The sequence below is a fragment of the Enterococcus olivae genome (genome assembly GCF_053760925.1).
The window spans coordinates 1-115,343 of the sequence record NZ_JBSMVT010000006.1; the positions used below are offsets into that span (position 1 = coordinate 1).

The 115,343-nt window shown below is 41.8% G+C and carries 116 protein-coding genes and 1 pseudogene (1 of these 117 running past the window's edge); 23 read left to right on the forward strand and 94 right to left on the reverse strand.

Translation table 11 applies throughout. From position 1 onward, the window contains the following. Positions 1-551: 551 nt before the first annotated feature. The 10 genes from ACWODM_RS05680 to ACWODM_RS05725 all read right to left on the reverse strand — a co-directional run bounded on the left by ACWODM_RS05680 (position 552) and on the right by ACWODM_RS05725 (position 10,919). Positions 552-1,109, reverse strand: coding sequence for a Maf family protein (locus ACWODM_RS05680; protein WP_455320410.1), 558 nt, complete (start codon positions 1,107-1,109; stop codon positions 552-554). Further along, positions 1,106-3,151: a DNA mismatch repair endonuclease MutL gene (gene mutL / locus ACWODM_RS05685; protein ID WP_455320411.1), complete on the reverse strand. Its 2,046-nt coding sequence runs from the start codon at positions 3,149-3,151 to the stop codon at positions 1,106-1,108. Before mutL ends, ACWODM_RS05680 begins: the two co-directional genes overlap by 4 nt. Before the next feature lie 15 nt (positions 3,152-3,166). Beyond that, positions 3,167-5,740 (reverse strand): DNA mismatch repair protein MutS, encoded by a 2,574-nt coding sequence (gene mutS / locus ACWODM_RS05690; RefSeq protein ID WP_455320412.1) that lies wholly within the window; start codon positions 5,738-5,740, stop codon positions 3,167-3,169. Continuing rightward, positions 5,694-6,110: a YlbF family regulator gene (locus ACWODM_RS05695; RefSeq protein ID WP_455320413.1), complete on the reverse strand. Its 417-nt coding sequence runs from the start codon at positions 6,108-6,110 to the stop codon at positions 5,694-5,696. The genes mutS and ACWODM_RS05695 overlap by 47 nt, the downstream gene beginning before the upstream one ends. A gap of 21 nt (positions 6,111-6,131) precedes the next feature. Then, a complete protein-coding gene (locus ACWODM_RS05700) occupies positions 6,132-6,929 on the reverse strand; it encodes a TIGR00282 family metallophosphoesterase (protein WP_455320414.1) in 798 nt (265 codons plus the stop codon). Between the two features lie 93 nt (positions 6,930-7,022). Next, complete coding sequence (lepB, locus tag ACWODM_RS05705; RefSeq protein ID WP_455320415.1) at positions 7,023-7,592, reverse strand: signal peptidase I; 570 nt, start codon at positions 7,590-7,592, stop codon at positions 7,023-7,025. Between the two features lie 14 nt (positions 7,593-7,606). After that, positions 7,607-8,029 carry a methylglyoxal synthase gene (locus ACWODM_RS05710; protein WP_455320416.1) on the reverse strand — a complete coding sequence of 141 codons (423 nt, stop codon included), beginning with the start codon at positions 8,027-8,029 and terminating at the stop codon, positions 7,607-7,609. Positions 8,030-8,051: 22 nt separating this feature from the next. Further along, entirely contained in the window at positions 8,052-8,837 is a 786-nt protein-coding gene (locus ACWODM_RS05715) for an HAD family hydrolase (RefSeq protein ID WP_455320417.1), read from the reverse strand. A 67-nt stretch (positions 8,838-8,904) separates the two neighbouring features. Further along, positions 8,905-9,666: a glycerophosphodiester phosphodiesterase family protein gene (locus tag ACWODM_RS05720; protein ID WP_455320418.1), complete on the reverse strand. Its 762-nt coding sequence runs from the start codon at positions 9,664-9,666 to the stop codon at positions 8,905-8,907. Next, on the reverse strand, positions 9,663-10,919 hold the full coding sequence (locus ACWODM_RS05725; RefSeq protein ID WP_455320419.1) for an MFS transporter: 1,257 nt from the start codon (positions 10,917-10,919) through the stop codon (positions 9,663-9,665). The genes ACWODM_RS05720 and ACWODM_RS05725 overlap by 4 nt, the downstream gene beginning before the upstream one ends. A 798-nt stretch (positions 10,920-11,717) precedes the next feature. Here ACWODM_RS05725 and ACWODM_RS05730 point away from each other — a divergent pair. After that, positions 11,718-12,209 (forward strand): hypothetical protein, encoded by a 492-nt coding sequence (locus ACWODM_RS05730; RefSeq protein ID WP_455320420.1) that lies wholly within the window; start codon positions 11,718-11,720, stop codon positions 12,207-12,209. A gap of 127 nt (positions 12,210-12,336) precedes the next feature. On the opposite strand, the gene ACWODM_RS05735 is transcribed toward ACWODM_RS05730, so the two are convergent. Further along, a complete protein-coding gene (locus tag ACWODM_RS05735; RefSeq protein ID WP_455320421.1) occupies positions 12,337-13,134 on the reverse strand; it encodes a formate/nitrite transporter family protein in 798 nt (265 codons plus the stop codon). A gap of 494 nt (positions 13,135-13,628) precedes the next feature. Here ACWODM_RS05735 and rpsD point away from each other — a divergent pair, with 494 nt between their 5' ends. After that, entirely contained in the window at positions 13,629-14,240 is a 612-nt protein-coding gene (gene rpsD, locus ACWODM_RS05740) for a 30S ribosomal protein S4 (RefSeq protein WP_455320422.1), read from the forward strand. Between the two features lie 181 nt (positions 14,241-14,421). On the opposite strand, the gene ACWODM_RS05745 is transcribed toward rpsD, so the two are convergent. Continuing rightward, positions 14,422-15,786 (reverse strand): citrate/2-methylcitrate synthase, encoded by a 1,365-nt coding sequence (locus ACWODM_RS05745; protein ID WP_455320423.1) that lies wholly within the window; start codon positions 15,784-15,786, stop codon positions 14,422-14,424. Between the two features lie 179 nt (positions 15,787-15,965). Between ACWODM_RS05745 and acnA the strand changes: the two genes are divergently transcribed. The 3 genes from acnA to ACWODM_RS05760 all read left to right on the forward strand — a co-directional run bounded on the left by acnA (position 15,966) and on the right by ACWODM_RS05760 (position 20,638). Continuing rightward, positions 15,966-18,641 carry an aconitate hydratase AcnA gene (acnA, locus tag ACWODM_RS05750; protein WP_455320424.1) on the forward strand — a complete coding sequence of 892 codons (2,676 nt, stop codon included), beginning with the start codon at positions 15,966-15,968 and terminating at the stop codon, positions 18,639-18,641. A 51-nt stretch (positions 18,642-18,692) separates the two neighbouring features. Beyond that, positions 18,693-19,958: an NADP-dependent isocitrate dehydrogenase gene (gene icd, locus ACWODM_RS05755; RefSeq protein WP_455320425.1), complete on the forward strand. Its 1,266-nt coding sequence runs from the start codon at positions 18,693-18,695 to the stop codon at positions 19,956-19,958. A 134-nt stretch (positions 19,959-20,092) separates the two neighbouring features. After that, the gene (locus ACWODM_RS05760) at positions 20,093-20,638 is read left to right on the forward strand and encodes a biotin transporter BioY (protein ID WP_455320426.1); all 546 of its coding nucleotides are present in this window, start codon (positions 20,093-20,095) and stop codon (positions 20,636-20,638) included. A gap of 47 nt (positions 20,639-20,685) precedes the next feature. On the opposite strand, the gene ACWODM_RS05765 is transcribed toward ACWODM_RS05760, so the two are convergent. The 3 genes from ACWODM_RS05765 to mazE form a co-directional block, all read right to left on the reverse strand. Continuing rightward, on the reverse strand, positions 20,686-21,390 hold the full coding sequence (locus ACWODM_RS05765) for a class I SAM-dependent methyltransferase (protein ID WP_455320427.1): 705 nt from the start codon (positions 21,388-21,390) through the stop codon (positions 20,686-20,688). 18 nt (positions 21,391-21,408) lie between these two features. Continuing rightward, the gene (locus ACWODM_RS05770; protein ID WP_455320428.1) at positions 21,409-22,014 is read right to left on the reverse strand and encodes a DUF1054 domain-containing protein; all 606 of its coding nucleotides are present in this window, start codon (positions 22,012-22,014) and stop codon (positions 21,409-21,411) included. A gap of 447 nt (positions 22,015-22,461) precedes the next feature. Further along, on the reverse strand, positions 22,462-22,683 hold the full coding sequence (gene mazE, locus ACWODM_RS05775; RefSeq protein WP_455320429.1) for a type II toxin-antitoxin system PemI/MazE family antitoxin: 222 nt from the start codon (positions 22,681-22,683) through the stop codon (positions 22,462-22,464). A 240-nt stretch (positions 22,684-22,923) separates the two neighbouring features. Between mazE and ACWODM_RS05780 the strand changes: the two genes are divergently transcribed. Continuing rightward, entirely contained in the window at positions 22,924-23,700 is a 777-nt protein-coding gene (locus ACWODM_RS05780) for a helix-turn-helix domain-containing protein (RefSeq protein ID WP_455320430.1), read from the forward strand. A 41-nt stretch (positions 23,701-23,741) separates the two neighbouring features. On the opposite strand, the gene alsE is transcribed toward ACWODM_RS05780, so the two are convergent. The 5 genes from alsE to ACWODM_RS05805 form a co-directional block, all read right to left on the reverse strand. Then, positions 23,742-24,413, reverse strand: a complete 672-nt coding sequence (gene alsE / locus ACWODM_RS05785) for a D-allulose 6-phosphate 3-epimerase (RefSeq protein ID WP_455320535.1) — start codon at positions 24,411-24,413, stop codon at positions 23,742-23,744. 105 nt (positions 24,414-24,518) lie between these two features. After that, positions 24,519-25,412 carry a metallophosphoesterase gene (locus ACWODM_RS05790; protein ID WP_455320431.1) on the reverse strand — a complete coding sequence of 298 codons (894 nt, stop codon included), beginning with the start codon at positions 25,410-25,412 and terminating at the stop codon, positions 24,519-24,521. Beyond that, the gene (locus ACWODM_RS05795) at positions 25,375-25,791 is read right to left on the reverse strand and encodes an iron-sulfur cluster biosynthesis family protein (RefSeq protein ID WP_455320432.1); all 417 of its coding nucleotides are present in this window, start codon (positions 25,789-25,791) and stop codon (positions 25,375-25,377) included. Before ACWODM_RS05795 ends, ACWODM_RS05790 begins: the two co-directional genes overlap by 38 nt. 38 nt (positions 25,792-25,829) lie before the next feature. Continuing rightward, positions 25,830-26,411: a GNAT family N-acetyltransferase gene (locus tag ACWODM_RS05800; RefSeq protein WP_455320433.1), complete on the reverse strand. Its 582-nt coding sequence runs from the start codon at positions 26,409-26,411 to the stop codon at positions 25,830-25,832. 30 nt (positions 26,412-26,441) lie between these two features. After that, on the reverse strand, positions 26,442-27,620 hold the full coding sequence (locus ACWODM_RS05805) for an NAD(P)-dependent oxidoreductase (protein WP_455320434.1): 1,179 nt from the start codon (positions 27,618-27,620) through the stop codon (positions 26,442-26,444). A gap of 133 nt (positions 27,621-27,753) precedes the next feature. Between ACWODM_RS05805 and ACWODM_RS05810 the strand changes: the two genes are divergently transcribed. From ACWODM_RS05810 to tuf (ACWODM_RS05825), 4 genes are all read left to right on the forward strand, one after another. Next, entirely contained in the window at positions 27,754-28,377 is a 624-nt protein-coding gene (locus tag ACWODM_RS05810; RefSeq protein WP_455320435.1) for a chloramphenicol acetyltransferase, read from the forward strand. Between the two features lie 119 nt (positions 28,378-28,496). Then, positions 28,497-28,943 carry a YueI family protein gene (locus ACWODM_RS05815; protein WP_455320436.1) on the forward strand — a complete coding sequence of 149 codons (447 nt, stop codon included), beginning with the start codon at positions 28,497-28,499 and terminating at the stop codon, positions 28,941-28,943. 15 nt (positions 28,944-28,958) lie between these two features. After that, positions 28,959-29,372, forward strand: coding sequence for a hypothetical protein (locus ACWODM_RS05820; protein WP_455320437.1), 414 nt, complete (start codon positions 28,959-28,961; stop codon positions 29,370-29,372). 640 nt (positions 29,373-30,012) lie between these two features. After that, on the forward strand, positions 30,013-31,200 hold the full coding sequence (gene tuf, locus ACWODM_RS05825) for an elongation factor Tu (protein WP_455320438.1): 1,188 nt from the start codon (positions 30,013-30,015) through the stop codon (positions 31,198-31,200). 221 nt (positions 31,201-31,421) lie between these two features. Here tuf (ACWODM_RS05825) and ACWODM_RS05830 read toward each other — a convergent pair whose 3' ends face one another. Together ACWODM_RS05830 and gshAB are read right to left on the reverse strand one after the other, a co-directional pair. Continuing rightward, positions 31,422-32,033 carry an HAD family hydrolase gene (locus tag ACWODM_RS05830; RefSeq protein ID WP_455320439.1) on the reverse strand — a complete coding sequence of 204 codons (612 nt, stop codon included), beginning with the start codon at positions 32,031-32,033 and terminating at the stop codon, positions 31,422-31,424. A gap of 68 nt (positions 32,034-32,101) precedes the next feature. Continuing rightward, positions 32,102-34,366, reverse strand: a complete 2,265-nt coding sequence (gene gshAB / locus ACWODM_RS05835) for a bifunctional glutamate--cysteine ligase GshA/glutathione synthetase GshB (protein WP_455320440.1) — start codon at positions 34,364-34,366, stop codon at positions 32,102-32,104. Between the two features lie 382 nt (positions 34,367-34,748). Between gshAB and ACWODM_RS05840 the strand changes: the two genes are divergently transcribed. Genes ACWODM_RS05840 through ACWODM_RS05850 form a run of 3 tightly spaced genes read left to right on the forward strand, consistent with a single transcriptional unit; the run spans position 34,749 to position 37,503 of the window. Continuing rightward, positions 34,749-35,219 (forward strand): ferrous iron transport protein A, encoded by a 471-nt coding sequence (locus ACWODM_RS05840; protein WP_455320441.1) that lies wholly within the window; start codon positions 34,749-34,751, stop codon positions 35,217-35,219. Next, on the forward strand, positions 35,216-37,369 hold the full coding sequence (feoB, locus tag ACWODM_RS05845) for a ferrous iron transport protein B (protein WP_455320442.1): 2,154 nt from the start codon (positions 35,216-35,218) through the stop codon (positions 37,367-37,369). The genes ACWODM_RS05840 and feoB overlap by 4 nt, the downstream gene beginning before the upstream one ends. Before the next feature lie 2 nt (positions 37,370-37,371). Continuing rightward, positions 37,372-37,503, forward strand: a complete 132-nt coding sequence (locus tag ACWODM_RS05850) for a FeoB-associated Cys-rich membrane protein (RefSeq protein ID WP_455320443.1) — start codon at positions 37,372-37,374, stop codon at positions 37,501-37,503. Positions 37,504-37,589: 86 nt separating this feature from the next. On the opposite strand, the gene ACWODM_RS05855 is transcribed toward ACWODM_RS05850, so the two are convergent. The 16 genes from ACWODM_RS05855 to ACWODM_RS05930 all read right to left on the reverse strand — a co-directional run bounded on the left by ACWODM_RS05855 (position 37,590) and on the right by ACWODM_RS05930 (position 58,192). Continuing rightward, positions 37,590-38,780 (reverse strand): coenzyme F420-0:L-glutamate ligase, encoded by a 1,191-nt coding sequence (locus ACWODM_RS05855; protein WP_455320444.1) that lies wholly within the window; start codon positions 38,778-38,780, stop codon positions 37,590-37,592. Between the two features lie 86 nt (positions 38,781-38,866). Continuing rightward, a complete protein-coding gene (locus ACWODM_RS05860; protein ID WP_455320445.1) occupies positions 38,867-39,403 on the reverse strand; it encodes an isochorismatase family protein in 537 nt (178 codons plus the stop codon). Positions 39,404-39,523: 120 nt separating this feature from the next. Beyond that, a complete protein-coding gene (gene ftsY, locus ACWODM_RS05865) occupies positions 39,524-40,705 on the reverse strand; it encodes a signal recognition particle-docking protein FtsY (RefSeq protein ID WP_455320446.1) in 1,182 nt (393 codons plus the stop codon). Between the two features lie 37 nt (positions 40,706-40,742). Further along, positions 40,743-41,552, reverse strand: a complete 810-nt coding sequence (locus ACWODM_RS05870) for a Cof-type HAD-IIB family hydrolase (protein WP_455320447.1) — start codon at positions 41,550-41,552, stop codon at positions 40,743-40,745. 12 nt (positions 41,553-41,564) lie between these two features. Then, positions 41,565-45,140: a chromosome segregation protein SMC gene (gene smc / locus ACWODM_RS05875; RefSeq protein WP_455320448.1), complete on the reverse strand. Its 3,576-nt coding sequence runs from the start codon at positions 45,138-45,140 to the stop codon at positions 41,565-41,567. A 9-nt stretch (positions 45,141-45,149) separates the two neighbouring features. Further along, complete coding sequence (gene rnc / locus ACWODM_RS05880) at positions 45,150-45,842, reverse strand: ribonuclease III (protein ID WP_455320449.1); 693 nt, start codon at positions 45,840-45,842, stop codon at positions 45,150-45,152. Between the two features lie 665 nt (positions 45,843-46,507). Beyond that, entirely contained in the window at positions 46,508-48,280 is a 1,773-nt protein-coding gene (locus ACWODM_RS05885) for an ABC transporter substrate-binding protein (RefSeq protein WP_455320450.1), read from the reverse strand. An 18-nt stretch (positions 48,281-48,298) separates the two neighbouring features. Then, entirely contained in the window at positions 48,299-49,216 is a 918-nt protein-coding gene (locus tag ACWODM_RS05890; protein ID WP_455320451.1) for an ABC transporter permease, read from the reverse strand. Positions 49,217-49,230: 14 nt separating this feature from the next. Continuing rightward, positions 49,231-50,187 carry an oligopeptide ABC transporter permease gene (gene opp4B, locus ACWODM_RS05895; RefSeq protein ID WP_455320452.1) on the reverse strand — a complete coding sequence of 319 codons (957 nt, stop codon included), beginning with the start codon at positions 50,185-50,187 and terminating at the stop codon, positions 49,231-49,233. Continuing rightward, positions 50,187-51,131, reverse strand: a complete 945-nt coding sequence (locus tag ACWODM_RS05900) for an ABC transporter ATP-binding protein (protein ID WP_455320453.1) — start codon at positions 51,129-51,131, stop codon at positions 50,187-50,189. Before ACWODM_RS05900 ends, opp4B begins: the two co-directional genes overlap by 1 nt. Beyond that, positions 51,132-52,139: an ABC transporter ATP-binding protein gene (locus tag ACWODM_RS05905; protein ID WP_455320454.1), complete on the reverse strand. Its 1,008-nt coding sequence runs from the start codon at positions 52,137-52,139 to the stop codon at positions 51,132-51,134. A 413-nt stretch (positions 52,140-52,552) separates the two neighbouring features. Beyond that, positions 52,553-52,795 (reverse strand): acyl carrier protein, encoded by a 243-nt coding sequence (gene acpP, locus ACWODM_RS05910; protein WP_455320455.1) that lies wholly within the window; start codon positions 52,793-52,795, stop codon positions 52,553-52,555. Positions 52,796-52,926: 131 nt separating this feature from the next. After that, positions 52,927-53,928 carry a phosphate acyltransferase PlsX gene (plsX, locus tag ACWODM_RS05915; protein WP_455320456.1) on the reverse strand — a complete coding sequence of 334 codons (1,002 nt, stop codon included), beginning with the start codon at positions 53,926-53,928 and terminating at the stop codon, positions 52,927-52,929. A gap of 49 nt (positions 53,929-53,977) precedes the next feature. Beyond that, a complete protein-coding gene (recG, locus tag ACWODM_RS05920) occupies positions 53,978-56,002 on the reverse strand; it encodes an ATP-dependent DNA helicase RecG (protein ID WP_455320457.1) in 2,025 nt (674 codons plus the stop codon). A 102-nt stretch (positions 56,003-56,104) separates the two neighbouring features. Beyond that, complete coding sequence (locus ACWODM_RS05925) at positions 56,105-57,775, reverse strand: DAK2 domain-containing protein (RefSeq protein WP_455320458.1); 1,671 nt, start codon at positions 57,773-57,775, stop codon at positions 56,105-56,107. Positions 57,776-57,829: 54 nt separating this feature from the next. Further along, positions 57,830-58,192, reverse strand: coding sequence for an Asp23/Gls24 family envelope stress response protein (locus ACWODM_RS05930; protein WP_455320459.1), 363 nt, complete (start codon positions 58,190-58,192; stop codon positions 57,830-57,832). A 360-nt stretch (positions 58,193-58,552) separates the two neighbouring features. Between ACWODM_RS05930 and rpmB the strand changes: the two genes are divergently transcribed. Continuing rightward, a complete protein-coding gene (gene rpmB, locus ACWODM_RS05935; RefSeq protein WP_016173549.1) occupies positions 58,553-58,741 on the forward strand; it encodes a 50S ribosomal protein L28 in 189 nt (62 codons plus the stop codon). A gap of 483 nt (positions 58,742-59,224) precedes the next feature. On the opposite strand, the gene ACWODM_RS05940 is transcribed toward rpmB, so the two are convergent. Continuing rightward, positions 59,225-59,563 carry an Rgg family transcriptional regulator gene (locus ACWODM_RS05940; RefSeq protein WP_455320460.1) on the reverse strand — a complete coding sequence of 113 codons (339 nt, stop codon included), beginning with the start codon at positions 59,561-59,563 and terminating at the stop codon, positions 59,225-59,227. Positions 59,564-59,637: 74 nt separating this feature from the next. Next, positions 59,638-59,826: pseudogene (locus ACWODM_RS05945) on the reverse strand (helix-turn-helix domain-containing protein); the annotation flags it as partial. 187 nt (positions 59,827-60,013) lie between these two features. Between ACWODM_RS05945 and ACWODM_RS05950 the strand changes: the two are divergent. Beyond that, entirely contained in the window at positions 60,014-60,289 is a 276-nt protein-coding gene (locus ACWODM_RS05950; RefSeq protein ID WP_455320461.1) for a hypothetical protein, read from the forward strand. Positions 60,290-60,358: 69 nt separating this feature from the next. On the opposite strand, the gene ACWODM_RS05955 is transcribed toward ACWODM_RS05950, so the two are convergent. Both ACWODM_RS05955 and ACWODM_RS05960 read right to left on the reverse strand, forming a co-directional pair. Continuing rightward, positions 60,359-61,579 (reverse strand): hypothetical protein, encoded by a 1,221-nt coding sequence (locus ACWODM_RS05955; protein ID WP_455320462.1) that lies wholly within the window; start codon positions 61,577-61,579, stop codon positions 60,359-60,361. Continuing rightward, a complete protein-coding gene (locus ACWODM_RS05960) occupies positions 61,566-62,117 on the reverse strand; it encodes an RNA polymerase sigma factor (RefSeq protein WP_455320463.1) in 552 nt (183 codons plus the stop codon). Before ACWODM_RS05960 ends, ACWODM_RS05955 begins: the two co-directional genes overlap by 14 nt. Before the next feature lie 128 nt (positions 62,118-62,245). Between ACWODM_RS05960 and ACWODM_RS05965 the strand changes: the two genes are divergently transcribed. Further along, positions 62,246-64,846, forward strand: a complete 2,601-nt coding sequence (locus ACWODM_RS05965) for a YfhO family protein (RefSeq protein ID WP_455320464.1) — start codon at positions 62,246-62,248, stop codon at positions 64,844-64,846. A 14-nt stretch (positions 64,847-64,860) separates the two neighbouring features. Here the strand turns inward: ACWODM_RS05965 and ACWODM_RS05970 are convergent, their stop codons facing one another. Beyond that, positions 64,861-65,862 carry an Rgg family transcriptional regulator gene (locus tag ACWODM_RS05970; protein ID WP_455320465.1) on the reverse strand — a complete coding sequence of 334 codons (1,002 nt, stop codon included), beginning with the start codon at positions 65,860-65,862 and terminating at the stop codon, positions 64,861-64,863. A gap of 361 nt (positions 65,863-66,223) precedes the next feature. Between ACWODM_RS05970 and ACWODM_RS05975 the strand changes: the two genes are divergently transcribed. Continuing rightward, positions 66,224-67,456, forward strand: a complete 1,233-nt coding sequence (locus tag ACWODM_RS05975) for an MFS transporter (RefSeq protein ID WP_455320466.1) — start codon at positions 66,224-66,226, stop codon at positions 67,454-67,456. Positions 67,457-67,562: 106 nt separating this feature from the next. Here ACWODM_RS05975 and ACWODM_RS05980 read toward each other — a convergent pair whose 3' ends face one another. Beyond that, the gene (locus tag ACWODM_RS05980) at positions 67,563-69,005 is read right to left on the reverse strand and encodes a glutamate synthase subunit beta (protein ID WP_455320467.1); all 1,443 of its coding nucleotides are present in this window, start codon (positions 69,003-69,005) and stop codon (positions 67,563-67,565) included. 105 nt (positions 69,006-69,110) lie between these two features. Beyond that, complete coding sequence (gltB, locus tag ACWODM_RS05985; protein WP_455320468.1) at positions 69,111-73,607, reverse strand: glutamate synthase large subunit; 4,497 nt, start codon at positions 73,605-73,607, stop codon at positions 69,111-69,113. A 314-nt stretch (positions 73,608-73,921) separates the two neighbouring features. Here gltB and glnA point away from each other — a divergent pair, with 314 nt between their 5' ends. Then, positions 73,922-75,262, forward strand: a complete 1,341-nt coding sequence (gene glnA / locus ACWODM_RS05990) for a type I glutamate--ammonia ligase (RefSeq protein WP_455320469.1) — start codon at positions 73,922-73,924, stop codon at positions 75,260-75,262. Between the two features lie 36 nt (positions 75,263-75,298). Here the strand turns inward: glnA and truA are convergent, their stop codons facing one another. The 35 genes from truA to thiD form a co-directional block, all read right to left on the reverse strand. Beyond that, entirely contained in the window at positions 75,299-76,039 is a 741-nt protein-coding gene (gene truA / locus ACWODM_RS05995) for a tRNA pseudouridine(38-40) synthase TruA (protein ID WP_455320470.1), read from the reverse strand. Between the two features lie 181 nt (positions 76,040-76,220). Next, positions 76,221-77,018 (reverse strand): energy-coupling factor transporter transmembrane component T family protein, encoded by a 798-nt coding sequence (locus ACWODM_RS06000; protein ID WP_455320471.1) that lies wholly within the window; start codon positions 77,016-77,018, stop codon positions 76,221-76,223. After that, positions 77,008-77,874, reverse strand: a complete 867-nt coding sequence (locus ACWODM_RS06005) for an energy-coupling factor ABC transporter ATP-binding protein (RefSeq protein WP_455320472.1) — start codon at positions 77,872-77,874, stop codon at positions 77,008-77,010. The genes ACWODM_RS06000 and ACWODM_RS06005 overlap by 11 nt, the downstream gene beginning before the upstream one ends. Further along, entirely contained in the window at positions 77,850-78,689 is an 840-nt protein-coding gene (locus ACWODM_RS06010; protein WP_455320473.1) for an energy-coupling factor ABC transporter ATP-binding protein, read from the reverse strand. Before ACWODM_RS06010 ends, ACWODM_RS06005 begins: the two co-directional genes overlap by 25 nt. Positions 78,690-79,032: 343 nt before the next feature. Beyond that, positions 79,033-79,413 carry a 50S ribosomal protein L17 gene (gene rplQ, locus ACWODM_RS06015; RefSeq protein ID WP_455320474.1) on the reverse strand — a complete coding sequence of 127 codons (381 nt, stop codon included), beginning with the start codon at positions 79,411-79,413 and terminating at the stop codon, positions 79,033-79,035. Positions 79,414-79,436: 23 nt separating this feature from the next. Next, positions 79,437-80,375 (reverse strand): DNA-directed RNA polymerase subunit alpha, encoded by a 939-nt coding sequence (locus tag ACWODM_RS06020; protein ID WP_455320475.1) that lies wholly within the window; start codon positions 80,373-80,375, stop codon positions 79,437-79,439. 80 nt (positions 80,376-80,455) lie between these two features. Then, positions 80,456-80,845 carry a 30S ribosomal protein S11 gene (gene rpsK / locus ACWODM_RS06025; RefSeq protein WP_455320476.1) on the reverse strand — a complete coding sequence of 130 codons (390 nt, stop codon included), beginning with the start codon at positions 80,843-80,845 and terminating at the stop codon, positions 80,456-80,458. 27 nt (positions 80,846-80,872) lie between these two features. Beyond that, positions 80,873-81,238, reverse strand: a complete 366-nt coding sequence (gene rpsM, locus ACWODM_RS06030; RefSeq protein ID WP_455320477.1) for a 30S ribosomal protein S13 — start codon at positions 81,236-81,238, stop codon at positions 80,873-80,875. 18 nt (positions 81,239-81,256) lie between these two features. Beyond that, the gene (gene rpmJ, locus ACWODM_RS06035; RefSeq protein WP_010742772.1) at positions 81,257-81,373 is read right to left on the reverse strand and encodes a 50S ribosomal protein L36; all 117 of its coding nucleotides are present in this window, start codon (positions 81,371-81,373) and stop codon (positions 81,257-81,259) included. A gap of 32 nt (positions 81,374-81,405) precedes the next feature. Then, on the reverse strand, positions 81,406-81,624 hold the full coding sequence (gene infA / locus ACWODM_RS06040; RefSeq protein ID WP_010767960.1) for a translation initiation factor IF-1: 219 nt from the start codon (positions 81,622-81,624) through the stop codon (positions 81,406-81,408). A 188-nt stretch (positions 81,625-81,812) separates the two neighbouring features. Continuing rightward, on the reverse strand, positions 81,813-82,457 hold the full coding sequence (locus tag ACWODM_RS06045; RefSeq protein ID WP_455320478.1) for an adenylate kinase: 645 nt from the start codon (positions 82,455-82,457) through the stop codon (positions 81,813-81,815). A gap of 59 nt (positions 82,458-82,516) precedes the next feature. Then, positions 82,517-83,809: a preprotein translocase subunit SecY gene (gene secY, locus ACWODM_RS06050; RefSeq protein WP_455320479.1), complete on the reverse strand. Its 1,293-nt coding sequence runs from the start codon at positions 83,807-83,809 to the stop codon at positions 82,517-82,519. Then, positions 83,809-84,249 (reverse strand): 50S ribosomal protein L15, encoded by a 441-nt coding sequence (rplO, locus tag ACWODM_RS06055; RefSeq protein ID WP_455320480.1) that lies wholly within the window; start codon positions 84,247-84,249, stop codon positions 83,809-83,811. Before rplO ends, secY begins: the two co-directional genes overlap by 1 nt. Positions 84,250-84,291: 42 nt before the next feature. Then, positions 84,292-84,471: a 50S ribosomal protein L30 gene (rpmD, locus tag ACWODM_RS06060; protein ID WP_455320481.1), complete on the reverse strand. Its 180-nt coding sequence runs from the start codon at positions 84,469-84,471 to the stop codon at positions 84,292-84,294. 14 nt (positions 84,472-84,485) lie between these two features. Further along, positions 84,486-84,986: a 30S ribosomal protein S5 gene (gene rpsE, locus ACWODM_RS06065; RefSeq protein ID WP_455320482.1), complete on the reverse strand. Its 501-nt coding sequence runs from the start codon at positions 84,984-84,986 to the stop codon at positions 84,486-84,488. A 20-nt stretch (positions 84,987-85,006) separates the two neighbouring features. Beyond that, positions 85,007-85,363: a 50S ribosomal protein L18 gene (rplR, locus tag ACWODM_RS06070; protein WP_455320483.1), complete on the reverse strand. Its 357-nt coding sequence runs from the start codon at positions 85,361-85,363 to the stop codon at positions 85,007-85,009. 58 nt (positions 85,364-85,421) lie between these two features. Further along, positions 85,422-85,958, reverse strand: coding sequence for a 50S ribosomal protein L6 (gene rplF / locus ACWODM_RS06075; RefSeq protein ID WP_455320484.1), 537 nt, complete (start codon positions 85,956-85,958; stop codon positions 85,422-85,424). A 31-nt stretch (positions 85,959-85,989) separates the two neighbouring features. Then, the gene (rpsH, locus tag ACWODM_RS06080) at positions 85,990-86,388 is read right to left on the reverse strand and encodes a 30S ribosomal protein S8 (RefSeq protein WP_016176281.1); all 399 of its coding nucleotides are present in this window, start codon (positions 86,386-86,388) and stop codon (positions 85,990-85,992) included. Positions 86,389-86,423: 35 nt separating this feature from the next. Further along, the gene (locus ACWODM_RS06085; RefSeq protein ID WP_010754753.1) at positions 86,424-86,609 is read right to left on the reverse strand and encodes a type Z 30S ribosomal protein S14; all 186 of its coding nucleotides are present in this window, start codon (positions 86,607-86,609) and stop codon (positions 86,424-86,426) included. 18 nt (positions 86,610-86,627) lie between these two features. Next, positions 86,628-87,167 (reverse strand): 50S ribosomal protein L5, encoded by a 540-nt coding sequence (gene rplE, locus ACWODM_RS06090; protein ID WP_455320485.1) that lies wholly within the window; start codon positions 87,165-87,167, stop codon positions 86,628-86,630. Positions 87,168-87,195: 28 nt separating this feature from the next. Next, entirely contained in the window at positions 87,196-87,507 is a 312-nt protein-coding gene (gene rplX, locus ACWODM_RS06095; protein WP_455320486.1) for a 50S ribosomal protein L24, read from the reverse strand. A gap of 35 nt (positions 87,508-87,542) precedes the next feature. Beyond that, positions 87,543-87,911: a 50S ribosomal protein L14 gene (rplN, locus tag ACWODM_RS06100; protein WP_016176284.1), complete on the reverse strand. Its 369-nt coding sequence runs from the start codon at positions 87,909-87,911 to the stop codon at positions 87,543-87,545. A gap of 58 nt (positions 87,912-87,969) precedes the next feature. Beyond that, on the reverse strand, positions 87,970-88,236 hold the full coding sequence (rpsQ, locus tag ACWODM_RS06105; protein WP_016176285.1) for a 30S ribosomal protein S17: 267 nt from the start codon (positions 88,234-88,236) through the stop codon (positions 87,970-87,972). A 24-nt stretch (positions 88,237-88,260) separates the two neighbouring features. After that, positions 88,261-88,449: a 50S ribosomal protein L29 gene (gene rpmC / locus ACWODM_RS06110; RefSeq protein ID WP_016176286.1), complete on the reverse strand. Its 189-nt coding sequence runs from the start codon at positions 88,447-88,449 to the stop codon at positions 88,261-88,263. Continuing rightward, entirely contained in the window at positions 88,439-88,873 is a 435-nt protein-coding gene (gene rplP / locus ACWODM_RS06115) for a 50S ribosomal protein L16 (RefSeq protein ID WP_455320487.1), read from the reverse strand. The genes rpmC and rplP overlap by 11 nt, the downstream gene beginning before the upstream one ends. Positions 88,874-88,875: 2 nt before the next feature. Next, positions 88,876-89,532, reverse strand: coding sequence for a 30S ribosomal protein S3 (gene rpsC, locus ACWODM_RS06120; RefSeq protein WP_455320488.1), 657 nt, complete (start codon positions 89,530-89,532; stop codon positions 88,876-88,878). A gap of 13 nt (positions 89,533-89,545) precedes the next feature. Continuing rightward, entirely contained in the window at positions 89,546-89,893 is a 348-nt protein-coding gene (rplV, locus tag ACWODM_RS06125; RefSeq protein ID WP_455320489.1) for a 50S ribosomal protein L22, read from the reverse strand. A 20-nt stretch (positions 89,894-89,913) separates the two neighbouring features. Next, a complete protein-coding gene (rpsS, locus tag ACWODM_RS06130; protein ID WP_455320490.1) occupies positions 89,914-90,192 on the reverse strand; it encodes a 30S ribosomal protein S19 in 279 nt (92 codons plus the stop codon). Positions 90,193-90,234: 42 nt separating this feature from the next. Further along, positions 90,235-91,068: a 50S ribosomal protein L2 gene (rplB, locus tag ACWODM_RS06135; RefSeq protein ID WP_455320491.1), complete on the reverse strand. Its 834-nt coding sequence runs from the start codon at positions 91,066-91,068 to the stop codon at positions 90,235-90,237. Positions 91,069-91,103: 35 nt separating this feature from the next. After that, entirely contained in the window at positions 91,104-91,391 is a 288-nt protein-coding gene (gene rplW, locus ACWODM_RS06140; RefSeq protein ID WP_455320492.1) for a 50S ribosomal protein L23, read from the reverse strand. After that, a complete protein-coding gene (gene rplD, locus ACWODM_RS06145) occupies positions 91,391-92,014 on the reverse strand; it encodes a 50S ribosomal protein L4 (protein ID WP_455320493.1) in 624 nt (207 codons plus the stop codon). The genes rplW and rplD overlap by 1 nt, the downstream gene beginning before the upstream one ends. Before the next feature lie 29 nt (positions 92,015-92,043). Then, a complete protein-coding gene (gene rplC / locus ACWODM_RS06150; protein ID WP_455320494.1) occupies positions 92,044-92,673 on the reverse strand; it encodes a 50S ribosomal protein L3 in 630 nt (209 codons plus the stop codon). A 21-nt stretch (positions 92,674-92,694) separates the two neighbouring features. Further along, a complete protein-coding gene (gene rpsJ, locus ACWODM_RS06155) occupies positions 92,695-93,003 on the reverse strand; it encodes a 30S ribosomal protein S10 (RefSeq protein ID WP_161901719.1) in 309 nt (102 codons plus the stop codon). Between the two features lie 326 nt (positions 93,004-93,329). Further along, complete coding sequence (locus ACWODM_RS06160; RefSeq protein ID WP_455320495.1) at positions 93,330-93,872, reverse strand: ECF transporter S component; 543 nt, start codon at positions 93,870-93,872, stop codon at positions 93,330-93,332. Further along, complete coding sequence (gene thiD / locus ACWODM_RS06165) at positions 93,869-94,693, reverse strand: bifunctional hydroxymethylpyrimidine kinase/phosphomethylpyrimidine kinase (RefSeq protein ID WP_455320496.1); 825 nt, start codon at positions 94,691-94,693, stop codon at positions 93,869-93,871. The genes ACWODM_RS06160 and thiD overlap by 4 nt, the downstream gene beginning before the upstream one ends. Positions 94,694-94,798: 105 nt before the next feature. Between thiD and ACWODM_RS06170 the strand changes: the two genes are divergently transcribed. Together ACWODM_RS06170 and ACWODM_RS06175 are read left to right on the forward strand one after the other, a co-directional pair. Beyond that, complete coding sequence (locus tag ACWODM_RS06170) at positions 94,799-96,271, forward strand: aminotransferase-like domain-containing protein (RefSeq protein ID WP_455320497.1); 1,473 nt, start codon at positions 94,799-94,801, stop codon at positions 96,269-96,271. Beyond that, positions 96,225-96,950, forward strand: a complete 726-nt coding sequence (locus tag ACWODM_RS06175) for an NADPH-dependent oxidoreductase (RefSeq protein WP_455320498.1) — start codon at positions 96,225-96,227, stop codon at positions 96,948-96,950. The genes ACWODM_RS06170 and ACWODM_RS06175 overlap by 47 nt, the downstream gene beginning before the upstream one ends. 61 nt (positions 96,951-97,011) lie before the next feature. On the opposite strand, the gene tuf (ACWODM_RS06180) is transcribed toward ACWODM_RS06175, so the two are convergent. From tuf (ACWODM_RS06180) to rpsL, 4 genes are all read right to left on the reverse strand, one after another. Then, on the reverse strand, positions 97,012-98,199 hold the full coding sequence (gene tuf, locus ACWODM_RS06180; protein WP_455320499.1) for an elongation factor Tu: 1,188 nt from the start codon (positions 98,197-98,199) through the stop codon (positions 97,012-97,014). 150 nt (positions 98,200-98,349) lie between these two features. Then, positions 98,350-100,434 carry an elongation factor G gene (gene fusA, locus ACWODM_RS06185; protein WP_455320500.1) on the reverse strand — a complete coding sequence of 695 codons (2,085 nt, stop codon included), beginning with the start codon at positions 100,432-100,434 and terminating at the stop codon, positions 98,350-98,352. A gap of 81 nt (positions 100,435-100,515) precedes the next feature. After that, entirely contained in the window at positions 100,516-100,986 is a 471-nt protein-coding gene (gene rpsG, locus ACWODM_RS06190; protein ID WP_455320501.1) for a 30S ribosomal protein S7, read from the reverse strand. Between the two features lie 64 nt (positions 100,987-101,050). Further along, on the reverse strand, positions 101,051-101,464 hold the full coding sequence (gene rpsL / locus ACWODM_RS06195) for a 30S ribosomal protein S12 (RefSeq protein WP_455320502.1): 414 nt from the start codon (positions 101,462-101,464) through the stop codon (positions 101,051-101,053). 285 nt (positions 101,465-101,749) lie between these two features. Between rpsL and rpiA the strand changes: the two genes are divergently transcribed. Both rpiA and ACWODM_RS06205 read left to right on the forward strand, forming a co-directional pair. Next, a complete protein-coding gene (gene rpiA / locus ACWODM_RS06200; protein ID WP_455320503.1) occupies positions 101,750-102,430 on the forward strand; it encodes a ribose-5-phosphate isomerase RpiA in 681 nt (226 codons plus the stop codon). 101 nt (positions 102,431-102,531) lie between these two features. Further along, positions 102,532-103,107 (forward strand): recombinase family protein, encoded by a 576-nt coding sequence (locus ACWODM_RS06205; protein WP_455320504.1) that lies wholly within the window; start codon positions 102,532-102,534, stop codon positions 103,105-103,107. A 49-nt stretch (positions 103,108-103,156) separates the two neighbouring features. Here ACWODM_RS06205 and gpmI read toward each other — a convergent pair whose 3' ends face one another. Further along, a complete protein-coding gene (gene gpmI, locus ACWODM_RS06210) occupies positions 103,157-104,680 on the reverse strand; it encodes a 2,3-bisphosphoglycerate-independent phosphoglycerate mutase (RefSeq protein ID WP_455320505.1) in 1,524 nt (507 codons plus the stop codon). 433 nt (positions 104,681-105,113) lie between these two features. Between gpmI and gpmA the strand changes: the two genes are divergently transcribed. Further along, positions 105,114-105,782, forward strand: coding sequence for a 2,3-diphosphoglycerate-dependent phosphoglycerate mutase (gene gpmA / locus ACWODM_RS06215; protein WP_455320506.1), 669 nt, complete (start codon positions 105,114-105,116; stop codon positions 105,780-105,782). 39 nt (positions 105,783-105,821) lie between these two features. Here the strand turns inward: gpmA and ACWODM_RS06220 are convergent, their stop codons facing one another. From ACWODM_RS06220 to ACWODM_RS06260, 9 genes are all read right to left on the reverse strand, one after another. Beyond that, a complete protein-coding gene (locus ACWODM_RS06220) occupies positions 105,822-107,012 on the reverse strand; it encodes an iron-containing alcohol dehydrogenase (protein WP_455320507.1) in 1,191 nt (396 codons plus the stop codon). A gap of 98 nt (positions 107,013-107,110) precedes the next feature. Continuing rightward, on the reverse strand, positions 107,111-107,815 hold the full coding sequence (gene deoD, locus ACWODM_RS06225) for a purine-nucleoside phosphorylase (protein WP_455320508.1): 705 nt from the start codon (positions 107,813-107,815) through the stop codon (positions 107,111-107,113). Between the two features lie 15 nt (positions 107,816-107,830). Then, entirely contained in the window at positions 107,831-108,646 is an 816-nt protein-coding gene (locus ACWODM_RS06230) for a purine-nucleoside phosphorylase (protein ID WP_455320509.1), read from the reverse strand. Between the two features lie 13 nt (positions 108,647-108,659). Further along, entirely contained in the window at positions 108,660-109,826 is a 1,167-nt protein-coding gene (gene deoB / locus ACWODM_RS06235; protein ID WP_455320510.1) for a phosphopentomutase, read from the reverse strand. Positions 109,827-109,929: 103 nt separating this feature from the next. Further along, positions 109,930-110,883 (reverse strand): ABC transporter permease, encoded by a 954-nt coding sequence (locus tag ACWODM_RS06240; RefSeq protein WP_455320511.1) that lies wholly within the window; start codon positions 110,881-110,883, stop codon positions 109,930-109,932. Then, entirely contained in the window at positions 110,883-112,034 is a 1,152-nt protein-coding gene (locus ACWODM_RS06245) for an ABC transporter permease (RefSeq protein ID WP_455320512.1), read from the reverse strand. The genes ACWODM_RS06240 and ACWODM_RS06245 overlap by 1 nt, the downstream gene beginning before the upstream one ends. Then, the gene (locus ACWODM_RS06250) at positions 112,027-113,568 is read right to left on the reverse strand and encodes an ABC transporter ATP-binding protein (RefSeq protein WP_455320536.1); all 1,542 of its coding nucleotides are present in this window, start codon (positions 113,566-113,568) and stop codon (positions 112,027-112,029) included. Before ACWODM_RS06250 ends, ACWODM_RS06245 begins: the two co-directional genes overlap by 8 nt. A gap of 207 nt (positions 113,569-113,775) precedes the next feature. Beyond that, positions 113,776-114,891, reverse strand: coding sequence for a BMP family lipoprotein (locus tag ACWODM_RS06255; RefSeq protein WP_455320513.1), 1,116 nt, complete (start codon positions 114,889-114,891; stop codon positions 113,776-113,778). Between the two features lie 76 nt (positions 114,892-114,967). After that, positions 114,968-115,343 carry the 3' portion of a cytidine deaminase gene (locus ACWODM_RS06260; RefSeq protein WP_455320514.1) on the reverse strand. The gene runs 23 nt beyond the window's last position, so the window shows 376 of its 399 coding nt (coding positions 24-399); the start codon falls outside the window, past its right edge; the stop codon is at positions 114,968-114,970.

Below are 115,343 nucleotides of genomic sequence, written 5' to 3' on the forward strand. Positions count from 1 at the left end.
CTCATAAAAATAACGTTTGCTAGCATTACTGCTTGCTTTGTTGTGTTTGCTTCTATCTAATAGAAGCATCCTACACATTGGTTCGTTTGCTTGCTTTGTTCAGTTTTCAAAGGTCTACGTCGTGCTGTGTTAGCAACTTTTATATCATATCAGGTTAAGCAATAGATGTCAACCACTTTATAAAAGTTTTTTTCAGAAACATTTCAACTTTCTGATGTGCTGTTTTCAGCGACTTGATTATCTTAACAAATGACTTGTTATCTGTCAACTACTTTTTTGAATTATTTTTGCTGTTAGATCAGCGAAAAGATCCAATCGGTAATTTAACGACTTTGTTATAATATCATTTGTTTCGAATGTCGTCAACTACTTTTTTTAAAGAAATTTTCGACGTGTTGGTTCAGAACCAACGTTGAATAATATAGCATGCTTCTCTGTAATAAGTCAACACAAAAAGTTGAATTTTCACATTTTTTCTGAAATTTCCTTAAAATCAGTAAATAAAGCAGAAAATCCAGCCTTCTCAATAAAACAGAAGGCTGGATTTTTGATTAATAATCAAATTCTTTTAATAGTTGATTGACCTTTCCCACTGGAAAACCAACAATACTATAGTAGTCTCCTTTGACTTCTTTGACAAAAATAGCTGCTGCGCCTTGAATACCATAAGCTCCGGCTTTATCTGAGTACTCGTTCTGCTCTAAATAGTGCGCAATCTCTTCTTCCGTTAATGGAAAGAAGGTCACCTCTGCATAAGTCAGTATTTCTTTTTGTTTTTCGGATGACTGCAAGGCGACCGCTGTATAAGCCACATGCGTGTTTCCACTCATCGCTTGCAGCATGGCCTCTGCTTCCTTATATGAAGCTGGTTTCCCCAAGATTTTTCCTTCATTCACAACGATCGTGTCACTTGCGATTACTAGATCTTGCGGATAACGTTCAGCAATCGTTTGAGCTTTTTCCTTTGCCATCCTTAACACATAGGCTTCAGGTTGCTCCTGCTCTCTGACCTGTTCGTCGATATCTGCAGGGATCACTTCAAAATTTTCTACTATTAAATGCAACAATTCTTTTCTTCTCGGTGACTGTGAAGCTAAAATGATTTTCATTCTTCGCCTCCTCTTGACTGATGAGGATCCTGGATACGTTTAAACATGCGTTCCATGTCACTATTCGTAAAATGGATCAGCACCGGACGACCATGTGGACAGTTGAAAGGATTCTCACATTGCGCTAAATCCTCCAAGAGCACCCTCGCCTGTTGTGGATTCAAGTAATGATTCGCCTTGATCGAACGTTTACAGCTCATCATGATCGCTGTCGCTTCTCTAAATTGATGGACACTGACTTTTCCAGTGGTCAACAGCATGTCGATCATTTCGCGGATGATCTCTTCCTCTTGACCAGAAGGATACCAGGTCGGATGGGCTCGCACGATAAAGCTGTTGGCTCCAAATTCTTCCAGAGCAATCCCGACTTTTTTCAATGCTTCAGTCTGTTCTTTTAGCTTTAATGCATCACTGTTTGGATAATCCAAGACGATTGGAACCAATAACTCTTGCAAGTCATCGCCCACTTCACCAATTTGCTTGCGGAAATATTCATATTTGATGCGTTCCTGAGCTGCATGCTGATCAACAATATACAAACCATCCTGACTTTGAGCAAACAGATAGGTTCCATGCATTTGTCCAAAGTATTCCAATTCAGGGAATCTTTGTTTCGGTGCCTCTTCCTCCATCACACGCTCAATCATCTGCTGACCTTTATCTTGCAGATCAAATTCTGGATGGAGAGTCGTATTTCCCTCGGTTTCTTCATCTGTCCAAGGAGTTTCGTCAAAGTTTTCCACATTTTCTTTTTTTCCATTATCTGTTTCAAGAAAATTTACTTGACGGTTTTCTATTGGTGTATCAACCTTCGAACGGTCTTCATTTGCATTTTTCGAAAATTCTCCAGGCTTATCCCCATGGTTATCCACAAAATTATCCACAGGCTGTTCAAAACTTTCTTCTATATAAAAGTCTCCGGTCTGTTTATCGAAACTTAAATCTGTTTTCGAAGCTCGTGGCTGTTCCAATTCGATCGAAAGCTGTTCGGCTTTTTTCTGATCACTTACTTTCTTTTTGAACCGTAGATTATCGGCAGCATTCGGAATCAAATTTTCTTCTCGAAGCACTTCATTGATCGTTTGGCTGATTAGTGTTGTTAATTCTTCTTCTTTGGACAATCGAACCTCTTGTTTGGTTGGATGGACGTTGACATCAACCAGTAGCGGGTCCATTCGAATCTCAAGGACTGCAAGTGGAAAACGCCCCACCATCAGTTTGGATCCATAACCGTTGACGATGGCTTTATTCAAAGCAAAGTTTTTGATGTATCGTCCATTGATGATCGTCGACATATAATTGCGACTCGCTCGTGTGACTTCTGGTAGAGAAATGTAGCCTGTGATCTCAAAATCCAAATCTTTGGCTTGAAGCTCACGCATTTTTTTTGCAGTTTGCAAACCATAAATACCTGCGATCGCTTGTTTTAAATCACCATTTCCCGAAGTGGACAGCATTTTATTGCCATCGTGAACCAAGCGAAAAGCAATGTCCGAATGGCTCAATGCCAGACGATTGACGATATCCCCAATATTGGCTAATTCTGTCTGCAGCGTTTTGACATATTTCAATCGTGCAGGTGTATTAAAAAATAGATGTTCCACGGTTATTTTCGTCCCCTGTCTTAGGGCAGATGGTCGTCGTTCCTCGATCGTACCACCTTTCATCCGCAGAAAGGTTCCTTGCTGCTCTTCCTGGGAGGCCGTGTCGATCGTCACCTCTGAGACAGACGCAATACTTGGCAAAGCCTCGCCTCTAAATCCCAATGTTCGAATACGGAACAGATCATCCCGAGTATGGATCTTGCTGGTCGCATGACGCTTGAAGGCATTTTCGACATCTTCTTCTACGATCCCTTCCCCATTATCTGTGACTTGGATCTTTCTAAGTCCAGCTTCCTCCAGCAAAATATCTATTTGTGTACTCCCAGCATCAATGGCATTTTCGACTAGTTCCTTCACTACAGAAGCCGGTCGTTCAACAACCTCTCCTGCAGCGATCTGATTGGCAAGACGTTCGGATAATTCTTGAATTTTTCCCATTGTCTTCCCTTCTTTCTATTTTTGAATTTGTTTTTGCAGGGCATAAAGTGTATTCAAAGCTTCCATTGGCGTCAATTCTAAAACGTTCAAGTTTTTCAATTCTTCTACCACTTGTTGATCACTGTCTGACCAGTCATTGAATAAAGACAACTGCTGACTTTCCTTGACCACAGCATCCTGAGTTGGGATCGTTTGATTTTGCAAGGTATTCCCAGCTTCCAGTGCCTGTAAAATGAGATCGGCTCGCTGTAACAGCTCTGTCGGTAGACCGGCGATTTTCGCTACATGGATCCCATAGCTTTTATCTGCGGGTCCTTCCATCATTTTATGCAGAAAGACGACTTCGCCTTCTTTTTCAACGGCACCTACATGAATATTTTTTAAATGAGACAACTCTTCTTCTAAAATAGTCAGCTCATGATAATGAGTAGAAAACAGGGTTTTTGCCCTTACTTCTTGATGGATATATTCAATGATTGCTTGGGCCAAGGCCATACCATCGTAGGTTGCTGTTCCGCGCCCCAACTCATCGAATAAGACCAGACTATTAGGTGTTGCGTAACGCAGCGCTTGATTAGCTTCCATCATCTCTACCATAAAAGTACTTTGACCGGCAATCAAGTCATCACTTGCACCGATTCGGGTGAAGATCCGGTCAAAAATTGGCATTTCAGCAGATTGCGCTGGGACAAAGCAACCCATTTGCGCCATCACTACAGTTAGTGCCAATTGTCTCATGTACGTGCTTTTCCCAGACATATTCGGTCCCGTGATCAATAATATCAAGGTTTCCTTGTCCATATGGATCGTATTTGGAATATATTCCTGATGTCCTAGAACTTTTTCCACGACTGGATGACGACCGTCAACGATATTCAACTCCTGTGCATTACTCAGCACTGGGCGTACATACTGATAACGTTCACTGATTGTCGCAAAACTTTGCAGAACATCGACACTGCTGATAGACTTCGCCAAACGCTGTAAGCGGTCGATCGACTGTTTGACTTCCTCGCGAACTTGTAAAAACAAACGATATTCTAAATCAACGGACTGTTCCTCTGCTTCCAGAATCAGTTTCTCTAACTCTTTTAATTCCGGTGTGACAAAACGCTCGGCATTCGCCAAGGTCTGCTTGCGTTCGTATCTTCCTTCTTCAAGATTAGCTAGGTTAGATTTGGTGATCTCAATAAAATAACCAAATACACGGTTAAAACCAACCTTCAGATTTTTGATTCCGGTCGCCTGACGTTCTTTAGCTTCCAATTCTGCCAACCATTTTTTCCCGTTGCGCATCGCCTCACGGTACTGATCTAGCTGGTCATCGAATCCGTCCTTGATCACATTTCCTTCCGTGATTTGCAAAGGAGCCTCTTCATTGATCGATCGGTCGATCAGATCAACCAAATCATCTAGCGGCTTCAAACCTGTCAGTAATGTTGCCCATTCCCCTTGATCAATACCTGCCAATATCTGATGGATATAGGGTACTTGCTGCAAAGAAGTTCGCAACTGGATCAAATCACGGCCGTTGACATTGCCAAAAGCCACTCGGCCAGCCAAACGTTCAAGATCGTACACTTTAGTCAACGCTTCCTGCAGGTCTGCTCGTTCAAAAAAGGCATGGATCAACGAGGCGACTTGCTCCTGACGTGCCTGAATCTGTGAGCGCTGAATCAGCGGGCGATCTACCCATTGCTTCAGCAAGCGACCACCCATGGCTGTTTTGGTTTCATCCAATAACCATAATAAAGTCCCTTGTTTTTTTCCCGTTCGGATCGACTGACTTAATTCCAAATTGAACTTAGAATAATAGTCCATTTTTAAGTAATGATCCGGCTGATAGCCCACCGCTTTCTGGATATGATCCAAACTACGTTTTTGCGTGATTGCTAAATACCTCAATAACTTACCTGTCACTTCTTTTTCAAGCTTTTCCGGTAGCTCACTTGTTAAAAATTGAAATTCTGCGTTTTCCTCATAGGTCACCTGTTTGGAAAAAATTACTCCCAATCGTGCGGTCAACAATTCCTCTACTGATTCAGGAATATCTGACGTAAAAACGACCTCCTTGGTTTGTAAAGCTGAAGCTTCATTCAACACGGCTTCCTCGTCTGACAAAATAGCCGTCCGTAATTCGCCTGTAGACAGGTCCACATAGGCAAAACCATACTGTTGTCCATCAAATGCCAAGGCCGTCAGAAAATTATTGTCCTTTGCTGACAAGCCTTTGCCATCCATCACCGTACCTGGTGTAACCAGCTGAACGACTTCCCGTTTGACCATACCTTTGGTCGTTTTTGGATCTTCCACCTGTTCACAAATCGCTACTTTATAACCTTGCTCTACCAAGGTATCAATGTAATTCGCGGCGGCATGATGCGGGACACCACACATTGGGATCGGTTCCTCTGCATTTTTATTGCGACTGGTCAAGGTCAACTCCAATAACTGAGAAACCTGAATCGCATCTTCATAAAAAAGTTCATAAAAATCGCCTAGACGGTAGAACAAAAAAGCATCGGGGTATTGTTCCTTGATGCTAAAGTACTGTTCCATCATTGGGGTATGCTTCGTTTTTTGAGGCATTTGATTCTTCCTCCTCAATCGCTTGATTCACCTGTCTTTGCAAACGTTTGGTCACATGCTGTAGCAAATCGTCTGCTTCGATCAGTTTTTCACGGTAGGCCACGACAAGTGGGTGTTCCGCGTATTCCTTGTTCAATTCATTGATCCGGATAATCGCCTGTTTCTCTGCTTCCGGTTTATTGTAATGGGCAAACTGCACCGCGTCTTTTTGCGCGGCTTTGATTGCTTCTTCCAGTTCCTTTAAATGCTGATTTTGTTGTGCTTTTGCTTGAATTCGCTTGAACTCTTTGATCGTTTCATGCTCTGACAATAAATCAAGTAGTTCATCTAGCGCCTGTTGCACTTCTGGTTCTTGTTCTAAAGGACCCAAAGTCCACACCTCTATTCTGCTTTACTCCATCAACGGTCGATCATCACTGATCTGGATTGGTTGGATGGATTTTGCTTTACCTGTTTGTTCATCGATCTCTAAAATACATGCTGAAAGAATACTTCTCCCTGTTTCGACCACTTCGAAACGCTGTGGTAAAGCAGTCAAAAATTTCTCAATGATCGCTTCCTTCTTCATTCCTAAGATCCCATCATATGGACCGGTCATACCAACATCTGACAAATACGCTGTTCCTTGAGGCAAGATTCTAGCATCGTTGGTCTGCACATGCGTATGCGTACCTACGACTGCCGAGACCTTCCCATCCAAATACCAGCCCATCGCCTGTTTTTCACTGGTGGTCTCACCATGGAAATCCACGAAGATAAAAGGAGTCCGCTTGCGTGCTTCCGCAAGCAGCTCTTCTACTTTTTTAAAAGGGTCATCGATATCGACCATAAAGGAACGTGCCTGTAAATTAATGACAGCTAGTTCGATTGCATTCACCTTAACAAAGACCATTCCTTTGCCAGGCGCTGCCTCTGGAAAATTGGCAGGACGAATCATTTTTTTTGCATCATCGATAAATTCAAAAATATCTCGATTGTCCCACGTGTGATTTCCTAAAGTCACCACATCGACTCCGTCCTGTAAAAACTTTTTGTATATTTTTTCTGTGATTCCTCGGCCAGCAGCCGCATTCTCACCATTTAAAATCGTAACCTGGGGACGATAAATTTTCTTCAGCTTCGGCAAATAGTTTGTTACAGTCTGTCTCCCCAACGACCCAACGACATCACCAATAAATAATACCCGCACACTTTTTCCTCTTCTCTATTAACATCTTCTCCTATTATAAAGGTTTTAGAATAGAAAAAAAAGAGTTTGCGATTTCAAACTCTTTTTCGATCATTAAAGTAGTGAAAGCTTGTTCAAAGGCCAAACTCGCAAGACCAGCTTTCCTTGCATGTAATCTTTAGGTACCATCCCAAAAATCCGACTGTCCTTGGAGATCAAACGATTGTCTCCTAATACAAAATAAGCATCTTCAGGGACGGTCACCTCAAAATCATTTGTAAATGTTTCCGCCTGCTGCGCAAGGTCCTGATAGTCTTCGTTGTAGGCGTAGTTCCCCTGCAATCGATCCGTTTCAAAGGCTTTTTGGTAGGCTGACAAATAATTTTCCGGTATTTCCTGCCCGTTGACTGTGAATCGGTCATCTTTCATCGAGACCTTGTCACCTGGCAAACCGATCACCCGCTTGACAGCTTCCTTTTCCGGCTGATCCGGTTCCGTCAGAATAACCATGTCTTGATGCTCATAACTAGCATGCTTGACCGCTATAGTCCACTGTCCTTCCGCAAGGGTCTCATCCATCGAATGTCCCAGGACGATCACCGTGCGAAAGACAAAAACTCTGAGCAAAATAACCAGGATTACAGTCATCAAAAAGAAACGGTTCTCTTTTAAAATACTTTTCATTCGTTCTCCTTCAATCAAAGCGACAAGGGTTTATTGTCCGTTTCATGTACGACTTCCCGGAAATCAGCAAAACCGGCTTCTAATCCACGAATCAGGATCTCGGCCGTGCCAATATTTGTTGCCAGTGGAATTTCATAAACATCAGACAAACGGATCAGTGCGGTCACATCCGGTTCATGGGGTTGTGCCGCCAAAGGGTCTCTGAGAAAAATCACCATATCCAATTCATCTTCAGAAATCATCGCCCCAATTTGTTGGTCGCCTCCCAGCGGCCCTGATTTGAAGCGGTGAACAGGCAATCCTGTCTCCTCTTGGATTCTTCCACCGGTTGTTCCAGTAGCAAATAGTTGATGTTTTTCTAGTACATGTTGATAAGCGCTGACCAGCTTGATCATCAAATCTTTTTTGCGGTCATGGGCGATCATTGCGATTTTCATAAGCCTTCTCCTTTCGGTTGGGTCAGTTTGTCAAAAAACCTAAAGCGACCAAGGCATTCCAAATGCCGTCACTGTCATTGTCATCGGTGATCCTATCTGCATATTGACGGACTTCATCGGAAGCATTGCCCATCGCTACTCCTGTACCGGCTTCCTTCAACATTTCTCGGTCGTTCATCCCATCACCAAAAGCGATCACGTCTTGCTGAGACAAGCCTAGACCCTCTGCAACATGCAGAATCGTTGCTGCTTTGGAACCGCCTGTCGGAATGACGTCAACACATTTTGGATGCCAACGGACAAAGTCCAATTCCGAGTATTTGTCATCAAAATAATGTTCATAGGTTGCATCATAGAAAGCCAATGTCTGATAAACATCGTTCTTCTCGAGAAATTCCATATCTAGTTCCGGCGTTGTCGAGCCAAAGGATTGCATCGCCTCATCCATAAAAGCTGGATTGTAGCTTGTTGAACGCTTGGAATGATCCAAGCCAACAAAAGAGGTGTCTATCTGCATCGCATGCGCTTCTTTCAAAAACTCGTGTAGCTGTTCTTTATGGAGCAAACGTTTGTAGACTTGCTGATGATCGACGAAGGCCGCCGACCCGTTGCATAAAATATAATTGTCAAAGGCTAACTCACGAATCACTTCTGACGCTAAGTAACGGCTACGACCTGTAGCAATCGTCACATAGTGTCCAGCATTTTTCAATTTAGTCAATGCAGCTACTGTACTTGGCAAAGGACGTTTATTGGAATCCAATAGCGTCCCATCAATATCAAAGGCAAATAATTTACGTTGTGTCATGGTTAACTCTCTTTCTTTGTTTCTGTATCTCTCCTACTACTTACTTAATCATAGATACCAAGCTTTTTCAAGCATCAAGATCTTCAAAAATATAAGCATCAATGCTTTTTTCTAAAGGTTGACGAGAGGACGGAACTGTCCACAAGACAAATTTAGCCTTTAGTATTCGATTGACCCACAAAGCAGGATTCCAACGAGAATTTTCAATCTCAAAGGCAATAAAATGTGGTCTTGCAAGAAACTGATATAACAAACTGTTTAAAACAAGTCCTTGCCAAAAATGGGGATACTCTTTGGCAGGCTGTACTAGTTGACCTCTCGTTACATTGGGCGCATGTTTTTTAAACCATGCAACGACAAAAGGATTGAAGCTTTCAATACAATACGTGCCTTCATAAGCTTCTAAAACCTCATAAACTTTTTGGCAAAAAGGTTTGATCTGCGCGAAAGGCACATGCTTTAATTCTACGATCAACTCTACTTTGCCAGCTGCCAGCTCCAACACCTCTGTCAATAACGGCAACTGATACTCTCGCAGTTCTTCTAGCGTACACCCTGAGACTAGGCGATTGTCGTTTTCCAATCTCAGCAAACTATCATCATGATAAACAACGACCTGACCGTCTTTTGTCAGCTGTACATCCAATTCCGCACCGTATCCTTTTTCTACAGCTAGTCGAAAAGCCTCGATGCTGTTTTCCTTGATTTTCTGATTTTCAGAATGCAAACCTCGATGTGCATATCTTTCTTGCTTCAACTCACGCGTCTCAAGACTAGGCGCAACTAGAAAAATATAAAGAACCACCATCAACAATAATCCTAACATCATTTGGACACTCCTCTCCCGTCGACTGGTAATGAATCGCCATGCTTCACCTTCAACATCGTGACAAACGAGGCAAAAACAAAGAAGGTCGCATATGGAAATAGAATCTTATAACCAACTGAATCAAACAAAACACCCGATAAAATCGGTGTGACGATTTGAGCCGCCATTGAAAAGGTATAGTACAGTCCGGTATACTTTCCAACATCTCCGGCATCCGCCATTTCGAGTACCATTGGCAAAGAATTGACATTGATCGCCGCCCAGGCAAGACCCGCAAGTAGAAAATTAATATACAATAACGGATGAAATTGTTGATAGAAGGTTGCTGTTAAAAACACCAATGTCAGCAAGATCACACCCATTTGAATAGTCAGTTTACGACCAAATTTGGAAGCAAAGACACCAATCGGCAGAAAAGAGACGATCGCACCAACATTAGCTACCAGTAAAATCGCAGATGCCTGCGCACCTGTCAGCCCAATCTGAATCGTCGCGTACCTTGAAAAAGCCGAGATCACCGCATTGTACCCCATAAACCAAAGAGCGATTGAAAACAACAGAAAGCGCAAAGAACGTTTGACGTCCATTGGAAGTGCGTGTGTCTGGGGATCTTCTTCTATCTCTACGACATGATAGCTTCGTGTATCTTCTGTCATCTGCTGTGCCCATTGATTTTCCTTGACAGTTGCCAACATGACAAAAAGTCCTAGAAGCATAAAACCTGAAATCATCACAAAGATGGGGAAATAACCAATCGCAACCGGATCAAGCAGCGTTAAACCTACTAATGTGACCACACCACCGATTGCTCCCAATAAATTAATGATTGCATTGCCTTTTGAGCGCATTGGTTTGATCGTGATATCAGGCATCAAAGCGACCGCTGGCGAACGATACACTGCCATGAAAATCAACACGATCCCTAACGCAAGAATGAACAGCACTAGACTGTGGGTACTTACAGCATAAGGAAGAAGCAGCATACCTAGTGAAACTGCGACCGTTCCAACAAAAACAAACGGCATTCGCTTGCCAATTTTTGTCATTGTTTTATCAGAGATAGCTCCGAAAAAAGGCAACATAAATAGCGCCAAAATATTGTCCAGCGACATCACGACTCCCGATAAGGTATCAGGTACACCAAACTCCTGATTCAACATGAGGGGGACGGCAAAATCATACAACTGCCAGAAAGCCGAGATTGTCATGAAGGCGATTCCTGCCAGCACTGTTTTTCTGATGTTTAATTTCATTGAGTTTTCTCCTTGCTCTCATTCTTCAAATACTTCTATTAGGTACATTCATTTTAGCATATCGCCCAACAAAGCCTTTCTTAAAAGCTTCGAGTAGCAAATTCTCAGCATATTCCACTGAGAACTTTTCTGTTGGTCTATATAAATAGCTCATTTTTAATCGATTTGATCTAATCGTTGTGCGATATCCATTTTAAACTATGTGTAGAAACTCCTATAATATCATGCAACAGTCCATTGACTCCTGTCTGATTTTTCAGATTTTCTGAATATTTTCCTATGATAATTTCACTATAATCGCCCAACAACAATTTTCGATAAAATTCTGATAGTTTTCATGTGAATTATGTAAAATTTACGTAAATTAGATAAGCACGAGCCTCGTGCCTCACCCCACTCCTTCATTGAAAATCTGTTAGTTTTTCTGTTGGTCGAAATGCTTTTTCTTACATCTATTCGGTCATTTGACTAGTATCTAAACAGGTCTTCTTTCTTCTAAACTAATAACTCACCTTTTAGTTAGAATATGAATGACAGAAATGGAAAGAAACTAAAATTTGGATTTTAACCAAAATCATGCCATACTGAATGTGCGAAACGATAAAATTTGTTGTTACACCCCCCACAAAGAGCCTACTCACAGCGTGTGAACAGGTAGCGGTTAGATGAAAAAAACTTGCTAATGAAAGAGGGGATAGTTGTTCGAATACCACATGAAAAATAACAAAAGGTTCCTAAGGTTCTCCTCTAAAAAGTCGGAAGACTAAAGCCTTAAATATAATATGCAAGGGTGGAATTATGTCTGTTGGAATGTATCTAGCAAGTGATCGTAAATTAAATGTAGAAAAAAAGAATAATACAGATACTTTTTATTCTTTAGATGAACTGAAAAAATTTGATAATAGTCGTTCGATTATTTCAGATATTAAATCGAATCTAGAACTTAATATTTATGAATTAGATCCAAAAGAAAAGATATTTACATTTTTGAATGACAATGATAAGCATTTTCAAGTAGAAGAGAATATAGATATAGGAGCTATCAACAGTTATTCACAAAAACCGTATATATATTATATAGATGTTTTTGACTGGAATTTGTTTTACCCTTATCTTTCTGAATATCTAAAAAATTTAAATAGTTCATTTGAATTATGGAAAATATGGGAAGATGAGATAGATTTAGAAAGTGTTGAAATAAGGCAAATATCTAAATTAGATACTAAAACTCTAAGTAAAATATTTGGGCGTAATGATTTTTTAAATCCTATAGTTGGTATTTATGCGTAAGAGATTCTATGGATATGCAACTTTTTTATGTGTATTGCCCTCTTGGCATAGTCAGTGGTTTTCAATACACATAAAAAAGCTATCAAACTCAACCAGTGAGTCTGATAGCTTACTAAGCATTTTGTTTTTAATCTACATAATCGGATTTTGAATTGTTCAACCATGCATACATCAAACCGATGACTAAGGCACCGCCAATGTAGTTGCCGATCAAAGCAAACACAAGATTATGAAGAATATTCGCTGTTGTTAGTGTAGCTAACGCTCCGTTTGAAGCAAAATACGCTAAAGTAAATGCCGGAAAGTTAGCGATTACGTGTTCATATCCTAAAAAAGCGAAGATAAAAATAATGAAAACGATCGCGAGCACTTTTCCTGCATCGTCTTTCATCCGCATACTCACAAGTACTGCGGTATTTACTACTATATTTGCAAAGATCCCTTCAACTAGAATCTCCACAGTCGATTTGGTCAATTTTCCTGAGATCGCTTCAAGCATGTAATTATCTGCTGCCAGGTTTTGGAAGGGGCCTGTCAAAGAGACTAAATAACCAAACAAGATACCGCCAATTAAATTGAATAAAATACAAGTCAATAATATCTTAGAGGCCTTCGTCAAGGAAAGTCGTTTTCGATAAACACCCACAGTCATATACAACATATTAGATGTTCCAAGTTCAGCATTCATATACAAGATCATAACTAATGACCAACTGAACATAAAGGCATACAATAATTTCCCTAATCCATGGGCAATCTCTTCACCCTTCATTGCAACTGCAAATGCCACTGCTGTCCCCAATGTCAAAAATAGACAAGCCAACATCGCACGTACCGCATATCGAGCAAAACTCGTATCAATCAAACTTACCTTTTTGCTGATTGAAGAATCGATTTTCTCGAATAACGGAGAGATTGGATTCATCACTTTTTTCACCTTCACTTCTTAATTTTTCACAATCCTTTCTTATTCTAAAGAGAAATCCTTGATTTGTAAAGAAAATTGTGAAAAGAATTCTTTTTTCTGAAAATAAAATATCGACTTTTCATTTCGTTCTGGCAAAAGAGAATTGCACTAGCCTTTACTCCATAGTATCAAAACCACGCACGCTGTATCATCTCGGATGACAATCTCATATCAATACTAGAGACAAGCTCTTCTTATAGTAAGAAGAGATGAACCACTAAATGATGTTTCTTTTACCTTGACAAATACTACGATAGCGTAGTATGATACTCTTTGTGTAAAATAATGCAGCAGAAAGATAATCATACGTCACCAGTTCATCGCCCAGCAGGGTTCAATTGTGTAACCGCGGCTGCAAAGGTGAAGATTGAAGAATGAACTACACGTGTCATGAATTTTTCATTCGGATTATTTTACTCCAAAAAAATATATTTTATTGGAGGAATTTTTAAATGTCTCGTTATACAGGACCATCATGGAAACTTTCTCGTCGCCTAGGTATTTCTTTATCTGGCACTGGAAAAGAATTAGCACGTCGCCCATACGCACCAGGACAACACGGACCAAACAGCCGTGGCTCTCGTTCTGAATATGGATTGCAATTAAATGAAAAACAAAAACTACGTCATATGTATGGCATGAACGAACGTCAATTCCGTACTATGTTCGTACAAGCAAGCAAAATCAAAGAAGGTAAACATGGTGTTAACTTCATGATTTTACTAGAACGTCGTTTAGACAACGTTGTTTACCGTTTAGGTTTAGCAACTACTCGTCGTCAAGCACGTCAATTAGTTAACCACGGCCACATCACTGTTGATGGCAAACGTGTGGATATCCCTTCATACCGCGTAGAAGTTGGTCAAGTGATCGCTGTTCGCGAAAAATCAAAAGGTATCCCTACTATTAAAGAAGCTGTTGAAGCAACTATCGGACGCTCAGCATTCGTAAGTTTCGACGCTGAAAAACTAGAAGGATCATTGACTCGTTTACCAGAACGTGACGAATTGACTCTAGATGTTGACGAATCTCTAATCGTTGAATACTACAACCAAAAACTATAAGATATTTATCTTTACATCCAAGGTCTTGTTTACAAGTCTTTGGATGTTTTTTTATAGAAAAACTGATAAGTAGTCATTCTGGGGACTCTCCACAGGGATCTGATCCAGCAATTGATGAAATTCTATAGATCAAAAAAAGAAGGAAACGGCATCGTTTCCTTCTTTCTTTGATTCTAAGATTCTATCGTTTATCCAATGTCTCATAGTAGCGGTCAACTGAGACTTCTTGATAAGCTGGACGCATGATCCGTTGAGAATTGATCAACTCTTCCAACCGATGAGCAGACCAACCAACAATACGGGCGATCGCAAAGATCGGTGTATACAATTCCTTTGGTAAACCAAGCATGTTGTATACGAAACCACTAAAGAAATCAATATTCGCACTGACTCCTTTGTAGATTTTCCGTTTTTCCATAATGACTTCCGGTGCGACTCTTTCGACTAGTGTATACAAGTCAAATTCTGCTTTGGCTTCTTCGCCTTTTTCTTGCGCCAGTTTTGAGACATAGCGCTTGAAAATTGCCGCTCGGGGATCATTATCCCCATAGATCGCATGACCCATCCCATAAATCAATCCTTTTTCATCAAAGGCTTTTTTCTCTAAAATATTCTTCAAATATTCACGGACGGCGGCTTCATCAGAATAGTCTCCGACTGTCGCTTTCAAATCTTCCATCATTTGAGTGACTTTGATATTGGCTCCACCATGCTTTGGTCCTTTCAAGGAACCCAATGCTGCGGCAATCGTAGAATACGTATCTGATCCGCTGGAGGTGACGACACGTGTGGTGAAAGTCGAATTGTTCCCACCGCCATGCTCCATGTGCAAAACTAATGCCATATCCAGTGTCTGTGCTTCTTGCGCAGTATATTCCTGATTTGGACGCAACATCATCAAAATCGTTTCTGCTGTACTCAAACCTTCTTTTGGTTTATGAATATACATACTGCCGCCATTGCCATAATGATTATAGGCGTGGTAGGCATATACTGCCAGTAATGGAAAAACAGCAATCAAATCTAAGCTTTGATCTAGCACATTCTCTATACTGACATCATCTGCCTTCTCATCATAGCTTGCCAGCGTTAAAATACTTCGAGACAAACTGTTCATTATACTTGCAGGTGGGGCTTTCATAATAACGTCTCTGACAAAATTTGTCGGCAATCTACGTCTGTTAGCAAGAATCTCATGAAAGTCAGCTAATTCTTCCCTTGTTGGCAAATTACCAAAAAGTAATAAATATGCAACTTCCTCAAAGCCAAATCTTCCTTCTGAAACAAAACCGCTCACCAACTCTTCAATATCGATCCCTCGGTAGCGTAACTCGCCACAACCCGGTATTTTCTTACCATCGACGATCTTTTCAGGATAAATAGTTGAGATGTTCGTTAGGCCAACAACGACCCCTTTTCCGTTTTGATCTCGCAGTCCACGTTTGACATCATTTTCTGTATAAAGTTGCATTTCTATCTTATCATTTTGATAACATCTTTGCGCCAGTTCTTCTAAACTCGGAAAGGAATTTTTCTTTTCTTCCACTCGTCTTCCTCCTATTCTACTTGTTTTTTGGATTTTATTTCATACATTTAAAATAAATCATGAAAATAATTATAACACGATAAACCAAAAATGAAAGATTTTTAATTTCGATATTTGCAATTTTTAAATAAAAACGTATAATTATGCCAAGAGCATAATTTAGAATTGGAGGCATTTTAATGCATTGGAAGAAATATCTAACCCTTGATACAAAAGAATATACCTACTTCGATATCCAAGAAGTAGTCAAGGCATTCGACGGAAACTTAACAGATCTACCTTACTCGATTCGTGTATTACTAGAAAGTGTTGCCCGCCATTTGGGTGAAGATGTAACAGAAGAAAACATTGATACGTTAGTCAACTGGAATCCCGCTTCGCCTCAGGGTGTTGTTCCTTTCAAACCAGCACGAGTTGTCTTACAGGACTTTACTGGAGTTCCCGCCGTGGTTGATCTAGCAGCTATGCGTGATGCGATCGTCTCTTTAGGTGGAGACGCCACTGACATCAATCCAGAGATCCCGGTCACACTGGTCGTGGATCATTCTGTACAAGTAGACGCTTCTGGTCGTCCTGAAGCGATCGCAATCAATACTGAAAGAGAATTTGAACGCAACGAAGAACGCTATCAGTTTTTAAAATGGGCACAGCAATCCTTTGACGATTTTGAAGTGGTCCCTCCAGAAACAGGAATCATTCATCAGGTCAATATTGAATCCTTGTCTGATGTCGTGATCAGTAAACAGATCGGTGAAGAAACTTTACTGTTTCCAGACACCCTTCAGGGAACCGATTCACATACAACGATGATCAACGGTTTAGGTGTTCTAGGCTGGGGTGTCGGCGGGATCGAAGCTGAAGCGGCCATTCTAGGCGAAGCTTCCTTTTTCCCAACACCAGAAGTGATCGGTGTCGAGTTCATCGGTTCTTTTCCAGCCGGCACAACAGCAACCGATTTAGCATTAGCTGTCACTGAACGTTTGCGACAAGAAAATGTTGTCGGCAAATTCGTGGAATATTTCGGTGCTAGCTATTCTGAATTAAGTTTAGCTGACCGCGCAACATTGGCAAACATGGCTCCAGAATACGGAGCAACCTGTGGATTTTGTCCGATCGATGAAGAGACTCTGAACTATATGGCCACAACTGGACGTTCTCCTGAATTGATCGAGCTTGTCAAAGCTTATGCCGAAGCCAACCACTTATTCTATGACAAGGAGAAAGTTCCTACCTATACAAAAGTTATCACCATGGATCTAGGAGAGATTGAACCTTCTCTTGCTGGACCAAAACGTCCACAAGATAGAATCGCTCTTTCCCAAGTAGCAGAAGATTTCGATGCTTCCGTTCAAGGACCAATGGGACCCAAAGGATTTGATCTGCCTGCAGAAGAATTAGATAAAACAGCGACGATCCAATGGGACAAGGAAGACGACACCTTGCATACCGGTGATGTATTGTTGGCAGCGATCACCAGCTGTACCAATACCAGCAATCCTTTCGTGATGCTGTCAGCTGGACTATTGGCAAAAAATGCTGTTGAAAAAGGCTTGAAAGTCCCAGCTTATGTTAAAACATCCTTGGCACCGGGTTCTAAGATCGTTACCTCTTATTTAGAAAAAAGTGGGCTGATGCCTTATCTTGAAGCATTAGGCTTCCATTTAGTCGGATACGGATGTACAACGTGTATCGGTAACTCTGGACCTTTAGACGATGCTATCTCAGAAGCGATCCAAGACGAACAGATGCTAGTTTCTTCTGTTCTTTCCGGTAACCGAAACTTTGAAGGCCGCATCCATCCGCTGATCAAAGCCAACTATCTAGCATCACCACCACTAGTCGTTGCCTATGCTTTAGCAGGAACGGTCCGCAAAGATCTGACAACCGAACCATTGGGCGTAGATAAGGATGGACAAGCTGTAATGCTGAATGAGATTTGGCCAAGTGCAGAAGAAGTCAACGAAGCCATCCAAAAATATGTTTCGCCAGATGCTTTTAAAGAAGCATATTCTCACCTGTTCGATGCCAACGAGCGCTGGAATGCAATCGAAACGACCACCAGCGATTGTTACGAATGGGACGACGACTCGACCTATATCGCCAACCCACCGTTCTTTGACGGCCTGACAAAAGAACTACCTACACAAGGAACTTTGGAAGATTTGCATGTGCTAGTAAAAGTAGCTGATTCTGTCACTACCGACCATATTTCTCCTGCCGGAAGCATCGGCTTGGATTCATCCGCTGGACAATACTTGAAAGAAAAAGGCGTGACCTACCGTGACTTCAACTCCTTTGGCTCTCGCCGTGGAAACCATGAGATCATGATGCGGGGAACCTTCGGAAATATTCGTCTGCAAAATCAATTAGTTCCGGGAAGTACCGGGGGCGTGACGAAATACTTGCCAACGGGTGAAGTGATGTCGATCTACGATGCTGCCATGAATTATCAAGAGCAGGCAATCGGCGGCATTGTACTGGCTGGTAAAGACTACGGCATGGGTTCTTCTCGTGACTGGGCGGCCAAAGGTACCCAACTCTTAGGAGTCAAAGCTGTTTTAGCTGAAAGCTTTGAACGAATCCATCGCAGTAATTTAGTGATGATGGGCGTCGTTCCTCTTGAATATTTAGATGGCGATACGGCGGAAACCTTGGGCCTAACAGGTGATGAGACCTTTGATATCTTCTTACCTGAAGAACCGGAAGTCAAACAGCTGATCGACGTCGTGGCAAAAAGAGCCGATGCCGAGGAGATCAAATTCAAAGCCCGCTTACGCTTTGATGCTCCGGCAGATATTCGTTACTGGAAAAATCAAGGGATCTTACCAATGGTCATCCGTAAAAAAATGGCCTAATGTTTTTCAAAAACGAATCCCTGACAACAATTATGAATGAGGAGAAAATCTATGAGTTATATTACAGTTACTGATGGCAAATCGGTCATTCCTGACAATCCAACCATCCCTTTTATTGCCGGCGACGGTGTTGGTCCCGAGATTTGGGCGGCTTCTCAACCAGTCTTTGATGCAGCGATCGCCAAAGCCTATGGCGATCAGAAAAAAATCTTTTGGCAAGAAATCCTAGCAGGTGAAAAAGCCTTCGAGGAAACTGGTAGCTGGTTACCGGATCACACACTTGATGCCATCGAACAAGCAAAGGTTGCATTAAAAGGTCCTTTAACCACTCCTGTCGGTGGAGGCATCCGCTCTCTGAACGTAACCCTGCGACAAACACTGGATCTTTTTGCCTGTGTCCGCCCTGTTCGTTATTTCGAAGGTGTTCCTTCACCCTTGAAAGAACCAGAAAAAACAGACATGGTTATTTTCAGAGAAAATACCGAGGATGTTTATGCCGGTATTGAATTTGCCAAGGGACAAAGTGAAACCAAACAGCTGATCCAAATTTTGCAAGAACAATTCGCAGTTAAAAATATCCGCTTTCCAGAGTCGGCGGCCATTGGGGTCAAGCCAGTTTCTGAAGAAGGCAGCAAACGTCTGATCGGGGCTGCGATCGACTTTGCGATTGAACAAAAACGACCAACCGTTACTCTAGTCCACAAAGGAAACATCATGAAGTTCACAGAGGGTGGTTTCAAAGGCTGGGGCTATGAGCTGGCTGAAACAACCTACAAAGAAAAATGCTTTACGATGAACCAGTACCAAGCGATCAAGCAAGCCGAAGGAACAGAAGCTGCAGACGCCTCCTTACAAAAAGCAAAAGATGCCGGTAAGATCATTGTCAACGATGTGATCGCAGACAATTTCCTACAACAAATCTTGCTATACCCAGAGAAATACGATGTCATTGCAACCTGTAATTTGAATGGTGACTATATTTCTGATGCCTTAGCTGCTCAGGTTGGTGGGATCGGAATCGCACCAGGTGGAAATATCAACTATGATACCGGCTACGCAATCTTCGAAGCTACTCACGGAACTGCTCCAGATATCGCTGGAAAAGGTAAAGCCAACCCATGCTCGTTACTGCTATCTGGTGGTATGTTGTTGGAATTTCTCGGCTGGCAGGAAGCCGCCGACTTGATCACGCAAGCCATTGAGCAAGCCATTCGTACTAAGCAAGTAACTGCTGATTTTGCTCAGTCCATGGACGAAGCGACAGAGCTGACAACTCAAGAATTTGGTTCTTTACTCGTTTCTTTGATCAAAGAATAATTCTCTAACGACCGACGTTTAGATGTCGGTCGTTTTTTCGTTAACTATTTATTTACACAAGGTTAACGTTATGCTATACTCTTTTTATCGTTAACGAAACGAAATCAATAAGTTTACAGAAAGTGAGTGTTTAGATGAAATTATCTTTACGAGAGCAGGTAACCGCAGCGATTTTCGCGGGTATCATTGCTGTTTTTTCTCAAATCATTATTCCCCTTGGTATCGTACCCTTGAGTTTGCAAACCTTTATTGTCGGTTTGACCGTGACTTTACTAGGAAGGAAAACCGGCACTTGGGCCATCGTTATTTATTTGTTGTTAGGTTTGATCGGGTTACCTGTCTATGCCGGAGCCGGTAGTGGATTAGGCGCTCTTTTAGGACCCACAGGTGGTTACTTAATTGGTTTTTTATTTACCGGTCTAGTCTTGGGTACAATCCTAAAAAAAGTCCCTGCGACTTATTTCTGGGTGATTTTAGCAAATTTGATTGGCTTCATCGTCACTCTTTTGTTTGGAAGTATCTGGTTAAAATACGCCGCAGATTTGACCTGGCCAGCTGCTATTTCGGGAGGCTTTATTAGCTTCTTACTTCCTGAAATCATCAAAGCCGTGGCTTCTGGAACACTAGGTGTGCTTCTATTGCACCGTTTACCAGAAAAATTTTTACAAGTCGAAAAATGATAAAAAACGCAAAAATCGCTAAGGATTTTTGCGTTTTTTCTATTTTATTAACTTTTTTGCAACACTGTTTTATAGACTTTGCTTTGCATCAAAATCTGATGATTGTCCCGATCGATTGGATACGCCTGGTCTTCGATCGATTCATCGATAACCAAATAGGATCGAAAAACTTCAGAAAGAACCTGCTTGATTTCTTTCACTGTCAAAAGTAATTCAAACATCGGGTCAACAGGTTTCATAGAAGAATCCACGGTCACTATTTCTGTACTGATAATCAATATGAACCTGCCTCCACTTGTCAGCGCCTCTCTGATCTCTGTTAGTTTAGAAACAAAAGCCGACCAGCTGCTGACATGCTCTAGCACAGATACAGCTAGAATCAAATCATAGCTCTCAGGAATAAGTAAAAAGTCCTCCACACTGGAAAGATGTCCGGTGATCGAAGAAGACACTCCATAATCTTTCGCATAACCTTCCAGCTTCGTTAGCGCGACCGGTAAAAGGTCAACTGCATCGATCCTACTACAGTAGTTTTGGGCAATAGCAATTGCATTTCGACCTACTCCACATCCTAAATCAAGCACCTGTAATGAGTCCGTTCTCTCAGGAATGTGTTTCATGACATAGGCGACTGGGCGACTGAGCCAAGAACCTTTTTCATACAAAAGATATTCAGCATACTGTTTTTTATGTGATTCTGCTTCATTTTTACGAATCTTAGTTAACCGCTCGCTCTCTTCCCTTAGTTCCATCTACATCCCTCTTAGTATTCAAAATTCCTGCAAGCCACGATACATCGGCAACAATGCCTCATAAGTCTCTAGCATATACGCTCTCGCTTTTTCTGGATCTTCCCATAGCAAGCTGTCGCGAGGAATGACTCTTCCGATTTGGAGCTCACTTTTTTTGATCTTTTTCAAACGTTGCAGGGCTGCTTCCATTCCCTCTTGTTCCAATGGAAAATAGTCGCTGACAATATGATCTTTGTTAAAAACAAAATCATTCGGCAATTTGTTCCACCATTCAGGATGGGCGATCAGTGCCTCCGCCATCTGATCTTTGCCTTTTGGCTGATCAATGATTGATAACCACATGAAGACATATTCAGGAAAAATCCCCAATTGAAAATGCGCCTCCATTTTATAGCCACGTTTTTGACGACTAAGAGCTGACCAGGTATTTTCAGGTGGATGTACACTGCGACGAAGATGTTGGGCAATGTGGATAAACAATTCCTCCGTCAACTCAGTTTCCAGCTTTGATTTAAAAAACACATTCAACTCTTGAAAAATTGGCTGGATCTCCCCACGAATCGCCACCATTCGTTCTTCCAGTCCGTCTACTTTGAAAACCTCAAAACTTTTTTCGTTAAACATTAAAATCGTTCTCTCCTCCTTCTATTCTTCCATTAAAATATATTTTGTTTTTTTGAGCAACTGATTTTGTGGATTTTACGTTAACTTCCTAATAAATTTTCAAAGTTGAAGATCATACTAACAACTTGGGCAACTTCTCTAATTTCTTCTAGTGTAGCTCTTTCTACGAAGCGAACATCACGCCTAGCGTCAGTAAAATCCGAGGTCTTTAGTTGGAGTGCATTGATATAACCGTGCGTCTAATGAGTTTCATCTAGAGGAATCAAATGATTTTTTTTAGTGCTAGTGATCGGACAAACAGCAACCATGCCTGTTACTGCATGATAACTATTAGCACTTATCACAATAGTTGGTCATTTTTTTGTATTTCTCTACATATACTCGGGTTGAAATTAATAGCGATATTATCACCTTGTTTTGGGGTATAACCTTTTAGATGATAGACCATCAGATCATTTCCTTTCCGACGGTACTATCATCGGAAAATTCTGAGCCAGCGTCTATTTTTCCTCCTCTTTCAAAAGCTTCCTCAAAAATGTTGTCTTTCTTTTTAATAAAAACAATTGCTTCGTTTCTACCTTTGACTGCAACATACTCTACATTTTCTTCGATACCAAACTTAGATGGCACCGTCAAAACAAGCGCATTTCCTTGTCTCCTTGTTTTCATTTTATTCACCTCTTTTTTGTACAAGGTAATTATAACGTGGAAGTAAAGTAACCACAATGTATTCACTTTTTATAAACTCTTAATTGATTTCGTTTAAAAAACTCTCCTCACTTTACCAAATACTGCTATTTTTGTATCGCTTCTTTTCGTAACCAACCCCTGATAGATCAACATTCTACAAATCATAGGTTGCCATTTTTCTGCTTTTTCGCTACGCTTAAATTGTAGGAGGGATGCACTATGACAATCGGACAGACCATTGCTAGCTATCGTAAAAAACAAGCGCTCACTCAAAAAGAGCTTGGCGCGGAATTGAAGGTTTCGGACAAAACGATCTCGAGCTGGGAAAATGAACGTACCTACCCAGATATCTCGATGATCATTCAATTAAGTGATACCTTGGAGCTTTCATTGGATGAATTGCTAAGGGAGGATACTTCGATGATTCAAGAAATAGATACCACGATCAAAGATGGTCATTTTTATCAGCGCTGGAAAAAAGCGATCCTCACATTACTGATACTCGCTCTGGCATTTACTGCTTGGAATGTCAGCTGGTTCATTTGGAAGGAGCATCGGCAAAGTAAGATTGAAAACTATCCTGGGCTGGTCGCACTCATTTCTGATGAGATGCTGCCAGATGATTATTATTATCTGACGATTTCCAATCCACCCGAATCAGAAAAAAGAACGATGGACTTTCATGTCGCCATCGAAAATTATATGGCTGTTCCTTATCTTTGGTTCGACACACTGATCAAAGATTTCAAAGTGCTTTCTTCTTTGGCCAGTGACAGCGAGATACGTTTTCTATCTAGCAACGAATTCAGCTATATCTCGCTCGGCAGAGGGATCACTATCCGTTTTGATGCAGAGCTGAATCCCATATCCGGACAAAATTTTGGCGAGGACATGACGGAAGAAGAAATGGCTGCGTTCATTGAGAAAAATCGTTTCCAACTAGAAGCGATGTTGGAGGCGGTACTGCCAGTCTATAAAGATCTCTACAGAAAATAAACGGTAGGACCATTTTGTCGGTCCTACCGCTTATTTTTACTTTAAGAGCAGCTTTCTTCAATATAGGCTTTGGCGATTCTGACTGCTTCTTTGGTGTCTTCACTTTTACCGAACAGACCGCTGCCTCCCAAGATGAACACTTCGGTGCCGGCATCATAAAGCTGCTTGTAATACCTTTCATTGCAGCAGCCGTCTACCGCAATTTCATAAGTGTAACCTCGGGTTTCTTTCCATTCTTTCGCCAGCTTGATTGTATCCAGTGTCTCTGGAATAAATGGCTGGCCAGCAAATCCTGGATCAACCGTCATGATCAGCAAGCGATCGATATGTGCTGCATAGGGTTCGATGATCGATAATGGTGTCGCCGGATTAATGAAGATCCCGACTTTTTTCCCTTTTTCGTGGATATGCTTGAATAATCGAAAAGCCATTTTTTCGATGACTTCCGGCGGCATCGTGATGATTTCCGCTCCACTGTCGATACACAGATCTACTAGATCAAAATCTAAATTTTCTACATAAAGATGCGCATCTTGAGGGACATTCGATATTTTGCTGATTGCTTCCATAAAGCACGGTGCTAAGGACATATTCTTCACATAATGCCAATCAAAAATATCAACATGATAATAATCTGATTCTGGATCCAGGATGTTGATCTCCTTTTCAATATTCAGTAGATCCATACACATTAGGGAAGGTGAAAATTTCACTTTCAAAAAAATTGCCTCCTTTGTTTTTCTATCAAAAAATAGAGAGTGACCCGTTCGTCTCTCTCCATTCTAATCTGTTTTTATAGACAAATACATACCCAATTTTCAATACTCGATCACTGTCATCCCTCGTTGGAATTCTTCCAGCAGATGCACCGCACGGTAATTGTCAAAAGCGGTTTGATGTTTGCGTAGCAATCCTCGCATTTTAGTAGGGTTGAAGATGTCTACCAACTGATTCTCAAAGACAAATTCTCGTGTCAGCTGCCATTCAAAATAATAACCAAACGGTCGACAGTGATACAACACATCGTCGATCCACTGTTCACCAAAGCGGCGATGTGTATGACCAAAGACGACTTGCTCAATATTGGAAAATCCAGAAAGGGTTTCGCCAAATTCCTTTGATCCTAAAAAAGCATTCAAATGATTCCAACGGGTATATTTCCCTGTATGATGGATGATGAATTCTTCTTTAGGAACAAAATGGGTCGCCAAGATGATCTTTTTTTCTGTTGGTATCCTGGAAAGGACTTCTGCTAGACGTGAACAAATCCGTTGGCTGATCTGGGGATCGGTGCCTTCTCTTTGAATCATGCGGTCGTACCAGAACAAATTTTTCAGGCGAAGAATCTCTTTTTGATCCTTCATATCAGAAAAACGATAGTCGTACCAGCCGTTGACTCCCAGAAGAACCTTAGACGAGGACAGCTCAACGGTATCGAAATTCAAAAAGCGCGGTTCCCTATAGTCTTCAAAATCCTCTTCATTCGTCAAGCTAGCCATTTCATGATTGCCCCAATGAAAGGTCGTCGGCAGTCGTTGCTCAAAAAAGGCAGCCGTCTGAATCGCTCGGTCTGCCTGATTGGCAATATCTCCTGCTAGATGTAGGTGTGTAATTTCTTGTTCTTCCAAATAATCCCGTAGCAGCAGCAATTCAGGCTCATTCAAATGATTGATATCAACATGAAGATCCGTTATTACGGCTAATTTTCCCATGATACCGCCCTTCCTCATCTAACTCGATTCTTTTCATCGGCACATTCGCTACTAGCACGCCACTAGCAGAGCTCAGCTGCAAACGCTGATAATTTTTTTCTAATGAGAAACGAACCTCTTGATCCAAGTAACGTTCAGACGTTCGTTTAATATAAACCTTACCCATTTCGGTCTCTAATTGATCATCATACACAGCCAGTTCTGCTCGTGGGAACTCTCCGGGTACAAACAATAAACGAAAATTGGGATACAGCTGACACGAAGCCCCTGAATCAACAAACGGTCCTACCGCATCTTCAAAATCTAGAATCAAATAATCTTCCGGTTGGTAGACCGTTTTGATCTGTTCTTGTGCTTCTTTTGTAATGCTCAACTTCATAGCTACTCACTTCCTTTTCGCAACTCTCTAGCACCCGTTTATTCAAGCGTTGCAGACTTTCTTTGCTGCCATTCGTTTCTTGAGATACTGTAGGTGGCGATATCGACTACTTCTCCACGCAATTTTCGTGACTGACAAACAACACTTTCTTGCTGCATACCGATCTTTTCCATCACACGTCCTGACTTAGGATTGCGCAAGTCATGAATCGCATGGATCCGAACCAGCTTTAATTTGTCAAATCCTAGTTCCAATAGCACTTCTGCAGCTTCAGGCATGATACCTTTTCCCCAGTATGCTTTATTTAAAGTATAGCCCAATTCCCCAGTTCCTGCATCCGTGTTTACTCGCAGATCGATCGTACCAATCATTTGGTGATTCTCTTTGTATTCCACCGCATATTTTCCTAGAGGATCTGACATAAAAAATCTAGCGATCGTCAGTCTCGTTTCCTCCAAGCTTTGATGTTTGGGAAAGACATAGCGGGTCGTTTCATCATCCTTGGCATAGGCATACATATCTGGTGCATCCTGCAGAGTAATTGGGCGTAGGATCAAACGTGGCGTTTCCAACACAAGGTGTTCAGCAAAAATCAACTGCTCATTTATCTGTACTTCCATTTATATAGACTCCTTCTACTCCTTATCTATTCATGGTTTTTTCAGCAATCGTACTCGAATGATGTGATCTAGTTCAGCTAGTTCTTCCGTCAGCTGTTCCAGTACCTCTTCTTTCTCAGCCTCCACATCAATCAAAGCATAGACCACCCCTGCTTTTCGTTCACTGGTCAGATTGTCGATCTCAACAGCAGCTTCAGATATTTTACTGATGATCTTTGCAAAGCTACCCGCTCCATCCTTATAAAAAACAGTCAAACGATAAGGTGTACCAAAAGTCTGCTCTGCGTGAGGGAAATTGACGGCTTCCTCGATCGTCCCATCCCGTAAATATTTTTCCATACGTGTAAAGGCGATGCGATCCCCTTCGATCAATGCGGTGGTCGTACTGCCACCAATATGCGGGAATAAACGGATCTTTTCATGCCCCAATAGCTTAACTGTCGGAAAATCAGAAATGTATTGTTTGATCTCACCTTGATCCAGTGCTTCAATGACTGCATCATCGTTGACGATCTCCGCCCGACCAAAATTGAGCAAGACTGCGGTACTTTTCATTTTTTGAAAAGCAGCTCGATCAATCAGGTTCTCTGTCTCGTCACTTAAAGGCAATAAGATAACCACAAAATCGGATTCAGATAATAATTCATCCAGTGATTGGACCTGATCATAATATTGTTGTGGCCCTCGAAATTTTCTGGCGTAGCCTAGTACATCCATACCTAACTGATGACAGGCCTGTGCGACGCGTTCACCAATTTCACCCAGACCAAGGATTCCGACTGTTTTTCCAGCAAGCTCCTCGCCAATAAAAGGCCGTCTACGTTTTTCTGCTTCCTTTTGCACATCCTCTATGTTTTCTTCATCGATTTCTTGTTTTAGCTCTTGAACCATGTTGCGGGCAGCAATCAAAGGACGCACAGATAAGAAAAGGTTTGATAAAACCAGTTCCTTTACAGCATTCGCATTGACCCCGGGAGTATTGAAAATAACAGTTCCGTTTTCGGTACATTTTTCTATATTGATGGTGTTCACACCGGTCCCTGAACGAGCAATGACCAATAGCTCTGGTGTAATCAATTCATCGGGTATTTCTGAGCTTCTGACAAAGATCGCCTCTGGACGCTCCTCATCAGATAAAGTAAAATCTTTCTTTTTTATTTTATTTTTTATTTTTTCTGATACATCATCCATTGATTTTAAAACGGTCACAAAAATCCCTCCCTATAAGTAAGTACTTCTAGTTAAATATTACAAAAAAATACGGTAAAATGATACCAATAAGCAAAGTTTTACAAGCAATCTTATACTTGAAAATCAACCGTAACAAAAAGGAGGAACTCTCATGCATTTATCTATCACAGAATTTCCAACTCCTAAGCCAGTCGTTGGAGCTCGTAGCAAATTACAGGACACCATTTTACAGGATTACGTAGAGATCGGAGAAGAAAATCATATCGACAACAGCTTCATTGATGCTTATACCTATACTGGACAATATTGCTTTATCCAAAACAGTCACTTAGGTCGTTTTATTAGTATCGCTGCTATGGTTCGTATCGGCCCAACCAACCATCCCTATGAAAGAGCTAGCCAGCACCTGTTTGTTTATAACGGAGAAGGCTATGGTTTTTCTCCCAAGGATGCGACCTTTTTGCACAATCGAAAAAAGAAAACCACAACAATCGGTAATGACGTCTGGATTGGACATGGAGCAATTATCCAGTCTGGGTTAAAAGTTGGCAATGGCGCAGTCATTGCTTCGAACGCAGTTGTCACCAAAGATGTACCGCCCTATGCGATCATGGGTGGGGTGCCAGCAAAGGTTATCAGCTACCGTTTTGATCCTGAAACGATCCAATCCTTGCAGAAAATCGCTTGGTGGGACTGGAAACGAGAAAAATTAGAAAAATATTATTTAGATTTCCGTCTGCCGATCGCAGATTTCATTAAAAAACATCAAAGCTAGTCCAACTACCCTTTTTAGATCAGAGGTAGTCAACAGCAGATCGCACTTGTGAAAAAGAGACGAAAGTTTCTCTTCTGTGTTATAATAAACAAAAGAAAGCGCTTAGGAGGTTACAAAAAATGACCGACGAATTGCAGAAACATTTGGATAAAGGTCTATACGGCGCGCCATTATTGAATCCCGATGAGCAAAAAAAATACTTAGGGACCTTTCGGGAAAGATGTCTGGTGAGCATGACCCTTGCCCAAATGAAAAATCAAAAAAATAAGCAGCTACTCAAGCAACATCTTTCTAACTATCAGGATAACGTTATTTTAATCAATGGTGCTCTTCCGGAGAGTCTTCAAAACAGCTATATTCAGCTTATCACATCAGCTAATGTTTCTTTTACGATCGTGAATCAAACAGAGAGCTGTACACCTGACAGTATCGGTTTACTGGTTGTCGCTGAACAAGCGGTCAACGAACAGACCATTGATATAGAACAAAAATTTGCTGCTGCCCCTACTAGCCAACCGTCCGACACTACCGAAAAAAAGAGCTTTTGGAAAAAATTTTTTCGTTAAAAGGAGGAACAGCCTATGACCGCACCAACGTATCTGGAATTAAAAAAAGAATTGATCACAGCTTTAGATATACACATTGATCTGCTGAAAGATACATCACTGATCGCCCCTGAACATCTTGACGGTATCATGTTTATGATGCGCAGCTTCGGCTTCATGCTGGATCGTGCGCCCAAAGTCCTGCTAGATGAAGATTCAGAAGAAATGAATTTTTTGATGTTTCAATATTACAGCCTATTGAGTGAGCTGAAGTACAATCTCAGGTTGAACTATCCTCATGCGAAATTACAAAGTCGTCCGTTGACAGATATTGTTCAGTCTTTCCCAACAACCTATGAAAATGACATGAAAATCTGGTGGGAAGGCTTGACCGGCCTTCACGTAGACGACAGCAAACAAACGATTGAAATCAATGATCTGAATGATTAGAAAAGGGCACTCCATAAAAAAAAGGAGTACTAAGATCAGTTTTTTATGGAAAAAGGTAAACTAAAATGAATATTAAAAATTTCGTTTCTTCGTATTTGTTTATGTTAGCTATCTTTGGAATGACTACACTTATAAACGGAGAAAGCCTATTTAGTAGGAATAATTTACTGGTACTGCTCCTATTAACGTTATTTTCTATCTTTGTATCTCTTCCTCCAGTGGATAAAAGAGTAAGAAAAATATTTGCTAAAAAAGAGTATAAATAATGAAAAACGGAATCCCACTCAATCTAAGTGAATTTGCGACGAGAACTCCTTGAGTCACAGAGTAATCTTTTATTGTTCGAATGATTGACGTTTATCGGCTCTTCAGACTGTAGACAACATTAGATGTTGTCTACAGTCTGTTCTTTTATAATTAGATGATCCATGAATTCGCAGCAACGAATCTTTAGGATGCTAGAAAGTTCTATGGCTATTAAAAAATTTGAAATGAGACGTGATTCATATCAATTGACTTTGACCAATTTTGACGTATAATACAAAGTAGTCGGATACTTATTTTAAGTAAGTGTTTAATGACTTCTTGATAAAAGGAGTCGGAAGTACGCTTCCACTACTATGAATAGGAGGTTTGTAAAATGGCAAAACAACATTATGAAAGAAGTAAACCACATGTTAACATTGGAACGATCGGACACGTAGATCATGGGAAAACAACCTTAACAGCTGCAATCACAACGGTATTAGGGAAAAAAGGCCTAGCAAACCCACAAGATTACGCGAATATCGATGCAGCTCCTGAAGAACGTGAACGTGGAATCACTATCAATACTGCCCATGTGGAATACGAAACAGAAAAACGACATTATGCCCACATTGATGCTCCCGGGCATGCGGATTATGTGAAAAATATGATCACAGGAGCGGCCCAAATGGATGGCGCAATCTTGGTTGTTTCAGCAACTGATGGTCCAATGCCTCAAACACGAGAACATATTTTGTTATCTCGCCAAGTAGGTGTCAAACATTTGATTGTTTTCTTAAATAAAATTGATTTAGTTGATGATGAAGAATTGATCGACTTGGTTGAAATGGAAGTTAGAGAGTTATTGAGTGACTATGATTTTCCGGGAGATGATATTCCGATGATCAAAGGCTCGGCATTAAAAGCGCTAAATGGTGATGCGGAAGCTGAAAAAGCCATTGAATTACTGATGGATACTGTGGATGAAGCAATTCCAACACCTGAAAGAGACACCGAAAAACCATTCTTGTTACCAGTAGAAGATGTCTTTTCTATTACGGGTCGTGGAACAGTTGCATCTGGTAGAATCGATCGAGGCGCGATTCATGTTGGCGACGAAGTAGAAATCATCGGTATGAAGGATGAGACAAAAAAAGCGATCATTACGGGAATCGAAATGTTCCGTAAAACGTTGGAATCTGGTGAAGCTGGGGACAATGTAGGCTTGTTATTACGAGGAATCACTCGAGACGAGATTGAACGAGGTCAAGTTTTGGCAAAACCAGGTTCCATTACTCCTCATACCAAGTTCAAAGCTGAAATTTATGTCTTGACCAAAGAAGAAGGCGGTCGTCACACACCGTTCTTCAACAATTACCGTCCACAATTTTATTTCCGGACTACTGACGTGACTGGAGAAATTCAGCTATCAGAAGGAACTGAAATGGTGATGCCAGGTGATAATGTAACGATTGATGTAACTTTGATCCACCCAATTGCAGTGGAACAAGGAACAACCTTTTCGATCCGTGAAGGCGGCCGAACAGTGGGTTCTGGGATTATAACCTCTATCGAAAAATAACCAATACTTTCCAACTTAGCACTTAAAACGAGTGTCTAAATTGGAAAGTTTTTTATTCAAAAAATTAAGGTCTAGCTATCCTTGTATCTTTTGCTACGATAAAAACCCGTTCTCTTGCATTCGTCTATCATTTAATTATAAAAGAAAAGACTGTAGCGTTCATCCAATTTTTTGGACGTTGTCTACAGTCTGAATCAACAACAATTTTTTCGTTGTCTTTTCTATACGATCTCGAGTAATTCGTGCAAATGAGTGATTATTCGATCGGCTTGTGTCTGGTCCACTGAAAAATCCTGTGCCAAGGCTACGGTGAACAAACCTGCTGCTTTGGCAGACTGGATACCTACAGGTGAATCTTCGACTGCCAGTGCCCGCCCACCCAATGCTTCCATGCTTTTTTGGTAGATTTCAGGATGGGGCTTGCTTTGCTTCAAATCAAGTCCGCTGATCACAAAATCAAAAGAAGACGTTAGCTGACAAACCTCCAGCATCTCATTGATCTGTGCCAGTCCTGAAGAAGAAGCGATCGCCAATTTTTTTCCTTTGGCTTTTAATGCTTGGAGCAGTTCTGGTACTTCTGGACGCAGCGCTTTAGAAAAATCGATCGGATGATCCTCGCGATAACGCTCATAGATTTTTCGAATTTCATTGTCCTTATCTTCTGGAGCAATCAGCTTCCAGGTATCTTTACCAGCCAAACCAACGTAATCTAAAAAATCAGTCGATTTTGGCTGAAGGTGATGTTCTTTACAGAAGGCCATTCGTCGATCGAAGTACACTTGCTCACTGTCGATCAACACACCGTCCATATCAAAAATGATACTGTCAAACATGTTTTTCTCCTTTTTTTCTTTCTATTGTAACATGAAAACTTTCTTTACTTAAACCATGCTCCTTCTAGCTAATCCATCATTTCTGGAAATAACAGTGCCAGAACATCCATCGTCAAACGACGGCTTTGTCCCTGATACGGATAAATGTGCATGTGCATGGCAGGGTTGAAATTGGCTTCAATGATCCCGTAAGCTCCAGGATCTTCTGCTGGACGACTCGTGTCGGGAATGATCAGATCGATCCCGCAGATTTTTGCACCAATCGCTGCTACTGCATCGGCAGCGATTTTTTTATAGTCTTCAGGAATCTCATCTGTCACATCGATCGAGTCTCCACCCGTACTGACATTGGAATTTTCACGCAAATAGATGATTGTGTCCTTTTCCGGGATTGAATCGATCGTGTACCCTTGCTCCTTCAACATCAGTTTTTCAATGCTGCCAAGCTGAATCAGTTCCAGCGGTGAACGGTGATGTGTTCCTCTTAGTGGATCTTGATTTTTTTCAGCCACCAGTTCAGCGACCATTTTCTTGCCATCACCTTTGACATTTGCTGGTACACGTAGCATGATCGCTTTTGTTTCACCATCAAAGATAACAAAACGATACTCTGTCCCTGGCAAGAACTCTTCCACTAAAATAGACGTATCCTCTGAAAAAGCGATCGCAACAGCTTCCTGATAATTCTCAAATGTTGCGCCGTCTTTGAAGATCGAGATGCCTAAACCATAATTCGTCGATTTTGGTTTGACAACGAAGCCTTTATCCGCAAATTCGCTGTACCCCGTCAAAGCAGTGGCTTCATCATCGTACTCTTTTCCAGCGGGTACTCTGAAACCAGCCTGATCCAACACCTTTTTCGTTACGGTCTTGTTGGCCATGATCAAGGGAACTACGTAGCTGTCCTTGCTGGTCATATTGGCATTTTTGACATACTCAATCTTCTTGCCTGCTTTTAACTTCAAGAACTGATCACTTTCATCTAGTAGCGTGACTTGAATGCCTCTCTGGATCGCATCAAACATCAAAATTTGAGTGGATAGCTCCATGCCACGAAAACCAGCTAACTGATAGGGTTTTTCCCAAGCTGTTTCATAATATTTTTTCCCTTGTTCGACTGCCAAAGTAGCCTGACTGCTTTTCTGACTAGCAAGATATAGCTTACCAGCAAGCGTTTGTTTGGGATCTTCCAAGGCTGCAACGATATCTGAAAATAGATTTTCAGAAACCGATATAGACAGTTCTTCGACAAATGCAGACATTTCTGCTAATAGAGTACGTCCTTCTTCCACTAGAACCGTCTCACTCAACGGATGTTCTAAAGCAACCAAATTGTCTTTTTGATCACCTTCTGCGACCCATTCGTCTGGCTGTGCACCTTCTTCTTTCCAAAGTAGGAAGAGTAAGAAGAGATGCAGAAACTCCACTTGTGTTTCACTGATTCCAAATTGTTCAAAAGGATTCAGATCGATGTTACGCAATTCGATATAACGGATCCCAGCCGTTGCCAAATCCGCCATTTTTTTGCCACCTCTTAAACGAACCGGTGAATAAAACTCTTTCTCTTCAGAAAGTTTGCCTTCTTCCACCATTTTATCAATGTCCGCCACATATTCCGGCATAGAAGCATACGTGACACGCACATCTTCGTGATTTTTATAACCGTACTCACTGTTACGGATACTACGTACTGGCTCAGCGGGTTGCTTTTCTTCCATAAAGTAACGTGTTTCACTAATTGGTGTCGCTCCGTAAAGGTAGGTGATCAGCCAACGATAACGTAGATAATTACGGGTCACTTTCAAATAAATTTCTGTCTTAAACTGCAAATAATCTGTTTCCTCTGTTTGTTGCTGGAACAATTGGCGAATCAAGGAATCTCCAAATTCAAAATTAAAATGGATACCACTGACCATTTGCTTGCGACGACCATAGGTGATTGCCAGATAACGACGATAGAGAACATCTTCAAAATTGTCCAACTTGGCAATCACGATCTCTTCATCTTTTTCAGGCAAAGCTGGTGGCATACTCAATGGCCATAGCATTTCCTCTTCAGACATAGAGCGATACGCAACATCGTGGATCGCTGCTAACCAACGAAACAGTTCCTGAATACTTTCAGTGACAGGAGTAATCAACTCCATTTGTGTTTCAGCGAAGTCAGTTTGAATATATGGGTGATGGGTACGATTCCCTAAGGTTTTTGGATAATCGCTCGTAACTAAGTCTCCTGTCAGTGTTACACGCTGGCTTTCTTTCTCCATGCCGTAACGGACATTCAACAAATAAGGGTGTATTTCCTTCTTCTTTAAAATCTCTTGTATGTTCATAGATAAGTTCCCTTCTTTAAACGATAATTACAGGTATTATAACAAACAATCTCCGTATTTTGCTTACTTTTTGTCTCCTTGAACAAAATTCACGAAAATTCTTTAGTCTAGCAAAAAGAAAAATTTACGTTGTAACTCTTCTCAGAATTCAATGTAGATGGCGATCGCATCTGCTCTGTGACTGAATTGAAGCAAAACCATCTCTTCATGAGGTGCAACTATTACAAATCTACCATAATATAAGAACAAATCATTTGTGATTTATTTCTCTTTTTTCTGAATTTAAATTGACAGATAATTTGAAGAGGAGTATTCTATTGATAATGATTCTCATTATCGTTATGTAAATAGTTGAAATTCTTTCACATTTAAAGGAGTTCTCATGAAAAAAATAGTTGATTGTCCCCTAAACATCGTTTATCAAGTTCATTCTATCACAGGATGCGATGAAACCTCTCGTTACCTACAACGCATGGGGATCGTTCCCACCAACAAAGTCACGTTGCTGAAGATCGATGACCACATGGGCATTCTATCGCTGCAAAACAGCCGTTTTGCCTTGGCTAGAGAATTACTCGACAGTATTTGTGTCGAAGAGATCCAAATGATGAAGCAGTGGCTTTCACTGGATCAACTGGCCGTAGGAGAGCAAGGGAAGGTCGTCAGCATTTATGGTGAAGGTCCTATCAGAAGACGTTTGATGGATATGGGGATCACACAAAAAATCAACATTCGTGTACACAAGCTGGCTCCGCTTGGAGATCCAATCGAAGTCACTTTAAGAGGCTATGAATTAAGTTTGAGAAAAGACGAAGCCGCTTTGATTTTAGTAGAGAAGGAGGAAACCTTATGATCCCGTATCAGTTTGCTTTAGCTGGGAATCCCAACAGCGGAAAAACCAGTGTCTTCAATTATTTGACCGGTTCTATGCAGCGCGTTGGCAATTGGCCCGGTGTAACGATCGAACGTAAGTCTGGGGTTTTTCGCAAAAACAAACAGATTACGTTACAGGATCTTCCCGGTACTTACTCGCTATCACCTTATACCCCAGAGGAGATCATCACTAGAGATTATTTATTGCAGCAACAACCGGATGCGATTTTGAACATTGTTGATGGCAGTAATTTAGAACGTAACCTTTACTTGACCACACAATTATTGGAGATTGGTCGTCCGGTCGTGATCGGAATCAACATGATGGATATCGTAGAAAAAAGCGGGCGTCGCATCAATCTAGAAAAACTTGCGTATGGACTAGGTGCACCGATCGTCGGCATGAGTGCTTTGAAAAAGACTGGTGTCCAGGAGATGGTAACAAAAGGTCTGGAATTTGCTCAACGTGGGGAGATACCTACCTGTCCGGAATATGACAGTCGCTTGGAGGCCGCTCTAAAGGAGATTTCTGAGGTTTTAGGTAATACTGTTCCGGAAAATCAAGCCCGCTGGTATGCGATCAAACTCTTTGAAAAAGATCCTTTGACACAAAAAAATATTTCCTTGAGCAGTCTTCAAGAAAAAGAAATTGCTGAAATCATTCAAATCACTGAAAAAATTTTTGGGGATACTAGCGATGCGATTTTGATCAATGAACGTTACGAATTTATCACACGCTTGATCGCCTTATGTATGGTACAGGAACAGCAGTTTCAGCTTCAAGTCAGCGATAAAATCGATCGGATCGTCACGAATCGTTGGTTGGCTTTGCCAATTTTTGCGATCGTCTTATGGGGAATCTATTATCTGTCCATCCAAACTGTTGGAACAATCGGGACTGACTGGGTCAACGAGGAACTTTTTGGTAGTATACTTCCTGACGCCACAGCAAATCTCTTGCAGTCCTGGCACGTCTCTGAATGGATGCAAAATCTGATCATTGACGGAATCTTGGCTGGGGTCGGAGCTGTTCTAGGCTTTTTACCACAAATATTGGTTTTGTTTTTCTGCCTCTCACTTTTAGAGGACTGTGGCTACATGGCGCGAATCGCTTTTGTCATGGATCGTATTTTTCGCAAGTTCGGTTTGTCCGGTAAGTCCTTTATTCCGATGTTGATTGCTACAGGCTGCGGAGTTCCCGGGGTAATGGCCAGTCGCACGATCGAAAACGAAAAAGATCGTCGATTGACCGTCATGGTCACGACTTTTATGCCCTGCTCGGCTAAACTACCGATCATCGCACTGATTGCAGGAGCATTTTTCCCAACAAGTAGCTGGGTCGCTCCCTCCGCCTACTTTGTGGGCGTTTCCGCGATTGTTTTGTCAGGGATCGCTTTGAAAAAGACTGCCTTATTTGCCGGTGATCCAGCACCCTTTATCATGGAATTGCCAGCCTATCACCTGCCACAGATAAAAAATGTTTTGCATCAGACCTTTATGAGAGGTAGCTCTTTCGTCAAAAAAGCTGGAACGATCATTTTTGCGGCTAGTGTACTTGTTTGGTTTACATCTAATTACAATTTTCTTTTACAGAACGTTTCAGAAAATGAAAGTATTCTGGCTTCCTTTGGGCGTTTGATTGCTCCTGTCTTTGCTCCACTTGGCTGGGGAACCTGGAAAGGTGCAGTTGCCACCCTGACTGGTCTGATCGCAAAAGAAAATGTGATAGGCACGTTTGGTATTCTTTACGGAAACTTGAACACAGTATCAGAAAACGGTCACGAAGTATGGCAGCTCTTGCACCATGATTTTACACCTCTTGCAGCTTATTCCTTCTTGTTATTCAACCTTTTATGTGCTCCTTGTTTTGCGGCGATCGGTGCGATCCACCGGGAGATGGCTGCTAAGAAATGGACTTGGATCGCGATCGGTTATCAGTGTGGTCTTGCCTATGTAGTCAGCTTTGCGGTCTATCAGTTAGGTCGTCTATTCTTTGAGCAAGCGTCGGTGACCTTTGCCACCTTGCTGGCATTCGTCCTTGTTGCCGAAATGGTTTATCTGCTGATTCGTAAACCAAAAGAACAAACGACGATTCATACACTGCCACTAGCAATGAAAGAAGGAGACTAATGATGACAATTGTCTTATCAATACTTATTTTTGGAAGTGTTGCCTGGATCATTTATCGACAGGTCAAAGGCGATAGCCATTGCAACGACTGTCCAACCAGCTGTACAGCAAAACAAGAACATCAAAATAAATAACAACAAACGACAGAACAGTTTTTGCTCTGTCGTTTGTTGTTATTTATATGATTCCTCATTGCTAAAAAAATGACCTATAAGCAACTTTACTTTGTAAAATTATCAAAATAACCTTGGATGTAAACGATCGGTGTCCCTTTATCGCCACTTCCTGATGTCAAATCTGCCAATGAACCGATCAAGTCTGTTAATTGACGTGGGGTTGTACCTTGCGCCTCCATTGCACCAGTTAGGTCATCGTCTTTTTCATTGATGTGGTGCTTGATCGCCTCTTCTAGCTCGGCTCCCCGTAGGCCAGAGAAATTGTTGTCTGCCAAATATTTCAGCTTGACCTCATTTGGTGTCCCATTTAAACCAGCAGTATAGGCTGGCGAGACAACAGGATCTGCAAGCTCCCAGATTTTTCCGATAGGATCTTTGAAGGCTCCGTCACCGTAAATCATAACCTCCACACATTTTCCTGTTTCTTCTTGCAGGAGTTCCTGAATGCGATCCACCACGGGCTGACAATCTCTAGGAAACAGTTTGACAGCATCTTCCGTCGATTTATTGGAACCCAACAAACCATATTGCTCATTGTAACCACTGCCCTCTACTGACTCAGATAAAACATCATCTAAAGTATACACACGTTCGGCACCATTTTGTTCCAACATACGTTTGGTACGATAACGTGTATGAATGTCACACGCCAAGATATTTTTCGTATGCTTCAAGATCGTTTTTGGTTTTTGAGAAAAGATCACTTCACATTCGGCACCTTCGTTCGTGATCAGTTCTTTATAATAATCGATGTAATCGACACCTGTAAAGCGATGTTTGCTGTAACCAAACAGCTCTCTGAAGGTTTCCTCTGACAGCTCATCTGTCCAAGGATTGACCCCCTTTTCATCCAATGCGTCTAAAGAAATCAAGTGATTTCCGACTTCATCCGCAGGGTAACTCAGCATCAACACGATTTTCTTTGCTCCCCGTGCGATCCCTCTTAAACAATTCGAGAAACGATTGCGACTCAGTATTGGAAAGATCACACCAATCGTCTCTTTATTAAATTTGTTTTCAATGTCCTTTGCGATTTGATCGACACTTGCATAATTACCTTGCGCACGAGCTACGATCGATTCTGTAACTGCTACGATGTCACGATCTTCCAATGTAAATCCTTCTGCTTTTGAGGCTTTCAAGACACTGTCAACGACGATCGTTTCGATGCTATCGCCCTCATTGATAATCGGACAACGCAAACCTCTTGTAACTGTACCAACTGTTCGTTCCACTATTTTCCGCTCCTTTAATGCTGATCATAAAATTTTTGTCTTTTTTCTCTGATCCACTCTTTTTGAATCTCGAAGATATCTTTGGATCATTTCACTATTTTCAGGATTTTTTTGAATTCTTCTGTCCCTGCAACCTTCATGATTTCGTAGATAATCGTTTCCTTGTTGGTCACAGAAGCCCCTAACTTACGCATTAGCTCAAAGCCGTTTTGTGCATTTTCCGCTATTCTTGAACCAACTGTCTCCTTGACTACATGCACCTTGTAGCCATCCTGCAGCAATTCTTTGCAGGTCTGATAGACACAAACATGTGTCTCCATACCAATCAATACAACATCTTTGACTGCTTTTTCTTGCAACAATGTTTGGATCTCTGGCAGATACGCTGAAAAGGACAGCTTTTCAAAAACAGGGACCCTTTCGTTGAGACAATTTTTGATCTCAGCAACAGTCTGCCCCAGTCCTTTAGGGTACTGTTCAGTAACTACCATTGGGATACCAAAAATTTCAAATGCTTGAATCACCTGCTGCGCTTGAGTCAGAATTTTTTGATTTTCATGGATCGTAGGAACCAATCGCTCTTGATAGTCTACGATCATTAGCAATGTATTTTCTCTTTCCAAATGTGAACGCCTCCATTTTTATTGTCTACTCAAATAATAACGAAGTTTTCCTCGTTAGGGAAGGGTAATCTCACTTCTCTCTAAAAAAACCGGTTGGATCAAAATCCAACCGGAGCACTTTTAATTTTCTTCTTGGATCAGTTCTTTGAACAAACCTACGACAAAGTCATTCGGATTGAAGGCTTCCAGATCATTGATTCCTTCCCCTAAGCCCACCAACTTGACCGGCAAATGCAATTCATTACGGATCGCCAAAACGATCCCACCTTTAGCTGTTCCATCCAATTTCGTCAGAACTAGACCAGTCACATTTGTCGTTTCTTTGAATTGTTTGGCTTGCGTCATCGCATTTTGTCCAGTCGTAGCATCGACCACCAGCAAGACCTCATGGGGAGCTACTGGATCGACTCTTTGGATGATCCGCTTGATCTTGTCTAGCTCATTCATCAGGTTGACCTTATTCTGCAAACGTCCCGCCGTATCTACTAACAAGACGTCCGCCTGCTCTTCTTTTGCTCTTTGCATGGCATCGAAGACGACGGCTGCTGGATCACCGCCAGCTTTTCCTCGTACAACTTCAACACCGGCACGTTCACCCCAGACAACTAGCTGATCGATTGCTCCCGCACGGAAAGTATCTGCTGCTGCCAACAGAACTTTTTTCCCTTCTTCACGATACTGATTGGCTAATTTACCAATGCTGGTTGTCTTGCCCACACCATTGACTCCGACAAAGAGGAAGACTGACAAGCCATCGGTCTGAAGGTTCAGCTCATTGACTTCGTCGATTCCTTCTTCTTCATACAAATCGACCAGTTTTTCAATGATCGTATTTTGTACAGCAGCTGGTTTTTTGGCATTTTGTAGCTTGACTTCCTGGCGTAATTCATCTGCGATCCGCATCGATGTCTCAAAACCGACATCGGCACTGATCAGTGTCTCTTCGACTTCTTCAAAGAAGTCCTCGTCCACCGAACGAAAATTAGCAAACAATTCATTCATTCGCTGTTTGAAGGTTTTTCGAGTTTTCTCCAAGCCTTTATCATATTTTTCTTGCACTTGGAGGGGGGCTTCGATTTCAGGAGCAGACTCTTCTACGATCTCTTCTATCTCAAGCTCTGATTCCTCTACTGGAGTGAACACAGCGGCATCGGTCTCTTCGATCTCAGTGACGACTTCTTCGTTAACTGCTTCCGGAACATCCAACTGCTCTTCTTCAATCTGACTCTCATCAAGAAGCTCTTCTGCTTCCTGTTCTTTGTCTTTGATAAACGCACTTTTGATTTTATCAAAAAGTCCCATCTTTCCTCACTCCTCGTTTTTTTATTTTTTCGGTCTCTTAATTTAAGACATATTTCTCTACTACTTTAGCCACACCGTCTTCTTCGTTGGAATCCGTAATCACATCGGCTGCTGCTTTGACCGGTTCGATGGCATTTTTCATCGCTACACCGATTCCTGCATATTCGATCATTGGCAGGTCGTTCTCTTCGTCACCAATACACATCACTTCAGAGGCTTCGATACCTAAATCCTTGGCCAATAGAGAAATTCCATAGGCTTTGGTGATTCCTTTCGGCATGAATTCTAGTAAATTGTTGCGTGTTTTGATGACTTCGTAACGATCTCTAACTTCTGCTGGGATTTTTTTGATCTGTTCATCCAGATATTCCTGATCGTAGGCAACAACGACCTTGTTGTACAAACGGTTTTCGACCAGCTCCTCAACTGTTGAATTTTCAACCTTCAACACAGGATTGATCTCAGGATAAATTGATAAGTTCTTTTCTGAAGTATTCAAAAGAATGCTGGTATCATCAGAAACGATATCCATTGGTAGATCCAATTCTCTCGCCAATTCTGACAATGACTGGATGTCTGACAGGTGCATGGCTGCCTGTTCCATCACTTCACCGGTATCATTTTTTTGAACAAGACCACCATTAAAGGTAATGCTGTAGTCTCCCGGCTCCTGCAAATTCAACTCTACTAAAAACTGCTCGATCGCCCGTAATGGACGACCTGTACACAAAACAATTTTCACTCCTTGTTCTTTGGCACGTTTTAGGATCTCTCTATTACGCAGTGAAATTTTCTTTTCTCCATCCAACAATGTTCCATCTAAATCGATTGCAACTAATTTGATCATAACTATCTCCTTTTATTGTTTTATGAATTGTCCTTCTTCTGAAACATCCTCCAAATGAACAGAAACGATTTTGGAAACTCCCGACTCTTCCATCGTTACACCATATAAAACATTGGCTGCTTCCATCGTTCCCTTCCGATGCGTGACAACAATGAATTGTGTCTCGTCTTGGAAGGTTCTTAAATAATGCCCAAATCGTAGGACATTGGCCTCATCCAACGCTGCTTCCACTTCATCCAGCACACAAAATGGTACTGGACGAACCTGGATGATCGAGAAAAGCAAAGCGATTGCCGTCAGTGCTCGTTCTCCTCCGGAAAGCAGACTTAGACTTTGCAACTTTTTACCTGGCGGTTGTGCTTCGATCTCGATCCCTGTGTTCAATAGATCAGTTGGATCGGTCAAGACCAGTTCGGCACGTCCACCACCAAACATATTGGGAAAAACGACTTTGAATTTTTGGCGAATGCCTTCAAAGACTTCTTTGAAACGGGTTTTTACTTCTTCATCCATTTCTGACATCGTGTCAAAGAGTTGGCCCTTAGCAGCCAGCAGATCGTCTCTTTGACTAGTTAGGAACTGGTGACGCTCACTGATCTGTTGATGCAACTCAATCGCATTCAAATTAATAGGTCCCAAGCCTTCGATCCGTCGACGCAAATGCTGGATCTCTTTTTTGACTTCTTCTGTTTTCTCTACGACTGGATACATCGTTTCAGCGGCTTCAAAAGTCAAATGGTATTCTTCTTGTAAATAATGCAGGCGGTTGTCCAAGATGATTTCGACACGATTTTTCTCAACCTCTACCTTGGTCTTCTGATTCAGTGTTTCTTTTTGCTGATTGTTCCACTGACTCAACTGCTCATCTTTTTGAGCGATTTCCTGCTGCAGACGATAACGTTCTTCTCTAGTTTCTTGCAGTTCCTGTTGTAGCTGGTCTTTGCCTTCACGTAAATCAGTCACTTGCTTTTGCAAAGCTTCCTCTGACAGTTCGTGATCTGAAAAATTGGAGGACAATGCCGCTAACTGTCTTTCCAGAGATTCCTTGCGAGTCGTTTGTTCTGCTTCGTTCTGCGAGACACTGGCAATGGTTTGCTGCAAGTGTGCGACCTGCTCTTTGTTGACAGCAAATTGCGCCTTCAACTCGGTCAATTCCTGGCTAAGAACGGCTCGTTTTTCTTCGATCAAATCTTCTTGCGCACCTATTTCCTGAATCTCTTGGTTGATTTTTTCTAAGTCTTTTTCGACTATTTTTTGTTTATAAAGCAATTCTTCCTTTTGTTCATTGTATTCTTCCAGGAAGGTTTGAACCTCTCGATTTTCAAAAGCAAAAATTTGTTGTTCTTTTTTCAAACGATCCAGCTCTGTTTGCAGATGCTGCTGCTTGCTGGAAAGTTCTTGCTCCTTCATACGGGCATTCTCACCAGAGTGGCGCAATTGCTCCAAAGCCGTCTGGGCTTCTTTGGCCGCTGAATCAAATTGCTGGACTTGTTTTTCCGTTGCCTTCAATCGTTGATCCAGCTGTTCGGCTTGTGTTTTCAACTGTTGCAGTTCAGTGGTCTGCCCAAAGAGATTCCCTTGATTGCCTCGTTTCGTGGCTCCACCAGTCATTGATCCTCCCGCATTCATGACATCTCCTTCTAAGGAAACGACCCGATAACGAAACTGTAGGGTTCGGGCCAATTGGTTGGCACTATTCAAATCCTTGGCGATCAGTATCGGTCCTAACAGATTTTCCATGATGCTACGGACTTCTTCAGCATAATCGACCAGCTCACTAGCTACTCCTAAGAAACCGTCAACCGTCTCTGCTTGGCGCCGTACAGCTTCGGAAACTTTTCTTGGCTTAATCGTCGTCAAAGGCAAGAAGGTTGCTCTACCGCCCCGCTGTTGCTTCAAGAAAGTGATTCCTGCACGAGCATCGCTTTCTTGTTCGACCACGATATGCTGTGCTGCACCTCCCAAAGCGGTCTCGATTGCTACGGTATATTCCTGTGGGACTTCAATCAGCTCGGCAACTGCTCCACGAATTCCTTGTAGCGACTGCTTATGCTGTAGGACTAAGCGTACCCCTTGATAAAAACCGGTATAATTTTCCTGAATGTCCTGCAAGCTTTTCTGCCTCGCGCGGACTTGTTGTAATTCATTCATCAGCTGATACATTTTTTTCTGAGCATCAATGAATTGCTGTTGATGTCGCTTGGCTTGTTCTTGTGTTTGAACATAAAAGCTACGTTGCTCAGACAAGGTTTGTTTCTCTGTCTTCAATGCCTCATCGACTGTCTGAAGCTGGCTTTCCTTTTCAGTGATCTCGGCGGTCACTGTCGCCTGTTTTTCCAACGCGTGTTGATTTTTTGCCATTTCTTGCTGATGCTGACGTTCCAGATATTTTAACTCATTGCCGATATTGGCTTGCTCCTGAAGATGATCGACGTATTGCCCTCGCAGCTCTTCGATCAGCTCCTTGGTTGTTTTTTGATAACGCAGTAAGTCATTTTCAGTTTGCACGATCTGTTTTTCGAGCTGCTGGACTTCACCATTTTTTTTGGACAGTTCCACGATCAATTGAGATTTTTCGTCTTCCAGCTCCTGCAGTTTTTGCGTCACTTCTTCCAGGTTTTCTTGATACTCTTGACTACTTTTTTGAGTATGTTTTGAGCGTTCCAAGAGTACTTCCTGTTGCCCTTCAGCCTGTTTCAAGGCCTCTACCAAACGTAGATGCTTCTGATTGCCTTCTTCCAGCTGTTGATCCAGATCGCTACGATGCAAGCGCATCGTCTGTAAGGCGGTTTCTTCTTGATGGATGGCTTGGGCAATCGCTGTTAACTGCTCTTCTAGTTGTTCGAGATTTTTTTTTGTCTCTTCCCAGATTCCTTTTGCTTCATTCATCTCAGCGACAGCATAAGCCACATCGATCTGAGTAAAGCTTTCTTTCAACTCCAAATACAGCTGAGCCGTCTTGCTTTGTTCAGCCAATGGTTCCAGCTGATCTTCCAGTTCATAGATAATGTCTTGCACTCGGCTCAGATTGTCTTCGGTCTCAAATAGTTTTTGTTCAGCCTGTTTTTTTCGCTGCTTGTATTTCAAAACACCGGCAGCTTCTTCAAAAATTCCCCGACGATCCTCCGGTTTGCTGCTAAAGATCGCTTCAACTTTCCCCTGAGAAATAATGGAAAAGGACTCTTTCCCTAAACCAGAGTCCATAAACAATTCTTGAATGTCTCGTAAACGGCAGGCCTGCTTGTTCAGGAAAAAATCACTCTCTCCTGTCCGACGTAAACGACGAGTTACACTGATCTCGCTGTAATCCACTGGTAAATAGCTGTCCGTGTTATCCAAAACGACGGTCACTTCAGCGATATTTAGTGGCTTGCGGGATTCCGAACCAGCAAAAATCACATCTGGCATCTTACCTCCCCGCAGATTTTTGGCAGACTGCTCGCCCAGAACCCAGCGAATCGCTTCGGTTATATTACTTTTTCCACTTCCGTTTGGCCCAACGATAGCGGTCACGCTGTTCTCAAAATCGATCACTGTTCGATCAGCAAAGGATTTGAAGCCCGCTAATTCAATTCGTTTTAAATACACTTGGGTTCCTCACTTTTCAAGATGGATCAGCGCATTAGCTGCTGCATCCTGTTCTGCTAATTTTTTTGATTTTCCATGTCCTTTACCGATCAACTGCCCATCACAAAAGACATCTGTCCAAAAAAGACGTTCATGAGCGGGTCCTTCTTCTTTGACCAGTCGGTAATCAATCACGACATCTCCTGCACGCTGCAGGACTTCCTGCAAACGAGTTTTGTGATCCATCTCATGTGAAAAAGCACCTGCTTTTACTTGAGGAAAAACAACTTTTCTCAAAAATTCATGAACGATTTTCAATCCTTGGTCTAGGTACAAGGCTCCTAAAAAAGATTCGAACAAATCACACAGTAGAGACGCTCGCTTGCGCCCACCTGAGTTCTCTTCACCTTTTCCAAGCCGAATATACTGATCAAAGTGACACTCTTTCGCAAATTTAGCCAAGCTGTCCTCTCTGACGATTGCCGCACGTAATTTTGTTAAACGACCTTCCGGCACTGTAGGAAACTCTTTGTACAAGTATCTTGAAACCAAGAGCTCCAAGACAGCATCGCCTAAAAACTCTAAACGCTCGTTGTCTGACAAATGCAGATTACGGTGCTCATTCACATAAGATGAATGGGTAAATGCCTGTTCAAGCAAACTGACATCATGGAAAACAATATCAAAACGTTCCTTTAATTCGGTTACTAATTGGTTGTCCATTCGATCCATTCCTTTTTTCTATTTATTGACACTCTTACATTATACTGTTTTTTAGTTAATTAGGAAATGATTGTCACGGATTCACTAATATTTCTTTGAAAAATAGCTACTATTTACAGTTGATTTTGTCTAGCAACGCTTCACTGCAAGCAGGGCTTGCTTTAGGTCAGCCGTGGAACCGACGTGAGCCTGCAGTCTCACGACTTTCACTCTTCAAAGAGTCAGTAGCCAATAAAATCGGCAACTGACTCTAATTCATATTGAATTCTACACACGGCGACAACGCAAGCCCTGCTCTCCGTTACGCTGAAAAAATCTTTTTTGATCAAGTAAGTTTCGTTAAAATTGAATGCTCATGTATAATCAGTGAAACGGAACGAAACAATAAGGCTGCGACGTCACCGTGTCCAAGAGCCAATGTGAATTACTGGGACTGGCCGCTTCAGCGATTAGTCCCAGTTTGAAGCTTGTCAAGCTTGAGACTTTAGGCTCAAGGTGGTCTCACGGTCGACAAAAGCAGACTTCATTGTGTAGTGAAGTGACTCAACTTTAAATGGTGGAAAGTCCATGCTGTCTGAATCAAGCTGTTCTCATAGTGAAGCAAAAAAAGAAGACAGCCGTAGCCGTCTTCTTTCTGATTTGATTACCTAAAAAACAAATGGTTCTTAACGAGCTTCTGCAGTAACAGAAACTGTTGCCCATGGATTATGATCAGCGTCATAAGCCCAAGTGAAGTCTTTTACGCGATTTGAGATTGGCAACAATTCATTACGGTAAAGAGTTGGGATAACAAATGCTTCGTCTGCTGCATATGCTTGCCATGCGTCGAACGCTTCTTTACGTTTTGCATCGTCAAATGAATCTGTTGAGTCGATCGCTGCTAACAATTCAGTGTTTTCATCAGATTCGAAACGAGTGTAGTTGAATGCTGAATTTGGACCATATAAACCGGTTGGAGAAGGATCAGAACCTGTACCCCATGCACCTTGGTAAACATCGATCTCTGGATCATCGTTTTCCAATTTGTCATAGAATGCTTGGAAATCAATCAAACGACCAGTTGTATATTCTACATTCAAGCCGATTTCTTTCCATTGTTGCACATAGTAGTCCGCTAATGGTTGGGCAGTTTCGCCACCTGCCATAGAAGCAAAGTTGATTGTCAATGGGTTACCATCTTTATCTTCACGGATACCGTCGCCGTCTACGTCTTCGTAACCAGCGTCATCTAACAATTGGTTGGCTTTATCTAGATCTAGCGTATAGCCTTCCAATGTTTCATCATGCAGAGAACCAAATACTGGTGGGATCAAGGTTGTTCCGTTTGAACGTAGACCATTGTAGAAACGCTCACCGACTGCATTGTTGTCTAAAGCATAACCCATTGCTTGACGCAATGATTTGTCAGCCATTTTAGAATTTTCATCGTAAGCTACTTTTCCATCTTCCCATTTACCTAGTTTGAAACCAAGGTAAGTATAGGCTTGTTCTGGACGACCTAATACTTGGTATCCATCAATTTCTTTGTAGTTAGGGTAAGTGTCTGTTGGCATTGAAAGCAATAAGTCATATTGTTTTGAGTTCATTGCTTCTACACTTGCAGCACTAGTTACACTTCTAAATACCAATTTGTCCAATGGTGGTTGACCATCGTAGTAGTATTCATTTGGTACATATTCTACTGACTCACCAGGAACGATGTTTGTCATGTAGTAAGGACCAAAGACCACTGGGTTTTTACGAAGTGCGTCACTTGATTCCATGTCTGCTACTTCGATACCTTCAAATGTATGTTTTGGTAAAGCTGATGAATACACACCGCCACCTGCTTGCAACATACCTGGGTGAACTTCTTTGTATTGAATCGTTACTGTTTTGTCGTCTTCTGCTGTAATTCCAGAGATTGTCTCTGCGTTCCCAGCATTGTATTCTTCCATACCAACGATATTTGTAAAGTTATCATCATAACGAATACCTGCGTAGTCTGCATGACCGATGACTTCGTAAGAGAAGATTACATCCTCTGCTGTTACGTCTTCACCATCAGACCATTTTAGGTTGTCACGTAAAGTAACCGTTGCTGTGTTGTTGTCTGGATCTAATTCCAGATTTGCTGCACCGCCGTCTACGATCTTGAAGTCTGAATCTGTTAAGAACAAACTTTCGTTACTTGGAAGCATGAATTGTGCATCATAGTTGTCTTTGTAGAATTCTGTTAAGAATAACCCCTGGAATTGTGTATCCATTACTACGCCGACTTCTAGTGTGCCCGCTTCGACTGTGTCTTCATCATTTTCTACCTCGATCGGTAGTCCTGTGATGTCTTCAGTTTGTGTTGCATCATTACCACCATCTGATGATGATGTGCCGCCATTGCCACATGCTGCTAAAGCTAAAACCGACAGCAAAGTGATTGTACCTAGAACTGATTTTTTCATTCTATATCCTCCCTTTTTTTATCCTAATCGTTGACGGGCATCTGCTGAACGCTTTAATGCCTGACCAACATAATTTATACTCAACATCAAAACTAAAATAAGAATCGATGCAGGTAACCAAATCCATTGTCTATTAACCAACACGTCACCACTTCTTGCAAAACCGATCAGTGTACCCAAACTCGGTACATTGGAAGGTAAACCAAAACCTAAGAAAGTCAGGGTCGTTTCAATACCGATATTTGCCGCAAAGTTCATTGTCAAGTTTGTGATAATCAATGAGCTCAAATTAGGCATAATCTCGCGGAACATGATCACAAAATCATTTGTTCCTAATGTTTTTGATGCACTTACGTAATCACGACGACCTTCTGACAAGGTTTTACTGCGGAACAGCCGTGCTTTTGCTACCCAATAAAAGGCACTCATGATCCAAATAAATGACCAAATCGTGTAACGAGGAATGATCGAAACAAAAACGATGATGATCAGCATGATCGGTAAAATCATGATGAAATCAACAATACGCATCAAAATGTTGTCGATCAGACCACCGTAATAACCAGAAATAATCCCTAAACCTACCCCAACGATCGATGTAATGATCGTGATCGAAAAACCGATTAGGATAGAATTTTTTGCACCTATAATCAATTGTCCAAAGATATCTCGACCACCTTCATCTGCTCCCAGCAAATATTGGGTGCCATTCATAGAGATCGAGCCTGGACGTGCATACTTATCCAAGATACTGACATACATGACCTGATCCTGATCTAGGATCACAGAGCCAATAAATACGAACAATAGAATTGCTACCAGCAGAACCAAAGAGAAGATCGCCATCTTGTCTTTCAAAAATTCACGAACGATCATTCTAAATCCCATAGGTGGGATACTTTCCTGCATCAAGTCTTTTTCTTTCTTTTCAGCCATTTTTCTATCCCCTCCTACTGAATTCTGATTCTTGGATCGACAATACTCATGATGATATCAGAAAGCAATGTCCCTACCAATGAAGCAATTCCTAAAATCAAGGTCAAGGCCGTAATGACTGAATAATCCCGTTGGACGATACTGTCAATAAACAAATTCCCGACTCCTGGATATGAGAAGATCTGTTCAATAACTACAGAACCCGCAATCAGAGAAGTGATCTCATAACCCATCTGGGAAGCAATCGGCAAAGCGGCATTTCTAAAGATATGTCGAGAAAATACGCGGTTTGTCGGTACCCCTTTAGAACGAGCTGTTTTGACGTAATCTAGAGATTTTGAATCGATGACTTCATTACGCAGATACTGGATCGTCACTGAAGTCGACAATAGCGCTCCGGTAATTGACGGCAAAATCATATGATAAAGCCGGCTCCAGAATCTATCCATTCCTGCAACCCCTGGCGCAACAGATCCGCTTGTTGGGAACCAACCCAAACGATAACCAAAAATAAACAAAGTGATCAACGCAAAGATAAACAATGGTACAGCAAAACTGAAGAAGTTGTATACAACCACCGTTTTGTCTAACCATGAATCTTGATATCTACCTGCAAGCATCCCTAAAGGAACAGCAATTAGGTAAGTAATAATGACGGTCAACAAAGACATCCACAAGGTATTGCTAATCCGATTACCGATCAAGGTTGCTACGGGTAATTTATATAAGAAACTGCTCCCAAATTCACCCTGCAAAGCATTCCCGACCCAACGGAAATACTGTTCGTACCACGGATCATTCAAACCGGCTGTTTCACGCATTCTTTCGATCACGGCCGGATCCTGGTTTGGATTAATCAATCCAGTAAAGGGATCCCCCGGCATCGCTTGTGCGATCAAGAAAATCAAAATACTTAAAATAATCACTTGAGGAATCATAAAAATCAAACGACGTAGAATTGTTTTCCACATTAGTTTACACCCCCGTTTTTCAATGCTACTTTGTGTGTACTAGTCAGTTCAGATAAGTCGTAGACACGACCGACTTCATCAAAGTAGTCTTTGTGGTTGGTTGTGTATTCTTGTTCAACTAAACGACGTGTTTCCTTGTGTTGTTCCCGGTTCTTCACGTCGATCTGAGGAATCGCAGAAAGCAAGCGCTTCGTATAGATGTGCTGCGGATTCGTATAGATATCTTTTCTGCTACCAATCTCCACAAAACGACCTTTGTACATGATTGCGATGTTGTCACACATGTGTTTGACGACACCCAAGTCATGGGAGATAAATAAATAACTCAAACCAAATTCTTCCTGGATTCGTTTCATAAAGTTCAATACCTGCGCCTGAACAGACAAGTCCAAGGCTGAAACTGGCTCATCGGCAACGATCAGTTTCGGATTAGAAGCAACGGCACGAGCCACGCCCAAACGCTGACGCTGACCGCCTGAGAATTCATGTGGATATTTGTAAAGTGCATCCTCTGGCATCCCAACGATATCTAGCAAACCTTTCACGCGCGTTTTTTCTTCCTGATCACTCAGGCGTTCAAAGTTACGCAAAGGTTCAGCGATAATGTCCAATACACGCTTCTTAGGATTCAAACTAGACATGGAGTCCTGAAAAATCATTTGAACATCTTTGTTGTAATTCATTTTTTTACGAACAGAGCTTTTGGTGATGTCATTTCCTTCATAAAGGATCTCACCATCTGTTACTTTTTCCAAACCAACGATCGCTTTTCCAGTCGTTGATTTTCCAGAACCTGATTCGCCAACCAGTCCATAGGTTTTCCCTTTTTCAATGACAAAGTCTACACCGTCTACGGCATACACATAGTCAGTGACACGATTGAAAAAGCCGCTGCGAATCGGATAATGAACTTTTAAATTGTTGATTGTGATAAATTCCGACATTTAAACTGCTCCTTCTTCGTCTCTAAAATGGAAATGCTTGTAGCACGTGCAACGGACCAAGTGATCCGGAGCCACTTCATGGAGAGTTGGATTCTCTTCATGCGCCTCTTCAGGGATCCAAGGAATCCGTGGTGCAAAACGACAGCCGTCACGTTTCATGTTTTTCAACGACGGAACGACGCCTTCGATCACATGCAATTCACTCTCTTGATCGTCTTCTTGTGGAACAGAATTCAAGAGTGAACGTGTATACGGATGTTGTGGATTACTGAAAAGCTCTTCTGCAGTAGCCACTTCAACAAATTGACCACCATACATGACAGCTACGCGATCCGCCATTTCCGCAACAACACCTAAATCGTGGGTAATCAGGATAATACCGGATTTTGTTTCTTCTTGGAGGTCTTTCAGCAAGTCTAAAATTTGCGCCTGAATCGTTACATCCAAAGCAGTGGTCGGTTCATCCGCAATCAGGATCGGTGGTTTGCACGCAATGGCGATCGCAATGATCACACGTTGACGCATCCCACCTGAAAGCTCATGAGGATATTGACGACCCACACGTTCAGGATTCGGGATTCCGACTTGATTCAACAGCTCGATTGCACGTTTTTGACGTTCTTCAGGTGACATAGATGTATGATAAGACAAACCTTCTTTGATTTGGTCTTCAATTCGCATCAAAGGATTCAATGCAGACAATGGATCCTGGAAGATCATCCCAATATCATTGCCTCGAATCTTGTTGTAAAGTGTTTCGTTTAAGTTGGATAGGTTCAAATCTTTGTAAAGTATTTCCCCAGTGATTTTTGTGTTCAATGGATCGTGTAGACCCATGATCGTTGTTGCTAGGGTACTCTTTCCACAACCAGATTCTCCTACGACCGCTAAGATCTCATTGCGATTTAGTGTAAAAGACACATCGTCTACAGCATCAAAGTACTCGTCTTTGATCCGGAAACTGGTATGCAGATTTTGAACATCTAATAATTGATTATCTGCTGACAATCTCTTTTCCCCTCTCTGATTTTAAAAGTTGCCATTCAAAATATTCGAAAAAAAATCGCGAGAACACCCCATTTTAAAGGGAATTCCCCCTATTTTCTCAAGGTAGTATAATATTTTCTTAATAATTATATAGAATGAGGTATTGATTTGCAAGCATTAGAATGAACTTGTCTTTCCTCAAAAAGGATTTTATTGAACAAACATAATGCAGATTCTTGTCAAATCAGTCTTCGACCTCGATAAAAAAATTTTTCTATAATCATTTTCTATCAAAAGTATCACGACTACTAACTTTTGCTTTAATCACCCAAAAAGGAGGTTCCTAAACAGCTTTGTCAGAACGCCCCTACAAACAGAATCAAAAAGAAGATGATTGAAACCTTCTGTAAGAAAGTTCAATCATCTTATCATGTCTAAGCTGAATGGCTAGTAATATAGTCGACTGCGGCACCGACTGTTTGGATTTGTTCTGCATCTTCATCAGAAATCTCTGTCCCAAACTCTTCTTCTAATTCTAGGACAAATTCCATCACACTAATAGAATCCGCATGTAAATCGTCTTTAATACTCATGGAATCATTCACTTGATCTGCTGCCACTTCAAAGTGGTTGGCGATCACATTGGCTACTTTCGTAAATACTTCTTCACGCATCAATTGCCTTCACCTCCACGCTTTTGATCCAATCTTAAAAAGAACTACGCTATATTCTACGATTTTATTTGCTATTTGTCTAGCCTTTTTTTGCATTTTCGTAACAATGATTGCATTCTCGTTACACGATCGCTTTATTTCGCGCTTTGTTCTTCAAATTTATGAACCAACTTGCCGACTACATCCGTCTCCAGCATCGTGTGGATCTGACGGATCGTGGTAGCAACCGCCTCAGGTCCTGTTGATCCATGTGTCTTGATCACAGGAGCTTTTAGACCAAATAAAACAGCCCCACCATACTTGGCATAATCCATCTCATCTTTTAAGCCTCTCAAGGCGTCTTTCAGCAAGAGTGCACCGAGTTTCCCTTTGACACCTGCACCTAAGATCGATTTTTTTAATAAACTCATGATGTTCAATGCCGTTCCCTCGATTGATTTCAGTACAGCATTTCCCGTAAAGCCATCTGTCACAACTACGTCAGCAACGCCATTCAAAATTTCTCTCGCTTCAACGTTTCCAACAAAATGGATATCTGGATCGTTTTCCAGTAGTTCAAAGGCTTTTTTCGTTACTTCACTACCCTTAGTCTCTTCAGTTCCGTTGTTCAGCAGTCCAACACGAGGTTTCGCGATCCCGCGAACATTCTGTGCATAGAAGGTACCCAAGATACCGTACTGAAGCAAATGCTCGGCTTTGTTCTCTGCGTTCGCGCCAAGATCCAGCATGTCGAATCCTTTGTCTTCGCCAACCACTGGCATGGTGGACATCAAGCCTGGACGCTCGATCCCTTTGATCCGACCTACAATAAAGAGACCTGCTGCCAGCAACGCACCCGTGTTACCTGCTGAAAAAATCGCATCCGCCTCGCCGCTTTTTACTGCTTGGGCCGCCAAGACCATCGAAGCTTGTTTCTTGCGCCGAATCGCTTTGACTGGTTCATCCTCACTGGCGATCTTTTCATCAGTGTGGATGATTTTGATGTTTTTATCATCGGTCACATATTTTTTTATTTCTGTTTCTTTTCCATATAATTGAAACTCAATATCAGGAAATTCTTTTCGAGCGATCATTACTCCTTCTACAATTGCTTGAGGCGCATTGTCGCCTCCCATGGCATCTACGGCAATTCTCATGCGTGTATGCACTCCCTTCTCTTATTCGTTCCTAGTATAGCATATTCTGCTAATCGAAAAATTGCTTTTCTGCTTTTTCCAAATGCTCCGCTAAGGCCGCATATTCCGGCAACAGCTGCCACTGTTTCTTTTGCCAAAGCTGCTGCGCTTCTGTCCGGGCAACTTCTAAGATATGTGCATCTGCGACCAAATCCCCAGCCGCAAATTCTGGCAGACCTGATTGACGGAACCCAAAGACTTCCCCCGGGCCACGAAGCTCCAGATCTTTTTCACTCACGACAAAACCATTCGTTGTTTCAGTCATGATCTTCATCCGCTCTTTTCCTGTCTCATTCTTAGGATTCGCGACCAGAATACAATAAGAAGCCTCCGCACCACGTCCGACACGTCCCCGCAATTGATGCAATTGAGCTAAACCAAAACGATCCGCATCAATAATCAGCATGATCGTGGCATTTGGTACATTGACACCTACTTCGATTACTGTTGTAGAGACCAATACTTGACTTTGATTGTTTTTGAATGCTTCCATGATCGCGTCTTTTTCTGTATTTTTCATTTTCCCATGTAACAAGCTGACGTTAAATTCTGGAGCAAAAAAATCTTGAAGCTCTTCATAGATCGCCGTTGCATTTTGGACATCCAACATTTCTGATTCCTCAATCAACGGACAAATCACATACATTTGATGCCCGGTAGCCAATTCCTTGTAGGTCCATTCCAATACCTGTTCGAGCTGTGGCGGTTGGATCCAGCGGGTCTCGATCGGGATTCGTCCAGCTGGCATTTCGTCAATGATCGACACATCCATTTCACCATAAGCCGTGATTGCCAAGGTACGCGGGATCGGAGTAGCAGTCATAAACAAGACATCTGGCTTGAAGCCTTTTTCTCTTAACACGCGTCGTTGATTGACACCGAAGCGATGTTGCTCATCGGTAATCACCAAACCGAGGTTGGCAAAATCCACGCCTTCTTGAATCAGTGCGTGGGTACCAATGATCACGTCGATCTCGCCATTGACCAGCTCTTCCAAAATCAGTCGGCGTTCCTTAGTTTTCGTTGAACCTGTCAGCAGGGCTGTCCGAATCTCTAGTGGATCAAAAAGCTGATTCAAACTCTCGAGATGCTGCTGTGCCAAGATCTCTGTCGGCACCATCAGTGCTCCTTGAAATCCTGCAGTCACTGCCGCATACAAAGCGACCGCCGCCACGACCGTCTTGCCACTTCCGACATCCCCTTGTAACAAACGCTGCATGTGTTTGGGGCTACGCAGGTCATGGCAGATCTCATTGGTGACACGCTTTTGTGCCTTAGTTAGCTCAAAAGGTAGGGAATGCGTAAAGTTTTTTAAGCGCTCCACATCGTAGAGCACCGCAATCCCATTGCTTTCTGCTTTTTCTGCCTGCTTCAATCCTTGGATTCGCATTTGAAAAAGAAAGAACTCTTCAAAAACTACCCGTCGCTTGGCTTGATGATGCTGCTCGCGATCCTCTGGAAAATGCATGGCATACATCGCTGCTTTTCTTGATAGCAAACGGTATTTTTCCAGTAAACTCAACGGCAGATTTTCTTCCACATCGTCTCCGTACTTTTCAAAGCCTTGACGAATCAGATCGATCAAGGTGCCTTGACGAACTGATTTGTTCACATGATAGATCGGGGCAAAATCCCCCTGACTATTGTCTCCAAGAATCTTCATGCCCATCAATGCTTTGCGTTTGGCATCCCATTTTCCATACACAGCGATATCTTCTGACACTTCGACTTTGTCTTTTAAATAAGGTTGATTAAAAAAGGAAACATTAAAGACATCGTGGTCTTGCATCATTCGAAATTGCAAACGTGATTTTTTATAACCAAAACGGCTGACGACTGCCGGCGATACCACCGTTCCTTTGATCGTTACTTTCTCCTGATCATTGATCTCAGCTAAATTCCGCTCCTGGATGTCATCATAACGGAAAGGATAGTAGGTCAACAGATTTTCAATCGTTTCGATCCCTAACTCCGCCAGATTTTGCGCGCGTTTTTCTCCGACACCCGCTAAAACAGTCACTGATTGCTGCAACATGCTCCTTCCTCCCTTCTTCAAAAAGAGCCTGGTTCGAGTAATTCGACCAAGCTCTTTGTCTATGCCTACGCACTATAATCAAATACGCAAATAATGAATCATTTATTCTGCTGAGAATAAATATGGATATACAGGTTGATTCCCCATATGGATTTCAATTTCTAAGTCTGAATCAAGTTCAAGCAAAGCTGCTTCTAATTGATCCGCTTCTTTTTGAGAACCCTCTTCTCCGATGATGATCGTAATGATCTCCGTGTCTTCTGTCAGCATTTTTTTCAAGGTTTCTAATGAGACATCCAATGAGTCTGATTGAGAAACGACGATTTTTCCATCGATCATTCCTAGGAAGTCGCCTTCTTTGATTGCAATTCCATCGATACTTGTGTCTCGGATCGCGTGAGTCACGGAACCGCTGATCACACTTTCCAACATCTCAGTCATCGCCTCTTTGTTCTCTTTCAAACTCAACTGATCGTTGAAGGCCAACATTGCTGTCATTCCTTGTGAGATCGTACGAGTCGGTACAACCGCTACAGGAACATCCGCCACTGCTGCTGCCTGATCCGCAGCCATGAAAATATTTTTGTTGTTTGGCAGAACAATCACATGATCCGCATTGACTTCTTTGATCGCTTTCAAAATATCTTCAGTACTAGGATTCATCGTTTGTCCGCCGCTGATCACATAGGATGCGCCTAGACTGGTGAATAGTTCTTGTACGCCACTACCGGCAGCGATCGCAATAATTGCAAAAGGTACTCGTTGTTTTTTCTGTGGTACTGCTTGTTCGTCATGCTCCAAGATCGTTTCGTGTTGCACACGCATGTTGTCCACTTTAATTTTGACTAGCGAGCCGAATTTTTGACCGTAATTCATGACTTCACCAGGATACTCTGTATGCACATGAACTTTGATGATCTCATCGTCATTGACTACCAACAAAGAGTCACCTAGCTCATTCAAGTAATTACGGAATGTATCATAGTCAAACTCACTATCGACTGTCGGACCGTCACCAATTTTCACCATGATCTCTGTACAGTAACCAAAAGTGATATCTTCCGTCGCCATCTGTCCTTGGACACTGCGATGATGCTCTGCATTGACTAACTCATCCATTGCTGCAGGAGTAACAAAATTTTCTTCCATTACATATTCACCGTTCAAGACACTTAAGAAACCTTCATAGATGAATAGTAGCCCTTGGCCGCCACTGTCGACCACGCCAACTTCTTTCAAGACCGGCAATAAATCTGGTGTTTTGTCCAATGCACGTTTGGCACCTTTGACGACCGCTGTCATCACTGCAACACAATCGTCTGTTTTGGCTGCTTCGCGCTCACCAAATTCAGCTGCTACACGAGCAACTGTTAAAATCGTTCCTTCTACTGGTTTCATGACTGCTTTATAGGCAGTTTCTACTCCATGAGTAAATGCTTTAGCCAAATCCTGTGCTGTCAATGTTTCTACTGTCGGGATCTGTTTAGCAAATCCACGGAACAATTGAGACAAGATAACGCCAGAATTTCCCCGCGCACCCATCAACAGACCTTTTGATAAATGGTTAGCCAGTTCGCCTACTTTTTCTGATGTAGCATCAGCGACTGCTTTTGCACCACTGGTCATTGACAAGTTCATATTCGTTCCAGTATCCCCATCGGGAACCGGAAAAACGTTTAATGAATTGACAAATTCTGCATTTTTTTGTAGACGATCGGCGCCAGCCTGAACCATTTCCTGAAATTGACTTGCGCTAATATTCGTTACTTCCACTGATAAATCCTCCTTAAGATCAACCGCTGAATTCCTCAGCTTGTTATCTGCCTCCTAATCAGGCAATACTCGTACACCTTGAACAAAAACATTCACTGAATTTGCTGCAACACCTAACATTGTTTCAAGATTGTATTTGACTTTTTCTTGTACATTACGAGACACTTCTGAGATCTTCGTTCCGTAACTGACGATCGTATACACATCTACCGCAATACCATTTTCTTCCTGGCGAACTACTACACCACGTGAATAATTCTCTTTGCGCAGGATTTCATTGATGTTGTCTTTGATTTGTTTTTTGCTTGCCATACCTACGATACCAAAAACATCCGTTGCAGCACCGCCAACGACTGTCGCAATGACTTCGTTTGAGATTTCAATCGTCCCAGATGACGTTTTGATTTTTACAGCCATGATAAAGCCTCCTTGATTCTTTTAGTGTCATAAAATTTTAGCTTGATCAGAACGCCGTATACCATCCCGCTAATCCAAGTTTTTGATCGACGAAATGGGCATCCTCAACAGACTATAGGTCTATTTTCTTCTATAGTATTCTAACATAGCTACCTTGTAAATAAAAGAAGCCCGTCCTTAATTCAAGGGGAAATCTATTAAAAAGGAGCTTTGCAACCTTGTATAATTTACAATGTTCTCGCAAAAAAGTCAATGAATGAAAGAAAATATACTTGCAAAGAGACGTATTTTATGATAAATTCATCTAGTATGAGCCGATTTTCAATGCTCCCATATCAAGGCAAAAGGAGGAAATAAACAATGGCAAAAGTTTGCTACTTTACTGGTCGTAAAACATCTAGTGCGAATAACCGCTCTCATGCGATGAACGCTACAAAACGCACAGTTAAACCTAACCTACAAAAAGTTCGTGTATTAATCGACGGAAAACCTAAAAAAGTTTGGGTTTCAGCTCGTGCTTTGAAATCTGGAAAAGTTGAGCGCGTTTAATCAAAACACACAGTAACCAACCGTTCGCTGATCGAACGGTTTTTTTCTGTCTAAAGTTTGAAAATCTGCGACATCAGTTGCTGAACAAAAAAAGATCCGAACAACAGAGAGATTGTTCCTGCTAGCTAGCGGGTATTCGTCGCACATTCATTCGAATGAGCGCCTCTTCTTTTCTGTCGTTCGAATCTTTTTTTATTTTGACTTCTTTCATTTATACTGTCTGATCCACCACTTGAAACAGACCATCCCTTAGTTCAATGGTTTGAGGAATAAACAGCAACGAATTCAGCACGCGACAAATGATTGCCAACCCCTACACTTTCCCCAAACGAACCGCCAGCTCACCTTCACAAAAACGATAAAACACATTGTTCCCAAGAGTTTGTAAGCGAGGATCACTCTCGCCATGAGATTTATATAGCTCCAGCGCTTCCTTTGCATCCTCCAAATATCCAGTCTTAGTAAACAGATGAATAATCGAAATCAGAAACTCATCAACAAAGCGGTACTGATCCTGTTTTGTTCGTTTTTGTTTTTAAGCTTTTGATACATCTGTTTGTAAAGTCCTTTGATTTCTTCATGTGACAAGAGAAAATGATAGTAGGAAAAGAGAAACAATTCGTAATTGGTCCAGGAAGCTACTTTTAGAATATAGTCTCTCAAGATCTGCTTGTGTTCATCAAGAACAATTGAAGGACCTCTTTTTTCAAATTCCACGATGATCTGCAAATGCAGGTATTTTTCTTTTCCTGTCTCCTGATATTTTTTCTCCCATATTTCAATAAATCGCTTTTGCTCAATGCGATTGTTGCCCTGTCCCAAACGTGTTGCTTCAAGACCAAATTCAGATAGTAGATAATCAGCGATTCGTCACCTTGAATAAAAAACTCATTGAAGCTTACATGTAGACGATCCAGCAATTCAACGAAGTTATACAAAGAAATATTGGAATGTCTATTTTCAAAATTACTCAAAAATTGATAGGAAACAATCCCTTTGGCCGTCTCTCTCAAGGTCATGCCTTTTCCTTCTCTTAATTTTTTAAACTGCGCCCCGTATCCTTTCATGTCCAACACCCTTTTCATCCCAAAACTCTATTTTTGTTCAAATATCATACATTTTTATAAAAATAGCCAGATTTTTCATAAAAAAACATCTTTTATAGACAAATCTTCTATTCTGGATTTCTTCAGCTATACTAACGATAGAATCAAAAAAAACATTGCAATGATAACGATTCTCACTACATTCACACAAAAAAGGAGACACCCTATGAACATAGTATATCTTATCTTAAAACTCACCGTTATCTTAGTCACGATCATCCTACTTCAACGCAAGGGCAATCCAGAAATGAAAGTCAGCGCCGCATTTATCGCTTTCTCTCTTCAGTTTGCCATTAGTGTTTTGCTTGGTGTTTCTGAACTGTTTATCTCATTAAACGACATGCATATCTTTACTTATATAGACATCGCCGTTGTGCTAGGTGGACTTTTTATCGTTGCTTATTCTTGGCTGGGCTATAAAACATCGACCACATCGAACTAAATAGCACCGGAACAAACAAAAAAAGCGATCAGAATTTCGACTACAGTGTCCTTCTAATCGCTTTTTTGATTATTCCCCATGAACAGGGTAACTGATTTGACGGTCGATTTTAAGGTAGGCTACTTCGGAAAGCAGTGTGTAAGGTATCGTATAGTAGTTTTTAGACTCGATCCTCGTATGACTTTCATTCAGCAAGATTTCTTCTCCCGATGTTTTCACAAGTACGATCTCAACGTCTGGGTTCTCTTCAAAAACATCTACTGATAAGGCGATCGGGGACAAGATGGGCTCCGAAAAAGAACCTCCTTCTGTTTCTACGTTCTGAAATGTCCTTGTTGGGAGGTCTTTACTGTCCGAAAAATCGACCAGCCATTCTCCTGAAGTTACCTGATAATCCAACTGCTCAAAGACATAACTATAGCTTTCGATCACATCCGACAGCTCGAAAATATACTCTAAATAATAAGCGTCTCCCACTTCTAAATTGACCGCTGTTTTACTATATTGGAAGGAATCCACTGGCAGGATTTTTTCTCCGTTCGTTTGATTGATTAGAAATACCGGTTCCTCAAGTACCTCTTTACGGACAGACGCTAGCGATTTTCCATAAGATCGACCGTAAAATTGAACATGAAGCTTTTCATCTCGCATGGCATAACCAGTAAGAGCATAAGGTTCCTCTTCATCAAAAGCCAAGAGATCTGAACGAATGCCCTCACTCTTATCATTGGAAGGCGAAACATTTTCCAACCATTCCACCTCTGTCGCCAATTGTTCGCTAGCGAAGGTCCCCTCCAAACGATATTCTTGCGGATCACTCAGCAACGCTGTCAGCTCAACACGATCCCGTAGCGTTGACAAAACAACCGCTGAGGAACGATGCTCATTTTCTACACTATGCCAAATTCCCCCTTCTGTCACCGGTACATTAAATGTTTTTCCCTTCGCTGTCTCCGCCTCGATCTGCAATGCTGCATAGTTGACTCCCTGATCTTTAAACGTGTCCAACACTCGAAGCGTCACGCCATTGCTTTCGATGAGAAAACTGTCTTCTGTTGAAATCAGCTGTGACGCACCCGCTCCAAAATAATGTTCATAGATTTCTGGAAGAATTTTCACAGTAGTAAAGCCCGAGATCAACACACCACCAAGTAGCAGTAACGAGAGTCGCCAAACATAGCGTTTTTGTCTACGAATGATTTTTCGAACGACTTGCTGCTCATCGACTTCATAAGCAATACCTTGCTGTTCCAAGAAATGATCCAACTGCTGTTCCTTATTCGTCTTCATTGTGTCCAGCCTCCTCGCAATAGTCAATCAGTTTCTTTTTCCCGCGGTAAATGCGATTGTTGACTTCTTTGATCGGAATCCCTAGCAATCGGCTGATCGTCTGTGGCTTCTCCTCATAAATGAACCGATGCAACAAAATTTCTCTCGTTTTTTCATCAAATCTCAGTATCGCCTCAAAGACATCGGAAATATCGACTGTGAAACCCAAATCTGACTCCAAAACACGCAATTCGTACAACTTTTTCATTTTTTTGAATTCACGCTGATTTTTGCGAATTTTATTTTTAGCCAAACTAATCGTCTTAACGATCAGGAAACTTTTCAAGGTACCCCGGTTTGGATCGAACTTTTTCGGTTTGTTCCAAAGACTGAAGAAAGCATCTTGAACGACCTCTTCGATCTCCAGCTGTCTTTGAGGTGTTTGTTCTGTTAAGACTGTTGCAGCAACGACATATAGCACTTTTCCATATGTCTGGATCACTTCCAGCAATGCAGCTTCTTCTCTATTTTTGATTCGATCAACCCACACTTCGTCCACTTTGCCGCCCCCTTCTCTCTATATACACCAGAACATCCAAAAATACTCACTGATTTCTGTTTTTCTCTTTCTCTCATTCTATGTTACACTTAATCCATCATTTTTAACTAGAGCAGGAGGCAATCTTCTTGGCACGAATCAACGATTTTTGCAAAAAAAACAAGCACTATATGCTAGCAAGTTTCTTTATCCCTTTGACAGTCATGGCGATCATTTATTTGACGATCGGCATTTATCCCGGCAGCAGTCGCAGCATTTTGGCGAGCGATGCTTTTTCACAATTTTCCAACTTCCACGCAAGTTTCCGCAATGTCTTGACCGGAAAACAAAGTCTTTTTTACAGCTGGAACGCATCATTAGGGCTCAATTACCTAGCGTTGATCTCTTATTATTTGGGTGGTTTTTTTACGCCGCTGGTTCTGTTTTTCCCTAATCAGTGGATGCCCGATGCCCTGTACTTTTTGACCTTGATCAAAATCGGCAGTGCCGGACTAGCTTTTTGGTTTTATGCCAAACATACCTTCCGCATTGACCGCTGGTACCATGTGGTTCTTGCTGTCTGCTATGCACTGATGTCCTTTGTCACCGCCCATTCAGAATTGATCATGTGGTTGGATGCCTTCGTTTATCTACCTCTAGTTATCTGGGGGATCGACCGATTGCTAAAGGAAAAGAAACCACGACTCTTATTCATCAGCTATTTCATGCTATTCTTCTCTAGCTTTTATATGGGCTTTATGATCGGTGTCTTTTCTTTCCTGTACTTTCTGATTCGTTTGATCAGCCACTGGAAAGACTACAAAAAGCGAATTTTACCCTATGGAATCACCTCACTGCTAGCTGGCGGCGCTTCGATGATCATCATCTTGCCTGCTGTATTGGATCTGCGGACGAATGGTGAAGAGTTGACAAAAATCACCACCTTCAAAACAGCCGCAACTGATATTTGGGACTTTTTCGTCAAAAACATGATTGGTGTTTACGACACCACTAAATACGGTTCGATTCCTTTTATCTATGTCGGACTGTTGCCCTTAGCCTTTTGTTTGTTGTACTTTCTTTCAAAAAAAATAGCCTTGAAGGAACGACTGCTGTTTGCCGGTTTGTTTGCCCTTTTGATCGCCAGCTTCTATATCGTTCCGTTAAACCTCTTTTGGCATGGGATGCATGCACCGAATATGTTTTTGTTTCGTTACGCTTATCTACTCTCCTTCTTGATCGTGATGCTTGCAGGTTATGGCTGGGAACAGCTAGCAGGCAACCATAAAAAATTGATAGGAATTCTGTTGGCATGGCTACTGGCCTTCACTGGAAGTTATTTTTCCTTGCCAACTGATAAATACGAATACTTAACCGTCTTTTCCTTTGGTTTGACCTTGACCTTTCTGCTGGTTTACAGCTTGATCCTGGGCTTTTATCACAAAGGAAAATTAACGAAAAAACGATTCATCCTATTTCTACTGTTATTTGTTTCTCTGGAAATGGCCGTCAACACTAATGGCACGATTCGGGGCATTCTCAATGACTGGAATTACGCTTCCCGTAGCTTGTATACCAAGCCTTATCCAGCAATCAAAGAACTGGTTGAGATCACTAAAGAGGCCAATGAACACTTTTATCGGATGGAAAATCTCGATCCAGTCTCATCCAACGACAGTATCAATTATGGCTACAGCAGTGTCGGCATGTTCTCTTCGATTCGCAATCGGCATTCTTCTAGCTATTTGAATCAGCTAGGCTTTCGTTCAAGAGGAACCAATCTAAATATTCGCTATCCTAACAATACACTTTTAATGGATGGCTTTGTTGGAATCAAATACAACATCGCCAAACAACCCATCAATAAATACGGCTTTTCAGAGATCCAGACAAGCGGTGATTATCAATTATACGAAAATCAACATCCGCTACCTCTTGGTTTCTTGGCTGATCCAGAAGTGGCCGAGCTCGAAGCCTTCGAAAATGACAATCTAGGTAGTCAAACCGATTTAATGAACGGTCTAGCGGGCTCACAGGAGCAATTCTATCGCTTTCATCCATTGACTGTCGTTGATTCGACGAATACAACGATCTCAACGACGGGCAACCAAACAAAATTTACAGAGGAAGTTGGTAACGAAGCCAAAGAAATCACCTGGGAAGTAACGGTTCCCGCTGGCTCCCAAGCGTATCTCAGTCTGTATCCGACTAATTTTTCCAAATTGAAAAGTTCCAGCGCAACCATCATGGTGGACGGCGAACAGCGTAAAACTCAGATCAATATCAATGGCCAGTATTACAATCTAGGCTATTTTGAAGAAACCACGACTTTCCAATTTGCTGCAAGTTTTTACGGAACAAAAGAAATTTCTTTCCAAAACCCACAAGTGTTGACCTTGGACACCCGTGCCTATCAACGGACAATCGATGCGATTCAAGAAAAAGGGGTCGACCTGACAATTGACAAACGAAGCGCTGAAGCCGTCGTCACTACCGAAAAAGAGCAGCTGTTGGTGACAACCATTCCCTATGACAAAGGATGGCGTGCCACGCTCGATGGTCAAAAAATCCCGATAGAGGCTTTTCAGGATGCTTTCATCAGCTTGTCGATCCCTGAAGGTACGCATACGATTCGTTTCACCTATCTTCCACAAGGATTTCTCCTTGGTACAGCTTTATTCATTAGCTGTCTCGGATTCTTCATTCTATTTGATCGCTATTACAACAAAAAAAATGGATCTGCAAATTGAGATCCATTTTTTATTTACATAAAGATCATCGAATCATTTGGCCGATCTTTGTTATTCAAAATTACTTTAAGATGCTCTTGATAATTCCAAACCTGGCCTGGCTGATTCAAAATACGATAGATCGAAATCGCCTGATGGCATTTTTTAAGTCCTCTCTCGTGTTCCCCCGCAATAATCTCATACCAACCCTTGAAAAATAGCAGTTGAGTACTGTCCGACAAATTGTCTTCATCTTTCAGCTTCTCCTCTAGCATAACCAGAACTTCTTGAGCCCACGATATTTTCCGGAAATTAAGAAAGACTGTAAAGCTCGAAAACAGCAATCTAGTCCGCGTCTCTCGCATGATCGGCAGCTGCTTTTCCTTTTCCGTTCGAGAGACCGCGATTGGCAACAATCGACGAACTGTTTCAACTGGGATCGCAAACTGCATCGAACGGAACAACAGAACCTCAAAAACACTCCAATTTTCAACCTGATACAAGTAGCGAATAATCGGACGAGTTTTTTGATACAGCTTTTCAAACAGACCCTCAACAATTGCTGAAACCTGCTCATTCGAAGGATTCTCCAGATGAGTCATATTAATCTGACCAATTTCCATCAAAATTTCGGTATAAATGACTAAAAATTCTTTCCATTTTCCATGGTATTGTTCCAACTCCGTCAATATCTGCTGGTAGTTTTCATAGGTCTGTCGCAAATTGTCTATTTTTTTCCAATCCTCTTCTTTGCTGTCGGCATAGAGAATCTTATCCAGCATGAGAAAGAAAGGGCTCGTCATATATGTTTGGATACTTTGGAGTTTGTCCTGCTGATTCAGAGAACGCAAATAAAGAAACTCTTCCATCGTCATATTGATATTTTCCAGCAACCGCTCCAAACGATTCAAAGAAATGTTCGACTCACCTTTCTCAAATTTACTGATAAAGGAAAGACTATTCATCTCATCTGATACCTTTTGCAGGCTTAGCCCCCGGTCTGTTCGCAATTGTCGGAACAATGCGCCTTCTTTCATATTTTCACCTTTTTTCTACTATAGTGGAAATTCATCTCTCCTTTATCTTACCTTGACTATACTAAAGTTACAACAAGAGTTTGGCCAAACTCGATCTACTAAAATTTTGTTCTTTTGAAATTTTAATACATTAAATGAAATAAGGATGCCAGTTCCACTTCCTAAGAATCCCAAGCTAGTGAGAGGGTAGGCGTAGAGAGAATCAACCTCGAATTTTCGGTTTTTGAAAATTTGAGTACATTAAATCGAAGTAGCACTCTGAACTCTAAACTAGTGAAATGGTATACGGCATTTCAATCAGACTAAAATTTCGGTTTTTGAAATTTTAATACATTAAACGAAATAAGGAGTGACTCTTGTAATGAATGTCTTTTTCAAAAATAAAGATTTTCAAAAATTAGTTTTAAACAGCCTACTATCGACAATGGGTGATTCTTTGTATTACATCGCTTTGATGACCTACGCCAGTCAGCTTCCTAAAGCAAATCTGGGGATCTCCATCGTTTCCTTTTCAGAATCCTTACCAACAATGTTTGGTTTATTTATCGGCAGCTATGCCGATGCCAGTCGCAATCGCAGTCAAAAGATGATTGGCAGTACCCTCCTGCGCAGCTTACTGTATTTCATAGTGGGGATTTTGATTGGTTTTGACGCCAGTCTCATGATTTTGACCGTTATCGCTATTCTCAATTTTCTCTCCGATGTCATTGGAAACTACTCCGAGGCATTAGGTTCTCCTTTTCTGCCATTGATCGTTCCAAAGAATGAGCTTGAGGAAGCACAAGGATTGCGAGGATCTATCGCCCAGACTGTTCGGATCGCAGCCAATTTTTTAGGTTCCGCTTTGATCGGGATCTTGTCTTTCCGTTTATTAGCCTGGATCAATAGCGCCGCTTTTTTATTAACAATTTTGATCCTACTCTCTCTAAGATCTCTTTTTCGGTCGTTGGAGGAAAAACATTTACAACGAACGGAAAAAATTTCCATGAGTCTTTTCTTCCGTCAAATCAAAACAGCTATCATGAATATCATTCAAAACAGACCCTTATTCAAGCTACTAATGATCTTTGCGATCGTCAACGCGATCTTTATGACGATCACTCCATTATTTTCTATGCTACTAGCACAATATCCTGACATGGTCATCAAAAATTTTCCATTCACACTGGCTTTGCTGCAGGGAATGGTTGCCATAGGCTCGATCGTTGGTGGAGTCATCGGTGTGAATGTCTTAAAAAATTATACCTTGTATCAATTGAATCCCTTTATTTCAATTTTAGCTGTTTTACTTTTATCGTTTATGTATCTACAAGAAACTTGGCTGATTCTGACTACCTTTTTATTTCTAGGCTTTTTGATCGGAGTGGCCAATCCTAAATTGAATGCTGCAATTCTAACCATCATTCCTTTAAATCAATTAGGAACGATCAGTGGTGGAATGAGCATGATCTTGATGAGTCTGCCGCCACTGTTCATTCTGATTTTTTCCGGGATTGTGACTGCCTTTTCTATTCAAACAGCTTTGATTTGCTTAGGAATGGTCAGTCTTGGATTGCTAGGGATCACCTATCATTCCCGCCACACGACCTACTGATCAAGAAGAATAGCATTGTTCCATTCGACTATTTTGCATCACACAACTAATGACATTTTTGAATAAGCAAAAAAACTGCGAGAGAAACTCACGCAGTTTTTTACATTTATTGATAGCTCAACGCACGTAGTGACTCGTCTGCTTTTTCAGCAGCCAGTCGACCCTCACGAATACCCCAAATAACTAAACTTGGTCCACGTCTTGCATCGCCCGCTACCATCACACGTTCATTGTTCGTTGTATAATCGTCATAGATCTCTTCGATACCAAATGTATCAAACAGGGTTGTTTCAGGACCTAAAAAGCCCATTGCGAGTAAAACAAGATCTGCTTTCAACACTTTTTTAGTAGCTTCGATCGGTTGGAAAGAAGCGTCTACTTGAACGGTTTCGATCCCAATCAGTTGGCCACGCTCAGCTCCGATAAAGGCACTTGTTGAAGTAGAATATGTTGTCAACGGTTCTTTATACAGGAATTCCGCTTCTTCTTGACCGTAACCTTTACGGCTAGTCATTGGATATTCTGGCCAAGGATTGTTTGGCAGTCTCTGACCAGGAAGTTCAGGCGTGATTTCCAGCTGTCTAACAGAAGCTGCGCCTTGACGCACCGCTGAACCGATACAGTCATTCCCTGTATCACCACCGCCAATAACAATCACATGCTTGCCTTCAAGTTTACGACTCGTTGCTTTTTTTCCGTATTTCAATACATCTTTTGTTGCTTCCGTCAAATAGTCGACAGCAAACTTAACTCCCTGTAATTCACGACCAGGAACCTTCAAGTCACGAGGAACACTGGCACCTGTTGCCAAGATCACTCGATCATAGCTCTCTTGTAGCTCTTCAGCTGTAATATCGCGACCAATCTCAGTATTGGCGATAAATTCGATTCCCAAATCTTCCATCAGATCGATTCGTCGTTGAACGATATCTTTGTCCAGCTTCATATTCGGGATCCCATACATCAATAAACCACCAAAACGATCACTGCGTTCATAAACAGTCACTTGATGTCCCAGCTGATTCAAACGCCAAGCGGCTGACAATCCAGCTGGACCACTTCCGACAACTGCTACTTTAAAGCCAGTTTGATCTTCTGTAGGTAAACCAGAGTCTCGCACCCAGTCATTTTCAAAAGCTGTATCAATAATGAAACGCTCATTGTCATGGATAGCTACACCTGAACCGTTCAATGCTTCCGTACAGCCTTTTTCACAAGGTGCCGGACAAACGCGTCCTGTCATTTCCGGTAAAGGATTGGTTCGAGCCAAACGTTCAAACGCAGCTTTGTAACGTCCCTTATAAACAAGGTCATTCCACTCAGGGATCAAATTATCATTCGGACAGCCAGATACTGCTCGCTGACCTCCGAAAAATGAGCCTGTATGGCAAAATGGGATGCCACAGTTCATACAACGTGCAGCTTGTTCCTTGCGTTCCTCTTCTGGAAGAGGTGTCTGCAATTCGCGCCAGTCGTAGATCCGTTCTTTCACCTCACGATAAGGATTGTCTTTTTTTGGATGTTTCAAAAAACCAAATGGATCTGCCATCTTGCCTCACTCCTCGTAATTTCTTTTAAAGTACTAAAATTTCTGTAACCCGAAATTTTAGTTTGATCGAAATGCCGCATACCATTCCACTTACTCTCTAAGAGCTCAAGCAGAGGGAACATCTTTTCCTACTGGGATCGATAATTGTGTACCGACAACTGCTTCAAAGGCTTTTGCCAATACTTCTTCTCCTGAGAATCCTGCCAAACGCATTTCTTCTGTTGCATCCACCATTTTATGGTATTCTTTCGGATACACTTTCACGAAATGTTGACGCTGTTCCTCCCAGTCTCCCAAAATCTCAGCAGCCTTCAATGAATCTGTGTAACTAAAATGTTTCTCGATCATCTCTTTCAGGACTGCATCGTCTCCTGCTTCATCCAAGCGATACAAATCAACCATCTCTTTGTTGCATTTTCCTTCGAATTGGTTTTCAGGATCATAGACGTAAGCAATCCCACCTGACATCCCTGCACCGAAATTCCGTCCTGTTTTGCCTAAAATAACAGCTACTCCGCCAGTCATGTACTCACAGCCATGATCGCCAACACCTTCTACGACAACACTTGCGCCACTGTTTCTAACACAGAATCGTTCGCCAGCCATTCCTCTAAAGTAGGCTTCTCCACGATTCGCACCAAAGCAGGCTACGTTCCCAACGATTGTTGAGTTTTCTACGTCATAACCAGCATCTTTCGGCGGCACGATAATCAAGCGTCCACCACTTAAACCTTTCGCTACATAGTCATTGGCTTCACCAATCAGCTTCAATTCCATCCCTTGAACAGTAAAGGCACCAAAGCTCTGTCCAGCGATTCCTGTATAGGTATAATTCAGCAAGCCAGGTGTTACCGAATAGTTACCGAAGCGTTCGGCAATCCAGCCGCCCATTCTACCACCAACTGTTCGCTGCACATTGTTGATCGGTTGTTCCACCGTAGTTTTCTGTCCTGATTCGATAGCAACCTGTGCATAAGAATCAAGATCCTTCCATTGGCGTTTTTCAAGAAACGGATCGACTGTTTTTCTTTCGATGCCTAAGCTCGTTCCGATCACTTTAGAAAAGTCTAGTGATTTAGCTTTTCCTTTCGCTACAAATCGTGGGACTAAGCATTCTGCATGTCCAACCATTTCATCGATCGTTTTGAAGCCTAGCTCCGCCATCACTTCACGTAAATCTTCTGCCAGATACATCATCATGTTGACTACATGTTCTGGTTTACCAGCAAAGAACTTACGCAATGCCGGATTTTGTGTAGCTACACCAACTGGACAAGTGTTTAAGCTACACACACGCATCATGACACAGCCAATGGCAACTAACGGTAGAGAAGCGAAGCTGTATTCTTCTGCACCCAAGAGTGCCGCTACAGCAATATCTCTTCCGGTCATCAATTTCCCGTCTGTTTCCAGAGTCATTCGTTGACGAAGATTGTTCATCATCAATGTTTGATGCGCTTCTGCTAAGCCCATTTCCCATGGAAGACCCGCATCACGGACCGCTGTCCGCGGTGAGGCTCCAGTTCCGCCATCGTATCCAGAGATCACGACAACGTCTGCTCCGGCTTTTACTACCCCAGTAGCAATCGTTCCAACACCTGTACTTGAAACTAATTTAACATTGATCTTTGCATAAGGATTGACTGTTTTTAAGTCATAGATCAACTGAGCCAGATCCTCGATCGAATAAATATCATGGTGAGGCGGTGGTGAGATCAGCTGTACACCCGGTGTCGAGCCACGAATTTCTGCGACCCAAGGGAAAGCTTTATTAGCGGGCAATTGTCCACCTTCACCTGGTTTCGCCCCTTGCGCCATTTTGATCTGTAATTCTTCCGCACTCATCAAATACTCTGCGTTTACTCCGAACCGTCCTGAAGCGATCTGTTTGATCTTACTATTGAAGTTACGTCCATCTGCCGTTGGTTTGAATCGCTCACGATGTTCGCCACCTTCACCACAGTTGGATTTGGCACCAATGCTGTTCATGCCTTCAGCGAGACATTTATGCGCTTCTTCACTCAATGAACCATAAGACATCGCTCCGACTTTAAAACGTTTAACGATCGTCGTCGCAGGCTCTACTTCTTCCAAAGCGATCGAAGGACGTGATTTTTTGAACATCCACATCGAACGCAGTGTGGTTGGTGATTCCAGCGCTTCTTTATTCATTTGGTCAGCATAGGCTTTGTACAGTTGATAATCTCCTGAACGAACAGCTTTTTGGAAATTGTAGATCGTTTTCGGATTATACAAGTGATGTTCCCCGTCCGCTTTGTACTGGAAGCTTCCGCCAGATGGTAGATAATCATTACTCTTTTCTCCGAATGCTGAGCTATAGCGTGCGCCATATTCTGTCTCGATCTGATTCAAGCTCAATCCGCCAATCCGAGAGGCTGTTCCTGAGAAGTACTTCTCTACAACATCAGTTGAGATCCCTACTGCCTCAAACAATTGTGCCCCATGATAACCGGCGATCGTCGAGATCCCCATACGAGACATAACCTTGATGATCCCTTTTTCACAGGCCTGACGATAGTTTTCAATCTTATCTGACAAACCAAAGTGATCAATCGTTGCATAAGCACCGTAAGGATGGATCCCACTGGCACCATAACCAACTAGTGTTGCATAATGGTGAATCTCACTGACTTCAGCCGTATCGACAACAATGGAAGCCATCGCGCCTTTTCTTTGACGAACCAAGTAGTTGTAAAGTCCTGAAACAGCAAGCAAGATTGGAATCGGTCGTTTGCCTTTCGTTGCATGACGGTCGGTCAAGATCAAGATCGTTGCGCCTTGATCGATCTTCGCTTCTGCTTCTCTAAACAAATGATCCAGTGCATGATATAAGCCATTCTGCTGTGTCTCAGAATAGTCATAAAGCACAGATTGTGTCGCTGTCTTTTGATTTTTACGTTTTAATTGCTGGATTTTCAAGAAATCTGCTGTACTTAGGATTGGACTGTCGATTTTTAATTTGCGACAATTTTGTTCCATGTCTTTTTCGATCTCACCGTCTCTACCTAAGAACAATTCTGTTCCGATAACCATTTTTTCACGGATCGCATCGATCGGTGGATTGGTAACTTGTGCGAATTGTTGTTTGAAATAGGTGAACAATGACTGTGGTCTTTCACTCAATACAGCTAGAGGTGAATCAAAGCCCATAGAGATAACTGGCTCTTCCCCTTTTTCAGCCATCGGAAGAATCAATGTCCGAATCACTTCATCCGTGTAACCAAACATTTTCCACATTGTAAGCAAGTCTTTTTCTGAGACCGCTTCTTCTTTTTCTTTCTCCGGTAATGCTTCCAAAGAAACCAATTGTTTGTCCAACCATTTCTGGTATGGATGTGCATTCGCATAATGCTCTTTGATTTCCTGATTGTGGCGAATTTTTCCTGTCGTTGTATCAACTAAGAACATATTCGCTGGCCCAAGCACCCCTTTTTCAACGATCGTAGAGGCTGGCAAGTCAACCACACCAGATTCCGAAGCCACTACAACAATTCCTTCATCTGTGATCCAATAACGAGAAGGACGTAAGCCGTTCCGGTCAAGTGTTGCCCCCACGATCTTTCCGTCTGTGAAACATAAAGCTGCCGGTCCATCCCATGGAGCCATGAAGCTTGCATTGTATTCGTTGAAAGCTGTCAGCTCTTGCGAAAGGTTGGCTGCTTTTGACCAAGCCTCTGGTACCATCATCATCAATGCTTGAGGAATGTCTCGACCATTACGGTAAAGGTATTCCAAGCAATTTTCCAATTTCGCTGAATCCGAGTTTTCTTCATCGTACATCTCGATCTGGTGACTGTGCATCCAGTTTTCTGCTCCTCGCAGCGTGTTGATCTCTCCGTTATGGGCAAGGAAACGGAACGGCTGCGCACGGTTCCAACTTGGGAACGTATTGGTTGAAAAGCGAGAATGGGTCAAGGCGATGCTTGTTTCCATCTCTGGATCCTGTAAGTCTGAGAAAAACAGACCGACTTGATAAGCATGCAACATTCCTTTATATACGATCGTCTGACTGGATAAGCTACAGATTGACAATTCATCTGGTCGATAGCTTTTTTCCAAGCTACGACGCAATGCATATAGCTGATCTTCAAATTCTCTGTCTGATTTGACGTCGATTGGTTTTTCGATAAATAGCTGCGCAAAGCTCGGCATCACTTTCTGAGCGCCTGGACCGCAATTATAAAACGCGTAAGGAACATCACGTTCCCATAACACACGGAAACCAGCAGCTGTGATATCTTTAGTGATTGCTTTTTGTAAAGAAAGTTTTTCTTCTTTTTCTTTCGGAAGGAAAAGCATTCCTACCGCATAATTCCCTTTTTCTGGGAGTACCACTTTATCGTTTAGCGCTTCTTTTTGAAAAAAGCGATCTGGCATAGCCATAAGGATGCCCGCACCATCACCTGTATCGGCTTCTGCTCCTGTTCCGCCGCGATGATTCATTCGTTCCAGCATGGTCAATGCATATTCCACCAATTTGCGTGAGGCACGCCCATCTCTTTGAGCGATAAATCCCATCCCGCAAGCATCTTTTTCAAATGAAGGATCATACATTGTTTGTTTTGCATCTAGAGTTTCCATACAAGCACCTTCTTTTTCTGAATAGTCTGAAAATAATTTCTATAAAAAAACGTCTGATGTGTCAGATTATATCACACAAATTTCGACTAACCAAGAAAAAAATTTCTGTTTTTCCATTAAGTAGGAAAAAACTAGATAGAGAAAAATAAAAACCACCCTCCATGTTAGATTTTCTGACATTTTAGATTGACAAGGAAAAAATTAATTGGTATAGTTCCAGTATAATTTGAAAGGATTCTAGTGTTAACAAGAAAACCAACTGTTCCGCTCTCCCTTTCAAATTAACACTAAAAGAGCTAAAAGGATGGGATACTATGACAAAAGCAACAAACACAGCAGCCGATATCCAAAAAATTGTTAAAGAAGAAAATGTACGATTCTTGCGCCTAATGTTTACAGATATTCTAGGAACAATCAAAAATGTGGAAGTACCAATCAGCCAATTAGACAAAGTGTTAGAGAACAAAATGATGTTCGATGGTTCTTCTATCGAAGGATTTGTTCGTATCGAAGAAAGTGACATGTATCTTTACCCTGACTTGAGTACTTGGATGATCTTCCCATGGGAAAGCGAACATGGCAAAGTAGCTCGTTTGATTTGTGACATTTATAATCCTGACGGTACACCATTTGCTGGAGACCCTCGTGGAAACTTAAAACGTGCCCTATCTGACATGGAATCACTAGGATTCACTTCTTTCAACTTAGGCCCTGAACCAGAATTTTTCTTATTCAAATTAAATGAACAAGGCGACATCACAACAGACTTGAACGACCAAGGTGGGTATTTTGATTTCGCACCAACTGACTTAGGTGAAAACTGCCGTCGTGATATCGTATTGGAATTAGAAAGCTTAGGCTTTGAAGTAGAAGCATCCCATCACGAGGTTGCACCTGGACAACATGAGATCGACTTTAAATATGCTAACGTCCTTGAAGCTTGTGACAACATCCAAACATTCAAATTAGTTGTTAAAACTATTGCTAGAAAACATGGTCTTCACGCTACTTTCATGCCAAAACCATTGTTTGGTATTAACGGTTCAGGTATGCACTGTAACATGTCATTATTCAAAGGATCAGAAAATGCCTTCTTTGATAAAGACAACGACATGCAATTGAGCGATACAGCGTATCAGTTCTTAGGAGGTCTATTAGAACACGCACGTGCCTTTACAGCAATTTGTAACCCAACAGTCAATTCATACAAACGTCTAGTTCCAGGCTTTGAAGCACCTGTTTACGTTGCATGGTCTGGAAGAAACCGTTCTCCATTGATTCGTGTACCAGAATCACGCGGACTTTCAACACGTTTGGAATTACGTTCTGTCGATCCTTCAGCTAACCCATACTTGGCAATGGCTGTTCTGTTACAATCAGGACTTGATGGAGTGAAAAGAGAGTTGACTCCTACACCTCCTGTAAACAGCAATATCTATGTAATGGACGAAGAAGAGCGCGAAGCAGCAAACATCTCTGACTTGCCATCCACTTTACACAATGCATTGAAGGAACTGCGTAAAGATAGCATCGTTAAAGAAGCTTTAGGCGAGCATATCTACAACAGCTTCCTTGTATCTAAACGCTTTGAATGGGATGCATACAAACAATCTGTTTCAGAATGGGAAAGAGAACAATATTTAGAGCTTTACTAAAAAAAAGCAGGAAATCATCACGATTTCCTGCTTTTTTTAATAGCGTACTTCTTTCAAATACAAACCTTCTGGATGCGCCGTCGGACCAGCTAAATTGCGGTCTTTTCCAGCAATGATTTCCGGCAGGCAATCGACTGGCATACGGTCGTTTCCAATCTTCAATAGCGTCCCCACCATGATACGTATCATCTTGTACAAAAAACCATCCCCACGAAAAGTAAAGAGCAATTCATCACCGGCCTCATTCACCGACAACTTTGCTTCATAAACTGTTCTTACCTTATCATCGACCGAACTTCCCGTGGAACAAAAAGAGGTAAAATCATGCGTTCCCAAGAAGTCAGGCAACGCTTGCTTGATCTTTTCGATATCGACAGGATAAGGGAAATAACTTGCATAGAATCGACGAAAAGGACTACGGGGTTTCCCGACATCCACTCTAAATTCATAAATTTTTTCCTTTACCAAATAGCGAGAATGAAAATTTTCCGCTACGATCTCTACTGATTTGACGGCAATATCTTCTGGTGTTTGTGTATCCAAACCAAAACGCATTTTTTCCAATGGCCGTTCGTAGGGAAAATCGAAATGGATCACTTGACCTGACGCATGGACCCCCGCATCCGTCCTTCCTGAACCGTGGATCTCCACGCGCTGATTCGCCATTTTCGTCAAAGTCTTCTCGACTTCCTCCTGAACTGTACGTCCTGTTGTTTGCCGTTGGAATCCGTTAAAATTCGTTCCATCATAGGCAATAATTGCTTTGTATCGAACCATCGTTAACTCCCTTCATCATTTCGAGACTGTGACACAAGCATGTTAAAAGGAAAATATCCGAACCATAGAAGATTGCTCCTGGACCCACTTGATCCTCTCGCAAATTCACCGAAATCAGTGAAATTCATTCTATCTCGTCCGGATATTTTTGTCTTGTTTTTACTTCTGCCATAATCTCAAGTTAATTTCTCAAATAAATCAAAGCGGCCGTCACGAGAACAAAAACGACGACTGTGATCGTATCTCTCATATACCAGTGCAGGACACGGTATTTACTGCGTCCCTCGCCTCCCTGATAGCCCCTTGCTTCCATTGCTGTTGCTAGATCATCTGCACGATTAAAGCTGCTCACAAACAAAGGAATCAGCAAAGGAACGATGGCTTTCATCTTCTGTACGAGATTACCTTCTCCAAAATCGACTCCTCGGGCACGCTGCGCATTCATGATCTTCTCAGTTTCATCCATCAATGTCGGTACGAAACGCAAAGCGATCGACAACATCAAAGAAATTTCATGAACAGGAAAGCGAATGGCCTTCAAAGGTCGAAGAATATATTCGATCGCATCAGACAATTCCAACGGTGCTGTTGTCAGTGTCAGTAGCGTCGACATAAAAATAATCAAGACAAAGCGACAAAAAATGAAAATCCCGTTTTGCAAACCAAACTCTGTCAGTCGGAAAATCCCCCATTGCCAGTAAACTTGTCCACCATTTGTAAAGAATATTTGTAAAGCCACGGTGAAGAGAATCAACCAAATCAGTGGACGTACACCACGAATAAAGAAACCGAAATCGACTTTTGATAGATAGACACCCGCTAGCGTAAACAGCGTCAACAAAAGATAGCTCTGCCAGTTATTCGCAAAAAAGATGATCCCAATAAAATAAAAACTTGCGACTAATTTGGTTCGAGGATCCAATCGATGGATCACGGAATCCCCCGGAATGTATCTTCCCAAAATCAGTTTATTCATCATGGGCAGATCCTCCTTGAATCAAAATAATATCCGCTAATGCTTCTGCTGTTAGTGGAAGCTCGTCAAATATCATCCCTTTTTCTTCCAAGAGTTGAGCAAATTCTGCAGCAGTTGGTACTCCTAGTTGTTTCTCACGCAGCCATTCTACATCTTGGAAAACAACAGCTGGTGTCCCATGTTTCACAATTTGCCCTTTTTCTAGAACATACATATAATCTGCAAAGTTGGCTACATCATCCATCAAATGAGTCACCAAAACAATTGTGATGTTCTTTTCGCGATGCAGTCGCTCAAACATTTCCATCATTTCTTTACGTCCCTGTGGATCCAGACCAGCAGTCGGCTCGTCTAATACTAAAACTTCGGGTTCCATTGCCAAAACACCGGCAATCGCCACCCGACGCATTTGCCCACCTGATAGATCAAAAGGGGAACGTTCTAGATAGCTTTCATCCAAGCCGACTAATTTCAAATTGTCTTTGGCCAGTAGTAATGCTTCTTCTTCTGATACACCAAAATTTTTCGGGCCAAAAGCAATATCTTTTGCTACTGTTTCTTCAAATAGCTGTGCTTCAGGAAATTGAAAGACGATACCGACTTTTTTGCGGATTGGTTTCAAATTTTTATTGTTCGTTTCAGGAGTAATCACGCGATCTCCAATATTGACTCTTCCTTCTGTTGGTTTTAATAAAGCATTCAAATGCTGCAGCAGCGTTGATTTCCCACTGCCGGTGTGCCCAACCAGAGCCGTATAGGAGCCTTCCTTGATATCTAGATCGATATCGAACAAGACTTTTTGTTCAAACGGTGAATGTGGTTGATAAGTAAAGTTTACTTTTTCAAAACGGATGTCCATAACCAGTCCACCATCCTTTCTTCCGTTAGATATTCTTCCGGAACTTGAATGCCACGCTCCTTCAGAGAATGCTTCAATTTTTCCGGGAATGGCAGATCCAATCCCATTTCAACTAGTTGAGGTCCAGCAGAAAAGATTTTTTCTGGAGTCCCTTCATCTACTAATTTCCCTTGACGCATCACCAACACCCGATTAGCATTGGCTGCTTCATCGATATCATGAGTAATCGATAAAACGGTCAAGTTATTCTCTTCTTTAATTTTTTTGATCGTTGTGATGACTTCCTCACGGCCTTCTGGATCTAGCATACTCGTTGCTTCATCTAGAATAATGATATCCGGACGCAATGCAACGACACCTGCGATCGCTACACGCTGCTTTTGTCCTCCAGACAGTCTCGCTGGTTCTCTGGTAGTAAAATTAGACATACGTACCTGTTCCAAGGCATGGGTCACTCGCTTGACCATTTCATCACGAGGAATCCCCTGATTTTCCATACCAAACGCCACATCGTCTTCAACTGTTGCTCCAACAAATTGGTTGTCCGGATTTTGAAAAACCATGCCGACCATTTTACGGATAGACCAAATGTTTTCTTCATTCAACTGATGATTTCCGACCTTGACTGTACCGCTTTCTGGAATCAAAAGACCATTGATCGTTTTTGCCAAGGTTGACTTGCCCGAACCATTGTGACCAATGATCGCCACCCACTCCCCTTGCCCAATCGAAAGAGAAACGTCCTCCAGTGCTGGACGCTGATCTGTGCGCTGATATTTGAATGTAAGATTGTTTAATTCAATAATTGGCTTCATATGTACTCCTTGATTTCGTCCTATTTCCATGTGGTAAACTACTTTATTTTTATTTCCAAATCGATTCTAATTAACACTACCAAAAAAAAGGCAAGATTTCAATTATTCTGAAGACTTTCAAGAGAAATTCAAGCTTTTTCTCATTCTCCATAATCTCAAGGTGTCTTGACAGGTATCGAGAATAAAAAAAAACACTTTTATGATGAGTGCATACCCCCTGAAAGTAATCCAGGGGGTAGCGCCGAGCTAGACTCGGAAGTTGCCTTCCAACATCATAACACTCTTAAAGTTCATCTACAAAGTGATGCTAAATGATGTTGCCATCATTTAGTAAGTGTAATTTTTAAACTAATTCTAGGATAACCATTGGTGCAGCATCTCCGCGTCTTGGTTCTGTCTTCAAGATACGTGTGTAGCCACCTTGGCGATCTGCATAACGAGGAGCAATGTCGTTGAATAGCTTTTGTAAAGCTGATTCGATAACGATTTCTTCGTCTTCTTCACGTACACTTGCTACTTCATTACGAACGAATGCAGCTGCTTGGCGACGTGCATGTAAATCACCGCGTTTTCCTAGAGTAATCATTTTTTCTGTAGTTGAGCGAACTTCTTTCGCACGAGCTTCAGTCGTAACGATGCGTTCGTTAATGATTAAATCAGTTGTTAAATCACGCAACATCGCTTTACGTTGGCTAGATGTGCGTCCTAGTTTACGATAACTCACGTGGTTTCCCTCCTTCGTAAAAATTAATCGTCTTTACGTAACCCTAAACCTAGATCATGTAATTTTGCTTTCACTTCTTCTAGAGATTTACGGCCTAAATTACGTACTTTGATCATTTCTGGCTCAGATTTATTTGTTAGTTCTTGTACAGTATTAATGCCTGCACGTTTTAGACAGTTATATGAACGAACAGATAAGTCTAGTTCTTCAATTGTCATTTCCAACATTTTTTCTTTTTGAGTTTCTTCTTTTTCAACCATGATTTCAGCGTTTTTCGCTTCATCTGTTAGGTTAACAAAGATGTCTAAATGTTCAGTCATGATTTTTGCAGCTAAACTCATTGCATCTAATGGCTCGATTGAACCATCTGTCCAGATTTCCATCGTTAATTTGTCGAAATCATCACGACGACCGACACGAGTGTTTTCTACTTGGTAGTTCACACGACGTACTGGTGTATAGATTGAATCGACTGGAAGAACACCGATTGGCATGTCTTCTTTTTTATTTTCGTCTGCTTGGACATATCCACGTCCCGGTCTAACCGTTAAACGAGCATGGAAGGTAGTCCCTTCAGCAACTGTACAAATGTACATATCTTTATTAAGGATTTCTACATCACTATCAACGATAATATCGCCGGCAGTTACAGTAGCTGGTCCTGTAATATCGATTTCAAGGGTCTTTTCTTCTTCACCGTACATTTTTAATGCAAGACCTTTGATATTCAAGATGATTTGAGCAACGTCTTCTCGAACACCCTTAACAGTTGAGAATTCGTGTAGGACTCCATCGATTTGAATATTAGTAATTGCTGCACCTGGTAGAGAAGATAACAAAATACGACGCAGGGAATTTCCTAGAGTAGTTCCGTAGCCTCTTTCAAGAGGTTCCACGATGAACTTTCCATAATCTTTCTCTTCATCAATTTTTGCGATTCTTGGTTTTTCGAATTCAATCATTCTTATCTCTTACCCCTTTCAAAACGAAAAGTGTCTTGTTCAATGACGTAATTATTGAAACTCAAAATGAGCGGCACTCATTAAACACGACGGCGTTTTGGAGGGCGGCATCCATTATGAGGAACTGGAGTCACGTCACGAATTGCAGTCACTTCCAAGCCTGCTGCTTGTAATGAACGAATTGCTGCTTCACGTCCTGAACCAGGACCCTTAACAGTTACCTCTACAGTTCTTAATCCGTGTTCCATTGCTGTTTTTGTTGCAGTTTCTGCTGCCATTTGAGCGGCAAAAGGTGTTGATTTTCTGCTTCCTCTGAATCCTAATGCACCAGCTGATGACCATGCTAAAGCATTACCATGAGTATCAGTGATCATCACAATTGTATTGTTGAATGTTGAATGGATATGCGCGATACCCGCTTCAATATTCTTTTTCACACGGCGTTTACGACTCACTTTTTTTGCTGCCATGAAGTTTTAACCTCCTTCACTTAGGAATTATTTTTTCTTGCCTGCGACTGTTTTAGTCGGGCCTTTACGAGTACGTGCATTGTTTTTCGTGTTTTGTCCACGAACTGGCAATCCACGACGATGACGGATTCCACGGTATGAACCGATTTCCATCAAACGCTTGATGTTTAGGTTAACTTCACGACGTAAGTCACCTTCAACTTTTAGTTTATCAATTTCCGCACGGATAGCGTCTGTTTGTTCATTCGTTAGATCACGAACACGAACGTCTTCAGAAACGCCAGCACTTGCTAGAACTTGTTTTGCAGTCGTGTTACCAATACCATAGATATAAGTAAGAGAAACGACTACACGTTTATCACGAGGAATATCTACTCCTGCAATACGAGCCATATCTTGTTACACCTCCGATTATCCTTGACGTTGTTTATGCTTTGGATTTGCTGGGCAAATCACCATAACGCGTCCATTACGACGAATTACTTTACAATGTTCGCACATTGGTTTTACTGATGGTCTTACTTTCATGATAATACCTCCTGTGGTTTTACGGAGTACAATTATTTAAAACGATAAGTAATACGGCCACGGCTCAAGTCATAAGGTGATAGTTCGACTGTCACCTTGTCTCCAGGTAGAATACGAATGTAGTGCATTCTAATTTTACCAGAAACAGTAGCAAGAACTTGGTGTCCATTTTCCAATTCGACTTTAAACATTGCATTCGGCAAAGTTTCGACGACTGTACCTTCGACTTCAATCATATCTTCTTTTGCCACGCACAGTACCTCCTTGTACTTGTTTCGCATTTTCACACGATAAAATGGCGGAAACCAGTGTTCCCACCTTAATTCTCAAAACATTCTTCTAATTTCTTAGAAGTCGGACTGATACATTTTAGCATAATATATCATACTTAGCAAGAGAAAGTTCCCAAATTGCAAGTCGGAATGCGGGCAATCGATCGTTACTCGATGATATTTTTTACATCTGCAAATACAGCATCGATTTCACGATTACCGTCAATTGACTGCAATAAACCTTTTTCTTTGTAGTACGCTAAAATTGGTTCACTACTTTTCACATTGACAGCTAGACGATTTTTGACCGTCTCAGGCTTATCATCTTCTCGTTGATAGAATTCATGTCCACCGCAGCGATCACAAGTACCTTCCACTTTTGTAGGGTTGAATACTTTATGATAGGTTGCGCCACACTCACGACACATATAGCGTCCTGCTAAACGATCAACAAGAATTTCTTCAGGGACATGAATTTCGACAACTGCATCGATCTCTTTTCCAAGATCCTTCATCATTGCATCTAGCGCTTGTGCTTGATCCAATGTCCGAGGGAACCCGTCTAACAAGAAACCTTTGTCTGTATCCGATTCAGCCAAACGTTCTTTTACGATGCCGTTTGTTACTTCGTCGGGTACCAGTTCACCTTTATCCATGTATGATTTTGCTTCCAGGCCAAGAGCTGTTTCATTGGCCATAGCGGCACGAAACATGTCGCCCGTTGAAATATGCGGAATCGCGTACTCAGCAATGATTCTTTCTGCTTGAGTGCCTTTCCCAGCACCGGGTAGTCCCATTAAAATGAGGTTCATTTTAATCTCCTCCTGTAAGTTTTTGAATAGTGTTGAGGAAATCCTCAACACCAAAAACTTTAATTGATGAAACCAGTATATTTACGTTTCAGCATAAGACCTTCTAGCTGCTTAGCAGTTTCCAGCGCTACACCAATAACGATCAATAGACTTGTTCCTCCCAAACCAATCGACTGCGGAAGATTCCAAAGCATTTGCGCCACGATTGGCAACAATGCAACGAGTCCTAAAAAGATAGAACCTACCGTACTCAAGCGCATCAAAAGTTTTGAGACATATTCTTCTGTTCCTTTACCTGGACGAACACTAGGAATATAGCTACCTTGCTTTTGCAAGTTTTCAGCCAGTTTCTCAGGATTGACCTGAACAAAAGCATAGAAGAACGTAAAGCCAACAATTAGTACAGTATACAAAATTGCCCCAGGGACAGTATTGTAACTGAACAACATTTGAACGATCTCAAACCAAGTCTCACCTTGGAATGACGTAAATGCCTGTAATACCGAGCTTGGTAATGTCACTAATGAACTGGCGAAGATAACCGGGATCACCCCTGCTGCATTTACTTTCAAAGGAAGGTAACTGCTTGTTGGTGCTCCGGCTACTCGTTTCGTATATTGAATCGGGATCTTGCGTTCTGCTTGTTGGACATACGTTACAAATGTAATGATGGCCAATACAGCGATCACTAGAAGTACCATAAAAATGGCAGACTTCCATATCTCCGATGAATCAATATTGATAAAGTAGTCTTCGATCAGTGCCTTGATATCGACTGGCAACCGTGAAATAATCCCTGCGAAGATGATCATTGACACGCCGTTACCGATACCTTTTTCAGTGATTTGCTCACCTAACCAAGTAACAAACATCGTTCCGGTCATCAAAATAATACCGATCGAGACATAAGTCCCCACCGTTGGATTAGGCAAGAAACCTAATTGAGTCCAGTACTGAAATCCAGCAACTAAGCCCATCGATTGCAAAAATCCTAAGATCAATGTCAAATAACGGGTTGCCTGATTCAACTTTTTCCGACCGACTTCTCCTTGTTTTGACCACTCAACGAATTTCGGCACGATATCCATTTGCATCAATTGAACAACAATCGATGCCGTGATATAAGGCGAAACTCCCATGGCGAAAATAGAGAAGTTTTGCATAGCACTCCCGCTGACCAAATCTAGCATACTAAGAAATGGCAGACTTGAAAGGCTTTGCAGTCTTGAAGCGTCCACACCTGGCACAGTAATATGTGTGCCTAGACGAAAGACGAACAAGATGAAGACCGTGAATATAATCCTTGTTCTAATATCCTTGACTTTAAAAGCATCCTTTAAAAGTTTTAACATTAGATCACCTCGATTGATCCACCAGCAGCAACGATTGCTTCTTCAGCTGCTTTAGAAAATTTAGCTGCTTTCACAGTTAATTTTTTAGTTAATTCACCGTTTCCTAACACCTTGATTCCAGCTTTTTCGTTTTTAACGATTCCAGCTTCAACTAAAGTTACAGGAGTTACTTCAGTTCCGTCTTCAAAGCGATTTAGAAGGTCAAGATTGACTACTGCATATTCTTTACGGTTAACGTTTGTGAATCCACGTTTTGGCAAGCGACGGAACAATGGTGTTTGTCCACCTTCAAAGCCTAAACGCACTCCACCACCTGAACGAGCTTTTTGACCTTTTTGTCCGCGTCCAGCTGTTTTTCCGTTACCAGATGATGTACCACGACCTACGCGGTTACGTACGTGACGTGATCCTTCTGCAGCTTTTAATTCATGAAGTTTCATGGGTTGGCACCTCCTTAATCAAAGTAAATCTTTCAATGATACTTAAATTTCTTCTACGTCCACTAAGTGAGCTACAGTGTTAACCATGCCTTTGATTGCATCATTAGCAGGTTTAACAACAGTGCTGTTCACTTTACCTAGACCTAACGCTTTAACAGTATCGCGTTGGTTTTGAGGACGTCCAATAATACTGCGTTTTAAAGTAATTTTTAATTCAGCCATTATATTTGTCCTCCTTAACCGATCAATTCTTCTACTGATTTGCCGCGAAGTGCTGCCACTTCTTCAGCGCGTTTTAATTGTTTCAAACCATCAACTGTTGCACGAACAACGTTGATAGGTGTGTTTGAGCCTAATGATTTAGATGTGATATCAGCTACCCCAGCTAATTCCAATACGGCACGAACAGGTCCACCAGCGGCTACCCCAGAACCTTCTACAGCAGGTTTCATTAGGATACGTCCACCACCGAATACACCGATAACTTCGTGTGGGATCGTAGAACCAACCATTGGTACTTCAATCAAGTTTTTCTTAGCGTCTTCGATTGCTTTACGGATCGCTTCTGGTACTTCTTGTGCTTTACCAGTACCAAATCCTACGTGTCCGTTTTTGTCACCGACAACAACTAAAGCTGCGAAACGTAAACGACGTCCACCTTTAACAACTTTTGTTACACGGTTGATCGCAACGACGCGGTCTTCTAATTCCAAGTGTTTTGGATCAATATAAACCATGAATGGTGTTCCTCCTTCTTCTAAAATTCTAGTCCATTTTCGCGAGCTGCTTCAGCTAAAGCTGCTACGCGGCCATGGTAAAGGTATCCACCACGGTCAAAGACTACTACTTTAATACCTTTTGCTGCTGCACGTTCTGCTACTAATTTACCAACAGTTTGTGCTTGTTCAACTTTTGTTCCACCTGAAATTTCTTTATCCAAGGCAGAGGCACTTGCTAGCGTCACACCCGCTACGTCATCAATTACTTGCGCGTAGATGTTTTTGTTAGAACGGAAAATGTTCAAGCGTGGGCACTCAGCAGTACCAGAGATTTTGTTACGTACACGTTTATGTCTTTTCTGACGTGTTTTATTTTTATCTGGTTTTGTAATCACAATTGTCACCTCTTTGTTTTTGCTAGCCTAAGCTGCGAATCGTAAAACTTGTTTACGATTATTTACCAGTTTTACCTTCTTTACGACGTACGAATTCACCAACATAGCGAATACCTTTGCCTTTGTAAGGTTCTGGAGGACGAACGCCACGGATGTTAGCTGCAAATTCGCCAACAACTTCTTTGTTCGTGCCTGATACAACGATTGAAGTATTTGATGGTACTTCAACTGTAATTCCAGCTGGTGCATTCATTTCTACTGGATTTGAGAAACCTACGTTCAATACAAGTTTTGAACCTTGCAATTGAGCACGGTACCCAACCCCGATAAGTTCCAATCCTTTTTTGAAACCTTCGCTTACGCCAACAACCATGTTATTGAAGTTTGCACGAGTAGTTCCGTGGATTGTTTTCATTTCTTTGCTGTCATCTGGACGAGTGAAAGTTACTTCGTTTCCTTCGACATTGATAGTAATGTCTGAAGAGAAAGTACGAGTCAATTCACCTTTAGGTCCTTTAACTGTAACGTCGTTTCCAGCTTGCTTGACTTCAACGCCAGCAGGTAAAACGACTACTTTATTACCGATACGACTCACGTAGAGACACCTCCTTGTGTATTATTTTAAATTACCATACATAAGCGACAACTTCGCCGCCGACATTTTTAACTCTTGCTTCTTTATCAGTGATAACACCTTCAGAAGTTGAGATGATTGCAATACCTAAACCGTTCAATACTTTTGGTACTTCGTCAGCTTTAACATAAGCACGTAGACCTGGTTTAGAAATACGTTTCAAGTTAGTGATAACACGTTCACCGTTTTTACCGTATTTAAGGAATACGCGGATTACGCCTTGTTTGTCATCTTCGATATATTCAACATCACGGATGAAACCTTCTTTTTTCAAGATTTCAGCGATGTCACGTTTGATTTTTGAAGCAGGCACTTCTAATACATCGTGTTTTACCATATTGGCATTACGGATGCGAGTTAGAAAATCTGCAATTGGATCTGTCATGACCATTAGATGATTTACCTCCTTTATGCGAGTTTACTTGTTTACCAGCTAGCTTTCTTCACGCCGGGAATTTGACCTTTATAGGCAAGTTCGCGGAAGCAAATACGGCAAAGTTTAAATTTACGATAAACTGAATGTGGACGTCCGCAACGTTCGCAGCGTGTGTATTCTTGACTTGAGAATTTTGCAGGGCGTTTGTTTTTAGCAATCATTGATTTTTTAGCCACGTAGTTCGCCTCCTTTTTTTATTTTTGGAATGGCATGCCTAATTGCGTTAACAATTCACGAGACTCTTCGTCTGTGTTGGCAGTAGTTACAATAACGATGTCCATCCCACGTACTTTGTCTACCAAATCATAATCAACTTCAGGGAAGATTAATTGTTCTTTGATACCCAATGTGTAGTTTCCACGTCCATCGAACGCTTTTTTACTAACACCGTGGAAGTCACGTACACGTGGTAGTGAAACTGATACTAATTTATCTAAAAATTCGTACATTCTTTCTCCACGTAGAGTCACTTTACAACCGATTGGCATTCCTTCACGCAGACGGAAACCAGCGATTGATTTTTTCGCTTTAGTGATCAATGGTTTTTGACCAGTAATCAAAGCTAGTTCTTCAACAGCTTTGTCTAAATTCTTTGCATTAGATACTGCATCACCCACACCCATGTTGACAACGATCTTCTCAACTTTTGGCGCTTGCATTACAGAACTATATTCAAATTTTTCAATTAATGTTGGAACAACTTCTTTAGTATATTTTTCTTTAAGGCGGTTCATTCAGTAAGCCCCTCCTTCCTTAATATGATTATTTATCGATAACTTCTCCGGTTTTTTTAGAAACGCGGACTTTTTTGCCGTCAACTTCTTTGTAGCCAACACGTGTAGCTTCGCCATTTGTTGGATCAATCAACATTACGTTAGAAATGTGAATTGGTGCCTCAAATTCAACGATTCCACCTTGTGGAGCAGCTTGAGAAGGTTTTTGGTGTTTCTTCACGATGTTTACACCTTCAACGACAACTTTATCTTTTTTAGGTAGAGCTTCTAAAACGACGCCCTCTTTATTTTTGTCTTTCCCAGTGATAACTTTAACTTTATCGCCTTTTTTAACAAACATTACTGTTTCGCACCTCCTTTGATAATGGATAACAATTATAGTACTTCTGGTGCTAGGGAAACGATCTTCATGAAGTTACCTTCGCGTAGTTCACGGGCAACTGGGCCAAAGATACGAGTTCCACGTGGGCTCTTATCATCACGGATAATAACCGCAGCATTTTCATCAAATTTAATATAAGAACCGTCTGCACGGCGAGCGCCTGATTTCGTACGAACGATAACTGCTTTAACTACGTCACCTTTTTTAACAACTCCACCTGGCGTTGCTTGTTTGACCGTAGCAACAATTACGTCACCGATATTGGCAGTTTTACGACCTGAGCCTCCAAGGACTTTGATCGTTAGAATTTCGCGTGCGCCTGAATTATCAGCGACTCTTAATCGACTTTCTTGTTGGATCACGATGTGTATCCTCCTTTCAGATTTTGCAATTCAATCTATATAGGAAAATCTCGTGTGATTAAATAATCACTGCCTTTTCAACAATCTCTACTAGACGGAAACGTTTCGTAGCTGATAATGGACGAGTTTCCATAACTTTCACGATATCGCCAACTTTTGCTTCGTTGTTTTCATCGTGTGCTTTGTATTTCTTAGAATATTTCATGCGTTTACCGTAGATAGGGTGGTTTTTCTTTGTTTCAACTACAACAGTAATTGTTTTATCCATTTTATCGGATACCACGCGACCTTGATAAACCTTGCGTTGATTTCTTTCTTCAGTCATACGCTTGATGGCCTCCTTCCACTATTACTTAGCTTGTTCACGCAAAACAGTTTTGATGCGTGCAATCGATTTACGTACTTCTTGGATACGTGCAGTGTTTTCTAATTGACCTGTTGCTAATTGGAATCTAAGGTTGAACAATTCTTCTTTCAATTGTTTTTCCTGATCTAGCATTTCGGCAGTGGTTAATTCTCTAATTTCTTTAACCTTCATTCGATTCACCACCCATTTCTTCACGTTTTACGATTTTAGTCTTCATTGGTAATTTGTGTGAAGCAAGGCGTAACGCTTCGCGAGCAACCTCTTCAGGTACTCCAGCGATTTCAAACATGATTTTTCCACGTTTAACAGGTGCTACCCAACCTTCAGGTGCCCCTTTACCTTTACCCATACGAACCCCAATAGCTTTACTTGTATAAGATTTATGAGGGAAAATTTTGATCCACACTTTCCCGCCACGTTTCATGTAACGAGTCATCGCAATACGAGAAGCTTCGATTTGACGGTTTGTGATCCAGTGAGATTCAACTGCTTGCAAACCATATTCACCAAATGCTACTTCTTTACCGCCTTTAGCTTCACCACGCATTTTCCCACGGAATTCACGACGGTGTTTTACACGTTTAGGTACTAACATGCTTATTTCCCTCCTTTCTCAGCGTTCTTTTTAGTTGGAAGAACTTCTCCACGATAGATCCATACTTTAACTCCAAGTTTTCCGTATGTTGTATCTGCTTCTTCCCATGCGTAATCAATGTCCGCACGTAGTGTGTGCAATGGAACTGTTCCTTCAGAGTATCCTTCTGCGCGGGCGATATCTGCACCGTTCAAACGTCCTGATACTTGAGTTTTGATTCCTTTAGCGCCCGCACGCATTGAGCGTTGGATCGCTTGTTTTTGAGCACGACGGAATGCCACACGACCTTCTAATTGACGTGCAATTCCTTCGCCGACTAATTTAGCATCTAAATCTGGTTTTTTGATTTCTACGATGTTGATGTGTACTCTCTTACCAGTTAATTTGTTCAATTCTTTTCTTAGGCTTTCAACTTCAGATCCGCCTTTACCGATAACCATACCTGGTCGTGCTGTGTGGATTGACACGTTCACGCGGTTTGCAGCGCGCTCGATCTCAACTGTTGACACAGCCGCATCAGCAAGTTTAGTCGCGATAAATTTGCGAATTCTTAAATCTTCGTGTAAAAAGTCTGCGTATTCTTTTTCAGCATACCATTTCGCATCCCAGTCACGGATGACGCCTACACGCATACCAATTGGATGTACTTTTTGACCCACTGATTATCCCTCCTTATTTTTCTGATACAACTACCGTAATATGACTTGTACGTTTGTTGATTGGAGATGCTGAACCTTTCGCGCGAGGACGGAAACGTTTCATTGTTGGTCCTTCGTTTACAAAGGCTTCAGATACTACTAAGTTTTCAACATCTAAGTCAAAGTTGTTTTCTGCATTTGCGATTGCTGACATCAATACTTTTTCAATGATTCCAGCAGCTTTGTTTGGTGTGAACTTTAGAACAGCGATTGCTTCAGCAACGCTTTTCCCTCTGATCAAATCGATAACTAGACGTGACTTACGAGGAGAAACGCGAACTGTTTTAGCAGTTGCTTTCGCTGATGTGATTTGTTCTGCCATCTGTATATCCTCCCCTCAAATTAACGTCTTGTTTTCTTATCGTCTGCCGCATGGCCACGATAAGTTCTTGTTGGTGCAAATTCACCTAATTTATGTCCTACCATGTCTTCTTGGATATAAACTGGTACATGTTTACGTCCATCATACACAGCGATTGTGAATCCGATAAAACTTGGGAAGATTGTAGAACGACGAGACCAAGTTCTAATTACTTTTTTCTTTTCAGCGCCTTGTTGTGCTTCGACCTTGTTCATCAAATGTTCATCGACGAAAGGTCCTTTCTTTAAACTACGACCCATGGTGAACCTCCTCTCAAAATGTGCAACACATGGTTAATGTAATTATTTATTTTTGCGACGACGTACGATAAGTTTGTCTGACTTCGCTTTTTTGCTACGTGTTTTGTAACCAATAGCTGGTTGACCCCAAGGTGATACTGGAGCTGGACGTCCGATTGGTGCTTTACCTTCACCACCACCGTGTGGGTGATCGTTAGGGTTCATTACGCTACCACGAACAGTTGGGCGTTTACGCATCCAACGAGAGCGACCTGCTTTACCGATGTTGATCAATTCATGTTGTTCGTTACCAACAGAACCGATTGTTGCACGGCAAGTTGCCAAGATCATACGAACTTCGCCTGAATTCAAGCGGATCAATACGTATTTACCTTCTTTACCAAGTACTTGAGCACTTGTACCAGCTGAACGGATTAATTGTCCGCCTTTTCCTGGTTTCATTTCGATGTTGTGGATAACTGTACCTACTGGAATGTTTTCTAGTGGTAGTGCGTTACCTACTTTGATATCTGCATCTGGTCCAGAAGCGATTGTTACACCAACTTCTAATCCTTTAGGTGCTAAGATATATGCTTTTACTCCATCCTCGTAATGTACTAACGCGATGTTAGCAGAACGGTTTGGATCATATTCGATAGTTTTAACTACTGCAGAAACGTTGTCTTTGTTACGTTTGAAGTCGATCAAACGATATTGACGTTTGTGACCGCCACCTTGATGACGTACAGTAATGCGACCGTTGTTGTTACGACCGGCATGGTTTTTCAATGGTGCCAACAATGTTTTTTCTGGTTTAGAAGAAGTGATTTCTGCAAAATCAGAAGCAGTCATGTTACGACGACCATTTGAGGTAGGCTTGTAATGTTTGATTGCCACGTCTATTTCCCTCCTATATTATTCAGTGTCACAGCTTATTCAGCTGAGAAAATTTCGATTTCTTTTGAAGCTTCAGTCAATGTTACAACTGCTTTGCGACGTTTTTTTGTGTATCCTGCATATTTACCCATGCGTTTGAATTTCGGACGCACGTTGATGATGTTTACGTTTTTCACTTTAACATCAAATGCTGCTTCAACAGCTTGTTTTACTAATGTTTTGTTCGCGCGAGTGTCTACTTCGAAAGTATATTTCTTTTCGTCCATGGCAAGCATAGATTTTTCAGTGATCACTGGGCGTTTGATTACGTCTAGTAAGTTCATTATGCAAGCACCTCCTCAATTTGAGTAAGAGCAGTTTGAGTTGCTAACACTTTATTGTGAGACACAATGTCTAGAACACTTACGTTATTAGCAGCAACTACAGAAACGTTTGCTAAGTTACGAGCAGATAATGCTGCAAAATCATTTCCTTCTTCTAATACTACTAATACTTTAGAGTCAACAGACAAGTTAGCAAGAACTTGCTTGAATTCTTTTGTTTTTGGTGCATCGAAGTTCAAGCCTTCAACGACTACCAAGTTATTTTCAGCAACTTTTTCTGACAATACAGATTTCATTGCTAAGCGACGAACTTTTCTAGGAAGTTTGTAGCTGTATGAACGTGGTGTTGGTCCGAAGACAACGCCACCTCCACGCCATTGTGGTGAACGGATTGAACCTTGACGCGCACGACCTGTTCCTTTTTGACGCCATGGTTTGCGTCCACCGCCACGAACTGCGCTGCGGTTTTTAACAGCGTGTGTTCCTTGTCTTAATGACGCACGTTGCATGATGATCGCATCGTAAACAACTGATTCATTTGGTTCGATTCCGAAGATTTCTTCGTTTAAAGTGATTTCGCCGTTTTGGCTTCCATCTTGTTTGAATAATGCTACATTTGGCATTCCTTAGTTCCTCCTTTCTTCCTATCTGATTATTTAGCTTTCACAGCTGATTTAATTGTAATCAATGATTTTTTCGCTCCAGGAACGTTACCTTTGATAAGGATTACGTTACGTTCAGCATCTACACGTACAACTTCCAAGTTTTGGATAGTTACGCGGTCGCCACCCATACGTCCAGCAAGACGTTTGTTTTTGAACACACGGTTAGGTGCGACTGGACCCATTGATCCAGGACGACGATGATAACGAGAACCGTGAGACATAGGTCCACGAGATTGTCCGTGACGTTTGATTACGCCTTGGAATCCTTTACCTTTTGTAGTTCCGGTTACATCAACGATGTCTCCAGCTTCGAATACATCAACTTTGATTTCTGATCCTACTTCTAAGCCCTCTAGCTCAACATCCTTGAATTCGCGAATGAAGCGCTTAGGAGCCGTGTTTGCTTTCGCAACATGACCTTTCGCAGGTTTGTTACTTAAAACTTCACGTAAATCTTGGTAACCTACTTGAACTGCTTCGTACCCATCGTTTTCAACTGTTTTAAGTTGCAAAACAACGTTTGTAGTAGCTTCAACTACAGTTACTGGAATTAATTCTCCTGATTCTGTGAAGATTTGAGTCATTCCCACTTTTTTCCCTAAGATTCCTTTGGTCATGATTACACCTCCAATTAATTATTATAGTTTGATTTCGATATTCACACCTGATGGCAAGTCTAGCTTCATTAAAGCATCAACTGTTTTTGGTGTTGGGTTCACAATGTCGATTAGACGTTTGTGTGTACGCATTTCGAATTGTTCGCGTGAATCTTTGTATTTATGTGTCGCACGGATTACTGTGTAAAGACTGCGCTCTGTTGGCAATGGAATTGGACCTGAGATAGTAGCTCCAGTTCTCTTTGCAGTTTCTACGATTTTGTCCGCTGATTGATCTAAAATACGATGTTCATACGCTTTTAAACGGATACGAATTTTTTGTTTTGCCATTATTTTCCCTCCTTCGTCTATTTTGAAAAGTAGACATAGCTCCACGAAAATTTTTCCGTCACGCTCGTCCATGGCAAAGCGTCCGGGCGTGTCGCAACCTCTCGTTTCGTAGCCGGCAGAAATTCTTTTCTACCAGTGCATGCATTTTTCTTGTCGTAAACAGCACCTTTATAATTATATTACGGATGAACAGGAATAGCAAGCATTTTCTACAATATTTTTTATTTTTTTCAGAAAAAGTTTTCAAAGGTGTTTTCAAACAAAAAAAGTGTCTTTCAAGTCAGAGAATCTAACCTGAAAAATCACTTTCCTTCTATATAATATGTTTAAATAGTTTGTCCAAGTATTCGATCCATTGCTTTCTTTAACGGAAAGTAAACAATCGCTACAATAATCGCTGTTAACGTTACATTAATCAAAGTTGCCGGCAAGCGACTTAACGCTAAAGCAAAAGCTGGACTAAAATCTAAACCTAAAAATAACTGGATCACTGTATTTTTGATTTGTGTCATGATAATTTTCGCCACGCCAGTTCCAGCAGCAATCACCAACACTTGCCAAAGCTTGCTTGGATTTTTCCGAAAGAAAGCAAACAAAGCATAGGCTACAGCACCGACAATAAAGCTTTCCAAAATAAAATAAGGGGCTTCTGAAGCAAAACCGTTCAAGACATCAAAAATAGCAAAGCCCATCCCTCCAGCTAACGAACCCTTCACATATCCTAGAAACAAAACTGCCAACAACAGGACAGCATTCCCCAGATGAACAAAAGCTCCAGTGGGCAAAGGAATTTTAATGTACGTCCCAATTACCGTTAACGCTGTAAATAACCCTACAAAAACAATTGCTTGTGTATTTGATTTTCTCATTCTGCCACTCCCATCCTTTTCTCCGCTTGATTATACGCTCCATGCCAGACGTGACCCACATAAGGATTAATAGACACACCTTGTTCGATCGCTTTTGCGACAAAGGATTTCGCCAGTACCACTGCCTCTTTTGGCGAATAGCCTTTGGCAAGCCCCGCTGTAATCGCTGCAGCGAATGTACAGCCTGCTCCATGATTGTGATTGGTTTGAATCTTCGGACCTTCCAGCACAGTAAACGCCTCGCCGTCGTAGAACACATCTACCGCTTGCTCAGATGGCAAACGATGACCACCTTTGACCACGACGTTCTTAGCCCCCAATCTATGAATGATCTCCGCTGCCTGCTGCATTTCTTCAACGGAAGTCAAATCCCCAAGCCCAGACAAGATACCTGCTTCAACCAGATTGGGTGTGGTGACCTCTGCATAAGGCAACAAATATTCTTTGATCCCTTCCACACTCTTCGGCTGCAAAATCTGCGCGGTCCCTTTGCAAGCAATTACCGGATCAATGACCACATGTGCCACTTCGTACTTTCGGATAAATTCACTAGCTGTACGAATATTTATTTCATTTCCCACCATCCCTGTTTTCAAGGCAGCTACTGTTCCTCCGGCAAACACCGAGACTAGCTGTTCACGTAACAACTCTTCGGGTATCTCCGTTACTTTATGAAACCAACCTCCTTCTGGATTCATCGTCACAATAGAGGTAATACTCGAAAAACCAAAAACACCATACTCTTCGAATGTTTTGAGATCCGCTTGAAGTCCCGCTCCCCCTGTTGAGTCAGAACCAGCGATCGTTAATACTTTTTGCATAGTTCGCCTCCTTTCAAGTTATTTCATTAGTATAACGAAAGGAATACTTGACGAAAACAGCCAATTGGCTTATTTTTAAACCATCCAATTAAAGGAGGACTGCCTATGTGGTCGATCGACAAAGAAACAAAAACACCCTTATACCAACAGATCAGCGGACAGATCATTCAAGCGATCCAACAGGGGCAACTAGTCCCTGGTGATCAACTGCCCGCTGAACGAAAATTAGCAGAGAATTATCAAGTCAACCGTTCGACAGTCGTTCGAGCATTGGAGGAACTCGTCAGCTTGGGGTGGATCACTCGCAAGCAAGGCAGCGGGACTCGGGTAGCTGAAGGACGCTGGGGAAGTCGCCAATTAGCCATACATCAGTGGCGTAATCTACTGTCTAGCCCCTTTCTAAAAGAAGATCCCTATCTTACCGAATTAAAACAAAAACAAAGCATCGATCAGGCTATCGATCTATATACTGGAGATTTACCCTCTGAATTGATTCCGGATTTTCAATTTCCAGCAATCACTTGGGAACAAGTACTAAGAGAGGACAAAAAAAATTCTGCTACTGGCTATCTGCCTTTGAAGCAGTCGATCCTTGCACACTTAACGGAACGTTTGACATTACCAACAAGAGGACAGGATCTTCTGATTACTTCAGGTTCCACACAGGGAATCTCCCTCTTGATGCAGGTCTTACTGGATACAGGCGACACGATTGCCACTGAAGATCCGTCATTTTTGTTTGCTTTGCCTTTATTTGCTTCCTTAGGCATCCATCTAATCGGGATCAAACAAGACGAAGAAGGCATTATTTGTAGTGAACTAGAACACGCAATCCAGACAAAAAAAATCAAATTGCTTTATTTGAACCCCAGCTATCAAAACCCAACCGGAAAGACGATGTCCTTAAAAAGAAGAAAAGAGATCATCACTCTCTGCGAAAACTACCATTTACCCATTATTGAGGACGACGTATTTAGTGAATTAGGTTTCGAACAGAATCTGCCTACGCTAAAAAGTTTAGCCCCCGACCAGGTAATTTATGTCGGTTCTTTATCTAAGTTGTTTGGTTCTTCCATCAAAATCGGTTGGTTGCTCGCACCAAGCACGTTGATTGAAAGTCTGGCGAATGCCAAAAAACGGATGGAAAACGATACCGATCTCTTTCCCCAATGGCTGGCTACTGCCGCGCTCTCTTCCAAGGATTATGACCAGCAACAGGAACATTTAGTAGCGTCACTCAAACAACGCAGCCAACAATTCGAAGAAAAACTGCAGCCACTTATTCAAGACTGGAGCTTCCACAAGATCCAAGGTGGTTTGTATTATTGGCTAACTTGGCAACATCAACCTTTGACACGAAAAGATTGGAAGATTTTTCTTGAAGAAAATTTACTCTTAGCGCCCTCTTTTTTATTTAGTAATGATACAATGTCTGTAAGAATCAATTATACAAGACTCTCTCACGAAGAATTGTCAATTTTTGTAAAAAAACTGACTCAAATCACAGAAAAGATTAGAAAGGAACCTGTTTATGAACGAAACCATCAATTTGCTAAAAAACCATCGCAGCTATCGTGATTTTGATGAAAATTACGTAATCCCAGATGAGGAACTACAGGAGATCCTCGACGCTAGCCGTCAGGCACCTTCTTGGATGAATGGACAAATGTATTCCATCATTGTCATTAGAGACAAGAAAATTCGCGAACAGCTAGTCGCTTGGAATCCCGGGAATTATCATATGCTGAAAAGCTCTGTTTTTCTACTGTTCGTCGCAGATTTAAAACGTACACAACAAGTCGCTGAAAAATATCAAGTCGACTATCCTGTTGATGAAGGCTTGAACCCACTGATCATCGCTACAACAGATGCCAATCTAGCAATGCAAAATGCCATCGTTGCCAGCGAATCACTGGGTTTAGGTATTGTTCCTGTCGGGAGTGTACGAAACCATATTGAAGAAATCAGCGAATTATTGAACCTTCCAGACTATGTTTACCCAGTTTCCGGTCTAAGCATCGGGAAACCTCTTGTTGATATGCAAGTGAAACCTCGCTTACCACAAGCCACTGTTGTACACTATGATACTTACCAGCCATATGATGAACAGCTGATTGAAGACTACGAAAAAACAATGGTAAAATTTGCAGAAGCTCGCGAAACAAAAACCTGGACGAAAAAGTTTGCAGATTATTTTGGAACAAAACCTGCAGAAAACGTTGATCGATATTTAAGAAAACAAAAATTGATCAAATAAACAGAAAAAACTCCTCAAACTATTTCTAGTTTGAGGAGTTTTATTTACATTCATCAAATAATTATGCTTTGATTTCAGTAACAACGCCTGAACCAACAGTACGTCCGCCTTCACGAATAGAGAAACGAGTTCCGTCTTCGATAGCGATTGGGTGGATTAGATCAACGTCGATAGTTACGTTGTCACCAGGCATTACCATTTCAGTACCTTCTTGTAATTCTACAACACCAGTTACGTCAGTCGTACGGAAGTAGAATTGAGGACGGTAGTTAGTGAAGAATGGAGTATGACGTCCACCTTCTTCTTTAGTCAATACATAAACTTCAGCGATAAATTTTGTATGAGGAGTGATTGTTCCTGGTTTAGACAATACTTGTCCACGTTGGATGTCTTCACGAGCAACCCCACGTAGTAAAGCACCGATGTTATCGCCTGCTTCAGCGTAGTCTAATAATTTACGGAACATTTCAACACCTGTTACAGTAGTTTGAGCTGTTTCTTCGTCGATACCAACGATTTCTACAACGTCACCAACACGAACTTGTCCACGTTCAACACGGCCTGTAGCAACAGTACCACGTCCAGTGATTGAGAACACGTCCTCAACTGGCATCATGAATGGTTTGTCAGTGTCACGTTCTGGAGTTGGGATATATTCGTCAACTGCAGCCATCAATTCGAAGATTTTTTCTTCGTAAGATGGGTCGCCTTCTAGTGCTTTCAAAGCAGAACCTGCAACAACTGGAGTGTCATCGCCTGGGAAATCGTATTCTGATAATAGATCACGAACTTCCATTTCTACTAATTCCAATAATTCTTCATCGTCAACCATATCCATTTTGTTCAAGAATACAACGATGTATGGAACACCTACGTTACGAGATAGCAAGATGTGCTCGCGAGTTTGAGGCATAGGACCATCAGCAGCAGATACTACTAAGATCGCGCCGTCCATTTGAGCAGCACCAGTGATCATGTTTTTAACATAGTCCGCGTGTCCTGGGCAGTCCACGTGAGCATAGTGACGGTTTTCAGTTTCGTACTCAACGTGAGCAGTTGAGATAGTGATTCCGCGTTCGCGCTCTTCCGGAGCACCATCGATTTGGTCGTAAGCTGAAGCTTGCGCCCAACCTTTTTTAGCTAAAACTGTAGTGATCGCAGCTGTTAAAGTAGTTTTACCATGGTCAACGTGTCCGATAGTACCAATGTTAACATGGGGTTTAGAACGGTCAAATTTTTCTTTTGCCATTTTAAAATGTTCCTCCTAAAATACGTTTTTGTTTTATATTTGATAAGTAAGGAGCCTAATGACTCCTTGCCCATATCATCGTAATCCATTGTACACGAAATGTCTCAAAAAATATAGTTATTTGAAACAAATTCCTTGAATCTATTAAGATTAGTCAGCCTTTCCGCCGTTTTTCTTAATAATTTCTTCTTGGATTGATTTCGGTACATCTTCATAGTGGTCAAAGACCATCATGAATGTTCCGCGACCTTGAGTTGCAGAACGTAGTGTTGTTGCGTAACCAAACATTTCTGATAATGGTACAAACGCGTTAACGATTTGTGCATTACCATGTGCTTCCATACCTTCTACGCGTCCACGACGAGCAGTAACGTGTCCCATAACATCCCCTAGATAATCTTCAGGAACAGTTACAGTTACTTTCATCATAGGCTCAAGAATTACTGGATTTGCTTTTTTAGCAGCAGCACGCAATGCCATTGAAGCAGCCACACGGAAGGCAGTTTCATTCGAATCGACATCATGGTAAGAACCATCATAAAGTTTTGCCTTGATATCAACTAATGGATAACCAGCCAAGACACCGTTTGCCATTGAGTCTTCCAAACCTTTTTCAACTGCTGGGATGTATTCACGAGGAACCACACCACCGACAATTGCGTTTTCAAACTCAAAGCCTGCGCCTTCTTCGTTAGGTGTAAATTCGATCCATACGTGACCGTACTGACCTTTACCACCTGATTGACGTACAAATTTACCTTCTGCTTGTGTACCAGCGCGGAATGTTTCACGATAAGATACTTGAGGAGCACCTACGTTTGCATCCACTTTGAATTCACGGCGCATACGGTCAACTAGAACGTCTAAGTGAAGTTCACCCATACCAGCGATAACTGTTTCGCCAGTTTCAACGTTGGTTTCAACGCGGAATGATGGATCTTCTTCAGCAAGTTTTTGTAAAGCAATACCCATTTTATCTTGGTCAGCTTTTGATTTAGGCTCAACAGCTACTTCGATAACTGGATCAGGGAACTCGATAGATTCTAAGATAACTTGTTCTTTTTCGTCACATAGAGTATCTCCTGTTGTTGTATCTTTCAAACCAACAGCTGCAGCGATATCCCCAGAATAAACTGTTTGGATCTCTTCACGAGTGTTCGCGTGCATTTGTAGGATACGTCCGATACGTTCGCGTTTGCCTTTTGAAGCATTCATTACGTATGATCCAGAATTCAAAATACCAGAATACACACGGAAGAATGTCAAACGACCTACGAATGGGTCAGTCATAACTTTAAATGCTAATGAAGCAAATGGCGCGTCATCTGTTGATGGGCGTACAGTTTCTTCATCAGTTTTAGGGTTGATCCCATTGATTGCAGGAACATCAGTTGGCGCTGGCAAGTAGTCGATAACTGCATCCAGCATCAATTGAACCCCTTTATTTTTGAAGGCTGATCCACACATTACTGGGAAGAAATCAACCGTCAATGTTGCATTACGAATACCAAGTTTCAATTCTTCTTCAGTGATTTCTTCACCTTCCAAGAATTTCATCATTAAGTCTTCGTCTGTATCAGCAACAGCTTCGATTAATTTTTCACGCCATTCTTCAGCTTGTTCCAAGTACTCAGCAGGAATATCCGTTTCTTCGATCTCCGTACCTAAGTCATTTGTGTAAATTTCAGCTTTCATTTTCACAAGGTCAATGATTCCTGTGAAATCGTCTTCTGCACCAATCGGCAATTGAATTGGGTGTGCGTTCGCTTGTAGACGATCATGCAATGTAGACACTGAATACAAGAAGTCAGCACCGATTTTATCCATTTTGTTACAGAATACGATACGTGGTACACGGTAATCAGTCGCTTGACGCCAAACTGTTTCTGTTTGTGGTTCTACACCTGATTGTGAGTCCAATACAGTTACAGCACCGTCAAGTACACGCAGAGAACGTTGTACTTCAATAGTGAAGTCTACGTGCCCAGGTGTATCGATGATATTTACACGATTCCCTTTCCATTGCGCAGTTGTCGCAGCAGAGGTAATAGTGATTCCACGTTCTTGCTCTTGCTCCATCCAGTCCATTTGTGAAGCTCCTTCATGAGTTTCACCAATTTTATGAATTTTACCAGTGTAATACAAGATACGTTCAGTAGTCGTTGTTTTACCCGCATCAACGTGGGCCATGATACCAATATTACGAGTGTTTTCTAAAGAAAATTCTCTTGCCATTGTGGGATTGTTCTCCTCTCTAATTCTCAACTTACATTAAAGTTGCAGCAATACCTTCTACCTAAATAAGTAGCGAGGATCTTACCAACGATAGTGTGCAAATGCACGGTTAGCTTCTGCCATTTTATGAGTGTCTTCACGTTTTTTAACTGAAGCACCTGTATTGTTAGCAGCATCCATGATTTCTTTAGCTAGACGTTCTTCCATTGTGTGCTCTCCACGCAAACGAGCGTAGTTAACAACCCAACGAAGACCTAAAGTTGTACGACGTTCAGGACGAACTTCAACTGGTACTTGATAGTTTGAACCCCCAACACGACGAGCTTTTACTTCTAATACTGGCATGATGTTTTTCATTGCTTGTTCGAAAACTTCCAATGCATCATTGCCTGTAGATTCTTTAATAATATCAAATGAGTTGTAGATGATATTCGCAGCAACACCGCGTTTACCGTCAACCATTACACGGTTGATCAAGCGAGTTACTAATTTTGAGTTATAAATAGGATCTGGTAATACATCACGTTTTGCAACAGGACCTTTACGAGGCATATCCGTAACTCCTCCTTCCGAAATAGGTTTTATTTAAATAGTCGTTTTCTTTTGTTTAGTGAAATTATGCTTTAGGTTTCTTCGTACCATATTTAGAACGAGATTGTTTACGGTCATTTACACCAGCCGTATCCAATGCTCCACGAACGATATGGTAACGTACCCCTGGCAAGTCTTTTACACGTCCACCACGTAGCAATACCACGCTGTGCTCTTGCAAGTTATGGCCGATACCTGGAATATAAGCAGTTACTTCGATCAAGTTAGACAAACGAACACGAGCATATTTACGTAAAGCCGAGTTCGGTTTTTTAGGTGTCATTGTTCCGACACGAGTTGCTACCCCACGCTTTTGAGGTGAGTTCACATTTGTTTGAGCTTTTTTGAAGCTATTATATCCTTTGTTCAATGCAGGTGAATTTGATTTTTCAACCTTGGATTTACGAGGTTTACGTACTAATTGGTTAATTGTAGGCATTCCTTGTTTTCCTCCTTCCTTGATTCGCATTATAGTCCCACACATCCAGGTGGTTCTTTTTTTGCGATAAAAAATAATGCAATAATTTGCACCTTTATCAGATTGTACTTTTTCACAGTCAGCACGTCTCTGCGAGAGACCTGTATGTAAAGCACCTTTGATAGAATAGCATGGATTTTCTAAGGTGTCAACTAAAGCTTCTGACTTTTTTTATATTTTTTTCCAGCGGGAAAATCATTTTTGTACTATTATATAGGTAGAAACTTTTTGAAGGTGATGAAAATAATGAATCTAAAACAAACAGTCGGTATCGAAGCAGCCAATTATGTTAAAGATGGGATGATCGTTGGTCTGGGAACTGGATCCACCGCTTATTACATGATCGAGGAACTCGGTCGACGTGTCAAAGAAGAAGAACTATCGATCGTAGGTGTACCTACCTCAATTGCTTCACGCAAACAGGCGCTTGATCTGGGAATCCCTGTCAAATCGATCGATGAAGTCTCTCACGTCGACCTCACGATTGATGGTGCCGATGAGATCAGTGCAGATTTTCAAGGAATCAAAGGTGGGGGCGCAGCTCTGCTATTCGAAAAAATCGTTGCCACCTATTCCAAACAGGTCATCTGGATTGTAGATGAAGCAAAAATGGTCCAAAAATTAGGAGGATTTCCTCTGCCTGTCGAAGTCGTTCCTTACGGCGAAGAACAGCTGTTTCGTTTGTTTGAGGCCAAGGGATATCAGCCGACATTCCGAATGATCAACACATTCGAGAAAAAAATAACGGATTGTGGTCACTCCATTATTGACTTACATCTGGATACAATTGAAGATCCTTTTGTCCTTGCGAAAGAGTTAGATCACACGGTCGGTGTTGTCGAACACGGTTTATTTTTAAACATGGCAGATACAGTCATAGTTGGAAAAGCAGACGGACCCTTGACGATCCAAGCTTCTAAAAAATAGTCTTCGTTTTTCATCTTTCTGTAAGCTGAAAAACGTACTATCATTTTTATTCTCTATGTGATATTCTTCATATTATTTATACATTTAGAGGATGGGATAAAATGAACATAGTTGGATATATTCGTACAACAATTACCGAAGATACCACGCAAGAACAGTATTCAAAATTAGAGGAATACGGCTGTACTGAATTTTTCCAAGAGAACTCTCAGGATCAAAATTCTGCTCAGTTGGAAACACTCCTTGCAAAAATGAATCCTGGAGACACGTTGGTTGTGGATCGTCTGTTTCATCTAGGAAAATCCACAAGACAACTTTCCGAATGGATACTTCACTTGCAAACACTGCAAATCGATCTTGTTTGTCTGACAGAAGGCATTGACACTCGTGAAGAGACAGGAAAGCTCTATTTTCAATGGATGAACCAAATGACTGCCATGGAGAGTGAATTACTGAAAGAACGGACTCTACTTGGTTTAAGTAAAGCGCGCCAACAAGGAAAAATCGGCGGCAGACCAAAAACTGATCCAAAAAAAATTAAGAAAATTCGTTTTTTATTTTTCGAAAAAAAAGAATCGATTCAATCAATTGCTAACACGTGTAATGTTTCAATTGGAACCTGCTACAAATACATCAACCTAAAAGAATATGAAGTGGAACAGCTGCTCCAAAAATAAAAAGAAGGCAGGAATCGCTAGCACTAGTGATTCCTGCCTTCTTTTTATTCTATTTGATCAAACTTCTACCAGTCATTTCAGCAGGCAAATCAATGTTTAATAAATCTAACATCGTTGGTGCCAAGTCTGCCAAGCGACCGTCTTCTCTCAACTCAACCTCGTTTTTCGTAACGACTACTGGAACAGGTACTGTTGTATGTGCAGTATGTGGTTCACCTTTTTCATCGATCATTGTTTCAGAGTTTCCGTGATCAGCAGTGATGATCGCAAAACCTTCTTTACCTAAGATCGTTTCCACAACGCGACCGACACATTCATCTACCGCTTCAATGGCTTTCACTGTTGGTTCTACCATACCAGAGTGACCTACCATATCAGGATTGGCAAAGTTTAAGATGATTGCTTCAAATTTTTCTGCATTGATCGCATTGACTAGTGCGTCAGTTACACTATAAATACTCATTTCTGGCTGCAAGTCATAGGTAGCAACTTTTGGTGAATCGATCAAGATACGTTCCTCTGTTTCAAAAACAGTGTTAGAACCACCATTGAAGAAAAATGTTACGTGAGGATATTTTTCAGTTTCAGCAATTCTCAACTGATTGATATTATTTTTAGTTAGAACTTCCCCTAATACATTATCCATAGAAATTGGTGCAAAGACAACGTCTGTGTCCAATTTATCTGAGTATTGAGTCATTGTCACCAGTTTAATATTTTTTGGCTCTTCGCCACGTTCAAAGAACTCCCATTCTTTTTCAGTTAACGCTTGAGACATTTGTAAGGCACGGTCAGGACGGAAGTTAAAGAATAAGATGCCATCGTTGTCATTGATTGTTGCAACAGGTTCACCATTTTCAACGATGACATTAGGCAAGACAAATTCGTCGTTCACGCCTGCTTCGTAGCTTTTCGCTACAACTTCAACGGCATCTGTTCCTTTTTTACCTTCACCGTGAATCACTACATCGTAATATTTTTGAACTCTTTCCCAACGTTTGTCACGATCCATTGCATAGTATCTTCCAGAAACAGAAGCGATTTTCCCATGACCCAGTTCATCGATTTTTTCTTGTAGTTGTTTTACATAGTTGATACCTGAAGTTGGTGAAACATCACGTCCATCCAAAATCACGTCTACATAAGCAGGAACACCTTGTCTTTTTGCCTCTTCTAGCAAAGCAAACAAATGATTGATATGGCTGTGTACGCCACCATCAGAGACAAGTCCCATCAAATGCAAGTTAGAGTTATTTTCTTTCACAAAATCAAATAAATCTAATAAAGCTTTTTCTTTAGCAAATTCCTCATCAGCAATTGATTTGTCGATACGAGTCAAGCTTTGATAAACGATTCTTCCGGCACCAATGTTGGTGTGACCGACTTCTGAGTTTCCCATTTGTCCCTCAGGTAGACCTACGTCTAAACCAGAAGCCTTTAATGTGCTATGAGGATATTGTTTCCAGTAGTTATCCAAGTTAGGGGTATTAGCTAACGCAACGGCATTCCCAACCGTTTCGCTTCTCAAACCAAGTCCATCTAAAATCATTAAAATTACAGGTTTCTTGTCCATTTTGCTTTTTCCTACTTTCTCTTATCTTTTGTCAGCAGTAACTTATCCAGATCTCTTTCTCCTTAAAATCTTTGTACTACACAGAAAAAAGATGATCTAACCCCTTCATAATACCATTAAATCATTTTTTATGACAAGCCTTCAAAACCCGCTTACAGAAAAAATCTCATTCTTTTTCATTTGTTCAGCATCTGTGTTTCCTTCCATTCTAAAAAAAACTTAGAATTTCGGTTTCATTTAATAGTGGCATCTTTCCTATGAGAAGGGCTGCTTCAGGTCAGTCGTGGAACCATCGTGAGCCTGTCCATCGAGACAAAATTTATAGTGGTTCATCTTTTGATTATTGATACGAGTGGAAATCTTAGAGAAAATAGGTGTATAATGAATTTGGAACGGAAATTACAGAAAAGAAATAAATAAAGGAGAGGTTTTTATGCCAAAATTAATTTTTTCACGTCACGGATTGAGCGAATGGAACAAATTAGATCAGTTCACTGGTTGGGCCGATGTCGATTTAGCTCCAGAAGGTGTTGAAGAAGCAAAGGAAGCTGGCCGCAAAATCAAGGAAGCTGGCATCGAATTTGATATCGCTTATACTTCTGTACTGACTCGTGCTATCAAAACTTGTAACTATATCTTAGAATACTCTGACCAGTTATGGGTACCGACAATCAAATCCTGGCGTTTGAATGAACGTCACTATGGTGCATTGCAGGGCTTGAACAAACAAGCGACACGTGACAAGTACGGAGACGAACAAGTCCTGATTTGGCGTCGTTCCTACGACACTCTTCCTCCATTGTCAGATGCTGCTCCTGATCGTCGCTATGCTCAATTAGACCCTCGAGATGTTCCTGGTGGAGAGAACTTAAAAGTCACCCTAGAACGAGCACTTCCTTTTTGGCAAGACGAGATCGCACCGGCTTTATTAGATGGTAAAACTGTTTTAGTTGCTGCCCACGGTAATTCTCTGCGAGCTTTAGCCAAACACATCGAAGGCATCTCTGATGACGACATTATGGGGCTTGAAATCCCAACAGGTAAACCATTGGTCTATGAATTGAATGATGATCTGACTGTCATCGAAAAATACTATTTATAAACACAAAACCGGCTGAACATTTTATTCAGCCGGCTTTTTTTAGATAAATTGCGACGGTGCTGCAGATGCCTGATAGATACTGATGACGTCTGCTTTTTGCACTGGAACAAAGGCTGTTTCTGTAATCGTACTATGAGTAACTGCCTGCTGCGCCATTTTTTCAAAGTCATCTTCCGAGTCGATCCCTACTTCGGGCAAGGTCATCGGAACACCATTTTCCAAGAAGAAATCATACAATGCTTGCATCCCTTTCTTCGCCGCACGTTCCTCATCCGCCTCGTCGATTCCCCAAACTTCTCTAGCAAAACGAGCAAATTTCGGCAGACTCGTTTCATTCAAAATATGGGCCATCCATCTCGGAGTCAAGATAGCCAAGCCGATACCGTGGGTGATGTCATAAAAAGCACTCAATTCATGTTCCATCGCGTGACAAGACCAACTGCCTTTTCTTCCATTACCAGTCAGACCATTCAACGCCAGTGTGCTTGCCCATAATAAATTCGCCCGTGCATCGTAATCTTCTGGATGTTCTAGAGCGATCGGTAGGTAGTGAATGACTGTTTTCATCAGCCCTTCTGTGACACTGTCTTGGACCTCAGTTCCAGGAGTCGCATTAAAATAATTTTCCATCAAGTGACTTAAAATATCTGCTGAACCTGCCAGTGTCTGATAGCTGCCCACAGTGAAAGTATTGACCGGATCAAGAAAGGACACCTTAGGCAAAAGATTCTCTCCTGACACACTTAATTTTTGCTGAGTCTTCAAGTTAGAGATCACACCACCACGGTTCATCTCACTTCCAGTAGCCGCCAGTGTCAAAATCGTGATGATCGGCACAGCTGGACCGGAGTATCGGCGTTTCGCTACCAGATTTTCCCACAGATCTCCTTCAACAAAGGTTCCGGCAGCAATCGCTTTGCTACAATCAATAACAGAACCGCCACCGACTGCCAAAATCACATCGATCCCATGCTCCCGGCATAACTCTGCCCCCTTGGTCACGGTTTCGATACGAGGATTCGGTTCCACCCCGTTTAATTCAACAAGCGTGTTACCATTTGCTTTCAGCTGCTCCACGACACGGTCATACAAGCCGTTGCGTATGATACTGCCACCACCATAGACTAACAAGACATTTTTACCAAAGGCATCTAAAACCTCGGGTAGCTCAGATAATCGATTCTTCCCAAAACGAATATCCGTAGGGACATGAAACGTAAAGTTTTCCATCAAAAAGCCTCCTTTATTTGTTCTTGTCTTCTATTATCTCTGTCCACACTCAAGAAGTCAAAAAAGATTGAAGGACATCATCCCTCAATCTTTTCCTCCTAGCGAATCGCCGTTTCCAAACCAACTTTGATCATATCATCAAACGTCGTCTGACGTTCTTCTGCTGTTGTTTCCTCACCTGTGATGATGTGGTCACTGACTGTACAGATCGCCAACGTCTGAACATGGAATTTCGCTCCTAAATAATACAAGGCCGCCGCTTCCATCTCAACACCCATAACGCCTAACTCAGCCAGCTTCAATGTCTCAGTCACATCATCTTTATAAAAAGTATCTTCAGACAAGATATTCCCCACATGCGTAGTAAATCCCTGATCTTCTGCGATTTCATAAGCTGTCTTCAACAAGTGGAAATCAGCGATCGGTGCGAAATGGAATTGATCGAAATGCTTTTGGATCATTGATGAACTGGTCACCGCTCCTTGAGCAATCACTAAGTCCCGAACATGAACATCTTTGGAGATCGCTCCACAGGTTCCGACACGAATCAGTTTTTTGACATCGTAAGAATTGATCAGTTCATGAGCATAGATTGTTGCAGAAGGCATGCCCATTCCGGTCCCCTGTACAGAGACACGTTCGCCTTTGTAGACACCCGTATATCCCAGCATCCCGCGAACATTATTGTAACAGATCGGATCTTCTAAAAATGTTTCGGCAATGTATTTTGCACGTAGCGGATCTCCTGGCAGTAAAATTTTATCTGCAATTTCACCGGGTTTTGCTTCGATATGAACACTCATTTGTTTCCTCCCCCTCTATAAGGCAGCTAGCGTTTCTTTGACTAGCGCTTTAAATTCTGTTTTGACACGTTCGGTTGTTTCTACCACTTCTTCATGATTCAAGGTCGCCTGCATACCAGCTGCCAAATTCGTGATGCAAGAGATTCCCAACACTTTCAAACCACTGTGAACAGCCACGATCACCTCTGGAACAGTCGACATACCGACTGCATCTGCTCCCAGTGTACGTGCCATATGAATCTCAGCGGGCGTTTCATAGGTCGGTCCAGAGAAGCCCATATACACACCCTCTTTAAGATGTAGACCGTGTTTTTCTGCGACTTCTTTGGCTTTGTTTCGATAGTCTCCATTATAGGCTTGCGACATATCTGGGAAACGCGGACCCATTTCCTCTTCATTGGCACCGATCAGCGGATTGGCTCCCATGAAATTGATTTGATCAGTAATCAGCATCAAATCCCCTGGAGAAAAGGTCGTGTTCACCCCACCACAAGCATTGGTCACAATGATCGAATGGGCCTTCATTGCAGCCATCACACGAACTGGATAGGTCACTGTTTGCATGGAATGTCCTTCATAATAATGGAAACGCCCTTGCAATGCCAGTACTTTTTTACCAGACAAGGTACCGTATACTAACTGACCTGCATGTCCGACAACCGTTGAAACCGGAAAATGAGGGATCTCATGATAAGAGATAACAACAGCGTCTTCAATCTCATCTGCTAATTCTCCAAGACCTGAACCTAGAATTAAACCAAAATCGATTTCTTTTACACCTTTTTCTTTCATAAATGAAGCTGTTTCTACTAATTTTTCTTTCAATGACATTCTTTCATCCCCCCTATTTTAAATGTTTTAAGAAGCTTTGACCGTTTTCCGTTGCGGGCACCTCAAAGTTATCAGCGATCGTTGCCGAAATGTCTGAGAAAAAGCCTTGAGGTAATGCACCTTGACCAGTAAACTTCTTGCTATAAGCCAATAATGGTACATATTCTCTCGTATGATCTGTTCCTGGGAAGGTTGGGTCATTGCCGTGATCCGCCGTAATCAATAACAAATCGTCCTCCGCTAACCGCTCCAATAATTCTGGAATGCGTGCATCAAAATCTTCGATCGCTTGGGCATAGCCTTCCACATTGCGACGATGTCCATACAAAGCATCAAAATCCACTAGATTGGTAAAGCTCAGGCCCGTAAAGTCTTTATTCATTACTTCCAACAGTTTGTCTACGCCGTCCATATTGTCTTTGGTCCGCACAAAGTCTGTGATCCCTTGACCATTGAAAATATCATTGATTTTACCGACAGCGATCACCTCTTTGCCATGATCTTTTAAAGAATCCATGACTGTCTGACCAAAAGGATCCAATGCATAGTCATGTCGGTTGCTCGTTCGTTGGAAATTACCGGGTTCTCCTAAATATGGGCGCGCAATGATGCGACCGATCATGTAGGGTTCATCTTTCGTGATCTCTCGGGCATATTCACAGATGCGATACAGTTCCTCCAAAGGAATGATCTCTTCATGAGCAGCGATCTGTAGTACTGGATCGGCGGAGGTATAAACGATCAGATCTCCTGTTTCCATTTGATGCTGACCATAGTCATCAATGACCGCCGTACCGGAGTAAGGCAAGTTACAGACGATTTTCCGACCGGAGAAGTCTTCAATTTTTTGCAGCAACTCTTTGGGGAAACCATCTGGAAAGACTCGGAAAGGTGTTTGGATATTCAAGCCCATGATCTCCCAATGCCCCGTCATCGTATCTTTCCCAGCAGAGATTTCTTCCAATTTGGTCGCATAACCTTGATGAGCCGCAACGGCTTCGACACCGGTCAACGGCCGGATCGTTCCTAGCCCTAATTGCTCTAAATGCGGGATAGTTAATCCAGCTTCCTTGGCGATATGGCCGAGAGTATCGGCGCCTTTGTCATTGAATTTGTCGGCATCGGGTGCTTCACCGATCCCCACAGAATCCAAGACAATTAAATGAATACGTTTGAACATATGATCAACCTGCTTTCTGATATAGTGTGATTTGGTTCATAAAAATAGAAAAGAGCGGGACAAAGCAACAATGTCCCTTAGTCCCACCCCTCAATCGAAAAAGTTATTTTGATTTAATATAGTTCTTACCAATGCCTTTAGGTGCTGAAGCCTTTCCTAAGAAGACCACCAAGACAATGATTGTCAATAGATACGGAGCAATATTCAGATACACGTCTGGGATGTTTTTAACAAAGGCAATATTGCCTCCTTCAACACCCAAGATTTGTGAGAAGCCAAAGAACATTGCGGCACCCATTGCTCCCAATGGATTCCATTTACCGAAGATCATCGCTGCCATTGAGATGAATCCTTGACCTGCGATCGTTCCTACAGCAAAACGAGCAGAGATAGACTGGGCGAACATTGCGCCCCCCATACCTCCTAAAAATCCTGAGATCAACACTCCTGAATAGCGCATCGCATACACATTGATCCCTAGCGTATCTGCTGCCTGTGGATGTTCTCCAGCCGAACGCAGACGCAAACCAAAACGTGTTTTAAAAATAATGAACCATGCAAGAACAGCGATCAGAATCGCTACATAAGCCGGAGCAAAAGTTCTAGCAAAAAAGATTGGACCGATCACCGGAATATCCTTTAGGATCGGGATCGATGTATACCCAAAAATACGTGTGATACTATCTGTTTGTCCTTTTCCATAGATTGCTTTTACTAAAAAAATCGCTAGTGCCGGTGCCAGCATATTCATGACGGTCCCGCTGATGATGTGGTCTGCTCGAAAATTGATCGTTGCAACAGCATGCAATACCGAAAAGACCATGCCAACTACGCCACCGACCAGCACACCCAACCACGGTGTCCAAACACCAAATTGTCCAGCGAAGCTCAGATTGAAAACAATGCTGCTGAAGGCTCCCATGACCATGATGCCTTCCAGACCTACATTGACGATCCCGCTTCGTTCAGAGAACACCCCGCCTAGCGCAGTCAAAATCAATGGCGCTGCATAGATCAGCGTTTGTGTGACGATCGACCCAAGTGAGCTCATATCCATTAGATGGTGCCTCCTTCCTGATTCTCTTCATTCTCGATTTTTGATTTTTCCTCCAGTTCCGCCACTTCTTTTTTATTGCCAAAGAATTTCGTTAAAACAAAATGAATCACAAAACTGATCGCGACGAAGAAAATAATGATGGCAATGTCAATATCCACTAATTCAGACGGAATACCTACAAACTGCATCCCTTGTCCGCCTAGTTTCAAAATACTAAAGAGCAGTGCGGATAATAGAATACCAATCGAGCTGCCGCCACCTAACAAGGAGACTGCCATTCCATCGAAACCTACACTGATTGAAGCTCCTTGTGCTGAGAAATTACTGAATGTTCCTAAACCTAGGATCACACCGCCCATACCAGCTAAAGCCCCTGAAATCACCATCGAGATCACGATGATCTGCTTGCTGTTCATCCCTGCATACTCAGAAGCAAAAGGATTCAAACCAACTGCACGAATTTGATACCCAAGGGTCGTTTTCTTCATAACGAACCACATAACGACAAGAAAAATGAGTGCGAAAAAGATTCCTAGATTCAAACGAGAATTATTGGAGATGCTTCGTAAAAATTCTGTTTGTAACGAGCCGTTTGCTCCAACGAACTCTGTGATTCCTTTACTACGCATGATATCATCGCTCATGGAATGATTGATGATGTGTGTACTGATATGGAGCAAAATATAGTTCATCATGATCGTCACGATTACCTCACTCGTACCAAAGAAGGCACGTAAGACTCCAGGAATCGCAGCTGCTACTGCTCCTGAAAGGACACCCGCTGTGATCGCTGCTGTCAACACGACAACTTTAGGCGAATCAGGCATCGATAAGGCTACCCATACACTGGCTACCCAGCCGCAAAGTGCCTGTCCAGAAAGTCCAATGTTAAAGAATCCCGCTGTATTTGCGATCGCAAAACCTAAAGCGGTAAAGATCAACGGACCGGCTGTTACAAAAATCTCACCAATACTGCGTGGATTGATCATTTTTGTTTGAGGATTCAAAAATGCTGCTGAGAACATTTCCTTGTATCCTTGAATCGGATTGTAGCCAAAAGCAAACATGATCACACCACCCAAGATCAAGCCGAGTAAAACGGCAATCAGAGGAACGAGTAAATTTCTGATTTGTTCTGAACGTCTAGTCAATAGACTCACCTGCCTCTACTTGTTGTAACTCTTTTCTGGCTTCTTCCAATGAATAACCTGCCATCAGCAAACCAAGTTCATTTTCACTGGTTTCTTTAGGATCGACCTCACCAACGATTTTGCCGGCATGCAGAACAACGATCCGGTCAGAAACATTTAAGATCTCCTCCAATTCAAAACTGATCAGTAGCACGGCTTTGAATTTGTCTCGCTGCTCGATCAAACGTTTATGGATAAATTCGATTGCTCCCACGTCCAGACCACGAGTTGGATTGGCTACGATCAATAGATTCGGATCGCGACTGACTTCGCGAGCAATGATCGCCTTTTGCTGATTCCCTCCAGATAATGAGCGGACCGGAACTAATTCATTGACTGTACGGACATCAAACTCTTCGATCAGGTCCCGCGCATGATAATTGATCTCTCCATAATTCAAGACTCCCTTGTTACTGAAGGGCTCTTGATAATAGGTTTGTAAAGCGATGTTTTCTGCAACACTCATTTCAAGAACCAAACCATATTTGTGACGATCTTCTGGAACATGTCCCACGCCTGCTTCTGTGATTTTTCTTGGTTTAAAGTTCGTCACGTCTTCATCATCGATAACGACTTTTCCACTTTCTACTTTTCGGAGACCTGTTAATGCTTGAATCAGTTCTGACTGTCCGTTGCCATCGATTCCGGCGATCCCTACGATCTCTCCAGCACGAACCTGCAGGCTAAGGTCTTTCACCGCTTCCAGTCCACGATTTTCTTTGACGACCAGATTTTCAATCGACAACACTACTTCTTGCGGATCTGCTGCTTTTTTCTCAGTTTTGAAAGAAACTGCGCGACCAACCATCATGTCCGCTAACTCTTGTGAAGTTACATCGCTAACATTGACGGTGCCGATCCCTTGTCCACGGCGAATCACCGTACAACGATCAGCAACTGCTTTGATCTCATCCAGTTTATGCGTGATCAAGATAATCGATTTGCCTTCTTTGACCAGCTCTTTCATGATCGAGATCAACTCTTCGATCTCCTGTGGTGTCAATACAGCTGTTGGCTCATCAAAAACCAAAACATCTGCTCCACGATATAGAGTCTTCAAGATTTCTACACGCTGTTGCATTCCTACAGAGATATCTCGTACATAGGCGTCAGGATCTACTGACAAACCGTATTGCTCCGATACTCGCTGAATCTCCTGACGAGCTTTTTTACGATCTAAATACCCCAGATAATTTGGTTCATTCCCCAGAATAATATTTTCTGTGACTGTGAACGCATCAACCAACATAAAATGCTGATGAACCATTCCGACTCCTAATTTATTAGCCATCGTAGGACTGGTGATCGCAACCTTCTTGCCTTGTAACCAAATTTCGCCTGATGTCGGCTCCAATAGACCAGACAGCATATTCATCAGTGTCGATTTACCCGCTCCATTTTCACCAAGTAACGCATGGATTTCACCAGGTTTTACTTGTAGCGTTACATTGTCGTTTGCTTTGAATGCCCCAAATTCTTTCGTGATATTACGCATCTCAACAACGTAATTCTCTTCTTGAGCCAAATTCCTCACATCCTTATTTTCTTCTTTCACTTCAATAACAATTGATCATTGCAGACTTCAATCAACCAAAGGAATGTTCTCTTCCTTATCAAAACCCTTCAAATAATGAAGAACTTTGATAAACAAGATAGAAACTATGGTCTTGTCTGTCTTTAGACAAGACCATAGTTCAAGTTATTATTCGCCCGGTGTTTCAGGAACTTCGATACTACCAGCGATAATTTCATCTTTTACTTCAGCAACAGCTGCTTTAGCGTCATCTGAAAGGAAACCTTCTGTAAGATCTACCCCACCATCAGACAAGCCATAAACGATATGCTCGCCACCAGGGAACTCATCGTTCAAGGCACGAGTAGAGATATCCTGAACTGCTGCGCCTACACCTTTCAGTGTAGAAGTCAGTGTGAAGTTGTCGTCTACGTCATCAGAAGTGGTGAAGGCACCTTCGCCTTCTTGGTCACTATCTACACCAATAACCCAAACTTTGCTGTCTTCTAATTCAGCTTCTGTCAATTGTTCATTGATTGCGCGAGCTTCTTGGAAGACCCCTGCACCAGTACCACCTGAAGCATGGAAGATAATGTCGATTCCTTTTTGGTACATAGATGCTGCGATTGCTTTCCCACGAGCAGAATCATTGAAAGATGCTGCATACTGAACGTCTACTTCGATTTCTTTGCCTAATTTTTCAGCAGTGTCTTCTACACCTCGAACAAATCCAGCTTCAAAACGGTCGATTACAAAACCTTCTTCTCCACCGATAAAACCAACTTGATCTGTTTTCGTTGTATAAGCTGCCGCTACACCTGCCAAGTATGATGCTTCATGATCTCTAAATGTTGCAGAAACAACATTGTCCATGCCTTCGATCACTGAGTCAACGATACCAAATTGAGTGTCAGGAAATTGTTGTGCCGCTACTTCGATCTCAGGTTGTAGTAAGAAACCTACACCAAAGACTGTTTTAAAGCCATTTTGAACAGCATTGCTGATGTTCGTTGCATATTGAGACGCTTCATCTGATTGGATGTAATCAAATCCGCCTACACCACGAGCGATACCATGTTCTTCACCCCATGCTTGCAAACCTTCCCAAGCAGATTGGTTGAATGAACGGTCATCTACCCCACCGATATCTGTGATGATCGCTACACTGTGTTCTGCGTCTGTCGCGCCTTGGCTGCCACCGTCACCTGTCTCAGCAGTTCCCCCGCCATTATTGCCACATGCACCTAGTAATAACGCTCCTGCCATTACCACAGCACCTAAACTAAATAATTTTGCTTTTTTCATCTCTGTAAAGCCCCCTATAAAATAGTTTTTTATTTTTCAACAGTTCAAGACTGTATGAACAAATTTAAAGATGTTGCTATAAATCCTTGTTCGTAAAATAATACGGTAACAGTTCCTCGACTGTCGTTTCTTTGACTGCTCCGTCGTCTCCTAAAAGTGTGACTGGCATATCAGCTTCACAAAATTCAACAATCACTTGCCGACACGCCCCACAAGGAGAGATTGGTTCTGGTGTATGTCCTGCGACAACTAGATGCTTGAATGCCCTTTTTCCTTCAGAAACTGCCTTAAAGATCGCTGTCCGCTCCGCACAATTACTTAGACCGTATGAAGCATTTTCAATATTCAATCCTTGATAGATCTCGTCTTCTTTGGTCACTAGACACGCCCCTACCGGAAAATGTGAATACGGTACATAGGCTTTATCCAATGCTGCGACCGCAGTGTCTATC

What these genes read in the sequence shown, in the direction of transcription:
- ACWODM_RS05810 (WP_455320435.1), top strand. Translation starts at nt 27,754, where the DNA reads ATGCATTTATCTATCACAGAATTTCCAACTCCTAAGCCAGTCGTTGGA.
- ACWODM_RS05725 (WP_455320419.1), bottom strand. Translation starts at nt 10,919, where the DNA reads ATGAAATTAAACATCAGAAAAACAGTGCTGGCAGGAATCGCCTTCATG.
- ACWODM_RS05830 (WP_455320439.1), bottom strand. Translation starts at nt 32,033, where the DNA reads ATGTTTGACAGTATCATTTTTGATATGGACGGTGTGTTGATCGACAGT.
- ACWODM_RS06255 (WP_455320513.1), bottom strand. Translation starts at nt 114,891, where the DNA reads ATGAAAAAAGCAAAATTATTTAGTTTAGGTGCTGTGGTAATGGCAGGA.
- plsX (WP_455320456.1), bottom strand. Translation starts at nt 53,928, where the DNA reads ATGAGAATTGCCGTAGATGCCATGGGAGGCGACAATGCGCCTCAAGCA.
- recG (WP_455320457.1), bottom strand. Translation starts at nt 56,002, where the DNA reads ATGTTGCAGCAATCAGTGACTGTTTTAGCGGGTGTCGGAGAAAAACGC.
- rnc (WP_455320449.1), bottom strand. Translation starts at nt 45,842, where the DNA reads ATGGACAACCAATTAGTAACCGAATTAAAGGAACGTTTTGATATTGTT.
- ACWODM_RS06020 (WP_455320475.1), bottom strand. Translation starts at nt 80,375, where the DNA reads ATGATTGAATTCGAAAAACCAAGAATCGCAAAAATTGATGAAGAGAAA.
- rpsH (WP_016176281.1), bottom strand. Translation starts at nt 86,388, where the DNA reads ATGGTCATGACAGATCCAATTGCAGATTTTCTAACTCGCATCCGTAAT.
- gltB (WP_455320468.1), bottom strand. Translation starts at nt 73,607, where the DNA reads ATGGAAACTCTAGATGCAAAACAAACAATGTATGATCCTTCATTTGAA.
- thiD (WP_455320496.1), bottom strand. Translation starts at nt 94,693, where the DNA reads ATGCAAAAAGTATTAACGATCGCTGGTTCTGACTCAACAGGGGGAGCG.
- ACWODM_RS05820 (WP_455320437.1), top strand. Translation starts at nt 28,959, where the DNA reads ATGACCGCACCAACGTATCTGGAATTAAAAAAAGAATTGATCACAGCT.
- ACWODM_RS05735 (WP_455320421.1), bottom strand. Translation starts at nt 13,134, where the DNA reads ATGAATCCAATCTCTCCGTTATTCGAGAAAATCGATTCTTCAATCAGC.
- gpmA (WP_455320506.1), top strand. Translation starts at nt 105,114, where the DNA reads ATGCCAAAATTAATTTTTTCACGTCACGGATTGAGCGAATGGAACAAA.
- opp4B (WP_455320452.1), bottom strand. Translation starts at nt 50,187, where the DNA reads ATGTGGAAAACAATTCTACGTCGTTTGATTTTTATGATTCCTCAAGTG.
- ACWODM_RS05760 (WP_455320426.1), top strand. Translation starts at nt 20,093, where the DNA reads ATGAAATTATCTTTACGAGAGCAGGTAACCGCAGCGATTTTCGCGGGT.
- ACWODM_RS06220 (WP_455320507.1), bottom strand. Translation starts at nt 107,012, where the DNA reads ATGGAAAACTTTACGTTTCATGTCCCTACGGATATTCGTTTTGGGAAG.
- gshAB (WP_455320440.1), bottom strand. Translation starts at nt 34,366, where the DNA reads ATGAACATACAAGAGATTTTAAAGAAGAAGGAAATACACCCTTATTTG.
- rpsE (WP_455320482.1), bottom strand. Translation starts at nt 84,986, where the DNA reads ATGGTTTATATTGATCCAAAACACTTGGAATTAGAAGACCGCGTCGTT.
- rpmB (WP_016173549.1), top strand. Translation starts at nt 58,553, where the DNA reads ATGGCAAAAGTTTGCTACTTTACTGGTCGTAAAACATCTAGTGCGAAT.
- ACWODM_RS05840 (WP_455320441.1), top strand. Translation starts at nt 34,749, where the DNA reads ATGAAAAAAATAGTTGATTGTCCCCTAAACATCGTTTATCAAGTTCAT.
- ACWODM_RS06205 (WP_455320504.1), top strand. Translation starts at nt 102,532, where the DNA reads ATGAACATAGTTGGATATATTCGTACAACAATTACCGAAGATACCACG.
- gpmI (WP_455320505.1), bottom strand. Translation starts at nt 104,680, where the DNA reads ATGGACAAGAAACCTGTAATTTTAATGATTTTAGATGGACTTGGTTTG.
- mutL (WP_455320411.1), bottom strand. Translation starts at nt 3,151, where the DNA reads ATGGGAAAAATTCAAGAATTATCCGAACGTCTTGCCAATCAGATCGCT.
- ACWODM_RS05900 (WP_455320453.1), bottom strand. Translation starts at nt 51,131, where the DNA reads ATGTCGGAATTTATCACAATCAACAATTTAAAAGTTCATTATCCGATT.
- ACWODM_RS05955 (WP_455320462.1), bottom strand. Translation starts at nt 61,579, where the DNA reads ATGAAGACGAATAAGGAACAGCAGTTGGATCATTTCTTGGAACAGCAA.
- ACWODM_RS06170 (WP_455320497.1), top strand. Translation starts at nt 94,799, where the DNA reads ATGTGGTCGATCGACAAAGAAACAAAAACACCCTTATACCAACAGATC.
- fusA (WP_455320500.1), bottom strand. Translation starts at nt 100,434, where the DNA reads ATGGCAAGAGAATTTTCTTTAGAAAACACTCGTAATATTGGTATCATG.
- ACWODM_RS06240 (WP_455320511.1), bottom strand. Translation starts at nt 110,883, where the DNA reads ATGGATATGAGCTCACTTGGGTCGATCGTCACACAAACGCTGATCTAT.
- rpsD (WP_455320422.1), top strand. Translation starts at nt 13,629, where the DNA reads ATGTCTCGTTATACAGGACCATCATGGAAACTTTCTCGTCGCCTAGGT.
- ACWODM_RS05720 (WP_455320418.1), bottom strand. Translation starts at nt 9,666, where the DNA reads ATGATGTTAGGATTATTGTTGATGGTGGTTCTTTATATTTTTCTAGTT.
- ACWODM_RS05730 (WP_455320420.1), top strand. Translation starts at nt 11,718, where the DNA reads ATGTCTGTTGGAATGTATCTAGCAAGTGATCGTAAATTAAATGTAGAA.
- ACWODM_RS05770 (WP_455320428.1), bottom strand. Translation starts at nt 22,014, where the DNA reads ATGTTTAACGAAAAAAGTTTTGAGGTTTTCAAAGTAGACGGACTGGAA.
- ACWODM_RS05780 (WP_455320430.1), top strand. Translation starts at nt 22,924, where the DNA reads ATGACAATCGGACAGACCATTGCTAGCTATCGTAAAAAACAAGCGCTC.
- secY (WP_455320479.1), bottom strand. Translation starts at nt 83,809, where the DNA reads ATGTTAAAACTTTTAAAGGATGCTTTTAAAGTCAAGGATATTAGAACA.
- ACWODM_RS06250 (WP_455320536.1), bottom strand. Translation starts at nt 113,568, where the DNA reads ATGCGTAATATCACGAAAGAATTTGGGGCATTCAAAGCAAACGACAAT.
- lepB (WP_455320415.1), bottom strand. Translation starts at nt 7,592, where the DNA reads ATGAAAAGTATTTTAAAAGAGAACCGTTTCTTTTTGATGACTGTAATC.
- rpsJ (WP_161901719.1), bottom strand. Translation starts at nt 93,003, where the DNA reads ATGGCAAAACAAAAAATTCGTATCCGTTTAAAAGCGTATGAACATCGT.
- ACWODM_RS06175 (WP_455320498.1), top strand. Translation starts at nt 96,225, where the DNA reads ATGAACGAAACCATCAATTTGCTAAAAAACCATCGCAGCTATCGTGAT.
- rpsQ (WP_016176285.1), bottom strand. Translation starts at nt 88,236, where the DNA reads ATGACTGAAGAAAGAAATCAACGCAAGGTTTATCAAGGTCGCGTGGTA.
- ACWODM_RS05970 (WP_455320465.1), bottom strand. Translation starts at nt 65,862, where the DNA reads ATGAAAGAAGGCGCATTGTTCCGACAATTGCGAACAGACCGGGGGCTA.
- rpsK (WP_455320476.1), bottom strand. Translation starts at nt 80,845, where the DNA reads ATGGCAGCAAAAAAAGTGAGTCGTAAACGCCGTGTGAAAAAGAATATT.
- rpmJ (WP_010742772.1), bottom strand. Translation starts at nt 81,373, where the DNA reads ATGAAAGTAAGACCATCAGTAAAACCAATGTGCGAACATTGTAAAGTA.
- glnA (WP_455320469.1), top strand. Translation starts at nt 73,922, where the DNA reads ATGACAAAAGCAACAAACACAGCAGCCGATATCCAAAAAATTGTTAAA.
- rplV (WP_455320489.1), bottom strand. Translation starts at nt 89,893, where the DNA reads ATGGCAGAACAAATCACATCAGCGAAAGCAACTGCTAAAACAGTTCGC.
- rplP (WP_455320487.1), bottom strand. Translation starts at nt 88,873, where the DNA reads ATGTTAGTACCTAAACGTGTAAAACACCGTCGTGAATTCCGTGGGAAA.
- tuf (WP_455320499.1), bottom strand. Translation starts at nt 98,199, where the DNA reads ATGGCAAAAGAAAAATTTGACCGTTCTAAACCCCATGTTAACATTGGT.
- rplC (WP_455320494.1), bottom strand. Translation starts at nt 92,673, where the DNA reads ATGACCAAAGGAATCTTAGGGAAAAAAGTGGGAATGACTCAAATCTTC.
- mutS (WP_455320412.1), bottom strand. Translation starts at nt 5,740, where the DNA reads ATGCCTCAAAAAACGAAGCATACCCCAATGATGGAACAGTACTTTAGC.
- rplW (WP_455320492.1), bottom strand. Translation starts at nt 91,391, where the DNA reads ATGAACTTACTAGACGTAATCAAACGCCCAGTGATCACTGAAAAATCT.
- ACWODM_RS05800 (WP_455320433.1), bottom strand. Translation starts at nt 26,411, where the DNA reads ATGGAAGTACAGATAAATGAGCAGTTGATTTTTGCTGAACACCTTGTG.
- ACWODM_RS05870 (WP_455320447.1), bottom strand. Translation starts at nt 41,552, where the DNA reads ATGATCAAATTAGTTGCAATCGATTTAGATGGAACATTGTTGGATGGA.
- ACWODM_RS05885 (WP_455320450.1), bottom strand. Translation starts at nt 48,280, where the DNA reads ATGAAAAAATCAGTTCTAGGTACAATCACTTTGCTGTCGGTTTTAGCT.
- rplO (WP_455320480.1), bottom strand. Translation starts at nt 84,249, where the DNA reads ATGAAACTTCATGAATTAAAAGCTGCAGAAGGATCACGTCACGTACGT.
- truA (WP_455320470.1), bottom strand. Translation starts at nt 76,039, where the DNA reads ATGGTTCGATACAAAGCAATTATTGCCTATGATGGAACGAATTTTAAC.
- rpsG (WP_455320501.1), bottom strand. Translation starts at nt 100,986, where the DNA reads ATGCCTCGTAAAGGTCCTGTTGCAAAACGTGATGTATTACCAGATCCT.
- rpmC (WP_016176286.1), bottom strand. Translation starts at nt 88,449, where the DNA reads ATGAAGGTTAAAGAAATTAGAGAATTAACCACTGCCGAAATGCTAGAT.
- rpmD (WP_455320481.1), bottom strand. Translation starts at nt 84,471, where the DNA reads ATGGCTGAATTAAAAATTACTTTAAAACGCAGTATTATTGGACGTCCT.
- ACWODM_RS05850 (WP_455320443.1), top strand. Translation starts at nt 37,372, where the DNA reads ATGACAATTGTCTTATCAATACTTATTTTTGGAAGTGTTGCCTGGATC.
- ACWODM_RS05710 (WP_455320416.1), bottom strand. Translation starts at nt 8,029, where the DNA reads ATGAAAATCGCAATGATCGCCCATGACCGCAAAAAAGATTTGATGATC.
- ACWODM_RS05950 (WP_455320461.1), top strand. Translation starts at nt 60,014, where the DNA reads ATGAACATAGTATATCTTATCTTAAAACTCACCGTTATCTTAGTCACG.
- tuf (WP_455320438.1), top strand. Translation starts at nt 30,013, where the DNA reads ATGGCAAAACAACATTATGAAAGAAGTAAACCACATGTTAACATTGGA.
- ACWODM_RS06005 (WP_455320472.1), bottom strand. Translation starts at nt 77,874, where the DNA reads ATGGACATCCGTTTTGAAAAAGTAAACTTTACTTATCAACCACATTCA.
- ACWODM_RS05765 (WP_455320427.1), bottom strand. Translation starts at nt 21,390, where the DNA reads ATGGAACTAAGGGAAGAGAGCGAGCGGTTAACTAAGATTCGTAAAAAT.
- ACWODM_RS05930 (WP_455320459.1), bottom strand. Translation starts at nt 58,192, where the DNA reads ATGGCTGTAAAAATCAAAACGTCATCTGGGACGATTGAAATCTCAAAC.
- acnA (WP_455320424.1), top strand. Translation starts at nt 15,966, where the DNA reads ATGCATTGGAAGAAATATCTAACCCTTGATACAAAAGAATATACCTAC.
- rplD (WP_455320493.1), bottom strand. Translation starts at nt 92,014, where the DNA reads ATGCCAAATGTAGCATTATTCAAACAAGATGGAAGCCAAAACGGCGAA.
- rpsM (WP_455320477.1), bottom strand. Translation starts at nt 81,238, where the DNA reads ATGGCTCGTATTGCAGGAGTAGATATTCCTCGTGATAAACGTGTAGTC.
- rpsS (WP_455320490.1), bottom strand. Translation starts at nt 90,192, where the DNA reads ATGGGTCGTAGTTTAAAGAAAGGACCTTTCGTCGATGAACATTTGATG.
- ACWODM_RS05815 (WP_455320436.1), top strand. Translation starts at nt 28,497, where the DNA reads ATGACCGACGAATTGCAGAAACATTTGGATAAAGGTCTATACGGCGCG.
- ACWODM_RS05790 (WP_455320431.1), bottom strand. Translation starts at nt 25,412, where the DNA reads ATGGGAAAATTAGCCGTAATAACGGATCTTCATGTTGATATCAATCAT.
- ftsY (WP_455320446.1), bottom strand. Translation starts at nt 40,705, where the DNA reads ATGGGACTTTTTGATAAAATCAAAAGTGCGTTTATCAAAGACAAAGAA.
- ACWODM_RS06230 (WP_455320509.1), bottom strand. Translation starts at nt 108,646, where the DNA reads ATGTCATTGAAAGAAAAATTAGTAGAAACAGCTTCATTTATGAAAGAA.
- icd (WP_455320425.1), top strand. Translation starts at nt 18,693, where the DNA reads ATGAGTTATATTACAGTTACTGATGGCAAATCGGTCATTCCTGACAAT.
- feoB (WP_455320442.1), top strand. Translation starts at nt 35,216, where the DNA reads ATGATCCCGTATCAGTTTGCTTTAGCTGGGAATCCCAACAGCGGAAAA.
- ACWODM_RS06000 (WP_455320471.1), bottom strand. Translation starts at nt 77,018, where the DNA reads ATGATGAATAAACTGATTTTGGGAAGATACATTCCGGGGGATTCCGTG.
- deoB (WP_455320510.1), bottom strand. Translation starts at nt 109,826, where the DNA reads ATGTTCAAACGTATTCATTTAATTGTCTTGGATTCTGTGGGGATCGGT.
- ACWODM_RS05890 (WP_455320451.1), bottom strand. Translation starts at nt 49,216, where the DNA reads ATGGCTGAAAAGAAAGAAAAAGACTTGATGCAGGAAAGTATCCCACCT.
- ACWODM_RS06160 (WP_455320495.1), bottom strand. Translation starts at nt 93,872, where the DNA reads ATGAGAAAATCAAATACACAAGCAATTGTTTTTGTAGGGTTATTTACA.
- ACWODM_RS06045 (WP_455320478.1), bottom strand. Translation starts at nt 82,457, where the DNA reads ATGAACCTCATTTTAATGGGACTACCCGGTGCTGGGAAAGGCACTCAA.
- ACWODM_RS05980 (WP_455320467.1), bottom strand. Translation starts at nt 69,005, where the DNA reads ATGGCAGATCCATTTGGTTTTTTGAAACATCCAAAAAAAGACAATCCT.
- ACWODM_RS06010 (WP_455320473.1), bottom strand. Translation starts at nt 78,689, where the DNA reads ATGAAGCCAATTATTGAATTAAACAATCTTACATTCAAATATCAGCGC.
- deoD (WP_455320508.1), bottom strand. Translation starts at nt 107,815, where the DNA reads ATGAGTGTTCATATCGAAGCAAAACCCGGTGAAATTGCAGATAAAATT.
- ACWODM_RS05975 (WP_455320466.1), top strand. Translation starts at nt 66,224, where the DNA reads ATGAATGTCTTTTTCAAAAATAAAGATTTTCAAAAATTAGTTTTAAAC.
- rplX (WP_455320486.1), bottom strand. Translation starts at nt 87,507, where the DNA reads ATGTTTGTTAAAAAAGGCGATAAAGTTAAAGTTATCACTGGGAAAGAC.
- ACWODM_RS05795 (WP_455320432.1), bottom strand. Translation starts at nt 25,791, where the DNA reads ATGAAGTTGAGCATTACAAAAGAAGCACAAGAACAGATCAAAACGGTC.
- ACWODM_RS05680 (WP_455320410.1), bottom strand. Translation starts at nt 1,109, where the DNA reads ATGAAAATCATTTTAGCTTCACAGTCACCGAGAAGAAAAGAATTGTTG.
- ACWODM_RS05715 (WP_455320417.1), bottom strand. Translation starts at nt 8,837, where the DNA reads ATGACACAACGTAAATTATTTGCCTTTGATATTGATGGGACGCTATTG.
- mazE (WP_455320429.1), bottom strand. Translation starts at nt 22,683, where the DNA reads ATGAAAACAAGGAGACAAGGAAATGCGCTTGTTTTGACGGTGCCATCT.
- rplE (WP_455320485.1), bottom strand. Translation starts at nt 87,167, where the DNA reads ATGAACCGCCTTAAAGAAAAATATACTAAAGAAGTTGTTCCAACATTA.
- rpiA (WP_455320503.1), top strand. Translation starts at nt 101,750, where the DNA reads ATGAATCTAAAACAAACAGTCGGTATCGAAGCAGCCAATTATGTTAAA.
- rpsL (WP_455320502.1), bottom strand. Translation starts at nt 101,464, where the DNA reads ATGCCTACAATTAACCAATTAGTACGTAAACCTCGTAAATCCAAGGTT.